The sequence below is a fragment of the Streptomyces sp. RLA131 genome, assembly GCF_056270125.1.
The window spans coordinates 1,172,501-1,285,210 of record NZ_JBWDOQ010000002.1; the positions used below are offsets into that span (position 1 = coordinate 1,172,501).

Annotated in this window: 100 protein-coding genes and 3 pseudogenes (2 of these 103 only partly in view); 47 read left to right on the forward strand and 56 right to left on the reverse strand. The window is 72.9% G+C overall.

Annotated features, from left to right (window positions below; all coding sequences use genetic code 11):
• Positions 1–303: the 3' portion of a PTS sugar transporter subunit IIA gene (locus RWE79_RS06260; RefSeq protein WP_475939007.1), read on the forward strand. It extends 147 nt beyond the left edge of the window; 303 of the gene's 450 nt are visible here — the last part of the coding sequence; its start codon lies beyond the left edge, outside the window; the stop codon is at positions 301–303.
• A gap of 60 nt (positions 304–363) precedes the next feature.
• The gene (gene ptsP, locus RWE79_RS06265) at positions 364–2,034 is read left to right on the forward strand and encodes a phosphoenolpyruvate--protein phosphotransferase (RefSeq protein WP_475939008.1); all 1,671 of its coding nucleotides are present in this window, start codon (positions 364–366) and stop codon (positions 2,032–2,034) included.
• Positions 2,035–2,148: 114 nt separating this feature from the next.
• Here the strand turns inward: ptsP and RWE79_RS06270 are convergent, their stop codons facing one another.
• Positions 2,149–3,105: a hypothetical protein gene (locus RWE79_RS06270; protein WP_475939009.1), complete on the reverse strand. Its 957-nt coding sequence runs from the start codon at positions 3,103–3,105 to the stop codon at positions 2,149–2,151.
• A gap of 137 nt (positions 3,106–3,242) precedes the next feature.
• On the opposite strand from RWE79_RS06270, the gene RWE79_RS06275 reads away from it, so the two are divergent.
• Complete coding sequence (locus tag RWE79_RS06275; RefSeq protein ID WP_475939010.1) at positions 3,243–3,830, forward strand: TetR/AcrR family transcriptional regulator; 588 nt, start codon at positions 3,243–3,245, stop codon at positions 3,828–3,830.
• A gap of 27 nt (positions 3,831–3,857) precedes the next feature.
• Positions 3,858–4,600: pseudogene (locus RWE79_RS06280) on the forward strand (SDR family oxidoreductase).
• Here RWE79_RS06280 and RWE79_RS06285 read toward each other — a convergent pair.
• Complete coding sequence (locus tag RWE79_RS06285) at positions 4,590–5,930, reverse strand: MFS transporter (protein ID WP_475939011.1); 1,341 nt, start codon at positions 5,928–5,930, stop codon at positions 4,590–4,592. The pseudogene RWE79_RS06280 and the gene RWE79_RS06285 overlap by 11 nt on opposite strands.
• Before the next feature lie 50 nt (positions 5,931–5,980).
• On the opposite strand from RWE79_RS06285, the gene RWE79_RS06290 reads away from it, so the two are divergent.
• Complete coding sequence (locus RWE79_RS06290; RefSeq protein ID WP_475939012.1) at positions 5,981–7,300, forward strand: aminotransferase class I/II-fold pyridoxal phosphate-dependent enzyme; 1,320 nt, start codon at positions 5,981–5,983, stop codon at positions 7,298–7,300.
• 220 nt (positions 7,301–7,520) lie between these two features.
• Here RWE79_RS06290 and RWE79_RS06295 read toward each other — a convergent pair whose 3' ends face one another.
• A complete protein-coding gene (locus RWE79_RS06295; protein WP_475939013.1) occupies positions 7,521–9,659 on the reverse strand; it encodes an acetoacetate--CoA ligase in 2,139 nt (712 codons plus the stop codon).
• A 221-nt stretch (positions 9,660–9,880) separates the two neighbouring features.
• Here RWE79_RS06295 and RWE79_RS06300 point away from each other — a divergent pair, with 221 nt between their 5' ends.
• Positions 9,881–12,226: a glycoside hydrolase family 31 protein gene (locus RWE79_RS06300; RefSeq protein WP_475939014.1), complete on the forward strand. Its 2,346-nt coding sequence runs from the start codon at positions 9,881–9,883 to the stop codon at positions 12,224–12,226.
• Here the strand turns inward: RWE79_RS06300 and RWE79_RS06305 are convergent.
• Together RWE79_RS06305 and RWE79_RS06310 are read right to left on the reverse strand one after the other, a co-directional pair.
• Complete coding sequence (locus RWE79_RS06305) at positions 12,184–12,735, reverse strand: NUDIX domain-containing protein (RefSeq protein WP_475939015.1); 552 nt, start codon at positions 12,733–12,735, stop codon at positions 12,184–12,186. The two genes, RWE79_RS06300 and RWE79_RS06305, sit on opposite strands and share 43 nt — an antisense overlap.
• A gap of 887 nt (positions 12,736–13,622) precedes the next feature.
• Positions 13,623–14,609: an NUDIX hydrolase gene (locus tag RWE79_RS06310; protein WP_475939016.1), complete on the reverse strand. Its 987-nt coding sequence runs from the start codon at positions 14,607–14,609 to the stop codon at positions 13,623–13,625.
• Positions 14,610–14,734: 125 nt separating this feature from the next.
• Here RWE79_RS06310 and RWE79_RS06315 point away from each other — a divergent pair, with 125 nt between their 5' ends.
• The 4 genes from RWE79_RS06315 to glpK all read left to right on the forward strand — a co-directional run bounded on the left by RWE79_RS06315 (position 14,735) and on the right by glpK (position 18,950).
• Complete coding sequence (locus tag RWE79_RS06315) at positions 14,735–15,214, forward strand: Zn-ribbon domain-containing OB-fold protein (RefSeq protein ID WP_475939017.1); 480 nt, start codon at positions 14,735–14,737, stop codon at positions 15,212–15,214.
• Complete coding sequence (locus RWE79_RS06320) at positions 15,211–16,401, forward strand: lipid-transfer protein (protein ID WP_475939018.1); 1,191 nt, start codon at positions 15,211–15,213, stop codon at positions 16,399–16,401. The genes RWE79_RS06315 and RWE79_RS06320 overlap by 4 nt, the downstream gene beginning before the upstream one ends.
• 272 nt (positions 16,402–16,673) lie before the next feature.
• Positions 16,674–17,402 (forward strand): MIP/aquaporin family protein, encoded by a 729-nt coding sequence (locus RWE79_RS06325; protein ID WP_475939019.1) that lies wholly within the window; start codon positions 16,674–16,676, stop codon positions 17,400–17,402.
• Positions 17,403–17,423: 21 nt separating this feature from the next.
• A complete protein-coding gene (glpK, locus tag RWE79_RS06330; RefSeq protein ID WP_475939020.1) occupies positions 17,424–18,950 on the forward strand; it encodes a glycerol kinase GlpK in 1,527 nt (508 codons plus the stop codon).
• Positions 18,951–19,043: 93 nt separating this feature from the next.
• On the opposite strand, the gene RWE79_RS06335 is transcribed toward glpK, so the two are convergent.
• The 4 genes from RWE79_RS06335 to RWE79_RS06350 form a co-directional block, all read right to left on the reverse strand.
• Complete coding sequence (locus tag RWE79_RS06335; RefSeq protein WP_475939021.1) at positions 19,044–19,625, reverse strand: GTP-binding protein; 582 nt, start codon at positions 19,623–19,625, stop codon at positions 19,044–19,046.
• A gap of 99 nt (positions 19,626–19,724) precedes the next feature.
• Positions 19,725–20,123 carry a DUF742 domain-containing protein gene (locus RWE79_RS06340; RefSeq protein WP_475945630.1) on the reverse strand — a complete coding sequence of 133 codons (399 nt, stop codon included), beginning with the start codon at positions 20,121–20,123 and terminating at the stop codon, positions 19,725–19,727.
• A gap of 14 nt (positions 20,124–20,137) precedes the next feature.
• On the reverse strand, positions 20,138–20,560 hold the full coding sequence (locus RWE79_RS06345) for a roadblock/LC7 domain-containing protein (protein ID WP_475939022.1): 423 nt from the start codon (positions 20,558–20,560) through the stop codon (positions 20,138–20,140).
• Positions 20,557–23,109 carry a sensor histidine kinase gene (locus tag RWE79_RS06350; protein ID WP_475939023.1) on the reverse strand — a complete coding sequence of 851 codons (2,553 nt, stop codon included), beginning with the start codon at positions 23,107–23,109 and terminating at the stop codon, positions 20,557–20,559. The genes RWE79_RS06345 and RWE79_RS06350 overlap by 4 nt, the downstream gene beginning before the upstream one ends.
• Positions 23,110–23,454: 345 nt before the next feature.
• Here RWE79_RS06350 and RWE79_RS06355 point away from each other — a divergent pair, with 345 nt between their 5' ends.
• A complete protein-coding gene (locus tag RWE79_RS06355; RefSeq protein ID WP_475939024.1) occupies positions 23,455–23,922 on the forward strand; it encodes a hypothetical protein in 468 nt (155 codons plus the stop codon).
• Here the strand turns inward: RWE79_RS06355 and RWE79_RS06360 are convergent.
• The 4 genes from RWE79_RS06360 to RWE79_RS06375 all read right to left on the reverse strand — a co-directional run bounded on the left by RWE79_RS06360 (position 23,894) and on the right by RWE79_RS06375 (position 32,095).
• Complete coding sequence (locus tag RWE79_RS06360; RefSeq protein WP_475939025.1) at positions 23,894–28,558, reverse strand: hypothetical protein; 4,665 nt, start codon at positions 28,556–28,558, stop codon at positions 23,894–23,896. The two genes, RWE79_RS06355 and RWE79_RS06360, sit on opposite strands and share 29 nt — an antisense overlap.
• Before the next feature lie 93 nt (positions 28,559–28,651).
• Entirely contained in the window at positions 28,652–29,569 is a 918-nt protein-coding gene (locus RWE79_RS06365; RefSeq protein WP_475939026.1) for a hypothetical protein, read from the reverse strand.
• A gap of 64 nt (positions 29,570–29,633) precedes the next feature.
• Positions 29,634–31,163, reverse strand: coding sequence for a hypothetical protein (locus RWE79_RS06370; protein ID WP_475939027.1), 1,530 nt, complete (start codon positions 31,161–31,163; stop codon positions 29,634–29,636).
• A gap of 194 nt (positions 31,164–31,357) precedes the next feature.
• On the reverse strand, positions 31,358–32,095 hold the full coding sequence (locus tag RWE79_RS06375; protein ID WP_475939028.1) for a GntR family transcriptional regulator: 738 nt from the start codon (positions 32,093–32,095) through the stop codon (positions 31,358–31,360).
• A 134-nt stretch (positions 32,096–32,229) separates the two neighbouring features.
• Here RWE79_RS06375 and RWE79_RS06380 point away from each other — a divergent pair, with 134 nt between their 5' ends.
• Genes RWE79_RS06380 through RWE79_RS06400 form a run of 5 tightly spaced genes read left to right on the forward strand, consistent with a single transcriptional unit; the run spans position 32,230 to position 36,578 of the window.
• A complete protein-coding gene (locus RWE79_RS06380) occupies positions 32,230–33,513 on the forward strand; it encodes an MFS transporter (RefSeq protein WP_475939029.1) in 1,284 nt (427 codons plus the stop codon).
• Positions 33,510–34,289 (forward strand): putative hydro-lyase, encoded by a 780-nt coding sequence (locus RWE79_RS06385; protein WP_475939030.1) that lies wholly within the window; start codon positions 33,510–33,512, stop codon positions 34,287–34,289. Before RWE79_RS06380 ends, RWE79_RS06385 begins: the two co-directional genes overlap by 4 nt.
• A gap of 38 nt (positions 34,290–34,327) precedes the next feature.
• A complete protein-coding gene (locus RWE79_RS06390; RefSeq protein ID WP_475945632.1) occupies positions 34,328–35,092 on the forward strand; it encodes a LamB/YcsF family protein in 765 nt (254 codons plus the stop codon).
• A complete protein-coding gene (locus RWE79_RS06395) occupies positions 35,089–35,712 on the forward strand; it encodes a 5-oxoprolinase subunit B family protein (RefSeq protein WP_475939031.1) in 624 nt (207 codons plus the stop codon). Before RWE79_RS06390 ends, RWE79_RS06395 begins: the two co-directional genes overlap by 4 nt.
• A complete protein-coding gene (locus RWE79_RS06400) occupies positions 35,709–36,578 on the forward strand; it encodes a 5-oxoprolinase subunit C family protein (protein WP_475939032.1) in 870 nt (289 codons plus the stop codon). Before RWE79_RS06395 ends, RWE79_RS06400 begins: the two co-directional genes overlap by 4 nt.
• 266 nt (positions 36,579–36,844) lie before the next feature.
• Here the strand turns inward: RWE79_RS06400 and RWE79_RS06405 are convergent, their stop codons facing one another.
• Entirely contained in the window at positions 36,845–38,293 is a 1,449-nt protein-coding gene (locus RWE79_RS06405; protein ID WP_475939033.1) for a HEAT repeat domain-containing protein, read from the reverse strand.
• A 317-nt stretch (positions 38,294–38,610) separates the two neighbouring features.
• On the opposite strand from RWE79_RS06405, the gene RWE79_RS06410 reads away from it, so the two are divergent.
• Positions 38,611–40,032 (forward strand): PP2C family protein-serine/threonine phosphatase, encoded by a 1,422-nt coding sequence (locus tag RWE79_RS06410; RefSeq protein WP_475939034.1) that lies wholly within the window; start codon positions 38,611–38,613, stop codon positions 40,030–40,032.
• 109 nt (positions 40,033–40,141) lie between these two features.
• Here the strand turns inward: RWE79_RS06410 and RWE79_RS06415 are convergent, their stop codons facing one another.
• A complete protein-coding gene (locus RWE79_RS06415) occupies positions 40,142–41,650 on the reverse strand; it encodes a DNA-binding protein NsdB (RefSeq protein WP_475939035.1) in 1,509 nt (502 codons plus the stop codon).
• A gap of 401 nt (positions 41,651–42,051) precedes the next feature.
• On the opposite strand from RWE79_RS06415, the gene RWE79_RS06420 reads away from it, so the two are divergent.
• A complete protein-coding gene (locus RWE79_RS06420) occupies positions 42,052–43,137 on the forward strand; it encodes an aminoglycoside phosphotransferase family protein (RefSeq protein ID WP_475939036.1) in 1,086 nt (361 codons plus the stop codon).
• Positions 43,138–43,382: 245 nt separating this feature from the next.
• Positions 43,383–45,308 (forward strand): N-acetylmuramoyl-L-alanine amidase, encoded by a 1,926-nt coding sequence (locus RWE79_RS06425; RefSeq protein WP_475945634.1) that lies wholly within the window; start codon positions 43,383–43,385, stop codon positions 45,306–45,308.
• Positions 45,309–45,404: 96 nt separating this feature from the next.
• Here RWE79_RS06425 and RWE79_RS06430 read toward each other — a convergent pair whose 3' ends face one another.
• The 4 genes from RWE79_RS06430 to RWE79_RS06445 all read right to left on the reverse strand — a co-directional run bounded on the left by RWE79_RS06430 (position 45,405) and on the right by RWE79_RS06445 (position 49,558).
• Positions 45,405–45,905, reverse strand: a complete 501-nt coding sequence (locus RWE79_RS06430) for a hypothetical protein (protein ID WP_475939037.1) — start codon at positions 45,903–45,905, stop codon at positions 45,405–45,407.
• Between the two features lie 49 nt (positions 45,906–45,954).
• The gene (locus RWE79_RS06435; RefSeq protein WP_475939038.1) at positions 45,955–48,858 is read right to left on the reverse strand and encodes an ATP-binding protein; all 2,904 of its coding nucleotides are present in this window, start codon (positions 48,856–48,858) and stop codon (positions 45,955–45,957) included.
• A gap of 95 nt (positions 48,859–48,953) precedes the next feature.
• Positions 48,954–49,358, reverse strand: a complete 405-nt coding sequence (locus RWE79_RS06440) for an ACT domain-containing protein (RefSeq protein WP_475939039.1) — start codon at positions 49,356–49,358, stop codon at positions 48,954–48,956.
• Between the two features lie 65 nt (positions 49,359–49,423).
• Positions 49,424–49,558: a hypothetical protein gene (locus RWE79_RS06445; protein WP_475946435.1), complete on the reverse strand. Its 135-nt coding sequence runs from the start codon at positions 49,556–49,558 to the stop codon at positions 49,424–49,426.
• Here RWE79_RS06445 and RWE79_RS06450 point away from each other — a divergent pair.
• A pseudogene (locus RWE79_RS06450) lies at positions 49,538–50,186 on the forward strand (maleylpyruvate isomerase family mycothiol-dependent enzyme). The gene RWE79_RS06445 and the pseudogene RWE79_RS06450 overlap by 21 nt on opposite strands.
• Before the next feature lie 41 nt (positions 50,187–50,227).
• Here the strand turns inward: RWE79_RS06450 and RWE79_RS06455 are convergent.
• The 5 genes from RWE79_RS06455 to RWE79_RS06475 all read right to left on the reverse strand — a co-directional run bounded on the left by RWE79_RS06455 (position 50,228) and on the right by RWE79_RS06475 (position 54,592).
• Complete coding sequence (locus RWE79_RS06455) at positions 50,228–50,446, reverse strand: DUF397 domain-containing protein (RefSeq protein WP_475939040.1); 219 nt, start codon at positions 50,444–50,446, stop codon at positions 50,228–50,230.
• 62 nt (positions 50,447–50,508) lie between these two features.
• On the reverse strand, positions 50,509–51,684 hold the full coding sequence (locus tag RWE79_RS06460; protein WP_475939041.1) for a thiolase domain-containing protein: 1,176 nt from the start codon (positions 51,682–51,684) through the stop codon (positions 50,509–50,511).
• A 26-nt stretch (positions 51,685–51,710) separates the two neighbouring features.
• Positions 51,711–52,769, reverse strand: a complete 1,059-nt coding sequence (locus RWE79_RS06465) for a thiolase domain-containing protein (protein WP_475939042.1) — start codon at positions 52,767–52,769, stop codon at positions 51,711–51,713.
• Positions 52,766–53,737, reverse strand: a complete 972-nt coding sequence (locus RWE79_RS06470) for a Zn-ribbon domain-containing OB-fold protein (RefSeq protein WP_475939043.1) — start codon at positions 53,735–53,737, stop codon at positions 52,766–52,768. Before RWE79_RS06470 ends, RWE79_RS06465 begins: the two co-directional genes overlap by 4 nt.
• Positions 53,738–53,788: 51 nt before the next feature.
• A complete protein-coding gene (locus tag RWE79_RS06475; protein ID WP_475939044.1) occupies positions 53,789–54,592 on the reverse strand; it encodes a crotonase/enoyl-CoA hydratase family protein in 804 nt (267 codons plus the stop codon).
• Between the two features lie 158 nt (positions 54,593–54,750).
• Between RWE79_RS06475 and RWE79_RS06480 the strand changes: the two genes are divergently transcribed.
• The 3 genes from RWE79_RS06480 to RWE79_RS06490 are packed head-to-tail and all read left to right on the forward strand — an operon-like array spanning position 54,751 to position 57,295.
• The gene (locus tag RWE79_RS06480; protein ID WP_475939045.1) at positions 54,751–56,388 is read left to right on the forward strand and encodes an acyl-CoA synthetase; all 1,638 of its coding nucleotides are present in this window, start codon (positions 54,751–54,753) and stop codon (positions 56,386–56,388) included.
• 9 nt (positions 56,389–56,397) lie between these two features.
• Complete coding sequence (locus RWE79_RS06485) at positions 56,398–56,916, forward strand: isochorismatase family protein (protein ID WP_475939046.1); 519 nt, start codon at positions 56,398–56,400, stop codon at positions 56,914–56,916.
• A gap of 7 nt (positions 56,917–56,923) precedes the next feature.
• Positions 56,924–57,295, forward strand: coding sequence for a VOC family protein (locus RWE79_RS06490; protein WP_475939047.1), 372 nt, complete (start codon positions 56,924–56,926; stop codon positions 57,293–57,295).
• Between the two features lie 50 nt (positions 57,296–57,345).
• Here RWE79_RS06490 and RWE79_RS06495 read toward each other — a convergent pair whose 3' ends face one another.
• Together RWE79_RS06495 and RWE79_RS06500 are read right to left on the reverse strand one after the other, a co-directional pair.
• Positions 57,346–57,876 carry a hypothetical protein gene (locus tag RWE79_RS06495; protein WP_475939048.1) on the reverse strand — a complete coding sequence of 177 codons (531 nt, stop codon included), beginning with the start codon at positions 57,874–57,876 and terminating at the stop codon, positions 57,346–57,348.
• Positions 57,873–58,694, reverse strand: a complete 822-nt coding sequence (locus tag RWE79_RS06500) for an endonuclease/exonuclease/phosphatase family protein (RefSeq protein ID WP_475939049.1) — start codon at positions 58,692–58,694, stop codon at positions 57,873–57,875. Before RWE79_RS06500 ends, RWE79_RS06495 begins: the two co-directional genes overlap by 4 nt.
• Positions 58,695–58,997: 303 nt before the next feature.
• Here RWE79_RS06500 and RWE79_RS06505 point away from each other — a divergent pair, with 303 nt between their 5' ends.
• Together RWE79_RS06505 and RWE79_RS06510 are read left to right on the forward strand one after the other, a co-directional pair.
• Positions 58,998–59,534 carry a cysteine dioxygenase gene (locus tag RWE79_RS06505; RefSeq protein WP_475939050.1) on the forward strand — a complete coding sequence of 179 codons (537 nt, stop codon included), beginning with the start codon at positions 58,998–59,000 and terminating at the stop codon, positions 59,532–59,534.
• Positions 59,531–59,914 carry a rhodanese-like domain-containing protein gene (locus RWE79_RS06510; protein WP_475939051.1) on the forward strand — a complete coding sequence of 128 codons (384 nt, stop codon included), beginning with the start codon at positions 59,531–59,533 and terminating at the stop codon, positions 59,912–59,914. The genes RWE79_RS06505 and RWE79_RS06510 overlap by 4 nt, the downstream gene beginning before the upstream one ends.
• Here the strand turns inward: RWE79_RS06510 and RWE79_RS06515 are convergent.
• The 5 genes from RWE79_RS06515 to RWE79_RS06535 all read right to left on the reverse strand — a co-directional run bounded on the left by RWE79_RS06515 (position 59,911) and on the right by RWE79_RS06535 (position 66,585).
• Positions 59,911–60,624, reverse strand: coding sequence for an alpha/beta fold hydrolase (locus RWE79_RS06515; protein ID WP_475939052.1), 714 nt, complete (start codon positions 60,622–60,624; stop codon positions 59,911–59,913). The two genes, RWE79_RS06510 and RWE79_RS06515, sit on opposite strands and share 4 nt — an antisense overlap.
• A 135-nt stretch (positions 60,625–60,759) precedes the next feature.
• Positions 60,760–62,352, reverse strand: coding sequence for an acyl-CoA synthetase (locus RWE79_RS06520; protein WP_475939053.1), 1,593 nt, complete (start codon positions 62,350–62,352; stop codon positions 60,760–60,762).
• Entirely contained in the window at positions 62,349–63,452 is a 1,104-nt protein-coding gene (locus RWE79_RS06525; RefSeq protein ID WP_475939054.1) for an NAD(P)H-dependent flavin oxidoreductase, read from the reverse strand. The genes RWE79_RS06520 and RWE79_RS06525 overlap by 4 nt, the downstream gene beginning before the upstream one ends.
• 65 nt (positions 63,453–63,517) lie before the next feature.
• Positions 63,518–65,677 carry a serine/threonine-protein kinase gene (locus tag RWE79_RS06530; protein WP_475939055.1) on the reverse strand — a complete coding sequence of 720 codons (2,160 nt, stop codon included), beginning with the start codon at positions 65,675–65,677 and terminating at the stop codon, positions 63,518–63,520.
• Between the two features lie 41 nt (positions 65,678–65,718).
• Positions 65,719–66,585 carry an oxygenase MpaB family protein gene (locus RWE79_RS06535; protein WP_475945636.1) on the reverse strand — a complete coding sequence of 289 codons (867 nt, stop codon included), beginning with the start codon at positions 66,583–66,585 and terminating at the stop codon, positions 65,719–65,721.
• 255 nt (positions 66,586–66,840) lie between these two features.
• Between RWE79_RS06535 and RWE79_RS06540 the strand changes: the two genes are divergently transcribed.
• Entirely contained in the window at positions 66,841–67,725 is an 885-nt protein-coding gene (locus RWE79_RS06540) for a dioxygenase family protein (RefSeq protein ID WP_475939056.1), read from the forward strand.
• A gap of 109 nt (positions 67,726–67,834) precedes the next feature.
• Here RWE79_RS06540 and RWE79_RS06545 read toward each other — a convergent pair whose 3' ends face one another.
• Entirely contained in the window at positions 67,835–68,203 is a 369-nt protein-coding gene (locus tag RWE79_RS06545; protein WP_475939057.1) for a winged helix-turn-helix transcriptional regulator, read from the reverse strand.
• A 142-nt stretch (positions 68,204–68,345) separates the two neighbouring features.
• On the opposite strand from RWE79_RS06545, the gene RWE79_RS06550 reads away from it, so the two are divergent.
• From RWE79_RS06550 to RWE79_RS06570, 5 genes are all read left to right on the forward strand, one after another.
• Positions 68,346–69,314 (forward strand): NADP-dependent oxidoreductase, encoded by a 969-nt coding sequence (locus RWE79_RS06550; protein ID WP_475939058.1) that lies wholly within the window; start codon positions 68,346–68,348, stop codon positions 69,312–69,314.
• Between the two features lie 218 nt (positions 69,315–69,532).
• Positions 69,533–70,027: a MarR family winged helix-turn-helix transcriptional regulator gene (locus RWE79_RS06555; RefSeq protein ID WP_475939059.1), complete on the forward strand. Its 495-nt coding sequence runs from the start codon at positions 69,533–69,535 to the stop codon at positions 70,025–70,027.
• A gap of 152 nt (positions 70,028–70,179) precedes the next feature.
• Positions 70,180–70,806, forward strand: coding sequence for a DsbA family protein (locus RWE79_RS06560; protein WP_475939060.1), 627 nt, complete (start codon positions 70,180–70,182; stop codon positions 70,804–70,806).
• Positions 70,807–70,845: 39 nt separating this feature from the next.
• Positions 70,846–71,652, forward strand: a complete 807-nt coding sequence (locus tag RWE79_RS06565; protein WP_475939061.1) for an MBL fold metallo-hydrolase — start codon at positions 70,846–70,848, stop codon at positions 71,650–71,652.
• Between the two features lies 1 nt (position 71,653).
• Positions 71,654–72,064, forward strand: coding sequence for a nuclear transport factor 2 family protein (locus tag RWE79_RS06570; protein ID WP_475939062.1), 411 nt, complete (start codon positions 71,654–71,656; stop codon positions 72,062–72,064).
• Between the two features lie 75 nt (positions 72,065–72,139).
• Here RWE79_RS06570 and RWE79_RS06575 read toward each other — a convergent pair whose 3' ends face one another.
• Both RWE79_RS06575 and RWE79_RS06580 read right to left on the reverse strand, forming a co-directional pair.
• Positions 72,140–73,396 (reverse strand): MFS transporter, encoded by a 1,257-nt coding sequence (locus tag RWE79_RS06575; RefSeq protein WP_475939063.1) that lies wholly within the window; start codon positions 73,394–73,396, stop codon positions 72,140–72,142.
• A 298-nt stretch (positions 73,397–73,694) separates the two neighbouring features.
• Positions 73,695–74,711, reverse strand: a complete 1,017-nt coding sequence (locus RWE79_RS06580) for a zinc-dependent alcohol dehydrogenase family protein (RefSeq protein WP_475939064.1) — start codon at positions 74,709–74,711, stop codon at positions 73,695–73,697.
• Positions 74,712–74,881: 170 nt separating this feature from the next.
• Here RWE79_RS06580 and RWE79_RS06585 point away from each other — a divergent pair, with 170 nt between their 5' ends.
• Positions 74,882–75,763 carry a helix-turn-helix domain-containing protein gene (locus tag RWE79_RS06585; protein ID WP_475939065.1) on the forward strand — a complete coding sequence of 294 codons (882 nt, stop codon included), beginning with the start codon at positions 74,882–74,884 and terminating at the stop codon, positions 75,761–75,763.
• A gap of 111 nt (positions 75,764–75,874) precedes the next feature.
• Here RWE79_RS06585 and RWE79_RS06590 read toward each other — a convergent pair whose 3' ends face one another.
• From RWE79_RS06590 to RWE79_RS06600, 3 genes are all read right to left on the reverse strand, one after another.
• A complete protein-coding gene (locus RWE79_RS06590; RefSeq protein WP_475939066.1) occupies positions 75,875–77,392 on the reverse strand; it encodes a glycoside hydrolase family 43 protein in 1,518 nt (505 codons plus the stop codon).
• Positions 77,393–77,401: 9 nt separating this feature from the next.
• Complete coding sequence (locus tag RWE79_RS06595) at positions 77,402–77,596, reverse strand: hypothetical protein (RefSeq protein ID WP_475939067.1); 195 nt, start codon at positions 77,594–77,596, stop codon at positions 77,402–77,404.
• Between the two features lie 247 nt (positions 77,597–77,843).
• The gene (locus RWE79_RS06600) at positions 77,844–78,911 is read right to left on the reverse strand and encodes a LacI family DNA-binding transcriptional regulator (protein WP_475939068.1); all 1,068 of its coding nucleotides are present in this window, start codon (positions 78,909–78,911) and stop codon (positions 77,844–77,846) included.
• Between the two features lie 178 nt (positions 78,912–79,089).
• Between RWE79_RS06600 and RWE79_RS06605 the strand changes: the two are divergent.
• Positions 79,090–79,203: pseudogene (locus RWE79_RS06605) on the forward strand (sugar ABC transporter permease); the annotation flags it as partial.
• Positions 79,204–79,297: 94 nt separating this feature from the next.
• Here RWE79_RS06605 and RWE79_RS06610 read toward each other — a convergent pair.
• From RWE79_RS06610 to RWE79_RS06625, 4 genes are all read right to left on the reverse strand, one after another.
• Positions 79,298–80,476 (reverse strand): acyl-CoA dehydrogenase family protein, encoded by a 1,179-nt coding sequence (locus tag RWE79_RS06610; RefSeq protein ID WP_475939069.1) that lies wholly within the window; start codon positions 80,474–80,476, stop codon positions 79,298–79,300.
• 385 nt (positions 80,477–80,861) lie between these two features.
• On the reverse strand, positions 80,862–82,457 hold the full coding sequence (locus RWE79_RS06615; protein ID WP_475939070.1) for an IS1182 family transposase: 1,596 nt from the start codon (positions 82,455–82,457) through the stop codon (positions 80,862–80,864).
• A 63-nt stretch (positions 82,458–82,520) separates the two neighbouring features.
• Positions 82,521–84,164 carry a phosphoglucomutase (alpha-D-glucose-1,6-bisphosphate-dependent) gene (gene pgm, locus RWE79_RS06620; RefSeq protein WP_475945638.1) on the reverse strand — a complete coding sequence of 548 codons (1,644 nt, stop codon included), beginning with the start codon at positions 84,162–84,164 and terminating at the stop codon, positions 82,521–82,523.
• A 148-nt stretch (positions 84,165–84,312) separates the two neighbouring features.
• The gene (locus RWE79_RS06625; RefSeq protein ID WP_475939071.1) at positions 84,313–84,918 is read right to left on the reverse strand and encodes a GOLPH3/VPS74 family protein; all 606 of its coding nucleotides are present in this window, start codon (positions 84,916–84,918) and stop codon (positions 84,313–84,315) included.
• Positions 84,919–85,198: 280 nt separating this feature from the next.
• Between RWE79_RS06625 and RWE79_RS06630 the strand changes: the two genes are divergently transcribed.
• The 5 genes from RWE79_RS06630 (at position 85,199) to RWE79_RS06650 (ending at position 89,656) form a co-directional block, all read left to right on the forward strand.
• The gene (locus RWE79_RS06630) at positions 85,199–85,912 is read left to right on the forward strand and encodes an SDR family NAD(P)-dependent oxidoreductase (RefSeq protein ID WP_475939072.1); all 714 of its coding nucleotides are present in this window, start codon (positions 85,199–85,201) and stop codon (positions 85,910–85,912) included.
• A gap of 195 nt (positions 85,913–86,107) precedes the next feature.
• A complete protein-coding gene (locus RWE79_RS06635) occupies positions 86,108–87,115 on the forward strand; it encodes a D-cysteine desulfhydrase family protein (protein WP_475939073.1) in 1,008 nt (335 codons plus the stop codon).
• 182 nt (positions 87,116–87,297) lie between these two features.
• Entirely contained in the window at positions 87,298–88,275 is a 978-nt protein-coding gene (locus RWE79_RS06640) for a DUF4331 family protein (RefSeq protein ID WP_475939074.1), read from the forward strand.
• 25 nt (positions 88,276–88,300) lie between these two features.
• Positions 88,301–89,014 (forward strand): SDR family NAD(P)-dependent oxidoreductase, encoded by a 714-nt coding sequence (locus RWE79_RS06645; protein WP_475939075.1) that lies wholly within the window; start codon positions 88,301–88,303, stop codon positions 89,012–89,014.
• Positions 89,015–89,092: 78 nt separating this feature from the next.
• Positions 89,093–89,656 carry a CGNR zinc finger domain-containing protein gene (locus tag RWE79_RS06650; RefSeq protein WP_475939076.1) on the forward strand — a complete coding sequence of 188 codons (564 nt, stop codon included), beginning with the start codon at positions 89,093–89,095 and terminating at the stop codon, positions 89,654–89,656.
• A 7-nt stretch (positions 89,657–89,663) separates the two neighbouring features.
• On the opposite strand, the gene RWE79_RS06655 is transcribed toward RWE79_RS06650, so the two are convergent.
• The 3 genes from RWE79_RS06655 to RWE79_RS06665 form a co-directional block, all read right to left on the reverse strand.
• Positions 89,664–90,284: a TetR family transcriptional regulator gene (locus tag RWE79_RS06655; protein WP_475939077.1), complete on the reverse strand. Its 621-nt coding sequence runs from the start codon at positions 90,282–90,284 to the stop codon at positions 89,664–89,666.
• An 87-nt stretch (positions 90,285–90,371) separates the two neighbouring features.
• Entirely contained in the window at positions 90,372–91,565 is a 1,194-nt protein-coding gene (locus RWE79_RS06660; protein ID WP_475939078.1) for a YbfB/YjiJ family MFS transporter, read from the reverse strand.
• A 130-nt stretch (positions 91,566–91,695) separates the two neighbouring features.
• Positions 91,696–91,998 (reverse strand): muconolactone Delta-isomerase family protein, encoded by a 303-nt coding sequence (locus RWE79_RS06665; protein WP_475939079.1) that lies wholly within the window; start codon positions 91,996–91,998, stop codon positions 91,696–91,698.
• A gap of 237 nt (positions 91,999–92,235) precedes the next feature.
• Here RWE79_RS06665 and RWE79_RS06670 point away from each other — a divergent pair, with 237 nt between their 5' ends.
• Positions 92,236–93,159 carry a LysR family transcriptional regulator gene (locus tag RWE79_RS06670; RefSeq protein ID WP_475939080.1) on the forward strand — a complete coding sequence of 308 codons (924 nt, stop codon included), beginning with the start codon at positions 92,236–92,238 and terminating at the stop codon, positions 93,157–93,159.
• Positions 93,160–93,282: 123 nt separating this feature from the next.
• Here RWE79_RS06670 and RWE79_RS06675 read toward each other — a convergent pair whose 3' ends face one another.
• On the reverse strand, positions 93,283–93,459 hold the full coding sequence (locus RWE79_RS06675) for a hypothetical protein (RefSeq protein ID WP_475939081.1): 177 nt from the start codon (positions 93,457–93,459) through the stop codon (positions 93,283–93,285).
• A gap of 162 nt (positions 93,460–93,621) precedes the next feature.
• Positions 93,622–94,233 (reverse strand): TetR/AcrR family transcriptional regulator, encoded by a 612-nt coding sequence (locus RWE79_RS06680; protein ID WP_475939082.1) that lies wholly within the window; start codon positions 94,231–94,233, stop codon positions 93,622–93,624.
• A gap of 112 nt (positions 94,234–94,345) precedes the next feature.
• On the opposite strand from RWE79_RS06680, the gene RWE79_RS06685 reads away from it, so the two are divergent.
• The 5 genes from RWE79_RS06685 to RWE79_RS06705 all read left to right on the forward strand — a co-directional run bounded on the left by RWE79_RS06685 (position 94,346) and on the right by RWE79_RS06705 (position 97,677).
• The gene (locus RWE79_RS06685) at positions 94,346–94,918 is read left to right on the forward strand and encodes an ester cyclase (RefSeq protein ID WP_475939083.1); all 573 of its coding nucleotides are present in this window, start codon (positions 94,346–94,348) and stop codon (positions 94,916–94,918) included.
• A gap of 357 nt (positions 94,919–95,275) precedes the next feature.
• Positions 95,276–96,268 carry a dihydroxyacetone kinase subunit DhaK gene (gene dhaK / locus RWE79_RS06690; RefSeq protein WP_475939084.1) on the forward strand — a complete coding sequence of 331 codons (993 nt, stop codon included), beginning with the start codon at positions 95,276–95,278 and terminating at the stop codon, positions 96,266–96,268.
• A 52-nt stretch (positions 96,269–96,320) separates the two neighbouring features.
• Entirely contained in the window at positions 96,321–96,971 is a 651-nt protein-coding gene (dhaL, locus tag RWE79_RS06695; protein WP_475945640.1) for a dihydroxyacetone kinase subunit DhaL, read from the forward strand.
• The gene (locus RWE79_RS06700) at positions 96,968–97,366 is read left to right on the forward strand and encodes a PTS-dependent dihydroxyacetone kinase phosphotransferase subunit DhaM (protein WP_475939085.1); all 399 of its coding nucleotides are present in this window, start codon (positions 96,968–96,970) and stop codon (positions 97,364–97,366) included. The genes dhaL and RWE79_RS06700 overlap by 4 nt, the downstream gene beginning before the upstream one ends.
• Before the next feature lie 8 nt (positions 97,367–97,374).
• Positions 97,375–97,677: a YkvA family protein gene (locus RWE79_RS06705; protein ID WP_475939086.1), complete on the forward strand. Its 303-nt coding sequence runs from the start codon at positions 97,375–97,377 to the stop codon at positions 97,675–97,677.
• 26 nt (positions 97,678–97,703) lie between these two features.
• Here RWE79_RS06705 and RWE79_RS06710 read toward each other — a convergent pair whose 3' ends face one another.
• From RWE79_RS06710 to RWE79_RS06755, 10 genes are all read right to left on the reverse strand, one after another.
• Positions 97,704–100,268 carry a SpoIIE family protein phosphatase gene (locus RWE79_RS06710; protein WP_475945642.1) on the reverse strand — a complete coding sequence of 855 codons (2,565 nt, stop codon included), beginning with the start codon at positions 100,266–100,268 and terminating at the stop codon, positions 97,704–97,706.
• Positions 100,269–100,358: 90 nt separating this feature from the next.
• Positions 100,359–101,579: a methyltransferase gene (locus RWE79_RS06715; RefSeq protein ID WP_475939087.1), complete on the reverse strand. Its 1,221-nt coding sequence runs from the start codon at positions 101,577–101,579 to the stop codon at positions 100,359–100,361.
• A 12-nt stretch (positions 101,580–101,591) separates the two neighbouring features.
• Positions 101,592–102,428, reverse strand: a complete 837-nt coding sequence (gene lepB, locus RWE79_RS06720) for a signal peptidase I (protein WP_475939088.1) — start codon at positions 102,426–102,428, stop codon at positions 101,592–101,594.
• 139 nt (positions 102,429–102,567) lie between these two features.
• A complete protein-coding gene (locus RWE79_RS06725) occupies positions 102,568–103,461 on the reverse strand; it encodes a TauD/TfdA dioxygenase family protein (protein WP_475939089.1) in 894 nt (297 codons plus the stop codon).
• Between the two features lie 20 nt (positions 103,462–103,481).
• Positions 103,482–104,849: an LLM class flavin-dependent oxidoreductase gene (locus tag RWE79_RS06730; RefSeq protein WP_475939090.1), complete on the reverse strand. Its 1,368-nt coding sequence runs from the start codon at positions 104,847–104,849 to the stop codon at positions 103,482–103,484.
• Positions 104,846–105,649, reverse strand: coding sequence for an ABC transporter ATP-binding protein (locus tag RWE79_RS06735; RefSeq protein WP_475939091.1), 804 nt, complete (start codon positions 105,647–105,649; stop codon positions 104,846–104,848). The genes RWE79_RS06730 and RWE79_RS06735 overlap by 4 nt, the downstream gene beginning before the upstream one ends.
• Complete coding sequence (locus RWE79_RS06740; protein ID WP_475939092.1) at positions 105,625–106,542, reverse strand: ABC transporter permease; 918 nt, start codon at positions 106,540–106,542, stop codon at positions 105,625–105,627. The genes RWE79_RS06735 and RWE79_RS06740 overlap by 25 nt, the downstream gene beginning before the upstream one ends.
• A 5-nt stretch (positions 106,543–106,547) precedes the next feature.
• Entirely contained in the window at positions 106,548–107,636 is a 1,089-nt protein-coding gene (locus tag RWE79_RS06745) for an ABC transporter substrate-binding protein (RefSeq protein ID WP_475939093.1), read from the reverse strand.
• A 338-nt stretch (positions 107,637–107,974) separates the two neighbouring features.
• Entirely contained in the window at positions 107,975–109,195 is a 1,221-nt protein-coding gene (locus RWE79_RS06750; protein ID WP_475939094.1) for an ROK family protein, read from the reverse strand.
• 300 nt (positions 109,196–109,495) lie between these two features.
• On the reverse strand, positions 109,496–109,966 hold the full coding sequence (locus RWE79_RS06755; protein WP_475939095.1) for an NUDIX hydrolase: 471 nt from the start codon (positions 109,964–109,966) through the stop codon (positions 109,496–109,498).
• A 91-nt stretch (positions 109,967–110,057) separates the two neighbouring features.
• Here RWE79_RS06755 and RWE79_RS06760 point away from each other — a divergent pair, with 91 nt between their 5' ends.
• The 3 genes in view from RWE79_RS06760 to yicI are tightly spaced (at most 42 nt apart) and all read left to right on the forward strand, a layout consistent with a single transcriptional unit that may run on beyond the window.
• Complete coding sequence (locus tag RWE79_RS06760; protein ID WP_475939096.1) at positions 110,058–111,113, forward strand: O-antigen ligase family protein; 1,056 nt, start codon at positions 110,058–110,060, stop codon at positions 111,111–111,113.
• A 42-nt stretch (positions 111,114–111,155) separates the two neighbouring features.
• Entirely contained in the window at positions 111,156–112,220 is a 1,065-nt protein-coding gene (locus RWE79_RS06765) for a LacI family DNA-binding transcriptional regulator (RefSeq protein WP_475939097.1), read from the forward strand.
• 30 nt (positions 112,221–112,250) lie between these two features.
• A protein-coding gene (yicI, locus tag RWE79_RS06770) for an alpha-xylosidase (RefSeq protein WP_475939098.1) crosses the window boundary here: on the forward strand, positions 112,251–112,710 show its 5' end (the start). The gene runs 1,874 nt beyond the window's last position; 460 of the gene's 2,334 nt are visible here — the first part of the coding sequence; its start codon is at positions 112,251–112,253; its stop codon lies beyond the right edge, outside the window.

Here is a 112,710-nt window from a genome sequence, read left to right on the forward strand (position 1 = left end):
GTGATCGTTTCACTGCACCCGCATGCCTTCGTCGTGGTGGACGACGAGGGGCACGGGGTGCTGACGCATCTGGGCATCGACACCGTGCAGCTGAACGGAGCGGGCTTCGAGCTGCTGGTGGCGAAGGGGGACAGGGTGCGGCGCGGCGAGGCCGTCGTGCGGTGGAATCCGGCGGATGTCGTGGCAGCCGGGAAGTCACCGGTGTGTCCGGTGGTGGCGCTGGAGGCCACCGGGGACGTGCTGAGCGAGCTGGTGGAGGACGGCGAGGTCGTGGCCGGAGCGCAGCTGTTCCTTTGGAAGTAATCTCTCCGGGAATGGCCACTCCCGACTCAGAAGAGAAGCAACCGACCGGAGACGGGTGAGATGGAGACAACGCTGCGAGGCGTCGGTGTCAGCCACGGGGTGGCGATCGGCGAGGTTCGGCATATGGGGACCGCTGTCCTGGAGCCGCCGGCGAGGCAGACTCCGCCGGAGGAGGCTCCGCGGGAGCAGGGACGGGCCAGGCAGGCGGTGGAAGCCGTGGCCAATGACCTGATCGCGCGGGGCAATCTGGCGGGCGGCGAGGCACAGGCCGTGCTGGAGGCCCAGGCGCTCATGGCGCAGGACCCCGAGCTGATCGCGGATGTGGAGCGCCGGATCGCGGTGGGGAGTACGGCGGAGCGCGCGGTGTACGACGCGTTCGCCACCTACCGCGCGCTGCTGGAAGGTGCCGGGGAGTATCTGGCGGGCCGGGTGGCCGATCTGGACGACGTCCGGAACCGGATCGTGGCGCGGCTGCTGGGCGTGCCGATGCCGGGTGTGCCGGACAGTGACGAGCCGTATGTGCTGATCGCGCGGGATCTGGCGCCTGCGGACACGGCGCTGCTGGACCCGACGCTGGTACTGGGTTTTGTGACCGAGGAGGGCGGGCCGACGAGCCACAGCGCGATTCTGGCGCGGGCTCTGGGCGTGCCCGCCGTGGTCGCCCTGCCGGGTGCGACGGAGCTGGCCGAGGGTGTGGTCGTCGCGGTCGACGGCAGCACCGGTGAGATCTTTGTGGCGCCCAGCGCGGAGAAGCGGGCCGCGCTGGAGGAGGCCGCGGCCGTGCGCAAGGCGGCGCTGACCGCCTCCTCGGGTCCGGGGGCGACCTCGGACGGTCACAAGGTGCCGCTGCTTGCCAATGTCGGCGGTCCCGGTGATGTGGCGGCCGCGGTGGAGGCCGGCGCCGAGGGTGTCGGGCTGTTCCGTACGGAGTTCCTCTTCCTGGACGACTCGAAGCAGGCGCCGTCGGAGGACGCGCAGTGCGCGGTGTACCGCCAGGTGCTGGAGGCCTTTCCCGAGGGCCGGGTCGTGGTGCGGGTGCTGGATGCCGGGGCGGACAAGCCGCTGGAGTTCCTGACGCCGGCGGACGAGCCGAATCCGGCGCTGGGTGTGCGGGGTCTGCGGACGCTGCTGGCCCACCCGGATGTGCTGCGTACGCAGTTGCGTGCGCTGGCCCGGGCGGCGGAGGGGCTTCCGGTGTATCTGGAGGTCATGGCGCCGATGGTGGCCGACCGGATCGACGCCAAGGCGTTCGCCGACGCGTGCCGGGAGGCGGGGCTGCGGGCGAAGTTCGGCGCGATGGTGGAGATTCCGTCGGCGGCGCTGCGGGCCCGGTCGATTCTGCAGGAGGTCGAGTTCCTCTCGCTGGGGACGAACGACCTGGCGCAGTACACCTTCGCGGCGGACCGCCAGGTCGGTGCGGTCTCGCGGTTGCAGGACCCGTGGCAGCCGGCGCTGCTCGACCTGGTGGCGGCTTCGGCCGAGGCCGCCAGGGCCGAGGGCAAGAGCTGTGGTGTGTGCGGTGAGGCGGCCTCCGATCCGCTGCTGGCGTGCGTGCTGACGGGTCTTGGTGTGACGAGCCTGTCGATGGGCGCGGCGTCGATTCCGTATGTGCGGGCGACGCTGGCCAAGCACACGCTGGCGCAGTGCGAGCGTGCGGCGGCCGCGGCGCGGGCGACCGACTCCGCGGACGAGGCGCGGCGTGCCGCGCAGGCGGTGCTGTCCGGGGAGTGACACGGGCGCGGGCCGGCTCCGGAGGGCGTTCCACCTGGGGGTGGGGCGCCCTCCGGCGTTGATACGGCGTTGATACGGCGTTGCTACGGCGTCGGTGCGGCTTTCGGTGCGGGGTCAGTCGGGCGGTGGCGGTGGCAGGGGGGTGCCGGGGAGGTAGACGACGCCGGGCTCGGGGGGCACCGGTTCACCGGTTTCGGGGTCGGTGCAGTAGGCGTTGAAGACCTGGGCCTCGGTGAGCGGGTGGAGCCAGCCGTCCCGCAGGGTCCAGCCCCGGACCTGGTCACCGCCGTCCGGGGTCTCAGGGGTGTCCGAGGTGGTGGTGCGCAGGACGACTCCGCCGGTGGCGGCGGTGGCCAGGCCGGCGGCGAGGACGGTGCAGCAGACCAGGGCTTCGGCTTCCGGGAGGTGGATGTCACCCCGGGTGTCGACGCGGGCGTGGAGTGCGGCGAGCAGGGTGGTGCCGTCGGCGGGGACGCTGCATACGAGGTGGTGGCTGCCCGGGCCCACGGCTTCGAGCAGCCTCATCAGGGCGTGCGAGGCCCGGTCGAAGGAGCTGCGGGCGATGTCCTGGCCGCAGTCGGAGCAGGCTCCGGCGTGGGCGAGCAGGTCGGTGGCGTGCTCCCAGGTGGCCCGGCGGTCCGCCTCGTGTTCGAGCTGGGTGATGAGGTGGTGGAGGGGCTGTCCCACGTACGGGACCGTGGGGCCGCCCGCGGTGACTTCGGCGGTGTAGCGGGTGCGGGTGGCGGGTGTGTCGGGGTCCTGGGCGGTGTCGGCGCAGTAGTCGGCGTAGTCGTCGGGGTCGAAAAGGCCGACGGAGGTGCGGACGCCCCGGGCGGTGAGTGAGCGCAGCAGTCCTTCCATGGCCCGCAGGTACTCGGGGTGGTCGGCGAAGGCGGTGAAGCTGCGGTAGTCCCGCATGGTGGCGAGGTCGCGCGGGTCGGCGAGAAGGGCGACGGTGCTGGGCACTTCGCGCCTCAGGGCGCGGCGGGTGGCGGCAGCGTGGGCGGGCGGGCGGCCGTGGCCCCTGGGACGGCGGTCCTTGGTGTGCTTGCGGTTCCTGGTGTGCGCCATGACGTGACTCCCCCTGTGCGCTCCTGCGGTTTCCTGATCACGGTAGGCGGGGCCACTGACAACACAACGTGACGATGTGGGCACTGAGGGCGATTTTTTCTTGACCGCTCGTTCTGTTCCGGCCTAGCGTCCGGCTCATGGCACGGAGCAAGGAGTTCGATCCGGACGTGGTTCTGGACGCGGCGCTGGAGTTGTTCTGGCGGCGGGGCTACGAGGCGACGTCGATGGCCGATCTGGTGGAGCACCTGGGGATCGGGCGGGCCAGCGTCTACGCCACGTACGGCAGTAAGCACGAGCTCTACCTCAGGGCGCTGGACCGCTACCGGGACCGGGTGGCGCAGGAGAATCTGCGCCTGCTGTCGCGACCGGGGCCGGCCCTGCCCGCGGTGCGGGAGCTGGTGGGGCGGTTCGCGGCGGAGGCGGCCGGAGAACGGGACGGGGAGCGGCGCGGTTGCTTCGTGGTCAACACGGCGGTGGAGCTGGGCGGGGCGGATCCGGCGGCGGCCCGTCGGGTGGAGGCCAGCTGGGACGGGCTGGAGACCGGGCTGACGTCGGCGCTGATGCGGGCGGCGGCCCAGGGAGAACTCGGCGGGGACCGGGATCCGGTGGCCCTGGCCCGTTTTCTGCTGGTGGTGCTGCAGGGGCTGAGGGTGCTCGGCCGGGCGCGGCCGGAGCCGGAGCGGGTACGGGACGCGGTGGCTTTGGCGCTCGGCATTTTTGACTGATCGGTTTTTTATGGGAGGCGAGCAATAGTGGATCGGCGGTTACGTTTCGTAGCGGCGAGGGTCCTGGTCACCGGGAGCGGTTCGGGGATCGGGCGGGTGGCGGCGCCGGTCTTCGCCGGTGAGGGTGCCGCGGTGGTCGTGGCGGGGCGCCGGGAGGGACCGCCGAAAGAGACGGTGGCGGCCGTGGAGGCAGCGGGCGGCACCGCGGGGGCGGTGGTCGCCGACGTGTCGGTGGCCGGGGAGGCCGAGCGGATGGTGAGCGGCGCCGTGGGGCTGCTCGGCGGCCTGGACGTCGCCTTCAACAACGCCGGTGCTGGGAGGCCGTGATCGGGGTAACCCGAACGGCGCCTGGCTCTCGATGAAGTACGAGATCGCCCATATGCGGGCGCACGGCGGCGGGACGATCGTGAACACCTCGTCCAGCATCGGTGCGCACAGCAGCCGTCCGGGCCTGGCCGCGTACGGGGGCCTCGAAGGCGGTGGTCACCGCGCTGACCAGGGCGGCGGCCGTGGAGTACATCGGGGACGGCATCCGGATCAACGCCGTCAGCCCGGGACCGGTCAACACCCCGATGTCGCTGCGGCCCGGTGAGACGGAGGCCGGCAGGGAGCGGCGGCTGGGGGCCGCGCTGCCGGTCGGCAGGGTGGGGCGGGTCGCCGAGGCCGTGTCGGCCGTGCTCTGGCCGGCGTCGGCGGAGTCGGCGGAGTCGGCGGAGTCGGGATTCACGGTGGGCCACGACCTGGTCGTGGACGGCGGCGCTACGGCGTAGGAGCCTGCCGCGCGACGCCGGAGCCGGCGGCGAAGTCTTCGGACACGTCTTCGGACACGGGGGGCTGCCCGGCGTCCTGACGGTCCAGGCGGCGGCGGACCAGCGCCCGCTGCCCGTAGGCGACCGCGGCGAGGGCGCCGCCGAGGCCGAGCCAGCCGACGGGGCCGGCCGCCATGACGCCGGAGGTGAGGATCAGTGGGCCCGCGGAGCGTTCGGTCGAGGAGGCGAGGCCGTGAACGCCCAGGTAGGCGCCTTGGGAGCGGCCGGGGGCGAGGGCGATGGACAGCTCCCACGAGATCGCGGCGTGGACCATTTCGGCGGCGGTGAAGGCGGTCGCGGCGGCGACCAGGGAGATGGTGGCGATCCAGGGCGAGTCAACGGTGGACGCGGCCATGGCCAGGCCCGCGGCGACGAACGCGGCGGCGAGCAGCGGCAGCGACGCGGCTGCCTTGCGGGCGGTGGCGCCCAAGCGGGACAGGGGTACCTGGAACAGGACCACGAGGACGTTGTTGAGGACGAAGAGCAGCGCGGCGAGGCTGTGCGGGGCCCGGGTCGAGGTGACGATCCACAGCGGCATCCCGACGCTGAGGGAGACATCGTCCAGGAGCAGCAGTGTCTCGGTGGCGGTGTACGCGAGATAGCCGCGGTCCCGCCAGGGGCTGGCCCGGAGCTCCGTCGGCTGTGCGGGCCGGCCGTCGGAGGCGGCCACCACGCGTGCGGGCGAGGGGGGTTCGGCGCAGCGCAGGACCAGCAGGGCGGCGCCGACGAAGGACATGGCGTCGCCGATGAGCATGGCGCGGTAGGCCCCGTCGGTCCCGATCGAGAGGGCGGCCGCGGCGGCGAGTCCGCCGACGCCGAAGCCGATGTTGACGACGGTGCGTTGCAGGGCCTGGTAGCGGGCGCGGTCCGGGCCGGCCACCCGGGCCACGTAGAGCTTGGTGAGGACCGATGCCGAGCGGTCGCCGAAGCTGCCCACGGCGGCGATGGGCAGCAGGGCCCAGAAGGAGCCGGTGAACAGGATGCCGACGGCTGCCAGGGCGCGGAGGACGTGGACGGCGGGAAGCAGCACGGTGATCGGCACATGGTCCGCGACGCGGCCCGCTGTCGGGGATCCGATGACGCCGATGGCGCCGGCCACGGCGAGGAGGATGCCGACGCGGTGCAGGCCGAGGTCGGCCACGTAGGTGTAGTAGAGCGCGGAAGTGCCGATCCAGAGGCCGGAGCCGGCCTTGTCCGTGAAACTCACCCACAGCAGTCGGCGGCCGTCCCGGCCGCCGGGTATCCGGTGCTGCCATTCGGTCCGGGCGTTCCGGCCCGTCTTCGCACGCATGCGCCGCCCCCCCCTTGATCCCGCGTTTGTATTGATACATACTTAACTCTGTGGCGATACAATATGGGATCACGGGTACGACCGCCAAGGGAATTGCCGCGTCCGTCGAACAGGGGGTGGCCGACGGCGCGCTGTCCCCCGGTTCCGCGCTGCCGCCCGTCCGCGGGCTGGCCGAGCGGCTCGGCGTGAGCCCCGGCACGGTGGCCACGGCCTACCGGGAGCTGCGGCAGCGCGGCATCGTCGTCACCCGGGGGCGCGGCGGCACGGTGGTGGCGGAGGCGCCGGCCGTCGCGTCGCGGAGGCCGCCCAAGGTGCCGCCGGGGCTGCGGGACGTGGCCGGCGGCCATCCGGACCCGCAGTTCCTGCCCGACCTGCTGCCGCCGGTGCGGGTGGCGCCGGGTGCCCGTTCCCACCGGGCCACACCACGGCTGACGGAGCTGGAGGCGCTGACGCGGGAGTGGTACGCGCGGGACGGCGTTCCGGCGGGGCAGGTGTCCTTCGCGCACAGTGCGCTCGACTGCGTCGCGCGGCTGCTCTCCGTGGAACTGCGGCCGGGGGACACGGTGGCCATGGAGGATCCGGGCTATCACCATCTCCTCGATCTGGTACCGGCGTTGGGGCTGCGCGTGGTGCCGGTGGCGGTCGACGACGAGGGCATACGGCCCGAGCCGCTGCGGGCCGCGCTGCGCGCGGGCGCACGGGCCGTCATCTACAGCCCCCGTGCGCAGAATCCGTACGGCGGCGCGTTCTCGGCCGGGCGGCGGCAGGCGCTGGTGGAGGTGGTGCGCGGCGCGCCTGACGTGCTGGTCGTCGAGAATGACCACGCCTCCGAGATCGCCGGGGCGCCGCTGCACTCGCTCGTCTCGGGCGGCCTCGCGCGCTGGGCGCAGGTCCGTACGGTGACCAAGTACCTGGGGACGGACCTGCGGTGGGCCGCGCTCGCCTGTGATCCGACGACGTCCGCGCGGCATGACGGCCGGATGCTGCTGACGTCCGGGTGGGTCAGCCACGTACTCCAGGAGACAGTGGCCCTCCTCATGACGGACCCGGCGACGAGCGCACTGGTGGCCGCCGCGCGGGACACGTACGCGCGGCGGCGGACGGCGTTCGTGGCGGAACTGGCACGGCACGGGGTCACCGCGCACGGGGCGAGCGGGCTGAACGTGTGGGTCCCGGTGCGGGACGAGGCCGCGGTGGTGAACGGGCTCCGGTCGCGGGGGTGGTGGGTCGCCGCGGGCGCCCGGTTCCGGGTGGCCGCCGGCCCGGGGGTGCGGATCACCACGGCGACGCTGACGCCGCGGGAGTCCCGGCGGCTGGCGGGGGACTTCGCGGAGGTGCTGGGCGAGTACGGGGCGGGGTACGGGGGGTAGTCGGCGGAGCGCCACTGCCGGCCCCGCCCTCCGCTCCCCCGTTCCCGCAACGCAGTGCAGCGCAGCGCAGTGCAGTGCAGCGCAGCGCAGTGCAGCGCAGCGCAGTGCAGCGCAGTGCAGCGCAGTGCAGTGCAGCGCAGCGCAGTGCAGCGCAGCGCAGCGCAGTGCAGTGCAGCGCAGCGCAGTGCAGTGCAGCGCAGCGCAGTGCAGTGCAGCGGTCTCAGGCAGCCGGCCCCGACCGTTCGCGGGCCAACTGCTCGTAGAAGCCCAGCAGTTCCACGTTGTCCACCGATCCCGGGTTCACGGCCCGGTCCATCGGGGTGCCCTGGAGGAGCTTCTTGACGGGGACTTCGATGCGTTTGCCGGTGAGGGTGTGCGGGACGCCGGGGACCTGGATGATCTCGTCGGGGATGTGGCGCGGGGAGAGCCGGTCGCGGATGGTGTGCTTGATCCTTTCGCGGAGTGCGTCGTCGAGTTCGGCGCCCTCGGCGAGCTGGACGAAGAGCGGCATCCAGTAGCCGCCGTCGGGTTGTTCGACGCCGATGACGAGGGACTCGCGGATCTCCGGCAGGCGTTCGACGGCCTCGTAGATGTCGGCGGAACCCATCCGGACGCCCTGGCGGTTGAGGGTGGAGTCGGAGCGGCCGTGGATGATCACGGTGCCGCGTGAGGTGAGGGTGATCCAGTCGCCGTGACGCCAGACGCCGGGGAACATCTCGAAGTAGCTCTCGCGGTAGCGGGCGCCGTCCGGGTCGTTCCAGAAGCCGATGGGCATCGAGGGCATGGGGTTGGTGACGACCAGTTCGCCGACCTCGTCGGTGACGGGCTTTCCGTACGGGTCCCAGGCCTGGAGGTCGGTGCCCAGGCAGGGGGCCTGGAGTTCGCCGACGTACACGGGCAGGGTGGGGACACCGCCGGCGAAGCAGCTGCAGACGTCGGTGCCGCCGCTGACGGAGGCGATCCACAGGTCCTCCTTGACCTCGTCGTGCAGCCAGCGGAAGCCGTCGGGCGGCAGCGGGGAACCGGTGGTGGCGACGCACTTGACCGCCGACAGGTCGTGGTCGCGGGCCGGGTGGACGCCCGCCTTGCGGCAGGCGATGACGTACGCGGCGGAGGTCCCGAAGACGGTCGCCCGGGTCTGCTCGGCGACGCCCCACTGGGCGCCCGTGTCGGGGAAGCCGGGGCTGCCGTCGTACAGGACGATCGTGGCGCCGGCGAGGAGACCGCCGACCAGGAAGTTCCACATCATCCAGCCGGTGGAGGTGTACCAGAAGAACCGGTCGTCCGGGCCGAGGTCCATGTGCAGGCCGGTCTGCTTGAGGTGTTCGAGCAGGATGCCGCCCTGGGAGTGGACGATGGCCTTGGGCAGCCCGGTGGTGCCGGAGGAGTACAGCACCCACAGCGGATGCTCGAAGGGGACCTGCTCGTACGAGGGCCGGGCGTCGCCGGCGACGAGAGCGGCCCACTCCAGGGTGCCCCCGGGGGCCGGGGTGTCCAGGACCGGGATGTGGACGACGGCGCGCAGCGTGGGCAGTTCGGCGCGCAGTTCGGCGACGACGGCGGTGCGGTCGTGGGTTTTGCCGCCGTAGCGGTATCCGTCGACGGCGAACAGCACCACGGGCTCGACCTGCTGGAAGCGGTCCAGGACGCTGCGGGCGCCGAAGTCGGGGGCGCAGGAGGTCCAGACGGCACCGACGGCGGCGGTGGCCAGGAGCGCGGTGACCGCCTGCGGGATGTTGGGGAGGTAGCCGCTGACCCGGTCACCGGGGCGGACACCGAGGCGGCGCAGCTGCGCCGCGAGGTTCGCCACCTGCCGGCTCAGCTCGGCCCAGCTGGTCCCGGTGATGTGGTGCCGTTCGTCGAGCGAGAGCAGCGCGGGGGTGCCGGCGCGGGCGGGGTCCTGGGCGGGGCGCAGCGCGTGCTCGGCGTAGTTGAGGGTGGCGCCGGGGAACCAGCGGGCGCCGGGCATGGCGGCGTCGGCGAGCACGGTGTCGTACGGGGAGGAGAAGCGGACGTCGAACCACTCGACGACCGCCGTCCAGAAGGTCTCCGGTTCGCGCACCGACCAGGCGTGCAGCTCCTGGTAGCCGGTGGCGGGGGCGCCGTGCCGGTCGGCGGCCCAGGCCTGGAAGCGGGTGATCTGCGCGGCGGCGGTACGGGCGGGGCCGGGCCGCCACAGGGGCTCGGGGGTCTGGTGGGCCGGCGGGCTCTGGTGGGCAGGCGGGGTCTGCCGGTCCGGCGGGGTCTGCGGCGGCGCCGCCTGCGTCGCCCGGCTCTCGGAAGCTTCCGGGGTCTCCGGGGGCGTTTCCGGGGTTTCCGGGGTCTCCGGGCCGGTGGCTGGCTCAGGTGCGGTGCTCATGGGGCGGCTCCCGGACGGTTCGCGTCCTCGCGAGGTGTGCAGCTGGACCGCGCCCGGGCGGAATGTCCCCGCGCGCGGCTGGGCAGGACGATGCCACGTGATCGTCTTCGGCGCCAGGGCTGCCACCCCACATCCGGTGGGGGTTCCCTGTGCGCGGCCGCCGGATGAACGGTGGACGAACGGACGACGCGGGGAACGCAAACGGTGGAAGGGTGGGCCTCATGGATGCTCGGGACCTGGTGCGGGTCGGATCGGTGAACGGGCTGAGGGCCCTGCGGGCGGCCTGGCGGCGGGCCCGCACCGACGCGCGTGATCTGCCCCGCCGTGGCCCCGAGCGGGCCCGGGTGCCCGGGATGGCGCAGGGCGCGGAGGAGTTGCCGGGGGGCGGGGTGGTGCGCTTCGCCCGGTCGAGCCTGCGGGTGCGGGTGGCGGTGGGAGGCGCGGTGTTCTGCGGGTGGGACGGGGCCGAGGCGGAGCCCTCGTACGCGCTCGCGCAGGGCTGCCCGGAGGCGGACACCCGGGCGGTGATCGAGCCGGACAAGGACGGCTGGCGGGTGGTCTCCGAACGGGTGACGGTGCTGGTGTCGCGGCACGGGGCGGTGGAGTTCCGCACGCCGGGCGGGGTGCTGCTGCGGCGGGATCTGCCGCCGCGCTGGTGGGATCCGGTGGGCGGGCCGCTCGACGGCGGCCCGCGCTGGGTGCAGCGCTCGGAGACGGCCGCCGACGCGGCGGTGTTCGGGCTCGGAGGCCGCGCGGGCGGCCCCCGGCTCCGCGAGGGTGCCTACCGGTTGTGGAACACCGACCCGGGCCGCGCCTTCGGACCGGGTGACGACCCGCTGTACATCACCATGCCGGTGCAGTTGGTGGTGGCGGACGCCGGCAGCCACCTGGTCTTCCACGACAACTCCTCCGACGGCCGGGTGTCGCTGCGCGACGGCGAGGAGGGTGCCGGGTCGGGGCACGACCGGCGGGGCGGCTGCGAGGTGCGGATGGACGGCGGTCCGCTGCGCTACTGGGTGGTCACCGGTCCCCCGGGGCGGATCCTGTCCGCCTGGACGGCGCTGACCGGCCGGCCGGCGGTGCCGCCGCGCTGGGCGCTGCGCTACCACCACGCCCACTGGGGCTTCGGCTCGGCCGCCGAGGTCCGGCGGGTCGCGGCCGGATACCGGGACCGCGGGCTGCCGCTGGCCGCGCTGCACCTGGACATCGACCACCTGGACGGACACCGGGTCTTCACCGTCGACCCGGAGCGCTTCCCCGATCTGCCGGGCCTGGCGGGCGAGCTGGCCGCCGACGGGGTCCGGCTGGTGTCGATCGTCGACCCGGCGGTGAAGCGGGAACCGGGCAACCCCGTGTACGACAGCGGGGCCGCCGAGGACGCCTTCGTACGGGACGCGCGGGGCCGGCAGGTGCGCGGGGTGGTGTGGCCCGGGGACGCGGTCTTCCCCGACTTCACCGACCCCCGGGTGCGCAAGTGGTGGGGCGGGCTGTACGCCGAACGGCTGGCCCAGGGGTTCGCCGGGGTGTGGCACGACATGAACGAGCCGGTGTCCTTCGCGGCGTTCGGCGAGACGACCCTGCCCCGTTCCGCCCGCCACGCGCTGGAGGGCCGGGGCGGCGACCATCGCGAGGCGCACAACGTCTACGCCCTGACCATGGCCCGGGCCGGTTACGAGGGGCTGCGCGAACTGCGCCCCGAGACACGGCCGTTCCTCTTCTCGCGCTCGGGGTGGGCGGGCCTGCAGCGCTACGGCGGTGCCTGGTCGGGCGATGTGTCGACGGGCTGGCCGGGGCTGCGGGCCTCGCTGTCGCTGGTGCTGGGGCTGGGGATGTGCGGGGTGCCGTTCTCCGGGCCGGACGTGGGCGGCTTCGACGGTTTCCCGAGCCCGGAGATGTATCTGCGCTGGCTGCAGATGGCGGCGTACTTCCCGTTTCTGCGCACGCATTCGGCCATCGACGCCGGGCGCCGTGAGCCGTGGATGTTCGGGCCCGAGGTGCTGGAGCACGCCGGGGCGGCGCTGCGGGAGCGGGAGCGGCTGCTGCCGTACCTCTACACGCTGGCACATCTGGCCCGGCTGACCGGTGCCCCCTACGTACGGCCGCTGTGGTGGAACGACCCCGAGGACCGCAAGCTGCGGGCCTGCGAGGACGCCTTTCTGCTGGGCGACGCCCTGCTGGTGGCGCCGGTGCTGGACCAGGGGTCGGTGGTCCGGAGTCTGCGGCTGCCGCGCGGGCGCTGGTACGACACGGTGACCGGCCAGGCGTACCAGGGGCCGGGGCAGGTGCTGCTGGACGCGCCGCTGGGGCGGATTCCGGTACTGGCACGGGCGGGCGCGGTGCTGCCGGTGACCGGGGCCGACGGCGGGATCGAGCTGGAGGTGTGGGCTCCGGCGGCCCGCGGCGGGGGCGGGCTGCTGATCGGCGACGACGGGGACGGCTGGGCGGAGCCGCGTATCGAGCAGTTCACCACCCGGCTGGTGGACGGGGCCGTGCTGGTCGAGCGGGAGGGCGACGGGGAGGTGGGTTACCCGGTCCGGGTGCGCGGGGACGCGGGCGGCGCGGGGTAGCGGCCCTGGAACCACCGGCGGACGGCCTGGGTGTGGAGGGGGAAGGCCAGGTCGGTGGGGGCGTGCACGAGCTGCCGGTCCTCGGTCTCGTCGGTGGGGCGGGGCGGCGGCAGGGCGTGTGCGGGCCGCTCGGGGAGCAGGCCGAAGAGCAGCAGATGGCCGCCCTCGGAGTCGGTGAGCGCGTCGGCGAGGGTGACGTCCCCGGGGTCGGCTGCGATGCCGGTCTCCTCGGCGAGTTCGCGGGTGACGGCCTGCTGCCAGGTCTCGCCGTGGTCGACGAAGCCGCCGGGGAGGGCGAGCAGGCCGCGGCGCGGCTCGATGGTGCGGCGGATGACCACGAGTCCGGCGCCGTGCTCGGGATCGCGTACGGGCAGCAGTGCGACGGCGACCGGGAGGGGGTTGCGGTAGGCGACCGCGCCGCAGCCGGCGCAGGTGCGGGGCCAGCCGGGATCGGGCGGGAAGGCGGTGCCGCACGAGGAGCAGTGCGAGTCCTTCTGATGGCTGATCACGGGCGGACTTTAGCGGATGTTCCCGCTTCGTCGGGGTGCGGTGGTGGACGGAGGTCATGTCGGAGATCCCTTCGCGGGCCGGGATGTCACGGGTGCCGCAGGGGTGTCGCGGGGGCGGCCGCGTGCGCGGGCCGTGGCGCTCGTGCTGCTCCTGGTGCCGGCGACGGCGAGTCCCGCGCGGGCTTCGGCAGCGCGTCCGGCTCCCGCTGCCGACCTCGCTCCGGCTCCCGCCGAGTTCGTCGCGCTGGAGCGATGCGGATCCCACGATCCTGGAGGAGTCGCGCTACTCCACCCTCCACAACTTCACCGGCGCGCGCGTCGACGGCTACCGCCGGCCGCTGTGCCTCGCGGCCCGGCCGGCTGCCGAGGCGCCGCATCGCGCCCGGCTCCAACTGCTGCGGCGGGAGCACACCTTGAGGGTGTACGACTGCTACCGGCCGCAGCGGGTGGCGGTCGGCCGTTTCGTGGCGTGGGCGAAGGATCTCGGCGACCGGACGATGAAACGGGAGTTCTACCGCGATGTCGACAAGTCGAGGCTCTTCCCGCACGGTTACATCGCCGAACGGTCCGGGCACCGCCGCGGCAGCACCACCGGCCTGACGATCGCGCGGCCACCCGTCCGGCCCGTACGGCGCTACCGGCCCGGCGAGCCGCTGGTGCTGTGCCACGCCCCGCGGGAGGAGCGGTTTCCGGACAACTCGGCGGACATGGGCACCGGCACCGGGTTCGGCCGCATCGGCCCCCTGTCGTACACACGGGATCCGCGGACCCGGGGCGCACAGGCGGCCGACCGGCTGCTGCTGCGGGGCACCCTGGAGGGGGTCGGTTCCGTCAACTCGCCGAGGGGTGGTGGCACTACAGCTGAGCGTGCCCGGGCGGCGCGCCGGTCAGCGGACGCTGTCCTCACGGTCGGGCCGGAGCAGGGCGGGGTGCAGCAGGCGGGCGTCACCGGCCCGGTAGAGGCGGGGGCGGGGGCCGCCCCGGGAGCCGCCGCGGGTGGCGGTGCCGCCGGTGGACTCGACGAAGCCGGGGACGGAGAGCACCTTGCGGTGGAAGTTCCCCGCGTGGAGGGTCGTGCCCCAGACCGCTTCGTAGACCTCGCGCAGTTCGGTGATGGTGAACTCGGCGGTGAGGAAGGCGGTGGCGAGCGGCGAGTACTCGATCTTGGCGCGGGCGCGGTCGAGGCCGTCGGCCAGTATCAGCGCGTGGTCGAAGGCGAGGGCGCGGGCCGGGGGGCCGGTGGCGGGCCGGCGGCCGGGACCACCCCCGTGGGCCCCGGCCGGCCGGCCCTGTTCGTGGGGACGCGGTCGGCCCGCGTCCGGTTCTGCGGTCGGCGCCGCGGCAGGGGTGGCGACAGGGGTGGCAGCAGGGGTCGCCGCCGTGGCCGTTGCCGGGTTCGTTGCCGATATCGGGGCCGCGCTCGGCGCCGCCATGGGTACGGCGCCCGCGAGCCCGGCGACCGGTATCCACTCGGCGGCCACCGCGTCGCTGCCGGCCCGGGCGTCGGGCAGCCCCGGGGCGAAGGCGAGGTACGCGACGGAGACGACGTGCATCCGCGGATCGCGCTCCGGGCCGCCGTACGAACCGAGTTGCTCCAGATGCACCCGGCCGAGGCCGTGCTCGGCGTCGAGGCCGGTCTCCTCGGCGAGCTCACGGACGGCGGCGCCGTCCAGGGACTCCCGACCGGCCTTGACGAAGCCGCCGGGCAGCGCCCAGGAGCCCTCGAAGGGCGGGCCGCCCCGGCGCACCAGCAGCACGTGCAGGGCGCCTTGGCGCAGCGTCAGGACAACGATGTCCACCGTGACTGCGACGGGCTCGAAGGCATGCGGGTCGTAGGTGGCGAGGAAGGCCTCCTCATCCTGCCGCGCGGCCATCGCTCCACCCCCTCGACTCTCCCTGTTGTTCTCCAACTGAGAAGAACATAGCAGTGGGTACTGACAGTGTCGACCCCGCCTGACAGACTTCTGACGTTCCGTCAGATCAGTGTCGGGAGGCGCACATGGCGCGGGAGCGCACACCGGTGGTCCACGGCTGGTTCACCGAAGCGGAAGCGGAAGCGGAAACCGAGGCCGGTACCGGGCCGTCGGCCTTCCGGCTGCTCGGCACCCGGTGCCGGGACTGCGGGGCGGTGTTCTTCCCCCGGCGCGACAGCCACTGCGGCAACCCCGCCTGCGGGGGCACGGAACTGGAGGAGACGCCACTGTCCCGGCGGGGCCGGGTGTGGTCGTACACCGATGTGCGGTACCGGCCACCCGCCCCGTACGTCTCCGATCCGGGCCGCCCCTGGGAGCCGTTCACCCTGGTGGCCGTGGAACTGGCGGCGGAACGCATGGTGGTGCTCGGGCAGGCCGCCCCCGGGGTCCGCCCGGCCGACCTGGAGGTGGGCGCGGAGGTCGAGGTGGTGCCCGGGGTGCTGGGCGAGGACGACGGGCACATCTGGACGACCTGGCAGTGGCGGCCCGTCGGGGGCCCGGCATGAGCGGGGACGTGGCGGTCCTGGGGGCCGGGATGCATCCGTGGGGCAAGTGGGGCCGTTCCTTCGTGGACTACGGGGTGGCGGCCGCCCGTGCCGCCCTGGCCGACGCGGGGCTGCGCTGGCCCCAGGTGCAGCTGCTGGTGGGCGCCAACACGGTGCGGGGCGGCTACCCGGGACATGTCGCGGGCGCCACCTTCGCCCAGGCCCTGGGCCGGCAGGGCGCCCGCGTCGCCAGCGTGTACGCGGCCTGCGCCTCGGGCGCCCACGCCGTCGACACCGCACGGGCCCACCTGCTCGCCGGGACTGCGGACGTGGCTCTGGTGGTGGGCGCGGACGCGGCGCCCAAGGGCTTCTTCGCCCCGGCCGGGGGCGAGCGCCCGGACGATCCGGACTGGCTGCGCTTCCGGGTGCTCGGGGCGGTCAACCCGGCGTACTTCGGGCTGTACGCGCGTCGCCGGATGGCCGTGCACGGCGACACCGCCGAGGACTTCGCCCACGTCAAGGTCAAGAACGCGGCGGCCGGCGCCCTCAACCCCAACGCCCGCTACCGCCGGCCGGTCACCGCCGAGGAGGTGGCGGCCTCGGCGGTGGTGGCCGACCCGCTGCGGCTGCTCGACATCTGCGCCACCTCCGACGGGGCGGCCGCACTCGTGCTGTCCACCCTCGACTTCGCGCGCCGGCACGGCAGCGCCGAACCGGTCCGGATCCGTGCCGTCTCGACGGTCAGCGCCCACTACCCGTGCACCGTGCTGGACCTGCCCGACTTCGCCACCGACTCGGCCGCCGCCGTGGAGCCGCCGGCCGCCGCGTTCCGGGAGTCCATCGCGGCGGCGGCGTACGAGGAGGCGGGCATCGGCCCGGAGGACCTGGACCTGGCGGAGGTCTACGACCTGTCGACCGCCCTGGAACTCCAGTGGTACGAGGACCTGGGCCTGTGCCCGGCCGGCGGGGGCGCCAAGCTGCTGCGCGAGGGCGCGACCGCGCTCGGCGGGCGGATCCCGGTCAACGTCAGCGGCGGGCTGTCCTCCTTCGGCGAGGCGGTTCCGGCGCAGGCCATCGCCCAGGTGTGCGAGCTGGTGTGGCAGCTGCGCGGCTCGGCGGGCGGCCGCCAGGTGCCGGGGGCCCGGGTGGGGATCACCGCGAACCAGGGGCTGTTCGGACACGGCTCGGCGGTGGTCGTGGCGCGGTAGCGAGGATCGGTGATCGGTGATCGGTGATGATCACCGGGGATCACCGGGGATCAGTGGGAAGCCGCCCCCGGCGGCCGGAGCCGGGGGAACTGCCGTAGGCCGGGCCGGACTTCGACGACCGGCCCCGGCCGCCAGCCCGTTCGCGGCCTTGACGGTCCCGCACCCCGGGGGAAGTATGCCGGGTGGCACGGACGGCCCTACCGGTGGCGGGACAACCCCCGGGCGGGCCGGGAGCTCGGTCGGTGCACCCTGGACCGCACATAGGAGCCGCCATGCATTCCAACACGGACATCTTCGTCGGCGAGATCATCGGAACCGCGATCCTCATCCTCTTCGGCGCAGGCGTCTGCGCCGCCGTCACCCTGCACCACTCCAAGGCGAGATCCGCCGGCTGGGTCGTCATCGCCTTCGGCTGGGGCTTCGGCGTCCTGGCCGGCGCGTACACGGCCGCCCCGTTGTCGGGCGGTCACCTCAATCCCGCCGTCACCCTGGGCATCGCCGTCGACACCGGCGACTGGGACCAGGTGCCGGTCTACATCGCGGGCCAGCTGATCGGCGCGATGCTGGGCGCCGTACTGTGCTGGCTCACCTACTACGGCCAGTTCGCGGCCGGCTCGGAGGAGGGCAAGGCGCTGCCGACCCTCGGCATCTTCTCCACCATTCCGGAGATCCGGGTGCCCTGGCAGAACCTGCTCACCGAGGTCATCGCGACCATCGGCCTGGTGCTGCCGATCCTGGCCTTCGGGCTCACCAAGGGGCTCGGCGAGTCCGGCACGTTGGTGCTGGTCGTGTCCCTGCTGGTGGTCGGGATCGGCCTGTCGCTGGGCGGCCCGACCGGTTACGCGATCAATCCGGCCCGCGATCTCGGGCCCCGTGTCGTCCATTCGCTGCTGCCCATCCCCAACAAGGGCACCTCCGACTGGGGTTACGCCTGGATCCCGGTGGCGGGCCCGCTGATCGGCGGCGCGCTCTCCGGGCTCATCTACAACGCCGCGTTCTAAGTCGATCCAAGTGAGGCGGTCATGACCGAGCAGTCAGTGAAGTACGTCGCCGCAATCGACCAGGGCACCACCTCCAGCCGTTGCATCGTCTTCGACACCGACGGGGCGATCGTCGCCGTGGACCAGCGCGAGCACCGGCAGATCTTCCCCAGGCCGGGGTGGGTGGAGCACGACGCCACCGAGATCTGGTCCAAGGTGCAGGCCGTGGTCGCGGGTGCGCTCGCCAAGGCCGGGCTGCGCGCCGACCAGCTCAGCGCGCTGGGCATCACCAACCAGCGGGAGACCACCGTCTTGTGGGACCGCGCCACCGGCCGGCCGGTGCACAACGCGATCGTCTGGCAGGACACCCGTACCTCCGCGCTGTGCACCCAGCTCGGCGGCTCCGACGGCCAGGACCGTTTCCGTGAGTCGACCGGGCTGCCGCTCGCCAGCTACTTCTCCGGGCCCAAGGCGGCCTGGCTGCTCGACAACGTCCCCGGGCTGCGGCGCCGCGCCGAGAACGGCGAGATCGCCTTCGGCACCATCGACTCCTGGCTGATCTGGAATCTCACCGGGGGCCCGGACTGCGGCGTCCATGTCACCGATGTGACCAACGCCGGGCGCACCATGCTGATGAACCTCGAATCCCTGCAGTGGGATCCGGCCATTCTCTCCGCCATGGACATCCCGGAGGCGATCCTCCCGGAGATCCGCTCGTCCGCCGAGGTCTACGGGACGGCGGTGGGCCAGCTCGCGGGGGTACCCGTCGCCTCCGCGCTGGGCGACCAGCAGGCCGCGGTCTTCGGCCAGGCCTGCTACGACACCGGCACCGCCAAGAACACCTACGGGACCGGCAGTTTCCTGCTGCTCAACACGGGGCACCGTCCGGTGCCGTCCAAGAACGGGCTGCTGACGACCATGGGCTACCGGCTCGGCGGCGAACCGCCGGTCTACTGCCTGGAGGGCTCGATCGCCATCACCGGCGCCCTGGTGCAGTGGTTCCGGGACCAGCTCGGCATCATCGGGTCCGCCGACGAGATCGAGCCCCTGGCGGCGAGCGTCGAGGACAACGGCGGCGCCTACATCGTGCCGGCCTTCTCCGGGCTCTACGCCCCGTACTGGCGCTCCGACGCGCGCGGTGTGATCACCGGCCTGACCCGGTACGTGACCAAGGCCCACCTCGCGCGGGCGGTCCTGGAGGCCACCAGCTGGCAGACCCGCGAGGTGGTGGACGCCATGTACCAGGACTCGGGCGTACCGATCACCACGCTGAAGGTGGACGGCGGAATGACCGCCAACAACCTGCTGATGCAGCACCAGGCCGATGTGCTGGGTGTGCCGGTGGTGCGGCCCCGGGTGTCGGAGACGACGTGTCTGGGCGCGGCGTACGCGGCCGGGCTGGCCACCGGGGTGTGGCCGGACCTCGACACGCTCAAGGCGCACTGGCAGAAGGACGCCGAGTGGACACCGGCGATGGAGCAGGGCGTCCGGGAGCGCGAGTACCGGAGGTGGAAGAAGGCGGTGGAGCGCAGCTTCGGCTGGCACGAGGAGGACGAGGGCTCCGGCTGACGGTCCACGGGCCCGGCCGGGAGTACGGCACGCGCCCGGCAGGTGTCCGGCAGCCGGCACCGCGTACGGCGTGGCCGGGTCGTGACGGCCCGGCTACGCCGCGACCTTGGCCGCGTTCTCCACGACGGTGATCAGGACGTTCTTGACGGAGGAGCGGTCGCGCGCGTCGCACAGCACCACGGGGACGTCGGGATCCAGGTCGAGGGCCTCGCGGATCATGTCGGCGGGGTGGCGCTGGGAGCCCTCGAAGCAGTTGACGGCGATGGTGAAGGGGATGCCTCGGCGCTCGAAGTAGTCGACGGCGGCGAAGCAGTCCTCCAGGCGACGGGTGTCGGCCAGGACGACGGCGCCGAGGGCTCCCTGCGCCAGCTCGTCCCACAGGAACCAGAAGCGGTCCTGACCGGGGGTGCCGAAGAGGTACAGGACGAGGTCGTCCCGGAGGGTGATGCGGCCGAAGTCCATGGCGACGGTGGTGGTGCGCTTGGACTCGACGCCACCGGTGTCGTCGACCGGGCGGCCGATCTCGCTGAGGTCCTCCTCGGTGCGCAGCGGACGGATCTCGCTGACCGCACCGACGAGCGTGGTCTTGCCGACCCCGAACCCGCCCGCCACCAGGATCTTGAGGGCGACCGGCTCGACAACCGGCTTGTTGCGCTCAGAGCGCCCGAAGACCATGGGCCTCTTCTCTCATTTCAGCAAGCGTTCCACCACTGATGACAGGACAGTACTACGAGCTCACCGGCCAACTGGCCGGTGGAATCGCTTCGTTATCGATCAGAGAGCGCGCAGTCCGTTTATGACGTCGCGGAGCACGCTCGCGTCCGGCAGTTCCGCGGGCGGAACCGGCCGGGTGACGTGCACCAGATCGCCGTCGAGGAGGTCGCCGATGAGCACGCGCACGACGCCGAGCGGCAGGTCGAGATCGGCGGCCAGCTCGGCGACGGAGGCCGGGCGGTCCCGGCAGAGCTCGACGATGTGGAGATGCTCGGGGGACAGCGCCCGGTCGGCGTCGGCGGGCGGATCGGCGCCCTCGTAGCGTGCCTCGGCGACGACGAGGGCGATCAGGTCGAGCCTGCCCTCGGCGGAGTGGCTGGTCCGGCCACGCGTCATGGCGTACGGGCGCACCACCGGTCCGGCCGCGTCGTCGAACCAGCGGTCGCCGTCGGGCGGCATCGCCCCGGCCCCGGTCATACCGCGCGGGCGGCGCCGCCGTCGGTGCGGGGTGCGGTGGCGAGGTGCACGCCGACCCGCTTGACGAGGAGCGCCATTTCGTAGGCGACCTGGCCGACGTCGGAGTCGGCGTCGGTGAGCACCGCGAGGCAGCTGCCGTCACCGGCGGCGGTGACGAAGAGGAACGCCTCGTCCAGCTCGACCATGGTCTGGCGGACGGCGCCGGCCTCGAAGTGCCGGCCGACCCCCTTGGCGAGGCTGTGGAAGCCGGAGGCCACCGCCGCCAGGTGCTCGGCGTCCTCACGGGTGAGCCCCTCCGAGGCCCCGGTGGCCAGGCCGTCACCGGAGAGCACAAGGGCCTTGCGGATCGAGGCCACCCGGCTCACCAGGTCGTCGAGGAGCCAGCTCAGCTCGCGGGTCGTACTCGATGATGCGGTCATGGACCGTTCCCCTCCGTGATGGTTCCTGGTGCGTGTGTAACGTCTGGGACTTCCTCGGAGTGCCGTCGGCCGCGCTGCCAGCCGCTCTGGATCGACGCCATCCGGGCCCGGATCTCCTCGGGGCTGCGCTCGCGCGGCGAGGACTCGGCGACGCTGTCCGGGACGGTTGCCCCGGCCGTCTCCTCCGTGGTGTCGGTGCGCAGCTGCGGGGCCAGACTCGCCTGGCGGACCCGGCGGGGCAGCGCCACACCGGCGGGCTCCGACGGCGGCTCCGACTGCCGGGGGATGCCGGGGACGGGGCGGCCGTTGTCGGCGACCAGCACCGGCGGGCGGCGCCGGCGCGGCAGCGCGGACAGACCGTCCGTCCCGGCGGCCGACGCGCCGGGCGCGGCGTCGGCCTCGGCGGGGACGCGCTGCGCGGGACCGCGTTGGGCAGGACCGCGCTGGGCGGGTGCGCGCTGCGCGAGGCCGCGTTGCGCGGGGGTGCGGCGGTGCTCCCGGGGCGGCTCGTGCTGCTCGTCGCGGCCGGGGGCCAGGCCCCACTGCCGGAAACTGTGCTCGGTGGCCGCGGGTTCGTCGTCCGGGGCGTCGCCGAGGGCCTTGGCGAGTTCGAGTTCGCCGATCCTGCGGGTGCCGGTGTCCTCGCCGCTGTCACCGCTCTCGGCGAGCAGCGCCGCCGGGATGAGGACGACAGCGGTGGTCCCGCCGTACGGGGAGGGCCGCAGCGAGACGCGGACGGACTGACGCTGGGCGAGCCGGCTGACCACGAACAGGCCGAGCCGGTCGGTGTCGGAGAGCTCGAACTCGGGGGTCTCGGCGAGCCGCAGATTGGCTTCCAGCATGGCGTCGGGGGTCAGTCCGAGGCCGCGGTCGTCGACTTCGAGGGCGAAGCCGTTGGCGACCGGTTCGCCGTGCACCTGGACGGTGGTGTGCGGCGGCGAGAACACGGTGGCGTTCTCGATGAGTTCGGCGATCAGGTGGGTGAGGTCGGCGACGGCCGGGCCGGTGACGGCCAGCCGGGGCAGCCGGCGGACCTCGACGCGTTCGTAGTCCTCGACCTCGGCGACGGCGGCGCGCACCACGTCCATCAGCTGGACCGGCTTGCGCCACTGCCGGGACGGCACGGCGCCGGAGAGGATGACCAGGCCCTCGGCGTGCCGCCGCATGCGGGTCGTCATGTGGTCGAGGCGGAAGAGGTCCCCGAGTTCGCGGGGGTCCTCGGTGCGGCGTTCCATGGCGTCGAGCAGGGTCAGCTGACGGTGCAGCAGGACCTGGCTGCGGCGGGCGAGGTTGACGAAGACCTCGGAGACGCCGCGGCGCATGTCGGCCTGGCGTACGGCGGCCTCGACGGCGGCGCGTTGCAGGGTGTTGAGGGCCTTGCCGACCTGGCCGACCTCGTCGTCGGAGTACTGCAGTCGGGGCGCCTCGGTCTCGACGTCGACCTCCTCGCCGGCGGCGAGGCGGCGCATGACGCGGGGCAGCCGGGTGCCGGAGACCTCCTGGGCCTCCTTGCGCAGGCCGGACAGGTCACGGATCAGGCCACGTCCCATGCGGACGGAGACGACGAGCGTGGCGATGACGGCGACCAGGCCGAGCCCGCCGGCCGCCGCGGCCTGGACGACCAGGCGGATCGCGTACGGGGTGGTGCGTTCCTTCTGGATGTCACGGGCCTGGCCGCGGATCGCGTCGAGGTCGGTGAGCGCGGTGGAGGCGGTGCGCTGCCAGGCGGCACGGTCGGCTGCGCGGGGCGCGCCCTTGGTGCCCGCGGCGATCACCGCGTCCTCGGCGCTGCGCAGCGAGCGGCCGTCGGTGCCGTTCCAGAAGTCCTCGTACAGCGACCGCTCCTCGGTGGCGAGCTGGGCGAGGTTGGTGTCGTAGCTCGTGCGCTGCGCGGCGACGGCGAAGGTGAAGGCGCGCTGCTCGGCGGCGCTGGTGTGGCCCGCGGTGATGGCCGCGGCCATCAGGGCGTCCTCGCGGCTGATGCTCTCGGTGGCGCGGACGGAGTTGGTCAGTGCCTGGATCTGCCGGTCGAGGGTGATGTCGTCGATCGAGCTCAGGGAGAACAGGAAGTCGTAGCCGGGGTCGACGGCGGCGTTGTACGCGTCGTAGGCGTCGATGCGGCTGATGCTGCCGTCGGTGACCTTGCCGCGCAGCGCGTCCAGCGTCGCGTACCCCTTGACGACGGCGTCGAGGTGCCGCTTGGAGTCGGCGCTGAGATTGCTCCGGTTGTCCGACGAAGCGGCCTGGGCGCGGAGTACCTTGATGGCCCGGTCGGTGTCGTCGCGGCGGCGCTGGAGGGTGGTCCTGGCGTCGGAGCGGCGCGGATCGGCCAGATAGACCAGGGCTGCCCGGCGTTCGTGCTGGACGGCCAGGACCGAGTCCTCGACAGGGTGTGCCAGGTTGTCGACGGTCTGCGTGATGCCGAGCATGCCCCACACTTCGCTGCCGGTCAGGGCGGCGGCGAAGGCCCAGAGAACGGTGAGGGACAGCAGCGGAATGAGCAGCAGCGCCACGATCTTCCGCCGGATCGTCGTACCGCGAAAGCGCATGGCCTCCCCAACGTCAACCCTGTTCAAGGGTGGTCGACTTTCGTCGTGACTCGTCAATAACCGGCGTGAGCCTACTACTGCCACATGACTAACTCGAACGTACGAATGCCGCAGTTGTACGGACTCGCGACGGTTCGAGCTGATGCGACAAGGCCACGACTGGCTGAAATGGCACTGTGGCGGGAACTTTTGACGTTCGGCGATCGTGGTGTCAACGGGGCCACCGTGCCGTGGTGCATCCGGAACGACCCCGGAATGGACCCGATGAAAACGGGCAGCCGATCTACAGTCGGACATCCCTCGTCCGGCATCGCACGAACGGGTAAGCCGCAGGGAGCAGCTTTGATGGACACCGAACCCCGTCTGTCCGCAACCGCGTCCGGCGATCACGTCGGGGATGCGCTGGATCGCGACATTCCGGGGGTGAGCCGGGGCAGACGACTGTGGACCGAGGACCCGGTCGGCACCCCCCGGATGCCCGACCCGGTGCGGAACGCGGCCGTCCGGGCCGTGCTCATCACATCGCTGACGCTCATCCAGGCGATGGTGGCCGTCCTCGCCGCGGCCGGGAGCTCCTGGCTGGCGGCGCCCGCGATGCTGTTCACCGTGTTCAGCACGGTGGTCGCCACGTGGTCGGTGCTGGACGTGTGGATCACCCGCCAGGTCTGGTACCAGCGCAACGGGGTGGTCTCCAGCCCCAGCAGCGCCGCCCGCGCGCTGCGCCGGGAGCGGCGGCGCACCCACCGCCGGGAGCGCCAGGAGCAGCGCCACCGCACCGGGCGCGCTATGCCGGTTGCTCGGCGGGCCGCCTGAACATCCGGGTGGCGGTGATCTCCCCGTGCACCGGCTCGCCCTGCGGGTCCTGGACGGGAAGTCCGGGGCGCAGATGCTCCTCGACGCTGATGTACTTCAGACCGGCCCGCAGATCCGCGTCGTTGCGCAGCCGTACGACCAACGGGAATTCGGCCAGCGCGGTCGTGTCGAACAGACCGGTGGTGTAGATCAGCTGGACACCCAGCGCGTCGGCGACCGCACGCTGCAGCTCCAGCAGATACGTGGCGTTGGCCCGGCCGATCGGATTGTCCAGGAACAGCGTGCCGGCGTGGCGGTGCCGCTCGCGGCCGCGGTCGTTGCTGCGCAGCGCGGCCATGGTGCAGTACAGCGCGATGGCGGCGGTGAGCAACTGGCCGCCGGAGAACACGTCGCCCATCTGCCCGACGGGCACGCGCTCGGCGCGCAGCACGGCGTCCGGCTTGAGGATCTCGACCGCGATGCCCTTGGGGTGCAGGGCCGCGGACACCCCGCTCAGCAGCAGCGTCATCCCGTCCCGGCGCAGATCGGAGTTCTTGCGCACGGCGGCGCGGGTCGCCTCGTCGATCACCTCGCCCAGCCGCTCGGTCAGCGTGGCGTGGTCGGGGTCCTCGAAGCGGATCCGCAGGAACTCCTGCCCCGACCACTCGCCGAGGCCCTGGGGAAGCCGGGAGAGCCGCTGGGCCGAGCGCAGCGTCGCGAGTGACGACTCGACCAGGCCGCGGAGCCGGTCGACGATGATGTCGCGGTTGCGCTCCAACTGCTCCAGCTCGTCGGTCAGCACGCGCAGGCGCGGGGCGAAGGCCGCGGCCCAGGCGGCGGCGTGCTCGGGCAGCGCCGCCGCCGGCAGCTCCCGGATCTGCTGCCGGGCAGGCGTCCTCACCTGCTCGTAACGGGCGGCGTTGGCATGTCGTACGAGGATGTCGGAGGCCTCCCGTAGCTGTGACTCGGCGGCGGACAGGTCGGCGGCGCAGCCGCGCAGACCGCGCCGGGCCTCGGCCGCCGCTGTGCGGGCCTCCTCCAGGGAACCGGAGTGCGGCTCGGGGTCCTGCTCCTCCTCGCCGGTGCCCTGCTGGGGGCCGTCCCGGAGCAGGTCGCGCAGCAGGGCGGCCAGTTCGTCGAAGCCACCGGCGGCGTCCTCGGCGGCACGGTGGGAACGGACCAGGACCGCGTGCCCGGTACGGGCCTGCTCCAGCGCGTCGGTGCGCGCGGCGAGTTCGGCGTTGGCGCCGCGCAGCAGCTCCTGGGCGTGCTCGGCGTCGCGCGGGACGAGGTCCTCCGGCAGGTCGGTGTGCGCCTCGCCGTTGCCGGGAGCGTGCCGTTCGGTCTCGCCCCGGAGGCGGCCGAGCTGCTCACTGGCGGTGGACAGCCGGGACTCGATGGTCTGCACAAGCTGTTCGGCGCGGGCGGCGGCGGCCTGCCGGGACGGGCCGTCGGCGCCGTCGTGGCCTTCCAGGAGCTGCGCGGCGCGGGTACGGACCTTGTTGCTGAGGCGTTCGAGCTCGGTCAGGGCGGAGTTCTCGGTGCTCTCGGCGCGGGCCTGTTCGGCGCGCAGATCGGCCCCGACGCCGACCTTCTCGTAGAGCTGGGACGCGGCCCGGTAGGCCTCGCGCAGCGCGGGCAGCGCCTGGGAGAGCGCGGTGGCGTCGCCCTCGGGGACGTCGTCCGGGGCCCCGGCGATCTCGGAACGCTCGGCGCGCAGCACGCGGGCGGTGCGGCGGGCGTCGTCGGCGGCCCGCTGCGCGGCGCGGCGGTCCTCGTCGGCGGCACGGGCCTCGGCCAGGCAGGTGTCGGCGCGGGCCTCGGCCTCCGCCGCCTCCTCGGCCAGCTCGCGCGTCCGGCGCTGCCAGTTGGCGCGTTCGCGCAGCCGGAAGGCCAGGCCGGCCAGCGCGTCGGCCGCCCGCCGGGCCTGCTGGGCGGCCTCCTGGCGGGCGTCCCGGAGCCGGGCGGCCCCGGCGGCAGCCGCGTCCGCCCCGGCGCGGGCGGCGCGGGCGGCGGTCAACTCCTCGCGGGCGGCGGCGGCGGTCTCCCGGGCGGCCGCCACGGCCTCCGCCAGCTCGGCGAGCCGGCCGGGCGGGCAGCCGGTACGCCAGGAGGACAGCCGGGCGGCGAGGGTGCGGTCGTGGGCGAGGCGGCCCGCGAGGGCGCGGATCTCCTCCTCGCGGGCGGTGGCGCGGCCGCGCAGGGCCTGCCGTTCGCCGTCGGCGGCCTGCTCGTCGTGCATCGCCGGGTTGGGCGGTACGAGGAAGACCTCCCGCTCGGCACCGGCCGGGCCGGACGGCGGGGCCAGCAGCGCCGCAGCGGTGCCGACCGCCACCGTGGACCGGGGCAGCAGCGCGGCCTGCGCGAGGACCTCGCGGGCCCGGGCGTGGGTGCCCGGGTCGGTGACGACGACCCCGTCCACCAGCTCGGGGCGGGCGGCGAGCACGGCCGCGTGGTCGGCGGGCGGCACGGCCTGGGCGAGGTAACGCCAGCCGGGAAGGGCGGGGATGCCGTGCTCACCGAGGTGTTCGACGGTGGCCAGGACGTCGGGACCGGGCGGGAGCAGCCCTCCGTCGCCGAGCGCGCCCAGGATCCGGGCGTCGTCGGCGGCGGCCGTGCGCAGATCGAACAGCTGGCGCTCGGCGGTGGCCACTGCACCGTCCAGCAGCTCCCGCAACGGCTCGGCGAAGGCGTCGAGTTCGGCGGCGGTCAGCGCGCCGGCGGGCTCGGCCCCCGGCCGTACTGCCGGGGCGGCCGGACCTGCGGTGCGGCGGGGGGCCGGCACCGCGCCCGCGGCCGGGGCCGGTTGGGGCGCGGGCAGGCTCAGCAGTCCGGCGAGGCGAGGCTCCGCCGCCAGTGCCCCGGCGACCCGGGTCTCGGCGGCGTGGGCGGCCTCGGCCGCGGCCAGGGCGTCCGCCGCGCGGGCGGCGGCCAGTTCGGCGCGGGCGTCACCGGCTGCGGCCTCGCGGGCCGCCTCCGCGGTACTCCGGGCGGCCTCGCGGGCCTCTTCGGCGGCGGCGGTGGCGGCCCGCTCGGCGTCGGAGGCCTCCAGGGCGGCGCGGGCCGGGTCGGCGTCGGGGGCGGTGTCGTCGAGCCATCCGGCCCGTACCGCCTCGGCGGTCTCCTGCTCGACCTCGGCGAGCCGCTGGCCGAGGTGACCGGCCTCGCTGCGGGCGCGCTGCGCACCGGTGGCGGCGGCGGTCGCGTCCCGGTGGGCGGCCTCGCCGGCGGCCTGGAGCCCGGCCGAGCGCTCCTCCTCGGCGTCGGCCTGCGCGTCGGCGTTGTCGGCGGCCGCGTGCAGGGCGCGTACGAGATCGCCCGCCGCCTTGGTACGGGCGGCCAGCGCCGGGGCGGCGTCGCGCTCGGCCTCGCGGATGGCGGTGGTGACCCGGGCGAGGCGGTCGGCGGCGGCGCGGTGGCGCAGCACGGTCTCGGCGGTCTGCCAGGCGGAGTGCAGGGTGCGGGCCTCGGCCAGCTCCCGCTTGAGCCCGGCGGCGCCGCGGTCGGCGGCGGCCAGGGCCAGCGAGGCGTGCCGGAAGGCGAGTTCGGCGGCGACCAGGGCGCCGCGGCCCCGGGCCTGCTCGGCGTCGGTGACGGCCTGGGCGGCGTCCGCCGTGCTCCCGGCGAGTTCGCCGGCGCGTCCGCGTTCCCGCTGGGCGCGGGCGGACAGCCGCCGGGCCAGGTCACGGGTGCGGCGCTCGGACTGGGTGTGGATGCCGCGTGCCTGCTCTCGGGCGGCGGTGGTGTCGACGATGCGCTGGAGGAGTTCCAGCGAGCCCGCGGTGAAGTCGCGTTCGGCGGTCAGTTCGGAGCGGCGGCCGAGCTTGCCGGCGAAGCCGTGGACGAGGTCGGCGAGCCCGTCGGTGTCCCGGGTGTCGGTGACGGCGCGCAGCAGCAGATCGGTGAAGTCGGAGTCCTTCTTGACCGCGAACAGGCCGGCGGCCTCGCCCTCGTCGGCGTTCATCTCGCGCTGGTAGCGGAAGAGTTCGGGGTCGAGGCCGAGCTCGCCCAGGTGCTCGTTCCAGCGGTCGTGGATCTCCTCCCACACCACGTCCAGATGCTGGTAGAACTTGCCGGCCTCGGTGATCGCGTCGCGGAAGCCCTTCATCGTGCGGCGGCGCCCGCGTGCGCCGGAGGCGCCTTCGGCGGGCCGCCGCACGACGCTCGACTCGGCGACCGGCAGTGAGTCCAGGCTCAGTCCCGGACCGGGCCGGAAGGAGTACCAGGCCTCGGCGAACTTGCGCGGGTCGGAGGAGACCTGACGGCCGCGCCACTCGCTGACCTTGCCGACGACCACCAGCTCGCCGGTCACGGTGTGCTGCCACTCCAGCGCGACATGTCCGCAGTCCTCGGCCAGCAGGAACTTGCGCAGTACGCCGGAGCTGGCACCGCCCAGGGTGTTGCGGTGGCCGGGCAGCATCACCGAGAAGATCAGTTTCAGCAGGACGGACTTGCCGCCGCCGTTCTCCAGGAAGAGCACGCCCGCCGGCGCGGGGCGGCGCGGCGGGCCGGCCGGCTCGTCCTCGAAGAACTCGGCCTGGGCGGGCGCCGGCTGCGGCACCGGCTCGCCCACCCCGCGCAGGTCCAGGACGGTGTCGGCGTAGCGCGCGCCGGCGGGCCCGATGGAGTAGAGGCGGACCCGGGACAGCTCGTACATGGCGGCGGCTCTCGTTGGCTTTCTCGGACGGATCTCGGACGGATACAGGGCGGATACGGGGCGGATACGGGGCGGATACGGGACGCGCGGGCGTCAGGAGTGGAAGGGCAGGCCCGCGTCGGCGACCAGGTCCAGCGGCTCGGCGTCGTCCGGCGGCAGCAGCGTCGCGGAGCCGTCGGTCACCGGGACGACGCCCAGGTCGAGCAGTTCGGCCATGGCGGCGCTGCCGGCCATGTCACGGACCTGGAGCTGGTAGCGGGCGGTGGTGCGGTACGTGCCTCCGGCCTCGTCACCGGTGCGGTGCAGGAAACCGGAGTCGACCAGGAAGGCGACCGCCTTGCCGATGATGCCGGTCGTCGACCCGGCGAGGCGCCGGGCGTCCTTGGTCGCGCCGGTCGCGCTGCGCCGCACGTAGACCCGCCAGGCGGCCTCCAGGCCCGGGGCGTCGCTGGCCGGATCGGTGTTCTCGCCCTGCTCGTCGGCGCGTTCCTCCAGGCGGCGGCAGGCCTGGCGTACGAAGGCGTCGACGCCGTGGACGGTGATCCGTCCGATGTACCCGTCGTCGGCGAGGTCCTCGGGGCGGGGGAAGGCCATCGCGGCGGTGGCCAGGTGCGCCAGGCCGTGCAGAAAGCGGTCGCCCGCGTCGGAGGCGGCACGGCGGGAGTAGTCGCCCATCCGGACCGCGAAGACGGAGTCCTCGGCGGCGGCCACGGCCATCCCGGCCCGGGGGGACACCTCCAGCACCACCAGCCCGAGGCCGGCGGCGACGGCGTCGGCGAGGCGGCCGAAGGCCGGGTCCTCGCGGTGGCGGCGGATGAGGTCGGCGTACTCGGCGTCGCGGGCGGGCAGCAGCTTGGGCTGGAGCCCGAAGGAGACCAGGCGCGCCGCGTCGGCGGCGTCGGCGGCCGTCACGGCGCCGGTGGCAGGGGCCGTGCCGGCGCCGGTGCCGGGGGCTCCGGTGGTCGGCGGGTCCGGCTGCGCCGGGGTTTCCGCTTCGCGGTGGTCGGTCACTGGGGTGGCTCCTGGTCGCGGTTCATGCTGACGATGGCGGTGGTGTTCGGCCGGCTGACCCGTCTCATGACGCCTCCGCGCGGCCCGCCGCCATACCGGCCGTGTCCAGCCGGGCCGTGCCCACGATCAGGTCCGCGCCGCCGAACTCGGGGTCCTCCAGCCGCGTGCCGTCGTCCACGGCGAACAGCAGCCGCTGCTCGCCCTGGCGGTAGGCGGTGCCGACCGGGGGGCTGGCGGCGTGGACCGACAGCAGCGCCACCAGGTACGGCAGTTCGGGGTCGAGGCGGCGTGCCTGGGCGAGGAGGCCGGAGAGCCGGCGGGGGGCGTCGTGCGGCAGGTCCAGCAGCGCCAGCGCGGTGTCCAGCTGCTCGTCGGTGAAGCGGCTGTCGTCCGGGGTGGCGACCAGATCGGGCTCGGGCATCTCGGCGCCGAGATGCCCGCGTTCGACGGGCGGCGTCAGCAGCCCCTCGACGAGGTCGGTGACCCGTACCGACGCGGGCGTGCGCAGGCCGGTGCCACGGGCGAAGTAGGCGTCGGTGACGCGGGTGGCGTGCTCGACCGGCAGCGGGAGGACGGGCGCGACCAGCTGGCCGTAGAGGTCCAGCCCGGCGCGGGCGGGCGGCGCCGCGAAGGCCTGGCGGTCCTGCTCGGCGCGGAACAGAGGGCCGGCTTCGAGCAGCCGCGACTGGAGCTGCGTGTGACGGCGGATGCAGTCCTTGACTATGTCGACGAGCTCGGCGGCGCGGCGCTTGTGCTCACCGGTTCTGGAGTCGCTGCCGGTCTCGGCCTCGTCCCGGGCCTTGCGGATGTTGGTGAGGATCGCGTTCTCGTGCCGGTAGCGGTCGGCGATGTGGTCGAGGGCCTCGGCGATCATGTCGGGGACGGTGTGCAGCCAGTCGACGGCCCGTACGTTGCGCCGGGTGGCCTCCAGGGCGCGCCGCAGGGTCTCGGCGTACTGGACGGTGCGGTACCGGGCCTGCTCGGCGGCGAGCTGCGCGTCGGCGAGGCGGCCCCGGTTGATGAGGACCTCCAGCTTGACCTCGGCGGCGATCTGGGCGCTGGTGACGTCGGTGTCCAGGGCGCCGACGAGGACGTTGACCGCCTCGTCGGTGGTGCGCAGGTAGATGTCGCCGCCGGGGCCGGTGACCTCCTCGATGAGCTTGAAGTCGTAGTCACGCCGGACGTACACGCCGTCCGGCCCGAAGGTGCCGTAGACGGCGCGGAAGCCGCGGTCGACGCTGCCGACGTTGATCAGGTTCTCCAGGACCCAGCGGGCGACGCGCTCGTGCTCCGCGCTCTCGCGCCGGGGGGCCTGGGCGGCGACGCGCGGGAGGAGGCGGTGGACTATCTGGTCGTGGTCGGCGCCGGTGTCGAAGTCCATGTTGAGCGTGACCAGGTCGATGGCGGCGAGCGCGATCTCCGCCATCGCGTACACCCCGTACTCGCCCGCGAGGTTGGCCTTGCGCGCGTCGAGGTCGTGCAGCGGCGCGGTGCAGGCCAGGGCCTTGAGCCGGCGGGCCAGACCCTCGTCGGCGGCCGGTCCCGGGGCCGGGCGGGCAGCACTGCCGTGCTGGTGGGGGACGGTAACGGTCACGACGCACAGGTTATGCGCTCGCACCGACAACGGCCGAAACGGCACGGAACACCGAGCTGCGCGCCGGGGCACGCGCCGGGCTGCGCGCCGGAACACGCGCCTGGCTGCGGCGCCCCTGCCGCGGCCGCGGACGTCCACCGGGTCGCGCGGCCTTCGGGCGCGGCCGTCCCCGTTCGCCGGACGGGCCGAGCCGGTCAGCCGACCTGGCGGGCGTAGCCCTCGGACAGCTGGCGCCGGGAGTCCCGCAGATAGTCGGCGAGCAGGTCTTCCGCGCGCGCCGCGTCGCCGTCCCGCAGGGCCTGGAGGATGTGCCGATTGCGCTCCAGGTACGGCTCGTAGAAGCGGCGGGGCTCGTCCATCACATGGAAGACCAGGCGCAGTTCGGCCAGTACTCCACGCATCAGTTCGTCGGTGCGCGGGCTGCCGGCGAGGGCGATGATCCCCTGGTGGAAACGTATGTTGGCGGTTGACAGGTCCTGCCACTGCCCGTCGTGGGCGGCCTTCTCACCGGCGTCCACCGCGCGTTGCAGCGCGTCGAGCGGATACGGCGGTTCACCCAGCCCGCGCAGCGCGGCGCACTCCACGAGGCGGCGGACGCGGTAGATGTCGACCAGGTCCTCCACGGTCAGGACCCGGACGAAGACGCCCCGGTTGAGCTCGTGGACCAGCAGCCGCTCGTGCGTCAGCAGCCGGAACGCCTCACGCAGAGTGTTGCGGGAGACGCCGAGGGCCCCGCCGATGCTGTCCTCGGAGAGTCGGTCCCCGGGGAGGAAGAACCCCTCCATGATGCGGGTCCGCAGGATGTCCGCGACCCGTTCGGCGGTGCTGGTCCGGCCGAGCAGTGCGCGGTCGTCCGCCAGCCCGGCCGGCGTACCGCCGCTCGCTCCCACGCCGTCCTCGTTCCCGTCCGTACCGCCGGTCGTTGTGCGCATGACCGAAGTCAATCGTATTCACCAGGACGAAACAACATGAGTATTGCAGGATCGTTCAACGATCCTCTACTTTGAAACTCGCACCCAGCTCGTCCTGTCCCCAGAGCCGCACCCTCCAACGCTGTGAGGTGCTCATGCGCACGACGCCACCCGTCACCGGCACCACCCCCGACGAGACCCAACAGGACTCCGGGGCCTTCGCCTGGCTCCGCACCCTCGGACCGCGCGGACGGCGCGCCTTCGCCGGCGCGTTCGGCGGATACGCCCTGGATTCGTACGACTTCTTCACCCTGCCGCTCAGCATGGTCGCCATCGGGGCCTACTTCGGCCTCACCACGGGCCAGACCGGGCTGCTCACCACCGTCACCCTGGTCGTCTCCGCGGTGGGCGGCGCGATCGCCGGTGTGCTGGCCGACCGCATCGGCCGGGTGAAGGCCCTGATGATCACCGTCATCACCTACGCCGTCTTCACCGTCCTGTGCGGCTTCGCGCCGACGTACGAGTCGCTGCTCGTGCTGCGCGGCCTCCAGGGCCTCGGTTTCGGCGGCGAGTGGGCGGTCGGCGCGATCCTGGTCGCCGAGTACGCCTCGGCCCGGCACCGCGGGCGCACGCTGGCCTTCGTCCAGAGCTCCTGGGCGGTGGGCTGGGCGCTCGCCGTGGTCGTCAACACCACCGTCTTCTCGCTGCTCGACCCGGACACCGCCTGGCGGGTGATGTTCTGGACCGGCGCGCTGCCCGCGCTGCTGGTGCTGTACGTGCGCAAGAACGTCCAGGACGCGCCCGACGCGGCCGCCAAACGGCTCACCAGCCCGCGCAGGGGCGGCTTCACCGAGATCTTCAAGCCCGGGCTGGGACGGACCACGTTCTTCGCGTCGCTGCTGGCCACCGGCGTCCAGGGCGGCTACTACACCCTCGCCACCTGGCTGCCCGCCTACCTCAAGACCGAACGCGGACTCAGCGTCGTCGGCACCGGCGGCTATCTGACGGCCCTCATCTCGGGCGCCTTCACCGGCTATCTGAGCGGCGGCCTCCTCACCGACCGGCTCGGCCGCAAGAGGACCATCGCGCTGTTCGCGGTGCTCTCCGCGGCCTGCGTCCTGGCCTACACACACCTGCCGTCCGGGGCGAACGGCCTTCTCCTGGTGCTGAGTTTCCCGCTCGGGTTCTCGATGTCGGCGATCTTCAGCGGCTTCGGGTCCTTCCTGAGCGAGCTCTACCCGACCGCCGTGCGCGGCACCGGGCAGGGCTTCACCTACAACGTCGGCCGCGGTGTCGGCGCGTTCTTCCCGACCCTGGTCGGGTTCATGGCGGGCAGCTGGGGTGTCGGCGGCGCCCTGGTCTTCGGCGCCGTCGGCTACGCCATCGCCGTCATCGCCCTGTTCGGACTCCCCGAGACGCGTGGCAAGGAGCTGCTGTGACCGACAACAACCCCGCCGTCGCCCGTGCGCGCTTCCGGGCCGGCCTGTCCGTACCCACCGCCGGGTGGGCCCCCGGCCGCACCCAGGCCAACCTGCTGACCGTTCCCGTCGACTGGGCCGACGAGGTGCTGCGGTTCTGCCGGCAGAACCCCAAGCCCTGTCCGGTGCTCGACGTCACCGCCCCCGGCTCCTGGACCACCCCGCTGGCGCCCGGCGCCGACCTGCGCACCGACCTCCCGCTCTACCGCGTCTGGGAGGACGGCGAACTCGTCGCCGAACCGAAGGACGCGACCGCCCACTGGCGGAACGACCTGGTGTCGTTCCTGATCGGCTGCAGCTTCACCTTCGAAACGGCCCTGGAGCGGGCCGGCGTTCCGCTCCGCCACATCGACCAGGGGCGCAATGTCGCGATGTACGTGACCAACCGGCAGTGCCGGCCCGCCGGGCGCGTCAGCGGCCCTCTGGTGGTCTCCATGCGCCAGGTCCCCGGCGGGCTGGTCACCACCGCCCGGCGGGTGAGCGGTCTGATGCCCGAGGTCCACGGCAGCCCCATCCACACCGGTGACCCGGCCGGTCTGGGCATCCGATCCCTTGCCCGGCCCGACTTCGGCGACCCGGTGCACGCCGAACCGGGCGACGTACCGATGTTCTGGGCCTGCGGGGTCACCCTGCAGGCCGCGGTCATGACCTCCCGGCCGCCGTTCGCGATCACCCACGCACCGGGGTACATGCTGGTCACGGACGTACGTGACGAGGAGTACCGGATCGCGGGATGATCGAAGCCGGAGCCGGAACCGAAAGGGCGCACACCACCATGGCCGAGGCCTTGATCGATCTCAACGCCGATCTCGGCGAGGGCTTCGGCCGCTGGCGGCTGACCGACGACGAGGCGCTGCTGTCCGTGGTCACCAGCGCCAATGTCGCCTGCGGCTTCCACGCCGGCGACGCGGCGACCATGCGCAGGGTCTGCGACCTGGCCGCCGCGCGCGGGGTGCGGATCGGCGCGCAGGTCTCCTACCGCGACCTGGCCGGCTTCGGCCGCCGGTCGATGGACGTACCACCCGGGGAACTGGCCGCCGAGGTCGCCTACCAGATCGGCGCGCTGGAGGTCTTCGCCCGGGCCGCCGGGGCCCGGGTGTCGTACGTCAAACCGCACGGCGCGCTCTACAACCGGACCGTGCACGACGAGGAGCAGGCCGCCGCCGTGGTGGACGGCGTGCTCCTCGCCGGTGCGGGGCTCCCGGTGCTCGGTCTGCCGGGCTCCCGGCTGCACCGGGCGGCGGCGGAGGCCGGACTGCCCGTGGTGACCGAGGCGTTCGCCGACCGCGCCTACACCGCCGGCGGCACGCTGGTGTCGCGGCGGGAGGAGGGCGCCGTGGTCACCGACCCGGACACCGTGGTCGAGCGGTCGGTGGGCATCGCCCGTACCGGCTCGGTCCTCTCGGTGGACGGACAGCGGATCACCGTACGGGCCAGGTCGCTGTGCCTGCACGGCGACACCGCCGGCGCCGCCGGACTCGCCCGCCGGGTCCGGTCCGGGCTGGAGGCCGCCGGCGTCCGGGTGGAGGCCTTCGTATGAGGCCGCTGCCGGTGGGCGAGGACGGGCTGCTGATCGAGTGCGCCTCGGGCACGGAGGCCGAGGCCCTGCACGCGGAACTGCTGCGGCGCCGGGCCGCCGGCACCCTGCCGCCGGTCCGCGAGATCGTGCCGGCCGCCCGGACGGTGCTGCTGCGGGGGCTGGCCGAACCCCGGCGGCTCGCCGAGCGGCTCGCCGGCTGGGAGGTCCCGCCACCGCCGGCCGCCGAACGGGACGCGGTCGAGATCCCCGTCCGCTACGACGGCCCCGACCTCGCGGACGTCGCCGCGCTGTGGGGCGTCGGTTCGGCGGCGGAGGTGGCACGGATCCACTCGGCGGCCCGGTTCCGCGTCGCCTTCTGCGGCTTCGCGCCCGGTTTCGGCTATCTGACCGGGCTGCCCGAGCGCTACGAGGTGCCGCGGCGGGCCAACCCGAGGACCCGGGTACCGGCGGGCGCGGTGGCGCTGGCCGGGCCGTACACCGGGGTCTACCCGCGGTCCTCGCCGGGCGGCTGGCAGCTGATCGGCTCCACCGACGCCGTGCTGTGGGACCCGGCCCGCGAGCCGGCGGCGCTCCTCGCACCGGGCACACCGGTGCGGTTCGTGGTGGACGGTGCCGCGTGACGGACCGTGCCTTCGTGGTCGTACGGGCCGGGGCCCTCACCACCGTTCAGGATCTCGGCCGGCCCGGCCACGCGCACCTGGGCGTGCCCGGCTCCGGGGCACTCGATCCGCCCGCGAGCCGGCTGGCCAACCGGCTGGTCGGCAACCCCGCCGGCGCCGCCGTCCTGGAGACCACGCTCAACGGCTGCGCGCTGCGCATGCGGTGTGACGCCACCGTCGCCGTCACCGGCGCCCCCTGCCCGGTCACCGTCGACGGCCGGCCGGTGGCCTGGGGCGCCCCGGTGGCCGTCCCCGCCGGGTCGGTCGTGGAGGCCGGGGCCGTCGTGCGCGGGGTGCGCAGCTACCTGGCCGTCAGCGGCGGCGTGGCCCCCGAACCGGTGCTGGGCAGCCGCTCCACCGACCTGCTCTCCGGCCTCGGCCCGGCGCCCCTGGCCGACGGCGCCGTACTGCCCCTGGGCGACACCACCGGAACACCCGCCCGGGTGGACGAGGCCCCGGCCCCGGGCCCCCCGGACGAGCTGGTGCTGCGCGTGCTGCCCGGCCCGCGCGACGACTGGTTCACCGCGACCGCCCTGCGCACCCTCGTCCACGGCTCCTACCGTGTGGCGTCCGCCAGCAACCGCATCGGCCTGCGCACCGAGGGTCCTCCGCTGGAGCGGTCGCGGCACGACGAACTCCCCAGCGAGGGCATGGTCCTGGGCGCCGTCCAGGTGCCGCCGGACGGCCGCCCGGTGGTCTTCCTCGCCGACCACCCCACGACCGGCGGCTACCCCGTCATCGGCGTCGTCCCGGGCCGCGACCTCCCCCCGGCGGCCCAGGCCGCCCCGGGCACCCCGGTCCGGTTCACCCTGGTGCGCCGCCGGTAGGCCCGGTGCGGTACTGCGAGGCGATGGCGCTCAGCGCGGCGCGGTGCGGTGCGGTGGGCCGGTACCCCCGGGCAGCGCGGCCGTTCCGCTCAGCGGCCCCAGCTGCTTCCGCGGGGCAGACCGCCACCGCCGGAACGCGCTGCCGGGTCGCGCTGCCGGGTCGCCGCGGTCGATTCACCGGGCAGCGGGCGTGGCCCCCCGACCACGCCGGACGAGGTGCCCGGCCGTGCGCGGCGGGCGGTGGGCCACGCCGCTCGCACCGCGCCTCAGAAGGCCGTGGAGCTGGGGCCGGTGCGCAGGCGGCCCCGGACCGCGGTCTGGACGTCGGCCTCCTCCGCCGGATCGGCGGCGAGGCGGCGGAGCTGGGCGAGAACGCGGACGTCGGCGGTGGCTGCGTGGTGCGCGGCGAGTCCTCGGGTGGTCTCCTCGCAGTCCCAGAGGCATTCGACGGCGAAGCCGGAGGGGAAGGACGGATCCGTGGCGGCCAGGGCCTGGGCGGCGATGCCGCGCAGCTGCGAGGAGGAGGTCTCCCGGTAGATGTGGCGGAGCACCGGCGCGGCGCAGCCGATGGAGAGGCGGCCGGTGCCCTCGACGAGGGCGGCGAGGCCGTCCGCGTCCGCGCCGTCGCGCTGGACGAGCCGCCGGAGGGCGCCGAGGACCCGTTCGGGGTCGCCGGTCGGGCCCGCGGTGCCGCGGCAGGCCAGGACCCGGGCCGCGGCGGAGCCGAGGGCGTCGTCGCGTACGGACCAGGCCCGGGCGCGGGCGAGCGCGGCGGCGCCGCGCATGCGCTCGAAGGATTCGAGGGCGGCGCGGGCGACCAGCTCGGAGGGGCTGTCGGCGGCGGCCTCGACGAGGTCGAGGATCTGCGGGTCCTGGCGGTCGGCGAGGTGGCGCAGGGCGGCGGCGCGGGCCGCGTCGGGGCCGCCGCGGGCGGCCTCGACGAGTTCGGCGCGGTCCTCGGGCCCGGCGACGGCGGCGAGGCAGCGGGCGGCCGGGGCGTCCCGGAACTGGGCGGGGTGCTGGTCGAGTCCCTGCTGGGCCCATTCCAGTACGGCGCGGACGCTCCAACCGGGGGTGGGCCCGGCGGGGCGCATCTGACGTTGCCACCGGTCGAAGGAGGTCTGCTCCGCGGCCTTGCGGACCCGCTCGGCGACGACGGGGTCGGGGTGTTCCGACCACAGCCGCCAGGGCCGGGGCTCGTACGCCTCGCGCACCGCCTCGGCGAGCCGCGCCTCACCGTCGGGGGTGTGCGGGAAGCGGGCGAGCACGGCGGGGCCGAGGGCGCGCAGTGCCTCGTCGTCGTCACGCACGGCGAGCTCGTCGAGGGCCCATTCCCAGGAGCCGCCGACGGCGGCGTACCGGCGCAGCAGATGCAGGGCGTCACGGCGGCCGTAGCCGGCGAGGTGGCCGAGGACGGACAGGGCGAGGCCGCAGCGCTGTTCGTCGGCGGAGCCGTCGGAGAAGGCGTCGTCCGGACTGAAGAGATGTTGTTCGATTCCGTCGAGCGGCCCCTCCAGCTCGGAGTAGAGCCGCGCGTAGTAGAGGGAGCGGGACTCCACGCGCCAGTCGTGGCGTGGGTCGCGCAGGACGCAGCTCTCCAGCGCGGCGAGCGCGTCGGCTCGCTGCGCCGTGAGGGCGTGCAGGGTCCCGTCTCCGCGTCCTCGCTGGAGGAGGCCGAGAAGGGTTCCACTGGGCGCTATGTCGGGATCGAACATGAGGTCAGCATCCGGTGCGGGGGGTGGGGCTGGCAACGGGATTTCCCGCTGCCGGTTGCGAGGTATCTTCGCAGATCGGCTCCTGCCCAAACTCTGCCCGGTTCAGCGGACCCCCGCATTCCGCTGACAGGCTGCTGGCATATGCCTCCGACACCACCGGATCGTGTATCGCGGAAACACTTACAGGGCGTCGCACACTGTGACACAGTCGTAACCGGCCCTTCCTCCCCAGAGCTTCGGCTGGGGGGATCCCCATCTCGCGTCGCTCGCCCCAGTCGCCCGGCGCGCCAGCGTCGGAGATACGTTCGGAGAGCGTCATGCCGCCCCATCTGCATGAGGATCATTCCCCCGCCCGGCCACCGGAGCCAGGCACGATGGACGCGCTCATCACCCAGACCCGCCAGCTGCGCGGCAAGGTCGACGCGGTCCGTCGCGACGCGGTGTCGGACATCCACCGCGAGGATCCCCAGGTGCGCTGGCAGCGGGCGCTGTGCGATCTCGCCGTGCACCAGCTGGACGACCTGGGCGAGCACCTCGGCCAGCTGCGGGACGGGCTGCCGCGCGAGGAAGCGGTCGTGGAGGCCCCCGTCGGCATCGCGCCGCCGACCGCACCGGCGGTGCAGGCACTCGGCCGGGCCGGCAGCGCCGAGTGGGATCTGCTGACGGACGGGGTCGACTGGTCCGGCGAGCTGTACCGCATCTTCGGCCGTGAACCGGCGGACGGCCCGCTGACGCTGGACGAGATGCCGTCCTGGCTCTTCGCGGAGGACCAGCAGGTGCTTTCCGAGGCCGTGACGGGCTGCCTGGTGGACGGCAGGCCGATCGACTGCGAGTTCCGCATCGTGCGCACCGACGGTTCCGTGCGCACCGTACACATGGTGGGCGAGCCGGTGCTCGACGCCACCGGCGGCACCGCCTCCATGTGGGCCGTGCTCCGGGACGTGAGTGAGCTGCGCCGCACTCAGCGGACGCTGCGCGAGACCCGTGACTCCTTGCAGCGCCAGCGGCAGATCGCGGAGACCGAGCGCCGGCTGGCGGTCGAGCTGCAGGAGGCCGTGCTCCCGCCGTGGCGGGGCTCCCTGCGGTTCCCGCAGAGCGGCGGCCCGACCACGGTGGATCTCGCCGCGCACTACCTCCCCTCCGCCTCCAGCGCTCTGATCGGCGGCGACTGGTACGACGCCCTGCCGCTGCCGGACGGCGCCACCCTGCTCACCGTCGGTGATCTGACCGGCCATGGCGTGGCCGCCACCTCCGGCATGGCGATGCTGCTCGGCGCGTTGCGCGGCATGGCGGTGGCCGGGCTTGAACCGGGCCCGCTGATGGGCTGGCTCAACCAGTTACTGGACACCTCCGCGCAGCCGGCGCTGGGCAGCGCGCTGTGCTGCCGCTACGACCCGTCGGACCGCACCCTGCTCTGGGCCCAGGCCGGACACCCCGCCCCGCTGCTCTTCCGCAACGGGGCGGGGTGCGTCCTGGATCCGCCGGAGGGCGTTCTGCTCGGCGCGACCTCCGGCGCGCGCTATGCCCAGGCCACCGAGCAGATCGCCCCGGGTGATCTGCTGGTGCTGCACACCGATGGTCTGGTGCCGCGCCTGCGGGGCGCGCAGAAGCTGCTCGATCTGGGCCCGCGTTTCGGGCAGGCCCGTAGCGCGCAGGACTGCGTACGGATCGTCGTCGAGGAACTGGGGACACCGGACCGCGAGGACGATGCCTGTGTGATGGTCGCCAGGTTTGTGTGAGCACTGCCCCGAGGGCATTGCCCTGTGTGAGCATTGCCCTGTGTGAGCACTGCCCTGTGAGCACTGCCGTGGCGTTACCCACTCCTGGACCGGTTCTGGGAAACGCTGTCTAGATGGATGTGGCGCGGTGCTTGGGGCTCTTGGGAAGCGCCGTCTCGATCTCGGCCCGCAGATCCTGGATCTTGGTGTGGTCGGAGTACCTGCCGGTCAGCCGGTACATCTCCCGCAGTCGGTCCCAGGTGCGGTGGGACGAGGTCTGCCCGATGGCCAGCAGCGCCAACCGCGCGTAGTTGTCGGCCTGTTCGGGATCGTCGGCGATGAAGCACGCCGACGCCAGCGAGATGTAGTCGAAGATCTGCGACCGGTTGTGGCCGCTCGCCCGCAGTTCCAGCGCCTGTTTCGCGTGGCTCTGCGCCTGGTTGGCCGCGGTGGGGTCGTGTTCCGCCAGGGTGCGGAAGGCCAGGGCCTGCATGCCGTGCAGATCGGCCTCGTCGAAGTTCTGCATCCAGCTCGGCGGTGGGATGTCGCCCCGGTCGGAGACGAAGAGTTCCTCGGCCTCGCCCAGGGTGCGGCGCATGGCCTGGCCGCGGCCCAGCGAGGCCTGCGCCCAGGCCTCGATGGTGTGGAGCATGGCGCGGGTCCGGGGCAGGGTCTCCTCGCCGGAGCCGGACTGGGCGAGTTTCATCAGGTCCAGCGCGTCGTCGGGACGGCCGAGGTGCACCATCTGGCGGGCGGCGCGGGAGAGCGCCTCGCCGGCCCGGGGCCGGTCGCCGCCCTCGCGGGCCGCGTGGGCGGCGATCACGAAGTACTTCTGGGCGGTGGGCTCCAGGCCCACGTCGTGGGACATCCAGCCGGCCAGGACGGCCAGGTTGGCGGCCACGCCCCAGAGCCTGCGCCTGAGGTGGACCGGATGATGGTAGGAGAGCATTCCGCCCACCTCGTTGAGCTGTCCCACGACCGCCTTGCGCTGCAGCCCGCCGCCACGGGCGGCGTCCCAGGCGCGGAAGACCTCGACCGAACGCTCCAGCGCCTCGATCTCCTCGGAGCCCACCGGGGCTGCTTCGTACCGGTCCGACGAGACCGGGATGATGTCGGTGGCGAACGGGTCGCCGAAACGGGGGGCGTCGGCTGCGAGCGCCGGGGCGGCGTGCAGCCACTCGTACATGGCACCGCTGATTGCGGAACCGGCGGCGAGCGCGGCGCCCGCGCCCACCAGACCGCGTCGGTTGAGCATGAGGTCCATTCCCGTGAATTCGGTGAGGACCGCGGCTGTCCGTTCCGGTGCCCAGGGCAGTCCGTCGGCACTGACGGCCTGCTTCTTTCCCGTACGCCGATGCCGGCCGAACCCGAGATCCTCGATGGTTACGACACGGCCGAGACGCTCGGTGAACAAGGCTGCCAGCACACTGGGGACGGGTTCGCGCGGTGATTCCCCGGTCTCGATCCAGCGGCGGACCCGCGAGGTGTCGGTCGCCAGTTGCGGGTGGCCGCTTGCGGCCGCCTGCCTGTTGACCAGTCGTGCGAGTTCGCCCTTGGACCAGCCCGTGAGAGCGAAAAGGTCCGCGAGTCGTGTGTTGGATTCCTTGGCCACGTCAAGCCCCCAGGTTCCTCGGCACATTTGACATTAGTGGCCGGTGGGACGTGTAGCGAGCATTCGCCAGGGTTCGCCAGGGTGCGCCAGATGGTCTGCCACCCGCGCGCGATGGTCAGGTGAGATTGCGCCACCCCGGCCGGCAGCAGCCGGTCCCGGATGGTCACGTGCGATCAGATCAGAACATTCTTCGGTCACCGTTGAACATCTGATGCTGAGGGTGCGTACTTGTCCGGGAAGGGCGCACGGCGCGTGGACGACCGGCCCCCGCCGGCCCGGAACCCGCATTCCCCAGGGTGCGGGACCGGACGCCGACACCGGCTTCGGTCAACGTCCACGCGCCGTTCACCCGCCACCCGTACGAACCGTCCCTGCACAGCAAACACCCTCAGAGCTCGCAGGCACACGAAGGGATCTGTCTCCCCCTCATGTATTCAGCATCGTCCTCCGTGTCCGCTCCGCCCCGGCCGTCCTACGTCTCCGGGACCGACGCCGGACTGCGCCCCCGCCTCATCCCGGCCGCCCGGCGGCCCATGCCGGCGGGCACCTCCCATCCGCTCAGCGGGAGACTCGACTTGACCGGCCCCCAGGGTGCGCAGCTGCGCACGGCCATCGCCTCGGTGCAGCGGATCTGCCCAGAGTTCGCCCCCGTTCAGATGCTGCGCCGCAGCAGCCGCTCCGTCCTGCTGGTGGGCACCTCCGGACGCAGCCCCGCCGTGGCGAAGGTCCTGCTGGACCACTCGCCGGCGTGGGTCGAGCGCTTCCGGCACGAAATAGCGGCATACCGCGCCTTCGTGCGCCACCGCCCGCCGGTCCGGGTGCCACGGCTGATCGCCGCCGACCCCGAGAGCTGCACCCTGGTCCTGGAGCGGATGCCCGGACGGGTCGCGGCCCAGCGGCGGCACCCCACCGAGGCCCCGCAGCGCGGGGACGTGCGCGCGGCCCTGTCCGCCTTCTCGCGGGTCAACCTGTGGCGGCCGCCGTCCGGGGTCTTCGACGCCCCGATCGACTACCCGGCCCGGATCTCCCGCTACCACGAACTGGGGCTGCTCACCGACCGCGACATGGGCGACCTGCAGAAGCTGCTGCACGGTCTGGCGCATGTCCAGGGGCAGTTCAACCACGGCGACGCCCTGCTGTCGAACGTCCTGCTCTCCCCCGCCGGGCCGGTCCTGGTGGACTGGGAGCACGCCGGCTGGTACCTGCCCGGATACGACCTCGCGGTGCTGTGGTCGATACTGGGCGACGACCCGGTCACCCGCCGTCAGATCAGCCAGTCGGCCCAGGCCGCGGGCCCGGCGGCACGCGACTCCTTCCTGGTCAACCTGATGCTCGTACTCACCCGCGAGATCCGTACGTACGAGACCGCGGTACAGCGCACCATGCGCGGCTCGGCCCCGGCGGGGCAGGGCGCGGCCGAGGTCGGCGAGGAGCAGCGGCTGCTGCTGCGCCGTCTCCACGACGACTGCGGGCTGGCCCGCCGCGCGGTGCGGGCGGCCGTCGGCACCCGGTGAGAACCGTCACCCGGTGAGGGGCCGTCACCCGGAATTCCCGCTACAAGCCGGCGGGATGACGTAACGGCAGGTCGTCGGGGGCGGGGCCGGGGCTTTGACTCCGGCCCCGGCTCCGACGGGGGTGCGGGTACACGCCGACGGTGGTTGACGCGTTGGCTTCAAGTCGATACGCCTGTGGTCAAACCCACCACAGGAGGCTCGAAGTGCGTCGATCACCCGGATCTGCGGCGCCCGCTGCCACGGCGATCGCCGCCGCCGTCACCGCCGCGCTGCTCCCGATGGCACCGGTGGCCGGCGCGGCCGCCCCGCACGGCTCAACGCTGCGCCAGGCGTTCGGCAAGGCCGCCCACCACTACCGGGTCCCCGAGAGTGTGCTGCTCGGCGTCTCGTACCTGGAGTCCCGCTGGGACACCCATGGGGGTCTGCCGAGTGTCACCGGCGGCTACGGCCCGATGCATCTGACCGACGCGGCCACCGCGCGGGCGGCCTCCGCCACGACCGGCGACGGAGGCGACGACGCCCGGGGCGACACCGCGCGGCCACCGGCCACGGCCGCGAGCACCACGGCTGCCGCCCCCGCCTCCTCGGGACTGCCCGCGTCCCTGACCACCCTCGACCGCGCGGCCGGGCTCAGCGGCCTTTCCGCCGAGGCGTTGCGCGACGATCCGGCCACCAATGTCGCGGGGGGCGCCGCCCTGCTGGCGGCCGCCCAGAAGTCCCTGGGCCGGCCGCTCGGCCCGTCGACCGACCCGGCCGACTGGTACGGGGCGGTGGCGGCCTATTCGGGCGCCGACGACACCGCGACCGCCGCCGCCTTCGCCGACGACGTCTTCGACGTGATCCACGACGGCCTGACCCGTGTCACCGACACCGGCGAGCGGATCGCGCTGGCCGGCCACCCGGGACTGACCACGCACGGCTCCCAGCTGCGGGGGCTCGGCCTGGCGAAGGGCGACGACAGCGGCACCGAGTGCCCGCGCGGGGTGGCGTGCGAGTGGCTGCCCGCCCCGTACGAGGAGCTGGGCAACGGCGCCTACGGCAACCACGACCTCGCCGACCGCCCCCATGACCAGACGATCGACTACATCGTCATCCACGACACCGAGGGCCCCTGGGACACCACCCTCAAGCTGGTGCAGGACCCGAAGTATCTGGCGTGGCACTACACGATCCGCTCCGGCGACGGCCATATCGACCAGCACCTCAGAACCAAGGACGTCGGCTGGCAGGCGGGCAACTGGTACGTCAACGCCAAGTCGGTCGGTATCGAGCACGAGGGATTCCTCACCGACCCGGGCACCTGGTACACGGAGGCGATGTACCGCTCCTCCGCCCGCCTGGTGCGCTATCTGGCGCACCGGTACGGCATCCCCCTGGACCGGCAGCACATCCTCGGCCACGACAACGTGCCGGGCCCGGTCTCCTCGAACATCGCGGGCATGCACACCGACCCGGGGCCCTACTGGGACTGGGCGCACTACTTCGCGCTGCTGGGCGCGCCGCTGCGGGCCACCGCCGGGCCGGACGGCGGCCTGGTCACCATCCGGCCCGGCTACGGGACCAACCAGCCGCTCTACACCGGCTGCGCCACCGCCGGGGACACCTGCCCCGCGCAGGGCTCGGAGGCCGTACGGCTGTACACCGAGCCCCGTGAGGACGCGCCGTTGGTGAGCGACATCGGGCTGCACGGCGCCACGGGCGCCTCCACGACCGGTGTCAACGACACCGGCGCCAGGGCCTCGACCGGCCAGCAGTACGCGGTCGCCGGCCGGGAGGGTGACTGGACGGCGATCTGGTACCTCGGCCAGAAGGCCTGGTTCCACAACCCGCGGTCGCGGCCGACGGCCGTCGACGCCAGGGGCCCGGTGATCACCCCGAGGGAGGGCCTGACCGACATCCCGGTCTACGGGCGCGCCTATCCGGAGGCGTCGGCGTACCCCTCGGACGTCCCCGCGCAGAGCGTGTCACCGCTGCCCTACAAGCTCCCCGCCGGCCAGTACTACGTGCTGGGGCAGCGGACGAGGGGTGAGTACTACCGGGCGGTGACCTTCGACGTCTCGCAGCATGTGGTGGTGCGGGGCACCCAGGAGTACTACGAGATCCAGTTCGGGCACCGGGTCGGCTATGTGAAGGCGGACGACGTGACCGTGGTCAGCTCGGCGGACTGCTGAGGCCGGGTACCGGGTACCCGGTACCCGGTACCGCCGTCACCGGTGGCCCGCCGGCCGCGCGTGCGCCGCGTGCGTCGCGTGCGTCGCGTGCGTCGCTCAGGACTGCTGGAACATCTCCGCGGGCAGCGGCTTGAGCAGCTGGTACAGGTCGTCGGTGATCGGCCGGTCCCAGGTGGCGATGGTGACCTGGACGCCGTCGCTGCGGTCGAACTGCGAACAGGCGATGCGGCCCTCGGAGAGCTTGACCCGGCGCACGATCAGCAGGTTGTCGCCCTGCATCACCGGGGTGTCCTCGGTGTCCAGGACCGTGACGGGCTCCTCGTTGCCGAGGGCGACCAGCAGCTGGGCCACTTCGAAGGGCACCTGGCCGTCCTCCAGCTCGCGCGCCGGGGAGCCCGCGGGGAGGTTGCCGATCAGCATGGCCGGGCCGCGGCCGCCGAAGAGGTCGTAGCGCAGGAAGATGCCCTGGCAGCTGCCGTCCGCACCGGGGAGCAGACCCGCGCCGAGGTTGCCCGGCCAGTCCCCCGGGTCCATGGCCAGGACGTCGAAGTCCGGTCCGGTGGGGATGGCGGCGCTGCGGCGGCGGAGGAACGACATGGGGCCATCGTACGTGGCCCACGCCACTGTGTGACCCCGGGTGGCCACGTCAGGACCGCTCGGTGAACCCCTCGCCGAGCGCCTGGGACAGCCCCGCCCGGTCGGTGCCCACCTTTCGGTACACGGCGGACAGCAGCCGGGCCACGGCGCGCTCGTCGATGCCCAGATCACGGGCGAGGTCGGCGGGCGCGGCGCCCCCGGCGGTGCGGGCGGCGACGGTGCGTTCCTGGGCGGTGAGGGCGTCGGTTTCGGTGGTACGCAGCCGGCGTGGGCGCAGCCCGGCGGCGGCGAGTTCGTCGCGGGCGCGCTCGGCCAGGCCGTCGGCGCCGCACAGCAGGGCGCCCTCCAGGCCTCGGTAGAGCTGTTCGGCGGCGTCGTGGAGGGTGCCGGTGCGGCGCAGCGTGGCCCCGTGGTCGACCAGGGCGCGGGCCAGTTCGTAGGCGGACGGAGAGCGCTCCAGGCAGGCGACGGCCTCCTCCAGGAGCTTGGGGCGCTCGCTCGGCGCGGCCACCTCGGCCGCGGTGCGCAGCGCGGCTCCGATCGCCGAGGCGGTGCCGAACTGCCGGGCGCGTTGGACCGCTTCGGCGGCCGTGGCGCGGGCCTGCTCCGGCGCGTCGTGGGACTGGGCGAGCGCGAGGTGGAGCAGCCACGGGCACCAGGCGGGGTTGCGCATGCCGCGCGGGTCGAGGCGGCGGCCGACGGCGGCCAGTTCCGCGGCCGCCTCGGTGGTGAGGCCGCGGGCGAGCAGCAGCTCGCCGTGGACGGCCTGGGCGTCGGGGAAGACCACGGCGGCCGGGAAGGGCGCGCCGAAGTCGTACTCCTCGGCGAGGGCGGCGGCCTCGCGGGTGCGGCCCCGGGCGAGGAGCACCTCGACGAGGATGGCGACGCTGTACCACTGGACGGGCGTGCCCCGGCCGACCCGCTCGGCGAGCCGGAGCCCGTCACGGGCGAAGTCCTCGGCCTCGCCGAGGCGGCCTCTCCGGTAGCGGACGTAGCCCAGCAGGGCGTAGCCGAAGGCGAGGTGGGCGCCGCGCCAGCCCTGGCGTTCGAAGTCGGCGATGCCGGTGGCGAACAGTTCCTCGGCGCGGCCGGGCCGGTCGGCGTACATGAAGCTCATGGCGACCAGGACGGGGACCTCGAAGCCCCAGTTCTCGTCGGCCCAGCGCAGGCCGCCGCGCAGGGCGCGGTCGGCGTGGTGGATGACGACGTCGGCGGGCTCGCCGCGCAGGGTGGCGTCCCAGGTGCGCAGGCCGATGATGTAGCGCTCGGTGGTGTCGCGGCCGGTGAGGCGGTCGGCGAGCCGGGCCAGCCGGCGGGAGCGGGCGGGCGAGTCGGGTTCGTCGGAGCGGAAGGCGTCCCACATGAACTGCTCTTCCTGCATGCGCAGGCGGGCTTTGGCGCCGGTGGCGGTGCGGGCCGCCCGGCCGACGGTGTCGGCGGCCTCACCGAGCCGGTCGCTGTGGGCGAGCGCCTGGGAGAGCCGGTAGACGATGCCCTCGCGCAGTTCGGGGTCGGCGATCGGCTCCTCCAGCGCCGCGCGCAGGTGGTTGACGGTGGTGGCGGGCTCGGTGAGCAGTGACGAGCAGCCCAGTTCGTACAGCACGGCGGCGCGGCCCTCGGCGGACGGCGGCTCGCGCAGGGCGCGTGCCAGGTAGCGGCGGGCGGCGTCGGGGGCGCCGGCCCGCAGCGTCTCGCGGGCGGCCTGGCGCAGTTGCTGTACCACCCAGGGGTCGCCCTCGGGGTGGGTCTCCAGCAGATGGCGGGCGGCGGCCGAGGGGCCGAGGCCGGCGTCCACGACGGACCAGGCGGCCTGACCGTGCAGGGCGACCCGGACGGCGTCCGGGATGGAGCGGTAGACGGCGGTGGCGATGAGCGGGTGCACGAACTCCAGGGTCTCGCCGCCGGTGAGGATACGGACCCGGCGCAGCCGGTCGACGGCGTCCGCAGCGGCCTCGCCGCCCAGGCCCGCGACGCCGGCGGCGAGGGCGGGCGGGATGGAGGTGCCGAGCACGGCGGCGGCCCAGGCGAAGCGGACGGTGGACGGCCCGAGCCGTTCCAGACGGGTGACCAGGCCCCGGCCCTTGACGGCGGCGGCCAGGTCGCGCAGGAGGTGGGCGCTGGACTCGTCGGGGCGCAGGCCGCGGTCCTGGACCTTGGCGGTGAGTTCGACGGCCTCGAAGGGGTTGCCGGCGGTGACGGCCCAGCACTCGCGGCAGAAGGCGTCGTCGGCGTGGTCGCCGACCGAGCCGCGCACCAACTGGCCGATGGCCCGCGCGCTGAGCGGTTCGAGCCCGATCGGCCGGGTGCCGGCGCGGCCCGGCAGGCCGCGGAACGACTCGGCGGTGCGCGGCAGTTCGTCGGGCCGGTAGGCCACCACGATCAGCATCGCCAGGTCCTCGGCGCGCGGCGCGAAGGCCGACAGCCAGGTCAGGGACTCCGGGTCGGCCCAGTGGGCGTCGTCCAGGACCAGGACGAGGGGGGCCCGTTGCACCGCGATGTGGGTGAGGACCCAGTCCAGGCCGTCCCCGATGCCCTGCGGGTCCGGCGGTGCGCCGGTCTCGGGCACGCACAGGCCGAGGGCGGGTCCCACGATCCCGTACCAGCTGCCCAGCGTGGCGCGCAGCGCGCTGTCGCCGCTGCCCGCGAGCCGGGGTTGCAGCAGCTGCCGGGCGACGTGGAAGGCGACCCGCTGTTCCTGCTCGCCGCCGCGTGCTGACAGCACGGTGCAGCCCTTGGCGGCGGCCCGGCGCCGGGTCTCCGCCAGCAGGGTGGTCTTGCCCAGCCCGGCGGGTCCGGCGAACGCCAGCAGGCCGCCGCGCGGCCGCGCCCCGCCCTGGTCGTCGGCCGCCCCGATGCCGGTGAGGGCGCTCAACGCCTCTTCCACGGCGATCAGTTCCGCCTCGCGTTCGAACAGCCGTCGTGGCCGCCCCGGTGTCACTGTGTGCTGCGGCATCGTGCACCCCCTGCTCCGATCGCACCTCAGCGTACGCCTGGCGGCACGGTCCGTGAGCCGTTACGCGGGCGATGCCCGCGGGTGTTCGGCGCGTGTCATCTCCCACGGCCGGCGAGGGCCGTGAGCAACCCCAGGGCCCGCGTGGCCTGTTCGTGCGGCACGAAGAGGTGGTCGTGGTGGAACCCCGCCACGACGTTGCAGCTCAGCCCGGCGTCGGCGAGTGCGGTGGCGAAGGCGGCGGTCAGCCCTACGGCGTCCAGTGCCGAGTGGACGCGCAGGGTGATCCAGCCCGCCACGTAGTCGTAGCCGAGGCCGGCCCGGTCGGCCTCCTCCTGCCGGAGCACCAGGGTGAGGCCCTCCTCCTCGTTGACGGTCACCACGGGCGTGACGCCGTAGGGGACGCCCCGGCCGGGCGGGAGGGTGGTGAACACGTAACGCCCGGGGTCGAGCCGGGGCTCCATGGCGGTGAGCAGCTTCGTCAGATCACGTTCTCCGGACATGGGCTAATGCTATCGTCGCGCTCAGCCATTACAACTACTCTCGAGCGAACGGCGCGTGGGGCCGCTCACGGGCCTGCGGCGCCCGCGCCGGCGAAGGAGCCGTTGTGACCATCGATCCGGAGGTTCTGCGTCCCGTGGTCCTCGCGGGCCATGACCGGCTGCGCGGGCTGATCACGGACCTGACCGACGAGCAGGCGCACGGGCCGAGCGCCCTGCCCGGCTGGAGCCGCGCCCATGTGCTGTCCCACATCGAGGGCGTCGCTCTGGCCCTGTCCCGTCAGGCGCGCTTCGCGCTCCGGGACGAGCTGGTCGAGGTGTACGACGGCGGGCGCCCGGCCCGCGACGCCGGCATCGAGGCGGGCGCCGCCCGGTCGGCTGGAACTGCGGCAGGCGGTGGACGCGGCCCTGACCGAGGCGCACCGGGTCTGGTCGGCGGTCGGCCCGAAGGACTGGCGGCGGCCGGTGCGCTACCGGGACGGCGACCTCGTCACCGTACTGCTCTCCTGGTGGCGGGAGTTGGAGATCCACACCGCCGACGCGGAGCTGGGCTCCGGACCGTCCGGCTGGTCCCGGGAGTTCTGCGCCCATGTACTGGACCACCTCGGGCGGCGCGCCCCGGAGGGAGTCGCGCTGGAGCTGGTCGCCACCGACCGGCCCGGCGGGCCGGACGGGTCCGGCGGAACCGGACGCTGGGTCCACGGCACCGGTGAACCGGTCCGCGTACGTGGGGCGTTGACCGATCTGGCCGCCTGGCTGGCGGGCCGCGAACCCCGTGGGGCCCTGGACTTCCCGGACTCGGGGCGCCCCCTGCTGCGGCCCTGGCCGTGACCCGCCGGAGCCCGAACGGAATCAGCTCAGGTCAGGTCAGGTCAGGTCAGGTCGAACTCGCCGTGCCGGGCGCCCAGTACGAAGGCGTGCCATTCGGCGGGGGTGAAGATGAGGGCGGGATCCTCCGGCTGACGGCGGTTGCGCATGGCCGTGTACCCCTCGACGAAGGCGACCTGGACGTCTCCCGTCCCCTGGCTGCTGGACTGCCACTGCGCGTTGGTGAGGTCCAGTTCCGGCTTCCCGATCGTGCTCTCGGACACGTCCGCTCCTCCCGACGTCGTCGTCCGCCCCAGCGTATACAGCCCGCTCGGAGCCGGACAGGTCACGGGAGAGCCTGCCCACGCGGGTGGTCGGATCCAACCACCCACATCGAGAAGAACTGCGCGCCGCCGCCGTAGGCGTGGCCCAGGGCGCGGCGGGCGCCGGGAACCTGGTGGTCACCGGCCATGCCGCGGACCTGGAGGGCGGCCTCGGCGAAGCGGAGCATGCCGGAGGCGCCGATGGGGTTGGTGGACAGCACGCCGCCGGAGGGGTTGACGGGCAGGTCGCCGTCGAGTTCGGTGACGCCGGACTCGGTGAGTTTCCAGCCCTCCCCCTCGGCCGCGAAGCCGAGGTTCTCCAGCCACATGGGCTCGTACCAGGAGAAGGGCACATACATCTCGACGACGTCGATGTCGCGGCGCGGGTCGGCGATGCCGGCCTGCCGGTAGACGTCGGCCGCGCAGTCCCGGCCCGCGCGCGGGCTGACGAAGTCCTTGCCCGCGAAGAGCGTCGGCTCGCTGCGCATGGCGCCGCCGAGCACCCACGCGGGCGGCCGGGGGGCTCGGCGCGCACCGGCCTCGTCGGTGAGGACCATCGCGCAGGCGCCGTCGGAGGACGGGCAGGTCTCGGAGTAGCGGATCGGGTCCCAGAGCATCGGCGAGGACCGGACCTTCTCCAGGGTGATGTCCGGCTCGTGGAGGTGGGCGTACGGGTTCTTGAGGGCGTTGCGCCGGTCCTTGAACGCGACGAGCGAGCCGATGCCGTCCGGCGCGCCCGTGCGCCGCATGTAGGCCCGTACGTGGGGTGCGAAGAAGCCGCCGGCGCCGGCCAGCAGCGGCTGCTGGAAGGGGACGGGCAGGGACAGCCCCCACATGGCGTTGGACTCGGACTGCTTCTCGAAGGCCAGGGTCAGTACGGTGCCGTGGACCCGGGCGGCGACGAGGTTGGCGGCGACCAGGGCCGTCGAACCGCCGACGGAACCGGCGGTGTGCACGCGCAGCATCGGCTTGCCGACCGCGCCGAGGGCGTCGGCGAGGTACAGCTCGGGCATCATCACACCCTCGAAGAAGTCCGGCGCCTTGCCGATGACGACGGCGTCGACGTCCGCCCAGCCCAGGCCCGCGTCGTCGAGGGCGCGGACGGCCGCCTCCCGGACCAGTCCGGCGATGGAGACGTCGTGGCGTGCCGAGGTGTGCTTGGTCTGGCCGATGCCGATGACGGCGACGGGCTCCTTCACTGGGCTTCCCTTCACTGGGCTTCCCTTCACTGGGCTTCCCCTTCCAGGACGGCGACCAGGTTCTGCTGCAGGCACGGCCCCGAGGTGGCGTGGGCCAGCGCGCGGTCGGACTCCCCGCGGTGGACGCGGGCGGCGGCCTCCCCCAGCCGGATCAGACCGGCGGCCATGACCGGGTTGGCGGCCAGCGGTCCCCCCGACGGATTGACGTCCACGTCGTCGGTCAGCCGCAGGGCCCTGCGCAGGACGATCTCCTGGGAGCTGAAGGGGGCGTGCAGTTCCGCCGTGTCGACGGGCGCCGCGAAGGCCCCGGCACGCTCCGCGGCCAGCCGGGTGGACGGGGAGTCGGTGAGGTCGCGGACGCCGAGGCCGTGCGCCTCGATGCGGTGGTCCATGCCGCGGATCCACGCCGGCCGCGCGCACAGCCGCCGCGCGGTGTCGCCGGCGGCCAGGATGACCGCGGCGGCGCCGTCCCCGACCGGTGGGCAGTCGGCGCGGCGCAGCGGGCGCACCACGTACTCCCCGGCCGCGGTGGGGCCGGTGAGCTGCGCGTACGGGTTGCCGGCCGCCGCCGTGCGGCTGCGCACCGCGACCGCGGCCAGTGCCCGTTCGTCGGTCGCGCCCGCGTCGATCAGTGCCTGGGCCTGGAGCGCGGCCAGGGCCACCGAGTCGGGCCACAGCGGGGCGAGGTAGTACGGGTCCAGCTGGCGGGTCAGCACGTCGCGCACCTGGCCGGGCGAGGATCTGCCGAAGGCGTAGACCAGCGCGGTGTCGGCCTCGCCGGTGAGGATCTTCACCCAGGCCTCGTACAGCGCCCACGCCCCGTCCATCTCCACATGCGACTCGGAGATCGGCGGCCAGGCCCCGACCCCGTCGAGCGCCATGGTGAAGGAGAAGGCCCGGCCCGCGAGGTAGTCGGACGAGCCGGAGCAGGTGAAGCCGATCTCGCCGGCCTTGAGTCCGGTGGCGTCGAGCACCTCGTGCAGCACCGGCATCAGCAGTTCGACCTCGGACGCCTCGGAGCTGTCGCGGACGTGGTGCGTCTGGGCGAAGGCCACGATCGCCACGTCCCGGGTCACGGACCTCACAGCAGCTCCTTGTACGCGTCGTAGTCGGCGTCCGGTTCGCCGGTCGGGCGGTAGTGGTCGGGGTAGCGGCCGTCGCCGGTCCACACCGGCTCCACCCGCAGGCCCATCCGGACCCGGTCGTACGGGATTCCGGCGATGCGGCCGTGCAGGGCCAGGTCGGCGCCGTCGAGCGCGATGTGCGCGTAGACGTAGGGCACCTCGATGTCGAGGTTCCTGGCCTTGATGTTGACGATGCAGTAGGTGGTGACGGTGCCCCGCGGGCCCACCTCCACCTGCTCGTCGGTGGCCACTCCGCAGGTCGGGCAGGCGCCGCGCGGCGGCACGTACACCTTGCGGCAGGAGGGGCAGCGCTCGCCCATGGTCCGGCGCTCGGCTTCGAGGGCGTGGAGGTAGCGGGACTGGGCGCGGCCCGGGCTGTAGGTGTAGTCGAGGCGGGCGGCGGCGACGATGCCGGTGACCGGGTCGGCGAACTCACCGCTGTGCGGGGCCGGCGGGCCCGTTCGCTCCTCGCCCTCGTGGGGCTCGAAGCAGGCGATGTCGGTGATGGCGCCGACACGTTCCGGCGCCCAGCGGATCCGGACCCGCATCCCGGTGCGTACCGTGTCCGGGCCGTCCGGGGCGTCGAGCGCGTGCAGCAGGGCGGTGTCCGCGCCGTCCAGCCGGACCAGCACCCAGGCGAACGGCGTGCGCAGCGGCTGGTTCGGGCGCGGGTCCGGATTCCACGCCCAGGTGGTGACGGTGCCGGTGGCGGCGACCTCGACCAGTTCGCGCAACTCCTCCGCGGTGACCGGGTCGTACTCCACCGGCGGCACCAGGACCTTGTGGTCGGACGTGCGCACGCCGAGGACGGTGCGCTCGCGCAGGCCGGTGAGGAAGGCGCTCTGGACGGGCCCGAGGGAGCGGGTGAAGGGGAACTCGACGACCAGCGGGGCGCGCAGCGTCTGCGCGGGCGCGGGGTGCGGTGTCATGGGCCTGGCCCTCCTGTTCGTAACGGTCGGTGGCCGGGGTGCGGCGCGGCGTCACTCACGGCGGAACACCGGCGGGCGCCGTTCCGCGAAGGCACGGGCGCCCTCCTTGGCGTCGGCGGTGCCGAAGACCGGCCAGCCGGTCTCCAGTTCGCGCCTGAGTCCCTCCGTCTCGGCGAGTTCGGCGGTCTCGTAGACGGAGGCCTTCACCGCCTCGACGGCCAGCGGTCCATTGGCGTTGATCAGTTCGGCGGTCTCCAGGGCCTTGTCCAGGGCGGTGCCGTCGGGGACGACGTGGCCGATCAGACCGATGGCGGCCGCCTCTTCGGCGGTGTACGGCCGCCCGGTGAGGAGCATCTCCAGGGCGTGGGTACGCGGGATCTGCCGGGCCAGCCGCACGGTGGAGCCGCCGATCGGGAAGAGCCCGCGCCGGACCTCGTACAGCCCGAAGACCGCGCTCTGGCCGGCGACCCGGATGTCGGTGCCCTGGAGGATCTCCGTACCGCCGGCGACGCAGGCGCCCTCGACGGCGGCGATGACCGGCTTGCGCGGCCGGTAGTGGCGGAGCATGGCCTTCCAGTGCAGATCGGGGTCGGCGGTGAGCCGGTCGCGGTAGTGCTGTCCGGCCAGTCCTCCCTTGTCGGCCAGGGACTTCAGGTCCATGCCGGAGCAGAAGCAGCCGCCGGCGCCGGTGAGGACGACGGAGCGGACGGTGTCGTCCTCGTCGGCCTCCAGCCAGCCGTCGTGGAGTCCCACGAGCATCGGCAGGGACAGCGCGTTCCTGGCCTCGGGCCGGTTGAGGGTCAGCACGAGTGTCGCGCCGACGCGCTCCACCGTGAGGTGTTCGGTGCCACCCATGGCAGTCGTCCTCCCGTCGCAGACCTAGAACAGGTTGCAGTAGGCGCAGGTCAAGTTCAATACTTTTCTGACTACCAGTCAGATTCATCCTGCGAACCCCCTTCCCAGCCCACGCACCGAGCGCTCTAATGACGGGCGCCGAGCCTGATGGAGGAGCCGTGGAGTACAACCTTGCCGACCTCTTCGAGTCGGTGGCCGACACCGTTGCGGACCGGGAGGCGCTGGTCCACGCCGACCATCCGGGCACCGGCGCCGAACGCCGCCTCACCTACGCGGAACTGGACACCGCCGCCAACCGGCTGGCCCACCACCTCGCCGACAGCGGCATCGGCCCCGGCGAGCACGTGGGGCTGTACCTCTACAACTGCGTGGAGTACCTGCAGACCGCGCTGGCCTGCCTGAAGATCCGCGCCGTCCCGGTCAACGTCAACTACCGCTACGTCGAGGACGAACTGGCCTACCTCTTCCGCGACGCCGACCTGGTCGCCCTGGTCCACGACGCCGAGTTCACCGGCCGGGTCGCCGCCGCGCTGCCGCACGCGCCCGCGCTGCGGCACCTGCTCAGGGTCGGGACGGCGCCCGCGAACGCCCCCGAACCCGCCGTCGCGTCCGTCCCGTTCGCCGAGGCCGAGGCGTCCGGCTCACCGGAACGCGGCTTCGGACCGCGCTCGGCCGACGACCAGTTCATCATCTACACCGGCGGCACCACCGGCATGCCCAAGGGCGTCATGTGGCGGCACGAGGACCTGTTCTTCTCCGGCATGGGCGGCGGGGCGCCCACCGGCGAGCCGGTCCGGCGGCCCGGCGAACTGGCCGAGCGGGTCGCGGCGGGCGGCGAGGGACTGGTCTTCTTCCCCACCGCGCCCCTGATGCACGGCACGTCCACCCTGACGGCCTTCATCGCCTTCAACTTCGGCCAGAAGGTGGTCATCCACCGCAAGTACGTGCCGGAGGAGGTGGTGCGCACCATCGAGCGCGAGCGGGTCACCAGCATCTCGCTGGTCGGTGACGCGATGCTGCGGCCGCTGGCCGACGCGCTGGCCGGGCCGCTCAAGGGCAGCGACTGCTCGTCGCTGTTCAGCGTCTCCAGCTCCGGCGCGATCATGTCGGAGACCGTACGGGCCCAGTTCCAGGAACTGGTGCCGGGCGTGATGATCCTCAACAACTTCGGCTCGTCCGAGTCCGGTTTCAACGGCACCGCGACCCCCGACTCGGGCCCCGGCAGGGGCTTCCGGCTGCGCGTCGGCCCCCGTATGGCGGTGGTCGACCCGGCCACCCTCGCCCCGGTGACAGGCGGCGAACCCGGCCGGCTCGCACTGCGCGGGCATGTGCCGCTCGGCTACTACAACGACCCGGCCAAGACCGCCGAGACCTTCTTCGAACGCGACGGCGAACGCTGGGTGCTGCTGGGCGACATGGCCACCGTCGGGGAGGACGGGGTCGTCACCGTGCTCGGACGCGGCTCCCAGTGCATCAACACCGGCGGCGAGAAGGTCTACCCGGAGGAGGTCGAGGAGGCTCTCAAGGCCCACCCCGACGTCTACGACGCCCTCGTGGCCGGCGTGCCCGACGCCCGGTGGGGCAACCATGTCTCCGCCGTCCTCCAGCTCCGCCAGGGGGCGCCGGAGCCCACCCTCGACCAGATCCAGACCCACTGCCGGGCCCGCCTCGCCGGCTACAAGATCCCCCGCAGCCTGGTCGTCGCCCCCAGCATCCAGCGCTCCCCCAGCGGCAAGGCCGACTACCGCTGGGCCCGCGAGGTCGCCACGGAGGGCGCGCGGGGGGAGGGGCAGTAGGGTGCGCCCATGATCGAGTCAACCGCACAGCGCACCGCACTCGTACTCATCGACCTCATGGACCGCATCGTCGGCCTCCCGCTCGCGCCCCGGCCGGGCCCGGAGGTCGTCACGGCGGCCAGACAGCTCGCCTCGGCCTTCCGGGAGGCCGGGGCGACCGTCGTGGCCGTACGGGTCGAACGTCCGGGCCTGGACGAACAGCCGCCCGGCAGCGGCCTCGTCGAGGGCCTGGCCGAGGAGAGCGACCTCGTCGTCGTCAAGCGCACCGTCGGCGCCTTCCACCGCACCGAGCTGCACGAACGGCTCCAGGAACGCGGCATCGACACCCTGGTCCTGGCCGGTATCGCCACCAACATGGGCGTCGAGTCGACCGCCCGGGCCGCCTCCGACCACGGCTACGGAATCCTCTTCGCCGAGGACGCGATGAGCGCCCTCACCGCCGAGGAGCACACCGCCGCGATCACCTACGACCTGCCCCGCTTCGGCTCGGTGCGCACCTCGGCCGAGATCCTCAAGACCCTGGGATAGTGCTCGGATGCCTCTCTCGCTGCATCACATCGTCATCGACGCGCACGACCTGCCGGCCCTGGCCCGGTTCTGGGCCCGGGCGCTGGACTGGCGCGTCCTGTCCGAGCGGGAGCGCGAAGTGGTGGTCGGCCCGGACGAGAACGCGCCGGTGGGACTCTGCTTCATGCCCGCCGCGGCCGGCAAAACCGTCAAGAACCGCCTCCACCTCGACCTGACCTGCGGTCCGCGGGACCGGGAGGCCGAGATCGAGCGCCTCCTCGCGCTCGGCGCCCGCCGGGTGGACATCGGCCAGCGCGGCACCGAGTCATGGACCGTGCTCGCCGACCCGGAGGGCAACGAGTTCTGCGTGGTGCGGCCCAAGACCTCACTGATCGCCTAGACCGTGTCGCGGAACGGGCCGGACCGGGGCCACCGCCCCGGGGCGGTGGCTCAGGGCTGTCCGGCCCACTCCTGCGTGTGGCGGTGCCGTCGCAGCCCGACCGCCCGGAACTCGTCGAAGTCCTCGCCCGCCGTCGCGCCCAGGCGCCGCAGGGCCTGCGAGAGGGGGCTGCCCTCGGCCGGGAAGGGCTCGTACTCGGGCAGGTGCAGCGGGCCGAGCACGAGGGCGCCGGCGTCCCAGACCGCGGCGCGCTGCTCGCCGGTGCCGCCGAAGTACTCGGCCTCGGCGTAGGCGATCGGGCCGTCCTGGGAGCGGTCGGCGAGGACCCGGTCGAAACCGCCGGGCAGCCGCCAGAAGCCGAGCGGCCGTTCGTCGCCGCCGTCACCCGCCGAGCCCGGGGAGCCCGCCGAGACCGGGGAGCCCGGGAGCCCGGGGGTGCTCAGGGAGTGGGCGAGCGGCCCGGTCATCGGGATCAGGGCCAGGCCCTGGCCGAGGGGCTCGACATGGGCGCCGGGCAGGTCCAGGGCGAGGGTCTCCAGCAGCGCGGCCCGCGCGAGGAGCGCTTCGAGCACGTACGTCATGAGGCGAGCTCCGCGATCACCGCGGTGTGGTCGGACGGCCAGACACCGCCGACCGGAGCGTCCCCGGCCCGGCGGGCGGCGCGGACGCTCCCGATGCCGCCGGGGCCCGGCCGGCCGACGTGGATGTAGTCGATCCGGCGGCCCTGCCCGAAGGTCTGCGACTCGTAGGGGCTGGCCGTGTCCCAGGTCACGTAGGACGCCGCCGGGTCGGCGTGCCGCCACACGTCGACGAGCCGCCCGTCCCCGGTCCCCGGGGCGGTGGCCGGGGGCGGGCCGCCGAACAGCCGCAGCTCGTCGGAGTCGGGTTCGGCGTTGAAGTCCCCGGTGACCACCGGCGGGTACGGCGACGCCGTCCGCCGGTCCGCCACGAAGCGGGCGATCGCCGCGACCTGGAGGCACCGCGCCGCGGATTCCCGCGGCCGGGAGTTCAGGTGTGCGGTGAGGAACGGCACCGGGTGTCCGGGCGCGTCCAGCAGGGCGTACAGCGCCGGCCGCCCGTCGTCCTGGCCGCCGCCGACGGGAAGCCGCAGCGCCTCGTGCCCGGCGACGGGCCGGCGGCTGAGCACCGCGTTGCCCACGTCGGACGTGGGGTCGCCGAGCCGCTGCCGGAAGCGCCCCGGCTCGGGCGAGGCGGCCCAGGTCCAGTACATGCCGAGCTCGCCGGCGAGCCACCCGGCCAGGTTCTCCCCGCCCCGCGCCCACACCTCCTGCAACCCGACGACGTCGGGCCGCTCCCGGCGCAGCACGTCGAGGATGGCGCCCGCGCGCTGCTCCCACGGGCCGAACCGCCACCACGGATTCCACGTCATCACGCGCATCCGGCGATCATTTCCGCTCCGGCCGGGCGAGGTCCAGCCCCCTCCCCCGGCCGGGTTGCCCGGGCCGAGGCCGGCCCGCGGCCGCCTCCCGGACGGGTGAGTCCACCGACCGGGACAGGCGGACCACATTCCGGACATCACCCCGGACGGCGGCCCGCGGTGTGCTTTCATAAGGACCATGCACACGAACATCTGGAACCTGGGGCCGCTGTGGCCGGGTCGTCGTGCGCATCATTTCGACCAGAGCTGTCGCCGGGGCTGATCTGCGCCCCGACCGACTCCTCCCGCTCTGGAGCGATTTCCATGGCCCTGTCGTCCGACAGGGCGGGCGGTCCCACTCCGCTCGTCCTTCCCCAGCTGCGTGCGCTCGTACGCGGCTACGCCGCCGCCGTGCAGGGCGGGGCGCATCTGCCCGTCCATGACCCGTCGCAGCGCTGGTACACCCGGCTGCACCATGATCCCTACGTGGACGTCTGGCTGATCACCTGGCCCGGCGACACCTCCACCGAACTGCACGACCACGCGGGCTCACTCGGCGCGCTCACCGTCGTACGCGGCACCCTGACCGAGCACCGCTGGGCCAACGACGGCCAGGGCGGCGGCCGCATCACGACCAGGGAGCTGGCGGCGGGCCGGGGCGGGGCGTTCCCGCTCGGCTATGTGCACGACGTGGTGAACGCGGCCGGTGAACCGGCGGTGAGCGTGCACGCCTACTCGCCGCCGCTGACCGCGATGTCGTACTACGCGGTCGACGGGACCGGCTCGCTGCGCCGCACCCGCACCGTACTCACCGACGAGCCGGAGCCCGGACCGGGGCCGGTACTGGAGGCCGCGCGATGACGACATCGGGGATCGACCGGCTGCTGGCCCGCGCCCGCGCCCGGCTGGAGCGGGTCGGGCCGGAGCAGGCCGCCGACGAACTGGCCGCCGGGACGGCCAGGCTGGTCGACATCCGGCCGGCCGCGCAACGGGCCCTGGAGGGCGAGTTCGCGCAGGCGCTGGTGATCGAGCGCAATGTGCTGGAGTGGCGGCTCGACCCGCTGAGCGACGCCCGGATCCCGGAGGCCACCGGGCACGACGTGCGGTGGATCGTGGCGTGCTCGGAGGGGTACACCTCCAGCCTGGCGGCGGCCGCGCTGCTGGACGTCGGGCTGCCCCGGGCCACCGACCTGGAGGGCGGCTTCCAGGCCTGGCGCAAGGCGGGGCTCCCGGTCCGTTAGGACGCGTCCGGCCCCTGGCGCCGGCGTCGGAGGAAGGCCCGCACCTCGGCGAGGAACGCGTCGGGGCGACAGGCGTGGACGGCGTGCCCGGCGTCGATGGTGATCATGCGGGCGTCGGGCATGCGGCGGGCCGCCAGCGCGATGCGGTCCTGCGGAAGGGGGCTCGTGGGGCCGCCGCCGATGACGAGGGTGCGGCAGGTCACGGCCGGGAACAGCTTCCACCACGCCGGGTCCGGGGCGTTGCGCCGGCGCGCGGTGTCGGCGACGGCCCGCCAGTCGTACGGCTCCCCCGGCTGCGGCCCCCGTGGCACGTCGCGGGGCGGGTCGGCCGGGTCGGGGGGCGGCGCGTCCTCCAGGACGAGCGCGGACACCCGCCCGGGGGCGTGGGCGGCCAGCAGGTAGCCGACGACGCCGCCCATGGAGTGGCCGATCACGGTCACCCGGTCGAGCCCGAGGGCGTCCAGGAAGGCCAGGGTGTCGTCGCGCATGAGCTCCGGCGAGTACGTACCCGGCCACTCGCTGGCGCCGTGCCCGCGCGCGTCGGGCGCGTACACCCGGTGGTCCGCGGACAGCTCTGCCGCGGTCTGTCCCCAGTCGGCGCCGTCCGACCCCAGCCCGTGCAGCAGCAGGAGGGGCGGCGCGGCGGCCGGGCCCAGGACGCGGTAGGCGAGCCTGATCCCGTTGGCCTCGACGTTACGAAGGTCCGTCACGCCGGTGACGCTACCCGCGCGCTCGCGGGCCCGGGCCGCCGTCCGCTCACGGCGGACGGCGGACGGCGGACGGCGGACGGCGGACGGCGGACGGCGGAGGCTCACCCTGGACGGCGGAGGCTCACCCTGGACGGCTCACAGCGGACGGTCGTGGCCCTGCCAGTACGGCTCGCGCAGCCGGCGTTTGTAGAGCTTGCCGTTGGGATCGCGGGGCATCTCGGCGATGAAGTCGACGGACCGGGGGCGCTTGTAGCCGGCCAGCCGCTGCTCGCAGTGGGCGAGGATCCCGGCGGCCAGTTCCGGGCCGGCGGTGTACCCGGGGGCCGCTTCGACGACGGCCTTGACCTGCTCGCCCCAGTCGTCGTGGGGGATGCCGAAGGCGGCGGCGTCGGCGACGGCGGGGTGGGTCAGGAGCGCGGCCTCGATCTCGGCGGGATAGATGTTGACCCCGCCGGAGATGATCATGTCGATCTTGCGGTCGCGCAGGAAGAGATAGCCGTCCTCGTCGAGATAGCCGAGGTCCCCGACGGTGAAGAAGTCGCCGATGCGGCTGCTGCGGGTCTTGTCCTCGTCCTTGTGGTAACGGAAGCCGCCGGTGCGCATATTGATGTAGACGGTGCCGAGTTCACCCGGCGGGAGGCGCTTGCCGTCGTCGTCGTGGATGGCGATCTCGCTGAACGGCCAGGCCCTGCCGACGGTCCCGGGCTTCTTGAGCCAGTCGGCGGCGGGCGCGAAGGTGCCGCCGCCCTCGCTCGCGGCGTAGTACTCCTCCACGCACGGGCCCCACCACTCCAGCATGGCCCGCTTGACGTGCTCGGGGCAGGGCGCGGCCCCGTGGATGGCGTGCCGCATGGACGACACCTCGTAGCGCGTCCTGACCTCCTCGGGGAGGGCGAGCAGACGATGGAACTGGGTCGGGACCATGTGGGTGTGGGTGCAGCGGTACCGGTCGATGAGCCGCAGCATCTCCTCGGGGGTCCACTTGTCCATGAGGACCACCGGGTGCCCGATGTGCAGGGCGGCGGCCGCGAACTGCAGGACGGCGGTGTGGTACAGCGGCGAGCAGACGAGATGGGTGTTGCCGTCGAACGGTTTGATGCCGAAGACCCCCAGGAATCCGCCGAGATGGGTCTCCTCCGGGGGCTTGCCGGACAGCGGGCGGCGGATGCCGCGCGGCCGGCCGGTGGTGCCCGAGGTGTAGTTCATGATGCCGCCGCCGGTGCGGTCGGCCGGGGGCGTGCCGGGGTGGCCCGCCGACAGTTCCTCGTAGTCACGGAAGCCCTCGACCGTGCCCACCGCGTACCGGTTCCCGGGCGGCAGCCCGGCCTCGTCGGCGGCGGCCCGGGCCTGGTCGGCGTACCGCTCGTGGGCGATCAGCACCTTGGCCCCGGAGTCGGCGACGATCCAGGCGATCTCGGTCCCGACGAGGTGGTGGTTGACCGGGACCAGGAAGAACCCGGCCTGGAAGGCGGCCAGATAGGCGGTGAAGAACTCGACGCCGTTGGGGAGCACGACCGCCACGGCGTCGCCGGGCCGCAGCCCGGCCGCGCGCAGCCCGTGCACCAGGCGGTTGGCGGCGCCGTGGAGACGGGCCGCCGTCCACTCCTGGCCGTCGGGGGCGACCAGGACGACCCGCTCCGGGTCGGCGGCGGCCTGCGCCCAGAAGCCGTTGGCGGGGCTGCCGTTGGCGGTACCGCTGTTGCCAGTGCTGCCGTTGACGGTGCTCATGAGCGGCCCGCTATCCGGTCGAGGCGGTCCATGGCTCGCTCGAAGCCACGGGTGAGGTCGTCGAACACAGCCTGTACGCTGCGCCGTTCGTTCATCTGGCCGACGATCTGGCCGACCGGGGTGCCGAGCAGCGGCTCGACCTCGTACCGCTGGATGCGGCTGATGGCGTCCGCCACCAGCAGGCCCTGCAGGGGCATCGGCAGCGGTCCGGGGCCGGCCGGGTCCTCCCAGGCGTCGGTCCACTCGGTACGCAGCTGGCGCGCCGGTTTGCCGGTCAGCGCCCGGGAACGGACGGTGTCCCCGGAGCCGGCCGCGAGCAGTTTGGCGATCAGCGCCGGGGACGGCAGTTCGGCCTCGGTCGTGGTCAGCCACACCGACCCCAGCCACACGCCCTGGGCGCCCAGCGCGAGCCCGGCCGCGACCTGCTCGCCGGTGCCGATGCCTCCGGCGGCCAGCACCGGCAGCGGATCCACCGCCTTCACGACCTCCGGCACCAGCACCATGCCGGCGATCTCGCCGGTGTGGCCACCGGCCTCGTAGCCCTGGGCCACGACGATGTCGATCCCGGCGTCCTGGTGATGCCGGGCGTGCCGGGCACTGCCCGCCAGCGCCGCCACCAGGATTCCGTGGTCGTGGGCGCGGCCGACGATGTCGGCGGGCGGTGAGCCGAGGGCGTTGGCCAGCAGCCTGATCGGGTACTGGAACGCGACGTCCAGCTGGGAGCGGGCCACCTGTTCCATCCAGCCGGTGATCCGCCACCCCGACACGTCGTCCGGCCCCAGTTCCGGCACCCCGTGCTTGGCGAGGACGTCCCGTACGTACTCCCGGTGCGCCTGCGGGATCATGGCCTCGACGTCGGCCTCGGTGACGCCCTCGACCTTCTTCGCGGGCATCACCACGTCCAGGCCGTACGGCTTCCCGTCGGTGTTGGCCTCCAGCCAGTCCAGGCTCCGGGCCAGTTCCCCCGCGTCCGTGTAGCGCACGGCGCCCAGCACACCCATGCCGCCGGCGCGGCTGATCGCGGCCGCGACGGCGGGGAACGGCGTGAAGCCGAAGATGGCGTGCTCGATGCCCAGCCTCTTGCTCAGCGTCGTCTCCATGCTCCGCAGGATGCCGCAGCGAACCGGCGAGCGGAAGCCCTTTTCTGACGCTGCGTCAGATAATTTCAGCCCTCCGGGGCCGCCCGGCGGTGCGCGGCCACCCGGCGGTACAGGGCCAGCGCCTCCGCCGTACGGCCGAGCTGCTCCAGGCAGTGGGCCTCGTCGTTGCGGCTGGCGAGGGCGTCGGGGTGGCCGGGCCCGAGCACCCGCTCGCGCGTGTCGGCGACCTCCCGGTAGACCGCCAGGGCGGGGGCCCAGCGGCCGAGCCAGCCGAGGGCCACCGCGATCTCACGCTTGCTGACCAGCGTGTCGCCGTGGTCGGCCCCCAGCGCCCGCTCCCGCAGCGCGGCGACTTCACGGGCCTCGGTCAGCGCCTCCTCCCAACGGCCGAGACGGCCCAGATTGACGCCGAGGCCGTGGCGGGCCCGCAGGGTCTCGGGGTCGGCGGCGCCGCTGGTACGCGTACGGGAGGCGACCAGGCCGGTGTAGAGCCGGAACGCCTCCGGGCTGCGGCCCAGCCGGCCGAGGGCGATGCCCGTCTCGTAGCGGGCGGCCAGCGTGTCGGGGTGGTCCTCCCCCAGCGTCTCGGCGCGTACGGCGGCGACCTCGCGGTAGATGTCGAGGGCCTCGGCCCATCGGTCGAGGAGGCCCAGGAGGTACCCGGCCTCACAGCGGGAGGCGAGGGTGTCCACATGGGCGGGGCCCAGCACCCGGGCCCGGGCCGCGGCCACGTCGGCGGCCATGGCGCAGGCCTCGTCGAGCCGGCCCAGGCGGCCGAGGCTGAACGCGAGGTTGTGGCGGCAGGCCAGCGTGTCGGGGTGGTCGGCGCCGAGGGAACGCCCCCGGGCGGCCAGCACGGCCGAGTACGCCTGGTGGGCGTCGAGGTGGCGGCCGAGCCGGCCGAGGACGTACGCGGCCTCCTGCTGGGCGGCCAGGGCGCCGGGGTCGTCGGGTCCGGCGAGCCGGTGCCGGGCGGCGGCCACGTACTCGAAGGTCCGCAGGGCCTCCTCGGCCCGCCCGAGCCGGCTGCGGCAGAAGGCGAGTTCGTAGTGGCTGGCGAGGGTGTCCTCGTGGTCGGCGCCGAGCGTCCGCTCACGCTGGGCGGCCACCTCGCGGTGCACCTCCTCCGCCTCCTGCCAGCGGCCGAGCCGGGCCAGGCTGACCCCCGCCTCGTGCCGGTGGGCGAGCAGATCGGTCTCCCCGGGGGCCGGAACGCCGGCCCGGGTCGACCAGGCACCGGTGAGCTCGGGCAGCCGGGGCGGGGTGCGCGGCGCCCGCGCGGCGCCGGAACGCACGGTCCGCGCCCAGGAGGGCAGTGCGACGGCCCGCAGCGGCCGGACCGCCGGCAGCGGCAACGGCGCGGCCCGCATCGCCTTGAGGCGGCCGCCGACGTCGGCCGCGTTCTGCGGGCGCTCGTCGGGAGACTTGGCCAGCAGGTCGAGGATCAGCCGGTCCAGCTCCTCCGGGAGCCCGTCGCGGAGCCGGCCCGGCGGCTCGGGCGCGGTGTCGCGGTGCCCGACGAGCACGGCCCAGGCGTCACCGAGGTCGAAGGGCGGGGCGCCGGTGGCGATCTCGTACAGCACGCAGCCCAGCGAGTACAGGTCGCTGCGGTGGTCGATCTCCTCGTCGGCGCCGATCTGCTCGGGCGACATGTAGTGCGGCGTGCCCATGGCGATGCCGGTGCCGGTCAGCCGTGAGGTGAAGCCGATGTCGTGGCCGAGCCGGGCGATGCCGAAGTCACAGATCTTCACCGAACCGTCGGAGAGCCGCATGATGTTCGCCGGCTTGAGGTCGCGGTGGATGATGCCCTGGGCATGGGTGTAGGCCAGCGCCGCCGTGACCTGCTCGGCGATGTCCATCACGTCCGGCAGCGGCAGCGGACTGCCTCCGGTGTCCTGGAGGATCTGCAGCAGGTTCCGGCCGTCGAGCAGCTCCATGACGATGTACAGGACGCCCTCGCTGTCGCCGAAGTCATGGACGACCGTCACCCCGCGGTGCTGGAGCGAGGCCGCGACCCGTGCCTCGCGCCGGAAGCGCTCCTGCAGCACCCGGGCGAACGCCGGGTCCGCCGAACCGCTCACCGGCTTCAGGCACTTGACCGCGACCTTGCGGCCCAGCGACTCGTCGAGCGCACGCCAGACCTCCCCCATGCCGCCCCGGCCGATCAGCTCCGCCAGCCGGTACCGGCCCTGAATCAGTGTCGTCCCCGTCGTCCCAGCCACCATCGCCCGTCGCCGCCCCCGTCGTTGCGCACTCTTCCCCTCCCTCAGTATGGCGAGGATTGGTCCCGTTTGGGCAGCAGGTACAGCGACGGATGCGTACCGGGCCCCAGCCGCCCCACCGCCTTGGGGATGTGCCTCGGTGGCAGCTGCCACCGCAGATACGCCGGTACGGCGCGCAGCGCCCGGCCCGTCGCCCGCAACCGCCGGGTCGCCACGGCCTCGGGCACGGCCGGGCGGCCGTACAGCTCGTGGGCGAACGGCGGCAGCGCCGCGTACGCCGGCCCGGCCACCCGGCTCCACAGCACGGCCCCCGGGCGGAGCAGGGCCGGGACCGGCAGCGCCTGGAGGAAGGCGAACACCTCGGAGGACTCGTCGGTACCGGCGAGCTCGGGGCGGACCTTCTCGAAGTAGGCCGCCAGCCTCGCGGTGTCGGCCGGTACGTCGGCGGGGTCGAGGCCGATCAGCCGGGCGGCGGTGCGCTGCTCGTCGACGTACGCGTCCGCCTGGGCGTCGGTCAGGGGCAGGCCGGAGCGCCGGGCGACGCTCAGATACGAGTCGATCTCGGCGCAGTGCACCCACAGCAGGAGGCCGGGCTCGTCCACCGGGTAGCGCTCGCCGGTCCCGGGGTCGGTGGCGGCGAGCCGGCGGTGGATCGAACGGATCCTGGCGCCGGCCCGTTCGGCTTCGCCGGTGGTGCCGTAGGTGATGGTGCCGACGAAGTCGGCGATGCGCAGCAGGCGCCCCCAGGCGTCCTTGCGGAAGTCACTGTTCTGGAACACGCCCCGCACCGCCCTCGGGTGCAGCGCCTGCAGGTACAGGGCCCGTACCCCGGCGATCCACATCATGGGGTCGCCGTGCATCTGCCAGGTCACACTGCCGGGTCCGAAGAGCCCGGGGTCCGCGTCGCGCATCTCTGCCTCCCGCAGCGGTGTGACCAGGAGTTCCGGTTGGCCCCGGCTCACGTCTGCGACCTCTCGGCGGTGCCGCCACCAGTCTGCGGGCTCCGCCCCTGAGCAGGCAATCCGCTTCGCACTCCGACGCGATGACGAGGATCATCGTCGGGTACACCACGGAGCTGGAGACGGTCGACGAGGACACCGGGCATCCGCCGCGGGGCGCGCAGGACCGGCGGCCCCGCCGATGCCCACCCGCGAGGAGGAACCGCCATGACCGGGACAGACCTGCCGGACGATCTCGACGAGACGTCCGTCACCGCCGCCGCGATCGCCAGCTTCGACGACACACCCGATCCCCGGCTGCGCGAGTGCCTCTCGGTGATCGTCGGACATCTGCACGCCGCCGTCAGGGAGTTGGAGCCGACCCAGGAGGAGTGGGAGAAGGCGGTGGACTTCCTCACCGCCACCGGACGCAAGTGCGACGACACCCGCCAGGAGTTCGTGCTGCTCTCGGACGTGCTGGGGGTGTCCTCCCTGGTGGAGAACATCAACCACCGCAAGTCCCCGGGCGCCACCGAGGCGACCGTACTCGGCCCCTTCCACATGACCGGGTCGCCGCCGCGGGAGCTGGGCGCGAGCATCGACGAGGTCGGCAGGGCCGAACCCTGCCTGGTGACCGGGCAGGTCGTCTCGGTGGACGGCACCCCGCTGCCGGGCGCGCGGATCGACGTGTGGCAGGCCGACGAGGACGGCTTCTACGACGTGCAGCGCCCGGACGTCCAGCCGCCGGGCAACGGACGCGGCCTGTTCACCGCCGACGAGCGGGGCCGTTTCCACTTCACCACGGTCGTGCCCTGCCACTACCCGATCCCCACCGACGGCCCGGTCGGCGAACTGCTGCTGGCCACCCGCCGTCACCCCTACCGGCCCGCGCACATCCACGTCATCGCCACCGCCGAAGGGCACCTCCCCGTCACCACCCACATCTTCGTCGAGGACAGCCCCTACCTGGACTCCGACGCCGTGTTCGCCGTCAAGCGCAGCCTGGTACGGGACTTCGGCCGCGTCGACGACCCGGCCGGAGCGGCCCGGTACGGCCTGCGCAACCCCTACCCCCACGCCCGGATCGACCTGGTGCTGGAGCCCCTCGTGTGACCGGCCGTACCCGGAACCGCAGCACCACCCGGTCATCGCGCGGTCCGTCATCGGCCGGCCGGACGGCCCGGCGGGCGGCGGGCGGCGGGCGGCGGGCGGCGGGCGGCGGCTACAGCGTGGCGGCCATGGCGTCGTCGATGTGCTCCTCGACCCAGCCGCGCAGGAGGCCCAGCGGTACGGCCGCGCTGCGGCCCAGCGCGGTGAGGGCGTACTCGACGTGCAGGGGAACGGCTGGGTAGACGGTCCGGTCGACGAGGCCGGCGCCCTCAAGGCGCCGGAGGGTCTGGGTGAGCACCTTGGAGCTGACCCCCTGCAGGGACCGCTGCAGGGCGCCGAAGCGCCGCGGTCCCTCCTCCAGCGCTCCGATGGCCAGGGCGGACCACTTGTTCGCCAGCAGGTCCAGCATGGCCCGACAGGGGCACTGGGCGGCGTAGACATCGTGGTGCGCGTGCTGGCCGGTCGTGCAGGCGGTGCTCACGTAACCCTCCCCAACAGGACACTTCCCAAAGGGAAGCAGGTGTCCTTGATGGTAACCACCACCCCGGGGGTAGCGTCAGCACCAGGTCAACGAAAGCCCGCACAAAGGTCTTTCGGCACATTTTGTTCTAGGGAGATCACCCATGTCAGCGTCCTCGATGCGCGCCGTGGTGCAGCACGCCTTCGGCGGTCCCGAAGTCCTCCGGACGGAGCGGGTGCCCCGCCCCCAGCCGCTGCCGACCGAGGTCCTGGTGCGGGTGCACGCCGCCGGGATCAACCCGGTCGACTGGAAGACCCGGTCCGGCGCGGGCATGGCCGGGGTGCTGGGCGAGCCGCCGTTCATCCTGGGCTGGGACGTCTCCGGCGTGGTGGAGGAGACCGGCTTCGGGGTCACCACGCTCCGGCCCGGCGACGAGGTCTACGGGATGCCCTGGTTCCCCCGCGCGGCCGGCGGCTACGCCGAGTACGTCACCGCCCCCGCCCGCCAGTTCGCCCGCAAGCCCGCCGGCCTCACCCACGAGCAGGCCGCCGCCGTGCCCCTGGCGGCCCTCACCGCCTGGCAGGCCCTGGTGGACACCGCCCACCTCCGCCCCGGCGGCCGCGTACTGATCCACGCGGCCGCGGGCGGCGTCGGACACTTCGCCGTCCAGTTCGCCAGGCACCTGGGCGCCTACGTGATCGGCACCGCCAGTAGCCGCCATCACGGCTGGCTCACCGCACTCGGCGCCGACGAACTCGTCGACTACACCGCCGTCCGCTTCGAGGACGCCGTCAAGGACATCGACATCGTCATCGACCTGGTCGGCGACGCGTACGACCGGACCAGCACCCGCTCGCTCGGCGTGCTGCGCCCCGGCGGCCTGATCATCGCGGTCCCCTCCGGCGTCTCGCCCGAACTGCTCGACGCCGCCCGGTCCCAGGGGCTGCGCTCCAGCGCCTTCCTGGTCGAGCCCGACGGGCCGGCCCTGGCCCGCATCGCCGGACTCATCGACGCCGGTGACGTGAAGGTGGAGGTCGAGGAGGTCTTCCCGCTGGAGCGGGCCGCCCAGGCGCACGCCCGCGGCGAGACGGGCCGCACCCGCGGCAAACTCGTCCTGCGCGTGACCCCCTGACCCCCGGTGTGACCAGGATCGACAGTCGGCACCAGGACCGCGGTGTCCCTGTCCCTGTCCCTGTCCCTGTCCCTGCCCCTGCCCCCGTTCCCGGGCAATGCGCTCCCATGGCCCACCTGGCGTACACGGCGCCGGGTGGGCCGTTCCTGCCGTCCTGCCGACCGGCCAGGGCATGATCGGTACGGTGATACCGGGACGACGAGAGGGGTGGCGCGGCCGTGGGCGAGGAAGCGGAGATCAGGACGGCGAAGGAGGCCGCGGACCACGAGCTCGTCCTGGCGTTCGGCCGACTGCAAGGGGCGGCCAACCGGCTGGAGTACATCCTCGGCCGGGCGCTCGAAGAGGAGTGCGGCATCAGCCATCTGGTGTTCGAGGTGCTGCTGATCCTCGGGCGGGCGGGCGAGCCGGGGCTTTCGATGCGGGCCATCGCCCAGGAGCAGGTCCTGACCACGGGCGGCGCCACCCGGCTGGTGGACCGCATGGAGGCGGCGGGGCTCGTGACGCGCGCGGAATCCCCCGACGACCGGCGCGCGAAGCTGGTGCGGCTGACCCCGCTGGGCGAGGAGACGGCCGTCCGCGCGTCTGTCGTCCACGTGGAGAACATCACGCGATACCTCATGGAGCCCCTCCCCGCCGCGGATCGCAAGCGGTTCGCCGAGGATCTCCGGATCATCAGCCACACAGCCCGGGACGCGTTGCCCCGTCTGCCCTGACCTGCGAACGGGCGGCAACGCTGATGTAATGACGTCAGCCACATCCATGTGCCCCACGTCACAAGCGCCGGGAAATATCTGACACGTCAGTTACTGTTTTGTCAGGTGAATGCCCGCACCGGGTGGGCGCCACATGCCTGTCGAGGTCACCCATGAAGCTCGTCTACGTTTTCGACGCCTACTGCGGCTGGTCGCACGGGTTCTCCGGAACACTGCGCGAGGTCGTTGCCCGTCACCCCGAGTTGCCGGTCGAGGTGGTCTCCGGCGGGCTGTTCACCGGACCGCGACGGGTCCCGACCCGTGAGTTCGGCTACATCCAGGGCGCGAACGCCCGGATAACCGAGCTGACCGGCGCCCGATTCGGCGACGGGTACGACCGGTTGATCGCCGACGGCTCATTCGTGATGGACTCCGAGGCCGCCGCCCGCGGCGTCGCGGCCCTGCGTCAGGCCGCCCCCGGCCGCGCGGCAGAACTCGCCGCGGCTCTCCAGCACGCCTTCTACGTCGACGGACACGGTCTGTCCGACGGGGACACCTACCGCACGGTCGCGGAGGCGGCCGGACTGGACGCCGATGCCGTGGTCGCCGCCTTCGAAGCGCCCGAGGCGCGGGCCTCGGCCGAGGCCGACTTCCGCCGCGCCGCCGAACTCGCAGTCACCGGCTTCCCCACCCTGCTGGCCGTCGACGGCGACTCCGTCACTCCCCTGGCCCACGGCCACGCCACCGCCGACGAGATCGACCAGCGGCTCGCGGCCAGTGCGGCCGCCCGCGTCCTCTGACCACTCCCGCCCTCACCCCCACCCACCCAGGAGTTCCGCATGAGCACTCTCTCCTTCACGGTCCTCGACCTCGACTTCCCCGCCGGCAGCAAGAACAAGACCGCCACCCTCGTCACCGGCGAACAGGAGGCCCTGCTCGTCGACGCCGGCTTCACCCGCGCCGACGGCCACCGCCTGGCCGCCGCGATCCTCGACTCGGGCAAGAAGCTCACCACCGTCTTCGTCAGCCACGCCGACCCCGACTTCTACTTCGGCGCCGAAGTCCTCGCCGACGCCTTCCCCGACGCGGCCTTCGTCGCCACCCCGATCGTCATCGAGCACATCACGCACTCGTACGAGGGCAAGCTCAAGGCGTGGGAGGCCCTCGGCCCCAACCTCCCCACCCGCCTGGTCGGTCTCACCGCGTTGACCGGCGACCTCACGCTGGAAGGCCACCGCTTCGAGCTCAAGGGCGGCCCGGCCGGCCTGCCCGACCGCCACTACCTGTGGCAGGCCGAGCACCGCGCCCTCTTCGGCGGTGTCCTGCTCTTCCAGCAGGAGCACGTCTGGGTCGCCGACACCCCCACCCCGGGCGACCGCGCGGCGTGGATCGCCCTGCTGGACGAGATGGCCGCGCTGCAGCCGGAGTTGGTGGTCCCCGGACACCGGCTGCCCGGCACCCCGGCCGATGCCTCCGCCATCACCGCCACCCGCGACTACCTGCTCGCCTTCGACGAAGAACTCGGCAAGGCGGCCGACGGCGCCGCGCTGACCGAGGCCCTCGTCAAGCGCTACCCCGACAACGGCATGCTGATCGCCGCCCAGATCGGCGCGAAGGTCGCCAAGGGCGAAATGAAGTGGGGCTGACATGAGCGAGTTCGCGACCTCCACCGCCCCCGCCGACGTCGTACGCCGCCAGTACCTCGCCTCCGCGGCAGGCGATCTGGAGGCCCTTCGGGCCACTCTCGCCCCCGACGTGGAGTGGACGGAAATGGCCGGCTTCCCCCTCGCCGGCACCTACCGCACCCCGGACGGCGTCACCGCCAACGTGATGGCCGAGCTCGGCCAGGACTGGGACGAATGGACGGCCCACGACGACACCTATGTCGTCGACGGCGAGAACGTCGTCGTCCTCGCCCGCTACACCGCCGCCAACAAGGCCACCGGCAAGCCGATCGATGTCCGCGTCGCCCACCACTTCGTCGTACGCGGCGGGCTCATCGTGCGCTTCGAACAGTTCGTCGACACGGCCCTCGTCCGCGAGGCCATGACCGACTGAGCGGTTCCGGTACCGGTTCCGGCGGCGGAGCAGCTCTCCGCCGCCGGAAAGGGGCGGTGGTGAAGGAGGCGGCGATCAGTGCTGCGACGGCACCCGCACGGGTTCGTCGCGTCGCGCGTGGGTGGGGGCGGTGCGCCGGGCGACGATCCGCGTCCTGTGCGGCCTGCCGCTGACGGCGAGGGCGATCAGCGGGAGGAGGGTGAGGGCCGCGATGACGGTGCCCGCCAGGGGCGGGCCGGTCAGGCCGAGGGAGGAGTCCAGGGCCGTACCGGCGATCGCCGATCCGGCGGCGATGCCGGCGTTGAAGGCGGAGGTGGTCAGCGCCGAGGTGAGGGTGGGAGCGTCGCCCGCGAAGCGCATGGCGAGGGCGGTGACGACGGGGTTGACCGTGAAGCCGGTCAGGCCCATGAGGAAGACGAGGACGGTGGCCGTCAGCGGGTTGCCGGACAGCGGGATCATCAGGAGCAGGACCAGGGCGGTGGCCGCGGCGGCCGTGATGGTGGTGACCATCGGACGTCGGTCGCCCAGGCGGCCTCCGGTGGTGGTACCGCCCAGGGCGCCGACGCCGAAGGCGATGAGGACGAGCGGTACGGCGCCCTCCGCGATGCCCGCGCGGTCGGTCAGCAGCGGGGTGACATACGTGTACGTCGCCAGGACACCACCCATGATCAGCATCGCGGCGCCGAGCGCCAGCCACAGCCGGCCCTGCCGCAGAGCCCGGGCCTCGGCCCGGATCGACACCTCGGCGCACCGCCCCTGAGCCGGGATGAAGCGGCCGATGAAGACGGCGGCGAGGCCGGCGAGCGCGGCCAGGGCCCAGAAGGGGCCGCGCCAGCCGGTGAACTGACCGGCGAAGGAGCCGATCGGCACGCCGACGACGTTGGCCAGGGTCAGGCCCCCGATCATGACGCCCGTCGCGCGGGTGGCGTTGTGCGGTCCCGCGGCGGTGGTGGCGACGACGAAGCCGACGGACCAGAACGCTCCGGTGGCCAGGGCCGTGACGACGCGGGCGATGACGACGACCGTGAAGGACGTGCCGAGGGCTGCGACGAGGTGTCCCAAACAGAACACGGACAGGGCCAGGATCAGCGTCCGGCGCCGAGGCAGGCGCAGGGTCGCCATGGCCATGACCGGCGCGCCGATGATCATGCCGACGGCGAAGGCGGTGATCAGCAGGCCGGCGTGGGAGACGCTGACTCCGAGGTCACCGGCCAGCTCCGGCAGCAGGCCGGCGACGACGAACTCGGTGGTCCCCATCAGGAACGTGCCTGCGGCGAGCACCCAGACGACGAAGGGAAGCCTGCCGGGGGTGGTCCCGGATGCGGAAGGCATACGTGTGGTCTCTCCTTGCGTGGAATTCGGCGGATCAGGGCTGCGGCCGGGCCGTCGCGGCGGGGTGCGGACGGCGCGGCCACGTCCTTCACGGTTCCATGGAGCGAACCGTACGAAAAGGGGAGGATCTCCTCCCCCCTTCTCGGGTGGGCACCCGCGTGAAGGGCGAACGGTCGGGCAGGTCAGGCCGCGACGCGGTGGCCGTCGATGGTCACCGCGCGGAGCGGACGAGGAGGACGACGACGACTCACCGTCCGGGTGGGTGCGGTCCCGGGCCCGGACCGTGGGGTGTGTGCGGTCAGGGCTTGAGGAGGGCCTTGACGGCGCGGCGCTCGTCCATCGCCCTGTAGCCCTCGGCGACCTGGTCCAGGGGCAGGGTGAGGTCGAAGACCTTGCCCGGGTTGATCCGGCCGGAGAGGACCCGGTCGATCAGATCGGGCAGGTAGCGGCGCACGGGGGCGGGGCCGCCGCGCAGGCCCACGTGCGAGAAGAACAGCTCCTGCCCGTCGATGGCCACGTCGTGCGGGACGCCGACGAAGCCGACGTTGCCGCCGGGCCGGGCGGAGTGCAGGGCCTGCCGCATGGCCTCGGGGGTGCCGACGCACTCCAGAACCGAGTCGGCGCCGATGCCGCCGGTGAGGTCCTTGACGCGGGCGACGCCCTCCTCACCGCGTTCACCGACGATGTCGGTGGCGCCGAATTCGAGGGCGAGCTTCCGCCGGGAGTCGTGCCGGCTCATGGCGATGATCCGCTCGGCGCCGAGCTCCTTGGCGGCGATGACGCCGCACAGGCCGACCGCGCCGTCGCCGACGACCACGGCGGTGGAACCGGGCTTCACTTCGGCGGCGAGGGCGGCATACCAGCCGGTGCCCATCACGTCGGAGACCGCGAGCAGGCCGGGCACCAGCTCGGCGTCCGGGTGCCCGTCCGTGGCGACCAGGGTTCCGTGGGCGTTGGGGATGCGGACGTAGTCGGCCTGACAGGTGCTCATGAACTCGCGGTTCAGGCAGTTGGACTGCCAGCCGTTGCGGCAGTTCGCGCAGGTGTTGTCCGAGGTGGCGAAGGAGCCGACCACGAACTGGCCCGGCTTGACGTCGGCGACCTCGCTGCCCACCTCCTCGACGATGCCGACGTACTCGTGCCCCATCGGGTGCGGGTCACCGACGGGTTCCGCGCCGCGGAAGGGCCACAGGTCCGAGCCGCACACACAGGTGGCGACCGTGCGGATGACCGCGTCGGTCGGCCGGAGGATCTTCGGGTCGTCGAGGTTCTCGAAGCGCACGTCGCCGGGGGCGTGAATGACTGCTCCGCGCATGGGTTGCTTCCTTCGGTACGAGGGTCGGTATGCCGCAGCCGGCGGTCGTGATCGGCTGCTCGATATCGAGCCTCACACGCGAGGCCGGACGCGAAAAGCGGAGAAATCCATCCCGGGAAGGGAACATCCTGGGAGGAATTCTCCCCCCTTTCCCAGGTGCGACCGGTGTCATGCTGGGAAGCATGACCAGCAACGTTCCCCTCAATGAGCTGGGAGAATTCCTCAAGAAGCGCCGCTCGGAGCTGAGCCCGCGCACGGTCGGGCTGCCCGAGACCGACAGGCCCCGCCGCGTGGCCGGGCTGCGCCGCGAGGAGGTCGCCCAGCTCACCGGCATCAGCACCGACTACTACACCCGCCTCGAACAGGGCCGCATGCAGGCATCGGCACCCGTGCTGGACGGCCTCGCCCGCGTACTCCAGCTGGACGACGACGAACGCGGCTACCTCTTCCAGCTCGCCGGCAAGATCACCACCCGCACCCGACGGCGCGGCCGGCAGCAGGTCCAGCCGCAATTGCAGCGGGTCCTGGACGACCTCACCGCCACCCCGGCCGTCGTCCAGGGCCGACGCGGGGACATCCTCGCCTGGAACGCGCTGGCCGCCGCCCTCGTCACCGACTTCTCCCGCCTCCCGGAAAAGCACCGCAACTATCCCCGGATCCAGTTCACCGACCCGGCCATGCGCACCCTGTACGCCGACTGGGAGACCTCCGCGCAGATCTCCGTGGCCCAGCTGCGCATGGAGGCCGCGAAGTACCCCGAGGACCCCCGCCTGATCGAGCTGGTCGGTGAACTGTCCATGCGCGACAAGCAGTTCGCCCGATGGTGGGGCGATCACCACGTCGCTGCCCGCACCGTGGGCACGAAGACCCTCAACCATCCGGTCGTCGGCGAACTCGTCCTGGACTGGGACACCCTCACCGCCAACACCGACCCCGACCAGAATCTGACCGTCTGGACGGCCGCGCCCGGCTCCCCCACCCACGAACGGCTGCGCATCCTCGCCTCCTGGGCCACCGACCAGCACCTGCCCGCGTCGCCACCACTCACCTGACCCCGTCGGCCGCTTCTACGACCCCGGCGGCGGGGTCCCATCGATGGCGCGGTTCCAGGCAGCAGATTCCGTCGCCCGGAGCGGTTCGTCGTCGGCCGGGTGGGCGCTGCTTCAGCGATCGAGCGGCTCGTACTCGAACCAGTCGAAGTGAACGGAGTTGGTGGAGGCGAACATTCCGATGACCCTGCCGGTGAAGCCGCCGGCGACCTCCGTGGACAGGTACCGGCCGTCCAGCGAGGCGAGCTCGACAAAATTGCCGTCCGGCTCCTCGATGCCGATCGACACGACATCGGGGCCGGTGCGTGCGTCGTTCACCGTCTGTACGGCGGCCACCTCGATCCGGAGAACCACAGGTCCGGGAGGTGTCTGCCGGGACGCCACGACGGTGTTCAACGGACCGATGCGGGCGCGCACCCGCACCTTGCCGGGCGAGGCCTCGATGTCGTAATGGTGCTGCTCGTCGAACCGGACGGCCAGGCCGCCGTCTCCTTCGGTCACATCGGCCAAGGCCCGTACCCGGCAGGACAGATGCTGCTGCCGCCGGCCGACGAACGTCACGTCGGTGTCGTCCAGTGATCCGCCGCGGGCACGCAGGGTCAGCCAGCCGGGCCGTTCCTTCGTGGTGCAGACCTCCGGAGGGCGGTGCCGCAGCGAGATCCAGTACGGAGCCGGCTCGCCCAGCTCGAAGTCGTCCCGGTCCGGCACCACGGCATGCGGCTGCAGTGGCCAGGAGGGCGCTGGCATGGAGGACGACAGTTCGCCGACGACCGGCCATCCGTCGGCCCAGTCGACCGGCACCAGAAACGTCTCCCTGCCGAGTACGTGCCAGCCCGGGGTGCCACCGCCGGGCCGCACGCCGAGCAGCACCATCCACCACGAGTCGTCGGGCGCCTGCACCAGGTCCGCGTGGCCGGTGTTCTGGATGGGGTGGTCGGTGCCCCGGTGGGTCAGAATCGGGTTGGCCGGGCACGGTTCGAACGGACCTGTGGGCGTGCGGCCGCGGGCGATCGAGACGCTGTGGCAGCGCTCGGTGCCGCCCTCGGCGATGAGCAGGTACCAGTAGTCGCCGATCCGGTAGAGATGCGGTGCCTCCGGGGCCTTGGCGCCGGGGGTGCCGGACCAGAGCCGGCGCGACGGGCCGAACGTCTCCCCGGTGTGGGGATCGATGCGGATCTGGCCGACTCCGGCAGTGGTGCACCAGCAGTTACCGTCGTCGTCCCAGGCGAGGTCCGGGTCGATGCCGTGCACTCCGGGCAGTCGGATCGGATCCGACCAGGGGCCGGCCGGGTCGGTGGCCGTGAACAGCAGATTGCCGTCACCGCTCACATTCGTGACGATCAGCCAGAAACGGCCGTCGTGGTAGCGCAGCGTGGGCGCGTAGATCCCGCCCGAAGAAGGCGCGTCGAGCGGCAGGCGCAGCTGAGTCGGCCGGTCGAGGGCGTTCCCGATCTGGGTCCAGTGCACCAGGTCCCGGCTGTGGAAGACGGGCACCCCGGGGAAGTATTCGAAGCTGGAGCAGGCCAGGTAGTAGTCCTCGCCGACCCGGCAGACGGAAGGATCGGGATGAAAGCCGGGGATCACGGGGTTGCTGATGGTGTTGTCCGTCTCGGGCATGCTCGACACCCTCATCGAGTCCTTTCACTGGTTCGGCCACACGGTGGAGACGTCGGTGGAGAGTCCGGGGGCTGCCGGCTCGGCGGGCGGGGTGGAGCTGGACGACCAGATGTCGAAGTCCAGCGCGCGGCCGGTGCCGACCGACACCGGCGCGGTGACCGTGGAGGCAGCGGCCGGCTTGGCCAAGCGGGCGCCGTACCTGTGGATCAGCCTGCGCATGAGCTCCTCCGACGGAAGAACGACCGAGGCGGGCCGAGTCGTCCGGCACCTGCCCCCAGAGCGAAAGTTTCACCAATCACGATAGATAGTTTCCAGCGGAGGTCAGCGACGGCCGCCGGCGTGGTCAATGGCCGCACGAGCCTCTCCTCACGCGGAATCACCGGACGCCCCGGGGCAACCGCAGCCGACGCCCCGTCGGCTGCGGGCGTCGACGCGGTTGGTGAAGCAGGACATCGGCCTTGCGGGATCAGCTCTTCGGTGGTGCCGTGCTGTCCCGGACCGTCAGGGTCGTCGCGATCTCCAAGCCGACCTGGGGCGGCTGCTCGCCGCGACCGAGCATGAGCGCCAACTCGGTCGCGGCTGCGGCCATCTCGCTCAGGGGCTGATGGACGGTGGTCAGGGGCGGGTCCACCCAGGCCGCGACCGGCAGGTCGTCGAAACCGACGACGCTCAGGTCGTCGGGGATGCGCAGGCCGGCCTCGCGTGCCGCCTGGTAGACGCCGAGCGCCTGCAGGTCGTTGGCGGCGAAGATCGCAGAAGGGCGGTCGGACCGGGCCAGCAGGGAACGTGCCGCTGCGCAGCCGTCCTCACGGGTGAGCGGCGCGTGCACGACGAGTTCCGGGTCGACCGGCAGGCCGCCGGCCCGCATCGCGGAGCGGTATCCGTCCATCCGGGCGCAGCAGTACAGCTGGTCCTGGGGGCCGCCGATCATGGCGATGCGGCGGTGACCGAGTTCGGTGAGGTGGCGGGTCGCGGCCCGGCCGCCGGACCAGTTGGTGGCGCCCACGAACGGGACGTCGTCCGGCAGTTCCGTGACCGGGTCGACGACGACGAACGGGATTCCCTTCGCCGTCAGTTGCTCGCGCTCGGCCTCGGAGAGCTGGGCCACGGACAAGACGCAGTTCGGACGCCGGAAGACGGTGTCGTCCCAGGTGGGCGGGGCCGCGTCGTGCAGCCCGAACTCGGACACCATGACGCCCACACGATGCCGGCGGGCCACCCGCTCGACGCCCCGGATGATCTCGATCGCCCACATGTGCTTGAGCTCGCGGAACACGAGTTCCACGACGTTGTTCCGGTTGGCGCCCCCGGGCCTGCGGTAGCCGTACCTGTTGACCAGCTCCTCGACCCGGGCGCGCGTGTCCGCGGAGACCCCGGACTTACCGTTGATCACCTTGGACACGGTCGGGACCGAGACCCCCGCCGATTCGGCGATGTACGCGATGGTGACCGGCCGGGACGAGTCGCCCTGCCCGCCGTCGTGGTCCACCGGCCCGTCAACTGCATGGTCCGCCAAGGTCGCCTTCCCGATCATCGGACCGCTCGCGCCCGGCCAGGGGCCTGACACGGGAGCCGGTTGAGCAGCGTCGTACAGGTACGCCGGCCCATTCTCGCATCTCCTACCGGCGGATCTGTGGCCCCGGACGCACATCTTCATGTTAACTTCTCCGCCGAATACAGCGAAACTTTCCTTCCGCCGACCAACCCAGCGGCGCCGCTTGTGGCACATCACCCTGCCCGGGATCCGCGGCGTGATCGTACTGACGCTGGTGCTGCGCCTGGGCAACGCGCTCACCGTGGGCTTCGAACAACTCCTGCCGCAACGGGGTGGCCGTCGGTCACAACGCGGCGGACGCGCGCCACGCGCAGACCGCGCCGTTGTCGTTGCTCGTCCCATCAAGCGCTGAAGGTGACGCCGGCCTAACGCCGGACCCGCGGCATGCCGAGCCCGATCCAGGAGATGATCTCGCGCTGGATCTCGTTGTTGCCGCCGCCGAAGGTGAAGATGACCGCGCTGCGGTAACCGCGTTCGAGCTCGCCGTGGAGCACCGCGCCGGCCGAGCCCTCCTTCAGGGGCGCGGCGGAGCCGGTGATCTCCATCAACCAGGCGAAGGCGTCCCGGCGGGTCTCGGAACCGTAGACCTTGACCGCGGAGGCGTCGTGCGGGGTGAGGGTGCCGCGCTGGAGGGCGTCGACCATCTGCCAGTTGAGCAGCTTCATGGCGTCCAGGCGGGCGTGGGTGCGGGCGAGCCGGGTCCGTACCCAGGCCAGGTCGATGACGCGGCGGCCGTCGGCGAGTTTCGTGGCGGCGGCCCAGCGGCGTACGTCGTGGAAGGCCCGGATGGCCATGGTGCCGTGGGCCGCGAGGGTCACGCGTTCGTGGTTGAGCTGGGTGGTGATCAGCCGCCAGCCCTGGTTCTCCTCGCCGACCCGGCGCCCGACCGGGACCCGGACGTCCTCGTAGTAGCTCGCGGTGGTGTCGTGCGAGGCGAGGGTGTTGATGATGGTGCAGGAGTAGCCGGGGTCGGTGGTCGGCACGAGCAGGATGCTGATGCCCTTGTGCGGCGGGGCGTCCGGGTCGGTGCGGACGGCGAGCCAGACCCAGTCGGCGGTGTCGCCGTTGGTCGTCCAGATCTTCTGGCCGTTGACGACGTAGTCATCGCCGTCGCGCACCGCACGGGTGCTCAGGGCGGCCAGGTCGGTGCCGGCGCCGGGCTCGGAGTAGCCGATGGCGAAGTCGAGTTCACCGGAGAGGATCCGGGGCAGGAAGTACGCCTTCTGCTCCTCGGTGCCGAACTGCATGATCGTGGGGCCGACGGTGTTGAGCGCCATCAGCGGCAGCGGCACGCCGGCCTGGGCGGCCTCGTCGAAGAAGATGAACTGCTCCTTCGGCGTGAGGCCCTGGCCGCCGTACTCCTTGGGCCAGCCGGCGCCGAGCCGTCCGTCGGCGCCGAGGCGGCGGACGGTGTCGCGGTAGAAGCGTTTCTGCGCGGCGGGATCGGAGTGGCGCGCGTACACGTTGTCGGGGACGAGCGTGGCGAAGTACTCGCGCAGTTCGGCACGCAGCCGCTGCTGCTCGGGCGTGTGGTCCAGGTGCACGGCCCCTCCAGAGGTCCGTCCGGGTCTGCGGCGCACAGACTAGAACGCGTTGCAGAAATCCGGAAGGGCTGTGACCACTCGAAGGTCGCGTTGACGGTGACGCGAGGGCCGGGGCCGGAGGGTGGGGGTCCTGGACGCTCCGCATATTTGTGTGCGACATGCCGGGCAACTCGACGTACGGACCCGCCACGCACGTAAATATGTCGGTCCAGGACCCCCGGCCCGCAGGCCCCGGACCGCACCCCCACCGGACCGCACCCCCACCGGGCCGGGCCCCACCGGGCCGGGCCCCGCCGGGCCGGCCGCACCGCCCCGGCCCCTGCCTAGAAGACTGCTGAAAATCTTGTCGAGGGGCTGTCCGGCCGCAGGCCGGGCGGCCCTTTTGCTATGCGGTGGCTGGGGTGAGATGCCAGGTGTTGCTCGTCCGGGTGAGTCCCAGGTTGATCAGTCGGCGGAGGTTGAGGGCGGCGGCGCGGTGGTGGAGCCAGATGTTGTTGGCGATGACGCCGCGGTAGGGAACCCGGCGGTTGCCCTTGGCGACGAGCCAGGCGATGGCGCGTTCGACGGGTGGCCGCCATCGGCGGTATTCGTCCTTCCAGACGGGGTCGGTGGCGGCCTGGGCCCGGGCGGCGGCCAGCAGTTCGTACTGGGGGTGGACGTTGAGGGTGCGTCCGGTCTTGGAGGTGGTGCAACGCGTCCGCAGCGGGCAGTCGGCGCACACACCCTTGAACTGGGCGGTGCGGGCGCCGTCGGGTTTGATCTGGCCGAGGTTGGCGGTGTTTCCGGCCGGGCAGGTCGCGGTGCCTGCGGTCAGGCCGATACGGAAGTCGTCGACGGTGAACCCGCCGGGGACTGCCTGCCGCAACGGCGGCGGCTTGATCACCAGGGTGTGGCCGTCGGCCTGCAGTTGCGCGCGCAGGTCGCCGGTGCCGTAGGCGGAATCGCCGAGCACGGTTAACTCCGCGCCCTCTTCCTCGTCGGCCAGCAGACCGGCGGCGACGGCGGCCTCGTGGTTGTCGGGGCCGTAGCCGCTGGTCAGGGCGACGGCGGTGAACAGCCCGGTCTCCGGCTCGAAGGACGCATGCCCTTTGAAGCCGTCCTGGTGACGGGTGCGGTTTTTGTGGATGTGCCGCGCGTCGGGGTCAACGGTGGACACCGTCCGGTCCGCCACCGTGCGCTTGGCGATGCGCCAGCGCCCGTCGCGTCCGTCGGAGTCCTCGGCGGGTTCCACGTCCTGCCCGGCGACCAGGGCCAGCAGGCCGACCGCGTTCGCCGCCTTCTCCCCCAGGTTCTGCTCGGGCAGGTGCCCGAGCAGGTTGAGGGCGTCGGTGACCAGCGCGTCGACCAGCGCGGCGCGGGCCCTCTCGTCGTCCCAGGCGATCCTCGGCTTGCCCGGGTCGGTGTAGTCGTGTGCCCGGCAGTGCCCCGCGGCCACCTCGTCGGCGCCGGGGACCTCGCGGATCACCCGGCGGATCGCGGAGATGATCTGGGTGACGGTGTCCTGGGTGGCCACCGCGTCATCGAGCACGGTGGAGTCCAGCGCGCGCCGCTGTTTGCCCTTGAGCACGCCGGTCGCGGCCACGACTTCCCTGACCTTGGTGAAGATCCGCATCGGATCGGCCGAATGACGCAAGCGGCGCCGGAAGTACGTCAGCAGCGACGGATCGAACGCGGTGTCGTACAGCCCGAGCCCGCAAGCCGCCTTCCACCGCAGGTCACACCGCAGTTCCTGGACCGTCTCGAAGTCCGACAGCCCCTGCAGGCTCTGCAGGCTCTGCAGCACCACCGTCGCGGCCAGCACCTGCGGCGGCAGACTCGGACGGCCATTGGACGACGGATACATGTCCGCGAACATCCCCGGCGGGAACAGCACCTCACGATGCTCGGCCAGGAACGCGAACACACTCCCCACCGGGATCAACTCCCGGCACGTCTCCCACACATCCGGCCCGACCATCTCCCCGGCCCACTCACCCTGCATGCCTACAAGACTGGCCCCGACTCCACCGAGCCGGGGCCAGAACATGAGATTTTCAGCAGTCTTCTAGGCCGAGCCCAGCGCCGACGCGACCACGGCCCTGGCCTCCTCCTGGACGACCGCCAGATGATCGGCGCCCCGGAACGACTCGGCGTAGATCTTGTACACGTCCTCCGTGCCCGACGGCCGGGCCGCGAACCAGGCGTTCTCGGTCTGGACCTTCAAGCCACCGATGGCCGCACCGTTGCCGGGCGCCTCGGTCAGCACGGCGGTGACCCGCTCGCCCGCCAGCTCGTCCGCCGCCACCTGCGCCGGGGTGAGCCGGGCCAGCACGGCCTTCTGCTCGCGGTCGGCGGGGGCGTCGATCCGGGCGTAGGCGGGCTCACCGAAGCGCTCGGTGAGGCCGGCGTAGTGCTCGGACGGCGAGCGACCGGTCACCGCGATGATCTCGGAGGCCAGCAGGGCCAGGACGATGCCGTCCTTGTCGGTGGTCCACACCGAACCGTCCCTGCGCAGGAACGACGCTCCCGCCGACTCCTCACCTCCGAAGCCCAGCGAGCCGTCCAGCAGCCCGTCCACGAACCACTTGAAGCCGACCGGCACCTCCACCAGCTTGCGGCCCAGCTCCCCCGCCACCCGGTCGATCATGCTGGACGACACCAGCGTCTTGCCGATGCCGGCCCCCGAGGGCCAGCCCTCGCGGTGGGCGAAGAGGTACGAAATGGCGACCGCGAGGTAGTGGTTGGGGTTCATCAGCCCCGCGTCCGGGGTGACGATGCCGTGCCGGTCGGCGTCCGCGTCGTTGCCGGTCGCGATCTGGAAGGCGTCACGCCGCCCGATCAGCGAGGCCATCGCGTACGGCGACGAGCAGTCCATCCGGATCTTCCCGTCCCAGTCCAGCGTCATGAACCGCCAGGTCGGGTCGGCCAGCGGATTGACGACCGTCAGGTCCAGCCGGTGCCGCTCGGCGATCCGCCCCCAGTAGGCCACCGAGGCCCCGCCCAGCGGATCCGCCCCGATCCGTACCCCCGCCGAACGGACGGCGTCCAGGTCCAGGACGGCGGGCAGGTCGTCCACGTAACGGGTGGTGAAGTCGTAGCGGCCGGTGGTCGGCGCGGCCAGCGCCCGGGCATAGGGAATCCGCCGGACGCCCGTCAGCCCGGCCGTGATCAGCTCGTTGGCCCGGTCCTGGATCCAGCCCGTGGCGTCGGACGCGGCGGGGCCGCCGTTGGGCGGGTTGTACTTGAAGCCGCCGTCGGCGGGCGGGTTGTGGGAGGGGGTGACCACCACGCCGTCCGCGAAACCGGCGGTGCGGCCGCGGTTGTACGTGAGGATCGCGTGCGAGACGGCCGGCGTCGGGGTGTAACCGTCCGCGCTGTCGATGAGCACGGTCACCTCGTTGGCCGCGAACACCTCCAGCGCGGTCACCCGGGCCGGCTCGGACAGGGCGTGGGTGTCGGCGCCCAGGAAGAGCGGCCCGTCCGTGCCCCGCGCGGACCGGTAGTCGCAGATGGCCTGGCTCGTCGCGGCGATGTGGTCCTCGTTGAAGGCCGTACCGAGCGAGGAGCCCCGGTGCCCGCTGGTGCCGAAGGCCACCCGCTGGCCCGGCTCCGCCGGGTCCGGGTGCAGCGAGTAGTACGCGGTCACCAGCCGGGCCACGTCGATGAGATCCTCAGGCCGCGCCTGCTGTCCGGCCCGTTCGTGCGCCATATACGTCTCCTCGTTGTCCGTCGTACCCGTCGTGCCCGCCACCAGGGCCATCATGCATCGCGCCGATCATGACGCGGCCCCGCACCGGCTCAGGCGTCCGGCGGGGCGCCTGCCCGGGAATCCAGGCCCGCGGGCGGCCGACGCGCCGTCACTGGCCTCGCCAGACGTTGTCAAAGGCCGCGTCTTCGATGGCTCGGCGCTGCCGTACGGCTTCCAGTTCCATCGTCGCGTCCTTCACCGCGGCCAGTACGGTCACGATCCTGTCGTCGGTGAGGCTCTCGAAGTCGTCGGCGGGTTCCTCCTGGAGCCCCGCGGCAGCCGCGAGAACGGTGAGAACGGGCTCGCGCGACGCCCAGCGGTCGGCCGCGTGGCGCCTGGCAGCCGAGTCGGCCAGCACCGGACGAGGGTCCCGGAGGGGAAGCCAGCGGGGGCGCTGCCGGGTGACCTGCCCCTCCGCCTCCAGCGCGGCGAAGTACGCCGCGGACAGCTCGCGGCCCCGGCGCCACAGCCGGTCCTCCACCGACTCGTACGGCGCCTCCCGGACGAGCGAGGACGCGGCCTCGGCCAACAGCGAATCGTCCGTGGACGGCTGCGCGCCGGGGACGATCCGGTCGCCGTCCAGGGTGAGGGCCTCGACCTCGACGAGGTCGATCAGTTCGGCTCCGGCCAGGGCGAGCGAGAGGTCGCCCTGCTCCACGGGACGGCCGGCCTCCGCGTCCAGCGCGACGATCATCAGGTCCCGCGATGTGGTCATGCGTGGCTCCATGACAGAGGGAGGGCGGCGACGCGTGCCCAGGACGGCGACGCGTGACCCCGGACGGGCAGTCGGAGTTTATCCGGTTTCGCGCCACGGCTCCGTCGGAATGCGCCCACCTGCGCTGGGAGGACACGCCTCCCAGCTGGGAGGAAGCAGGTCCTGGCACCTGCCCCACCGGCCTTTGACTCCGCCCGGCGGACCCACTACCTTCCAAATAGTCGACCGGTCAGCTAGTGATCGGCCGAACCATCCTCACCTCATTACGGAGAAGGTCACCATGAGTTCTGAAGGCCAGAAGGTCGCAGTCATCACCGGCGCGTCGCAGGGTCTCGGCGCCGGACTGGTCGACGCCTACCGCAAGCTCGGCTACGCCGTCGTCGCCACCTCGCGCACGATCGCCCCCTCCCAGGACGCCGGTGTCCTGACCATCCAGGGGGACATCGCCGACCCCGCCACCGCCGAGCGCGTGATCGCCGCCGGCGTCGAGCGGTTCGGCCGTATCGACACCCTGGTCAACAACGCGGGCGTCTTCATCGCCAAGCCCTTCACCGAGTACACCCAGGACGACTACGCCACCGCGACCGGTGTGAACCTCGCCGGCTTCTTCCGCATCACACAGCTGGCCCTGGAGCACATGCTCGCCCAGGGCGGGGGCCACATCGTCAACATCACCACCAGCCTGGTCGACAACGCCAACTCCAACGTGCCTTCCGTGCTGGCCTCGTTGACCAAGGGCGGCCTGCAGTCGGCCACCAAGTCCCTTGCCATCGAGTACGCCACCCGCGGCATCCGCGCCAACGCCGTCTCGCCGGGCATCATCAAGACGCCCATGCACCCCGAGGAGACGCACGAGGCGCTCGCCGGCCTGCATCCGGTCGGCCGGATGGGCGAGCAGAGCGACATCGCCGACGCGGTGATCTACCTGGAGAACGCCCAGTTCGTCACCGGCGAGATCCTCCACGTCGACGGCGGCCAGAGCGCCGGCCACTGACCGGGCGACAAGCCACTCGTGGCGTCGGCCCCGGCGCGGGCGATGATCGCGGGCAGATGATGAGGGCAAGGCCGGCCGGCGAACGGTGACTCCGTACTCGGCCGGCCACAAGCGCCGCGCTCCCGGGCCGGCCGTCCGGGCGGCGGCGCGCCTGCGGGGCCGCCGCCGGTGGACGTTCGAGCAGGAGAGAGTGACATGACGCGGGAAGAGAAGCGGCCTTCGGACGGTGGCAGGACCGTCCTGTCGACGTGGCCCACGCCGCTGGAGCCCATGCCCCGTCTGGCGGCGGCGCTGGGGCTGGGCGAGGACGACCTCTGGATCAAGCGGGACGACCTCATCGGCCTCGGAGGCGGCGGCAACAAGGTCCGCAAACTGGAATGGACCGTCGGCGCCGCCCTCGCGGAAGGCGCGGACACACTTGTCACCACCGGCGCCGCACAGAGCAACCACGCCCGCCTCACCGCGGCCGCCGGCGCCCGCCTGGGACTCGACGTCGTACTCGTCTTCCCCGGCACCCCCGACAGCGCGACGGACGGCTCCGGCAACCTCGTTCTCGACAGCCTCTTCGGAGCCAGGGTCTTCTGGGCCGGGGACAGCGCCCCCAGCGCGATGGCCGACGTCGCCGACGAGGTCTGCCGGCGACTGCGCCGCGACGGAGCGCGCCCGTACGCGATCCCCTTCGGGGGATCAAGTCCCCTCGGGGCGCGGGGCTACGTGGACTGCGGCGAGGAACTGCTCTCCCAACTGCCCGACGTGGACCAGGTCGTGGTCGCGCTCGGTTCCGGCGGCACCATGGCCGGGCTGATCGGCGCACTCGGGGAGCGGCGCGTCCTCGGCGTTCACTGCGGGGCGGTGGCGGATCCGGCCGGCACCGTGGCCGGCCTGGCGGGCGCGCTCATGGGCCGTGGCGTCACCCCCGAGTCGCTGCGGATCCGCACCGACCAGGTGGGCGCGGGATACGCGGTGCTGCACGAACCGGTCCTGGAGGCGATGCGAACGGCCGCGGTCACCGAGGGCATCGTCCTCGACCCGGTCTACAGCGGGCGGGCCATGGCCGGCCTGATCGCCGCGGTCCGGGACGGCGGTATCCGCCCGGCCCGGCGCACCGTGTTCCTTCACACCGGCGGGCTGCCGGGCCTGTTCGGGCACATGGAGACCGTGAACCGCTCCGTCAGCGCCCTGCGGTCCTACGAGACCAGGTAACCGTTTCTCCTTGGCACGCCTTCGTGGTCGCGGTGCGCCGAGGAGCATGACCATGCGGGGGCAAATCGGCACAAGCTAGGATAGGAGCGACAGGCCTGGAGGTGCCCGGGTGCCGGGGAGTCACGCACACCGGGGTCGTGCCGGGCAGGCCATTCCCCCTGAGCGCATCCCGAGGAGTTGCCGTGTCCAACCATTTCAGCGCTGCCTATCTGAAATTCCCGGGTGACGACGCGCGGCTTGACCTCACCGACCTCTATGTCTTCCAGTCGCCTGACGACCCGGACAAGACCGTGGTGATCATGGACGCGAACCCGTTCACGTCAGGCCTGAGCGCCAATCCGCCCTTCCTGATGAAGCCGGAGTTCCACCCGGACGCGGTGTACCGGATCAACATCGACAACGACGGGGACACCCAGGCCGACGCCGCCTTCTCGTTCGTGTTCTCGGAGCCCGTGAACGGTGCGCAGACCGGCACCGCTTACTACGCCACGGGCAGCGCCGCCCGGGAGCCGGAGCCCTCCGGCGAGGTGCTCGTCGCCTCCGCTCCGGTCGGGTTCGACGGCACGGCCGGGCCGGTCCCGGCCGGCCCGTGCCGGCTGTTTCTCGGCGTGCGGAGCGATCCCTTCTTCGCCGACGCCGAAGGCGCCCTCCACGGGTTCGAGTGGACCGGGCAGGACGCGTTCGCGGACCGGAAGATCCAGTCGATCGTGCTGGAGGTTCCGGGCGGGATGCTGGGCACCGGTCCGGAGATCGGGGTCTGGGCCACGGTCAGCGTGCGTCGCGACGGCCGGCTCGTCCAGGTGGACCGCGGCGGACATCCGACGATCAATCCGTTCATCAACCCGGACTACGCCAAGGACGAGTACAACGCCGGGCATCCGGCCGACGACGTGGCGCACTACCTCCGGCCGTGGTCGGAGATCCTCCAGAAGAACGGCTACCCGCCCGACGAGGCGACGGCGGCTGCCGGGAGCGTGCTCCCCGACATCCTGCGCTACGACCGCGCCCGGCCGGCCGCGTATCCCAACGGCCGCGCCCTCGCCGACGACGTCTTCACGGCCCGGATCGCCTTCCTGACCCATGGGCAGGCCACCAGCGGGGGCCTGTCACCGCACGACGATCTCCTGGCCGGGTTCCCGTACCTCGGCCCGCCCAGTTGACCGATCGAACAGCGAAAGGGAATCCATGAGCACCACCGGTCAGAAGGTCGCCGTCATCACCGGTGCGTCACAGGGCATCGGTGCCGGTCTGGTCGAGGCCTATCGCAAGCTCGGCTACGCGGTCGTCGCGACCTCGCGCACGATCACCCCCTCGCAGGACCCGGACATCCTCACCGTCCAGGGCGACATATCCGTCCCCGCCACCGCGGAGCGGCTCATCGCGGCCGGCCGCGAGCGCTTCGGCCGTATCGACACGCTGGTCAACAATGCCGGTGTCTTCGTCGGCAAACCGTTCACCGAGTACACGCAGGAGGACTACGACGCGGTTACCGGCGTCAACCTGAGCGGCTTCTTCCGCGTCACCCAGCTGTCGGTCGAGCAGATGCTCCACCAGGGCGGCGGCCACGTCGTCCAGATCACGACCAGCCTGGTCGATCACGCCGACTCCACGGTCCCCTCATTGCTGGCCTCGCTGACCAAGGGCGGTCTGCAGTCCGCGACCAAGGCGCTGGCCATCGAGTACGCCGCCCGGGGCATCCGCAGCAACGCCGTCTCACTCGGCGTCATCAAGACGCCGATGCACCCCGAGGAGCAGCACGACGCACTCGGCGCCCTGCACCCGCTCGGCCGGGCGGGCGAGATCAGAGACATCGTCGAGGCGGTCGTCTATCTGGAGAACGCCCCGTTCGTCACCGGCGAGATCCTGCACGTCGACGGCGGCCAGAGCGCCGGCCACTGAGGAACGGGCCTCACCTCGTCACCCGTCCGACCAGTGACGATCTAGGCACAGGCTGATATCACCTGTCAAAATGGTGACGTGAATCTGGACCATGTCTTCGTGTGCGGAAACCCGGCTCTCGACTTCGCCGCGACGCTCCGCGCCCGCCGCTCACTGCGGTTCGAGATGTTCGCGTCGCCGGACCGGCTGGACGCCCGGTATCGGGCGTCCGGAGTCGTCGACGCCCTCTCCCCCGGCCAGAAGGCCGATGTCGAGCAGGCGGTGGCGGTACGGGAGGCCGTCTACGAGCTGGTCACCGCCCGGCGCCTCGGGAAGGGCTACGGCGACGAGTCCCTCGCCGTGGTGAACGCCGCGGCCCGGAAGCCGCCCGCGACGCCGCAGCTCACCGCCACGGGACGGTGGACGGACGCGACACCGGAGGAAGCCCTGTCCACCGTGGCGCGGCTTGCCGTCGAGGTCCTGAGCGGACCGGACGTACCGCTGCTCAAGGAGTGCGGCAATCCCGAATGCACCCGCGTCCACATCGACCGGTCGCGAGGGATGCGCCGGCAGTGGTGCGGCATGGAGTCGTGCGGCAACAAGCTCAAGGCCGCGGCCTACCGCGCCCGCAGGAAGGAGGCGCGAGCACCCGTCTCCCGTTGACCGGAACTCAGCCCGCCGCCGGCACCCCCTCGGGCATACGTGCGCCGAGGATGGCGAGGCAGTTCGTCCAGAGGGCGTTGAGGCGCTGGGTGTCGTTGTAGAGCTTGGCGAAGAGCACCTGGCCCTCAAGCTGCGCGACGACGGAGGCGGCGGCCTCGCGGGGGTCGCTCACATCCACCTCACCGCGCTCCCGGGCTTCGACGACGACCGCTTCGACCATGCCGACCTGCGCGTCGAAGATCCGCTGCAGGCGGGCCCGGATGTCTTCGGTCTGGTTGCTCATCTCCAGGGTCAGGTTCCCGAACATGCACCCTGCGACGGTGCCGCAGCTTCGCTGCCCGGCACGCTGGCCGGCCTCGGTCTCCTCGAAGAGCTGCCGCAGCCGCTGGAGCGGCTCGGCGTCACCGCTCAGGACGCGGGTCCAGTCCCGGCGCTGGGTGGCCCAATGCTCGTCGAGAACAGCGAGGGCGAGCGCCTCCTTCGACTCGAAGAAGTAGTAGAAGCTCCCCTTCGGCACGCCCGCGACCTGACAGATCTCCGCGGTGCCCAATGCGGAGTAGCCCCGCAGCGCGATGAGCGACCGCGCGGCGTTGAGGATCTTCTCCCTGGCGGTACTGGTACGTCCCATGCCTAAAGTATACGACCGATCGACTACTTTATAGTCGACCGGTCCGCTGCAGTCCCGACGGGATTCGCCACTTCCACGTCTCCCGGGTCAGCGAAGAGCGCTGAACCCGATCCGGAGGAGCGCGGCGGCCAGAGCGGCGGCAAGGACCACGAGCGCGGCCAGGATCAGCGCCTGCTGGTAGCCGTGCCGCAGCAACGGGGTGACGACCAGCGGCCCCAGGATCTGGCCGACGGAGTATCCGGCGGTCAGCAACGCCACCGAGCGGGGAAACCGCAGGTGGACCCCTGTGGCCAGGGCGATGGTACTGATCCCGGGGAACGTCGCGCCGAACAGGAAAGCGGAGATCAGGGCGGCCGTCACCCCTCCGGCCAGAGCGGGCAGCGCGATGCCGGCCGCCTGGATCACGAGCGCGGCGAACAGCAGGTCGGGCCGGGACCAGCGGCGCCCCAGCCAGGCCCACAGCGCCGAGGACGGCACGGCCGCCAGGCCGACCAGCACCCAGGCGCCGCCGCCGATCCACCCCGGGGAGGTCTGTTCGACAGCGGCGACCAGAAAGGTCCCGGCGACGATGTAGCCGACACCTTCCAGGGCGTATGCGGCGAACAGCGCGCGGAACCAGCGGTACGTACGCGGAGCGCGCGCCGGAGTCACGGCGGCCGGGTCCGCGGCCGGTGCCGGCGGCTGTTCGACGCGCAGGTGCCACGAGACGGCGGTGAGGACCGCGGCGAGGCCGGCGGAGCCCCACCAGGCGGCCTGCCAGTCGGCGACCGAGCGCAGCACGAGGACCAGCAGGCCGGACAGCGCGATGCCCGCGCCGACTCCGCCGAAGGCCCAGCCGGGCAGGTGGGCGGGGTGGTCGCGCAGGTGGCCGAGCAGGGAACTGACGGCGATCACGAAGATCAGGGCGCTGGCCGCACCGGCCGTCATCCTCAGTCCGATCCACACCGCGGTGCTGTGCGTGAAGGGCATCGCCACGAGCGTGCCGGTCAGCACGGTCAGGGAGCCGCGCAGGACCCCGGGTGAGCGGACCAGCGCGGGAAGCAGGATGCCGGCGAGGGCGCCGGCCAGGTAGCCGGCGTAGTTGGCGGTGGCCAGGTTCGCGCCGGCCCCGGCGGACAGACCCGCCTGAGCGTGCATCAGCGGAAGGATCGGCGTGTAGACGAAACGGCCGACGCCCATACCGGCCGCCAGCGCCGCCGCGGCCTGGGCGACGTGGGCCCACGGCGAGCGCGGCGGGCCGCCCGACCGGGCCGGGGAACGTCGCAGGAGTACTGCGCTCATGACCAGGTCCTTGTGAGGTACCGCCGCGACCGCGTCGTGGCGCGGGGAGGCGGGGAGCGGGGAGCCGGGAGGCGGGGAGCCGGAGGCGGCGGGATACGGCGGCGGCGAGGTGCGCCGGCGTATGGCGCGGTCACGCGGTGGTGTCGGCCTTGCCCGGATCGTTGGGGTGGGACACGAGCGGGGTGACGGTGACCGTCATCCATGAGCGCAGCGGCAGAGTGCCGAGCACCTGCTCGTGAAGCTCGTCCTCGTCAGCGGCGCGCCAGACGCCGATGCTGCGCAGTTCGCCGACGGGGCGCCACAGCCGGAACAGGTGGCCGGTGGCGGCCAGTTCCGCGGCCCGGACCGCTTCGGCGGCACGGCGCCGGTCCACCTCGGCCGGGTCGGTGCCCTCGGGGATGGTGGTGGTGATCTCGACCAGGAAGTCTCGCATGGTGCTTCTCCGTTGGGTGTCGGGCGGGGAGTGAACCCCCACCACCGGTCCGCGCCCCCGGGCGTGGCGAACCAGCGGCGGTCGAGGAGACCGGCGGGCTCCACGCCGCACTCGGCCGAACAGCCGCACGGTGACCGGCCGCCGGGTTCCCACGCCCTCATCCTGCGCCCGCCGCCGGGGCGGACGCCACGACCGGCCTTCTCCCTGCTGGTAGGCGCCGCCTCCCAGCGACGTACCATGACAAGCGTGGAGCTGCGCCAACTGCGGTACTTCCTCGCGGTCGCCGAGGAACTGAACTTCGGCCGGGCCGCCGAGCGCCTGCTGATCGCCGGACCCTCCCTGTCACAGCAGATCAAGGCGCTCGAACGCGACCTCGGCGTGCGACTGTTCGATCGCGACCGCCGGTCCGTCTCCCTCACCGCGGCCGGTACGGCCCTGCTGCCGCACACCCGCGCCCTGCTGGAGCGGGCCGACGACCTCCGGCGCCGCGCCGGCCGGCTGTCCGGATCGGAGCCGGTCCGGCTCGGCTACGTCAACTGGCTCCCCGCCGACCTGACCGCCCGCACCTCCGCGGTGGCCCAACTGCACATCGACGCGTGGATCGCGCCCTCCCACACCCAGGCCGCGCGGGTCGCCGACGGCAGCCTCGACCTGGCCGTGTGCTGGGTACGGACCGAGGACCTGGAACGGCACGGCCTGCGGGCCCGGCTCATCGGCGCCGACCGGCTCTACGCGGTCACCACCGGCAGCGACCCCGGCGAGGTCCGCGCCCAGGACACCGTGGTCCTGCTCGACGACGACACCACCTCCTGGTCGTCGTGGAACGTCTACGCCGAGCAACTGGCCCGTGACACCGGGGCTCGCGCACTGCGCGTCTCCGACGGCGGCATCACCGGGCCCGCGTTCTTCGACCACGTCCGCCGCAGCCGCCGTCCGGTCCTCAACTCCCCCAAGGGCCAGACCACACCGCTGCCGCCGGACCTGGTCCAGCGTCCCGTGATCACGCCCCAGGTCTACTGGACCTGGTCCCTGGTCTGGCGCAGCGGCGAAAATCGCGCCGCGGTCCTCGCCGTCGTCGACACCCTCACCGAGGGCGTCGGCGACCTCGGAACCCGGGCCCCGGACGCCTGGCTGCCCGACGGCGACCCGTACAAGCGGTAGGCGGCGCGGCGGGCCGCACCCGGTCAGAAGACCTGCAGGAAACAGCCGAGGGAAATGACGACCACGGCCACCATCGCGGACAGGATTCTGAGAATCCTCGACATCGTCACAAGAGTCCTTCTCTCACAGACACGTACGCACGAGCCACTCGTCGTGGTTGTACGCGTCTCGCGCCGGATCCGGGACCGTGGCCGGCTTCTCCTCCACCGTGTCCGCCAGGCGGATGCGGTCCGGCAGCTTGCCGAATCGAGCACGGCGCGCCGCCTCGACGGAATCCGGGGTCTTCGCTTCGTACGGCATCTCGTCCTCTTTCGCGTCAGCCTGCCGTGAACCGGCAGACGTCCCACCGAAGGATCGTCACCTGTTCAACTGGTGACGATGCTCGCAAACCAGTGCGTCACCCGTCAAGGGGGTGACGCAAAGGAGGCGGGGGCGGGCGGCGGTTCCCGACGGGAAAGAGGCTCAGCGAAGAGTGGCGACCGCGGTGCGGCAGAGGAAGTCCTCGGCGCGGTCCCACGACCAGCCGTTCTCCACGACCAGCGTGCGCCAGCCCGTCGGGCCGAACCAGAACCACAGGAGGTCCGCCGTCTCCTCCTCGGAGCACCGGGGCTGTGGCGTCAGGGTGTGCAGATGGCCGGCGGCGGTGCGCAGCGCGTCCCGGTAGGCCGCGGTGGCGCGTTCCCACAGCACCTCGCCGTGCTCATGGACGGGCAGCGCCTTACGCAGCACCTCGTGCACCGTGAACTGCCCCTCGTTGCCCGCCCGCGTGCCGCGCGCCAGCGCTCGCAGCACCGCCTCCGGTGTCCGCAGGGCGAGAACCTGCCGCATGGCCTGCTCGTAACCGGACGCACCCACACCCTGGTCGACGATCCGGTCCAGGATGTCGGCCTTGCTGCCGACGCTCGCGAAGACGGTCTTCGACGCGACACCGGCCGCCGACGCGATGTCCGCGACGGTCACCCGCCCATAGCCGCGGTCGGCGAACAGTTCGGCCGCCCGCCGGAGGATCAGCGCGCGGGTCTGCGCGGCTGCCTGCTCACGCAAGGGGGAGACATAGGCGCGCTTGGACGACATGACACCATCTTAACCGACATGATCACATGGTCCAGGTATTCATTAGGCTGTGTGTAACCTTGATATGCGAGTCAACGGATCACAGCGAGCGAAAGCGACGGACACCATGGGAATGGACACCACGGAACTGGCCCACGGGCTCTTCCAGGTACTTGAGACAGGAGATCCCGCCCTGGCCGCCGACGTGGTGGGCGAGGACTTCCACAACCGCGAGGCGGCCGTGTCACCCCCGGCCTGCTCGATCCCCGGCCCCGCGGGCGTTCTGGCCTCGGGCGCGTGGATGCGGTCGGCCTTCAGCGACCTGCGGTTCCCCGTCCTCGGCATCGCCCGCGACGACGACCGGATCTGGGTGCGGCTGCGCATGCAGGGGCAGCACACCGGCCCGTTCGTACGCTTCAAGGACGGCGCCCTCGACCAGGCCATCCCTCCCACCGGACGCGCAATCGACTTCGAGCAGATACACCTGCTCGACCTGCGCGACGGCAAGGTGATCAGGCACGAGGCGGTACGCGACGACATCACCATGCTCGGCCAGCTCGGCGTCTTTCCCCCGGCCCCGGCCACCGCGCTGCGCATGGTCACCTGGCGGGTGACCGGCCGGGCCGCTCGCGCGGCCGCCCAGGTCACGACGCGGGCAGCCGAAGCGGCCGCCCTGCTCCGCGACCCGGCGCACCCGGACCGCTGAGCCCCTGCGCGGCGACCCGTCCGCGGGGCAACCCGGCACGCCCCCGCTGATTGCCCGCGGACGGGGCAGGAGTCGAGGAGGTACGCGTACCGCGCTCACCCAAGAACGTCGGTACACGTGACCTGCGTCCGTTCAACGCCGATACTGCCGGGAGAAGGTTCCTCCGACCGCCGATCCGCACGCCACCCATCCAGATGTGACGACCCGTCAGCACAGTCGGCGACGGGCCGGCACCGACCCCGTCGGCCCTCGCTCCAGGACCACGTGGAAGGCCATGGTCAGAAACCAGCCTCACCCGCTCTGACCAGGCAAAAACCCGGCCAGAGGCTAAACTGTAGGTCTCACCAGGAGGAACCCATGAGGATGCTCATCAACGTTCCGGAAACCGTGGTGGCCGACGCACTGCGCGGCATGGCTGTCGCCCATCCGGAACTCACCGTGGACGTGGAGAACCGGGTGGTCGTGCGCAGGGACGCGCCGGTCGCCGGGAAGGTCGGCCTCGTGTCGGGCGGCGGCTCCGGGCACGAGCCGCTGCACGGGGGTTTCGTGGGGCGCGGGATGCTGGACGCGGCCTGTCCGGGAGAGGTGTTCACCTCTCCCGTACCGGACCAGATGGCCCGGGCCGCCGCCGCCGTGGACAGCGGGGCCGGCGTGCTGTTCGTGGTGAAGAACTACACCGGCGACGTCCTGAACTTCGACATGGCCGCCGAGCTGGCCGAGGACGAGGGCATCCGGATCGCCAAGGTGCTGGTCAACGACGATGTCGCGGTGACCGACAGCCTCTTCACGGCGGGCCGGCGCGGCACCGGCGGCACCCTGTTCGTGGAGAAGATCGCAGGCGCCGCCGCCGAGGAGGGCGCGCCGCTGGAGCAGGTCGCGGCGGTCGCGCGGAAGGTGAACGAGGCGTCGCGCAGCTTCGGGGTGGCCCTGAGCGCGTGCAGCACCCCGGCCAAGGGCAGCCCGACCTTCGATCTGCCGGCCGGGGAGCTGGAGCTGGGGATCGGCATCCACGGCGAGCCCGGCCGGGAGCGGCGGCCGATGATGACGGCCGGGGAGATCGCCGAGGTGGCGGTGGACGCGGTGCTGGAGGACCTGCGGCCGCAGCTGCCGGTGCTGGTCCTGGTGAACGGCATGGGCGCGACGCCCCTGCTGGAGCTGTACGGCTTCGCCGCCGAGGTGCACCGGGTCCTCGCCCTGCGTGACGTCGCGGTGGCCCGGACTCTGGTGGGCAACTACGTGACCTCGCTCGACATGGCCGGGGCGTCGGTGACGCTCTGCCAGGTGGACGAGGAACTGCTCCGCCTGTGGGACGCGCCGGTCGTCACGGCCGGACTGCGCTGGGGCGCCTGACACAAGGCAGGAGGAGATGACGTCCATGAGTGAACAACCGTCACCCGGTCCGGTGGTCGACGCGGCGTTCTTCCGCCGCTGGCTCACGGCCGCGGCCGCCGTGATCGACCGTGAGGCCCCGCGGCTGACCGAACTCGACTCCCCCATCGGCGACGCCGACCACGGCAGCAATCTGCGCCGGGGCTTCACCGCCGCGCGCACCGCCATCGAGAAGGAGCCGCCGGAGACCCCCGGGGACGTCCTCGTACAGACCGGGCGGCAGCTCATCAGCACCGTCGGCGGTGCCTCGGGACCGCTGTACGGGACGCTGCTGCGCAAGGCCGGCAAGGCGCTCGGCGACAAGCCGCGGGCCACCCCGGAGCAGCTGCGGGACGCCCTGAAGGCCGGGGTCGACGGGGTCGCCCAGCTGGGCGGCGCCGCACCCGGCGACAAGACGATGCTGGACGCGCTGGTACCGGCCGTGGAGGCGCTGTCCTTCGCTCTGGACAAGGGCGCCGGGCTGGTCGACGCGCTGGCCGCGGCGCGAATGGCGGCGGACGAGGGCGCGCTGGCGACCGTACCGCTGCAGGCCCGCAAGGGCCGGGCGAGCTATCTGGGCGAGCGCAGCATCGGCCACCAGGATCCCGGGGCGACCTCGTCGGCACTGCTGGTCGGGGTGCTGGCCGAGACGGCGCGGGAGCCCGCGGCGGGAGGCGGCTCATGACGGTCGGCGTGGTGCTGGTCTCGCACAGCGCGGCGGTCGCCGAGGCCGTCGCGCAACTGGCCACGGGGCTGGCCGGCAGCGGTGAGCCGGCACCGGTCGCGGCCGCCGGGGGCACCCCGGACGGCGGCCTCGGCACGGACGCCGAGGCCATAGTCAAGGCCGCCCGAGCCGTGGACCGGGGCGACGGGGTGGCGGTGCTGGCCGATCTGGGCAGTGCCGTGCTGACCGTCAAGGCCCTGCTGTCCGACGAGGACGAACTGCCGTCCGACACCCGGCTGATCGACGCCCCCTTCGTCGAGGGCGCCGTGGCGGCCGTGGTCACCGCGTCCGCCGGTGCCGGACTGGACGCGGTGGCAGCCGCCGCCGGGGACGCCTACTCCTACCGCAAGGTGTGATCGAGGGCATGGACGAACAGGGCTGGATCTGGCTGCTGACCGGGGTGGGCGCGGTGGTGGCACTGGTGACGCTGGTGGTCACCGCGCGGTTGTATCTGCGGCTGGTCCGCACCCGGCGACTCCTCACGGACGCCGGGATCCCGGCACAGGGCAAGCTGGCGTTCTGGGCGGCGGTGATCTATCTGGTGTGCCCGGTCGACCTGCTGCCCGATCCCATCCTCATCGACGACATCGGCTTCCTGCTGCTGGCCCTGCGCTCCCTGGACAAGGCGGCGGCCCGGGCCGGCGTCCGAACGCTGACCGGTCGCTGAGGGGTGTCCACGACGCGGTCACCGGGCTAGCCGTCGGGCAGGGGCCCGGCGTCGGGCAGGGGCCCGGCGTCGGGCAGGGGCCCGGCGGGGCCCGGGGCGAGGTCCTGCTCGGCCCAGATGATCTTGCCGTCGGCGGTGTGGCGGGTGCCCCAGCGCTGCGCGAACTGGGAGACCAGGAACAGGCCACGGCCGCCCTCGTCGCTCGCACGGGCGTGGCGCAGGTGCGGTGACGTACTGCTGGCGTCCGAGACCTCGCAGATCAGGGTGCGTTCGAGGATCAGCCGTAGTCCGATCGGCCCGGATGCGTGCCGGATGGCGTTGGTGACCAGTTCGCTGACGACGAGTTCGGTGGTGAAGGCCAGTTCGCCGTCCAGACCCCAGGTGCCCAGCTGGCCGGCGGCCATCTCGCGGGAGCGGGCGACGACGGCCGGGTCGGCGGGCAGGTCCCAGGAGGCGACCTGCCCGGCGTCCAGGCTGCGGGTCCTGGCCAGCAGCAGGGCGGCGTCGTCGAAGGGGCGGCGGGGGGCCAGTTCGTCGACGGCGCGGGTGCACATCCGGTCCAGGGACAGGTCCCGGGACTCCAGATAGTGGCGCAGGGTGTCGCGGGCGCTCTCGGTGCCCGCGACGAGGCCGTCGGTGTAGAGGGCCAGCAGGGTGCCCTCCTCGATGCCCAGTTCGAGGGACTCGAACGGCAGTCCGCCGACGCCGAGCGCCGGACCGACGGGCAGGGCGGGGAAGTAGACCCGGCCGTCGCCGGGGGCGACGATCGCGGGCGGCGGATGGCCGGCGCTGGCCATGACGCAGATCTGGCTCACCGGATCGTAGACTGCATACAAACAACTGGATCCAGGGGCGCCGATGCCGAGTTCGCGCTCGGGCCGGACGCGCCCGGTGTCGTGCGCCCACTCGGCACCACCAGCACGTTCGGCACCATCAAGCCCACCTGCCCCGTCAACCCCGCCGGCCCCGTCGGCCCGGGCCTCCCGGACCACCTGACTGACCAGGTCGTCCAGATGGGCGAGCAGTTCCTCGGGCGGCAGGTCCAGGTCCGCCAGCGTCCGTACGGCCGTGCGCAGTTGCCCCATCGTGGCGGCCGCCTCGATCCCGTGGCCCACCACCTCGCCCACCACCAGGGCGACCCGGGCGCCCGGCAGCGGGATCACGTCGAACCAGTCGCCGCCGACACCGATCAGCTGGTCGGCGGGGCGGTAGCAGGAGGCCACCTCCACCGCGTCCTGCTGCGGGATGCCGTGCGGCAGCAGGCTGCGCTGGAGCACCAGGGCGGCGTCGCGTTCCCGGGTGTAGCGGCGGGCGTTGTCGATGCAGACGGCCGCCCGGGCCACGAACTCCTCGGCCAGCCGCAGATCGTCCACGTCGAACGGCTCGTCGCGCTCGGTGCGGTAGAACAGCGTGACACCGAGCGTGGCGCCCCGGGCGCGGATCGGGACCACCATCGCGGTGTGCAGGCCCAGCGTCCCGAAGCGCTCGGCCCGTCCTGCGGGCTGTGCGCTGCCCCATTCCAGATCGCGCGGGTCGAGCCGGGTGACCAGCCAGGAGCGGCCCTCGGCCAGACAGCGCAGCGGTGGCGAGGACTCCTGGTACACGGGGGTCTCACCGACGCGGTAGGCCGGCTGGGGACAGCCCTCCCGCAGCGACCGCATCCCGGCCCGCCGCAGCCGGGCCGGGGCACCGGTGACCGGTCCGGACGGCGGCTCGCAGCCCTTGACCACGGACTCCAGCAGCTCGACCACGACGAAGTCGGCGAGATCGGGCACCGCCACCTCGGCGAGTTCGCGCGCCGTGGCGCCGATGTCCAGGCTGCGGCCGATCCGCTCGCTGGCCCGGTCGAGCAGGGACAGCCGGTGCCGGGCGCGATAGCGGTCGGTGATGTCCACGACCGAGTAGCACACACCCAGGGGGTGACCGTTGTCGTCCTCCAGCCGGACGAAGGACATCGAGTGGGCCTGCTCCTGGTCCGGAGCCGACCGGGGGCGCCCGAGGTGCTCGTAGTCCGTGACGGGCACCCCGGTCTCCAGGACCTGGCGCATCTGGGCCTCCACCATGTCGGCCTTCAGACCCGGCTGGATCTCCCGCAGCCGCCGGCCGCGCCGTTCCTCGGCCGTCCCGCCGCCGAAGCGCTCCATCGCGGCGTTGGACCACACGCAGCGCAGTTCGGTGTCGACGACGGCCTGGCCGACCGGGGAACGGGTCACCATCCGTTCCAGCACGACCGGGCTCATCCCCCACAGCGGGCTCAGTGCCACGTCCTCGGCCAGCACCAGCCAGTACGTGCCGCCCGGCTCCCCGGACAGAGCCACGACGCGGATCTCCACCGGCACCGTACGGCCGTCCCGGTGGCGGGCCGTGACCAGGCCGGCCCAGCTGCCCTCGGCCCGGGCCCGGGCGGCGAGGCCGGCGCGGCCGGCTGCGTCGTCCGAGGCCAGCAGGTCGGCGGCGGGCTGCCCGAGGACGGCCCCGGCGTCGTGGCCGAGCAGCCGTTCGGCGGCGGGGGGCCAGCGCAGCACCCGCCCGTGGGCGTCGAGCGGCAGCGTGACGGCACCGGTCTCCTCGCCACTCCAGCCGCTGTTCATCCGCACGGCGTCCGCTCCGTCCCGCTGACTCGCGCCCCTTCGTTGCCGATTGCTTCCACTCTGTCAGGGTTGGGGCGATATCGCCGCTCGTCAGTGCTTGACGGCCCGCAGGATGACGAACTTCGGATCGGCGGCGACGATCTCGCATTCGCCGAAGAGGCGGCGGAGTTTCAGGTGGTAGCCGAGGTGGCGGTTGCCGATGACCCACAGCTCGCCGCCGGCCCGCAGGGCTTCGCGCGAACCGGTGAACATACGCCACGCGGTCGCGTCACCGGTGGTCTGGTGGGTGTGGAACGGCGGGTTGTTGAGGACCAGGTCCACCGAGTCGGCCGGGATCCCGGACAGGCCGTCCCCGACCAGGAACTCGGCCTTCGCGCCGGGCCCGGCGTTGGTACGGAAGGTGGCCTCCGCGGAGGCGACGGCCTGGTAGGACTCGTCGACGAAGACCAGCTCGGCCTGCGGGTTGTCCAGCGCGGCGGCCGTACCGACCACGCCGTTGCCGCAGCCCAGGTCCACCACGCGCTCCAGGCCCCGGCGCTGCGGCAGATGGGCCAGGAAGAAGCGGGTGCCGATGTCGAGGCGCTCGGCGCAGAAGATGCCCGCGTGATTGGTCACCGTACGCCCCGAGACCGCTCCGACTCCGCCGGGCAGGGTGTAGCTGAGCGGCCACGGGCTGCCGTTGCGGGCGAGCCGCGCATCGGGCGAGCAGTGGATCAGCCGCGCCTTGCGGTCGGCCAGCGAGGTCCGGGTCGGGCCGAGGATCCGCTCGAACAGCTTGATCGTCGAGGTGTGGATCTCCTTGACCATGCCGGTGCCGACCACCACGGTGCCCGGGTGGACGGCCGGCGCCAGGCGGTGCAGCTGGTCCTCCAGCAGCGCCAGGCTCTTCGGCACCCTGACCAGCAGCACATCGATCCGCTCCGGCGGCGTGTCGCGGGCCGACAGCAGCCGTACCGCGTCCGTGCCGGCCCCCGGACCGGGCTCCGCGTCCGGCTCCGCGTCGGGCTCCGGGTCGGGCTCCGGGTCCGGCTCCGCGTCCGGCTCGGCGTTGCGCCGGAGGTTGGCCAGGGTCGCCCGCTGGGTGAGGTAGGAGTCGGTGATCTGTACGGGGTGGTGGCCGGCCAGCGCGGTGGTCAGGGCGCCCCAGCGGTCGCCCACCACGACCACGGTGCCCGACAGCTCCACCTGTTCGGACTCCAGGTGCCGCAGCAGATACTCGTCGGCGGCGTCCCAGGCGCGCAGCCTGTCACGGGGGTCCTCGGGATAGCGGGTGAGCTCGAACACACCCGTTGACGTCGTCAAACGGTTCATCGTGCCCTCAGGCTAGCCCAGCCGCCCCGCCCGCCGCCGCGCCCGCCTGCGCAGCAGCACCGGCGGCACGGCACCCACGAGGGCCAGGGCACCGGGTGCGGCGCCGGTCGCCGCGGCGTCGAGGCCCGACTGGTCGAAGGTGCCGGGGACGGGCAGGGTGGCCCAGCGGCCCGGGGGCCAGGCGACGACGACGGCGCGGCCGACGACCGAGTCGACCGGCACGAAGCCGTCGTACTTGTCGCCCCGGTTGTAGCGGGAGTCCCCCGAGGCCTGGCGGTGGTCGCCCATGACCCAGATCCGGTCCTTGGGCACGGTCACCTTGAACTGACCGCCGCCGTCGAGGCTGCACGGCGTGTTGCCGGCGAAGACATAGGGCTCGTCGAGGGCCTTGCCGTTGACCTTGAGGGGCTTCTCGCCCCGGCACTCGACCGTGTCACCGGCGACCGCCACCACCCGCTTGATCAGGTCCTTCTCCTGGGCGGACGGCATGAGGCCGATGAAGCTCAGCACCGTCTGCACGGTGTTCTGCCGGGGGGTCGGCTCGCCCCTGAGCCACTGGTCCGGGTCGTGGAAGACCACGACCTCGCCCCGCTCGGGCTCCGCGCCGAACCAGGGCGTCAGCTTGTCCACCAGGACCCGGTCGCCCACCTGCAGGGTGTTCATCATCGAGCCGGAGGGGATCGAGAAGGCCTGCACCAGGAAGGTCTTGATGAGCAGCGAGAGGACCAGGGCGATGCCGAGGAGAAGCGGCAGTTCCTTCCAGAAGGAGCGCTGCTTCGCGGGCCCTGGTGCCGGTGGGGCCTGCGGTTCGTCCTCTCCCGACCGTGCGCCGACCGCCAGATCCCCCACGCCCACTCCTCAGTCCAGGTCATGCCCCCGCAGTTCCGCGACCCTATCCCGAGGATCGCGGCGGGCCGGACCCGGTGGCACCTCGTCCGGGCACGCGGGGTACGGAACTTGAGGATCCGCTCCCCGCGTGCCCGGCGGGCTACGCGACCGTGGTGTAGTGCGAGGCGTCCCCCGCGATGGAGTAGCTCTCCTTCTCCTCGATCCCGACCGGCACATCGCCGGCGACCGTCACGCGGTGCAGCCGGCGCGGCAGGCCGTCGTAGTTGTCGATGGCGTAGTGCTGGGTGATCCGGTTGTCGAACAGGACGAGCTGGTTCGGGGACCAGCGCCACCGCAGGATGTTCTCGGGGCGGGTGACGTACGACTGGAACAGGTCGAGGAGCTTGCGGGACTCGCCGACCGACAGGCCCACGATCCGCTGGGCGAAGCCGCCGATGAACAGTCCGCGCTCACCGGTCAGCGGATGGACCCGGACCACCGGGTGGACGGTGCGGTACTTGATGGAGGTGAACTGGGCGCGCTGGCGGGCCTGTTCCTCGTCGATGGCCTCGTCGGGCACCGCGTAGTCGTAGTCGTTGGTGTGCTCGGCCCACAGGGTGTCGGCGAGCGCCCGGAGGGGTTCGGGCAGGTCGCGGTAGGCGGCCGCCGAGTTGGCGATCAGCGTCTCGCCGCCGTACGGCGGGATCGTGATGCTGCGCAGGGTGCTGGCCTGCGGAGGGTTGAGCACGAAGGTGACGTCGGTGTGCCAGTGGTTGGCGGCCCGGCCGCGCTCGCTGTCGACGGGCAGCACGTTGGGGGCGCCGTCGACGGCGGACACGGTCGGGTGGGCGGTGGTGAGTTCGCCGAACCGGCGGGCGAACGTCTGCTGTCCCTCGTCGTCCAGGCCGACGGCGTCGAAGACCAGGGCCTTGTGCTCGTTGAGCGCGGTGCGCAGGGTGGTCACGGTCTTGTCGTCGAGGGGTTCGGCGAGGTCGACGCCGGACACCTGGGCGCCGATCCTCGCGGTGACCTTACGGATTTCGATCCCGGACATGGGCACGGTCCTTTCGGTTCTCAGACGAGGGCGCCGGCGCGGTCGGTGCCGGAGAGGGAGGCGGCGGTGTACTGGTTGGCGGGTCGCGGGAGCCCGTAACGCTCCCGCAGGGTCACCCGCGGGCCGTACTCGCCGCGGAGCAGGCCGCGGGCGCGGAGGATCGGCACGACCTGCTCGACGAAGAGTTCGAGGCCCGAGGGCAGTACGGCGGGCATGATGTTGAACCCGTCGGCGGCGCCGAGGCTGAACCAGTCCTCGATCGCGTCGGCGACCTGCTCGGGCGTACCGGCGAACGTCAGATGCCCGCGGCCGCCGCCGAGCCGCCCGATCAGCTCGCGGACGGTGAGCCACTCCCGCCGGGCCAGCTCGACCACGAGCGTGTAGCGGCTCTTGGCCCCCTCGATGGCGTTCTCGGGCGGCAGTTCGGCGGGCAGCCGGGCGTCGAGGTCGAGGGTGCCGGGCGGGAGGTGCAGCAGGTGTTCGAGACGGTCCAGCCCGTGCTCGTAGACGATGTGCTCCTCCAGTACCTGTTCATGTCCGCGCGCCTCGGCCTCGGTGGAGCCGATGACCGGGACGATGCCGGGCAGGATCTTGATGTGGCCGGGGTCCCGGCCCGCCTGCGCCGTACGGGCCTTGAGGTCGGCGTAGAAGTCCTGGGCGTCCCTGAGGGTCTGTTGCGCGGTGAAGACGGCCTCCGCGTACCGGGCCGCGAACCGCTTGCCGTCCTCCGAGGAGCCCGCCTGGACGAGGAGGGGGTAACCCTGGGGCGTACGAGGCACGTTGAGGGCGCCCTCGACGCTGAAATACCGCCCTTTGTGACGCGGTGGATGGATCTTGCGCTCGTCTCCCCACACCCCCGCCGCCTTGTCCGCGACGACCAGGTCGTCCTCCCAGCTGTCCCAGAGCTTGAGCGCCACGTCCAGGAACTCGGCGGCCCGCTCATAGCGGGTGGCGTGCGCGGGCTCGTCGTCGAGACCGAAGTTACGGGCGGCCTCGGCACCGGCGGTGGTGACGATGTTCCAGCCCGCGCGGCCGCCGCTGAGGTGGTCCAGGGAGGCGAATCTGCGGGCGAGGTTGTAGGGGGAGTTGTAGGAGGTGGAGGCGGTGGCGATCAGGCCGATGTGCTCGGTGGCGGTGGCCAGCGCGGTGAGCAGGGTGATGGGTTCGAGGGCGCCGGAGGGGCGCTGGCCGACGCTGTTGAACAGGACCGGGCCGTCGGCGAGGAAGAGCGAGTCGAAGGTGCCGCGTTCGGCGACGCGGGCGAGATTGACGTAGTGCGCGAGGTCGACGCTCGCGTGGGGGTCGCTCTCGGGCAGCCGCCAGGAGGCCTCGTGGTGGCCGGTGTTCATCAGGAAGGCGTTGAGATGGAGTTGACGTCGAGCGGTCACTGGTGGGCCTCCTGGCGTTCTGCCGTGTCCGCGGGCTTGTCCCCGGTCACGTCCCCGGTCACGTCCCCGGTCACGTCCTCCGTCACGCCGAGGGCGGCGAGCAGGCGCTCGCGGTACTCGCCGAGCAGCGGATCACGGTACGAGCGCGGGTGCGGGAGTTCGATGGCCAGATCGAGGCCGACGCGGCCGTGGTCGAGCACGAGCACCCGGTCGGCGAGCACGACCGCCTCGTCCACGTCGTGGGTGACGAGCAGGACGGAGGGCCGGTGGCGCTCCCACAACTCACGCAGCAGGACATGCATCCGGATCCGGGTGAGCGCGTCCAGGGCGCCGAACGGCTCGTCGGCGAGCAGGAGTTCGGGCTCGCGGACGAGGGAGCGGGCCAGCGCGGCGCGCTGGGCCTCGCCGCCGGACAGTTCGTTGGGCCAGGCCCGTTCGCGTCCCGCGAGGCCCACTTCGGCGAGGGCGGCGCGACCCTTCAGCGCCGCCTCCTTGCCCTCCGTACCGAGCAGGACGTTGTCCAGGACGCGGCGCCAGGGGAGCAGCCGGGAATCCTGGAAGACCACGGACACCCGCTCCGGGGCGGTGAGCCGGCCGCTTCCGGCGACCTGGTGGTCGAGGCCGGCGATGGCCCGCAGCAGCGTGCTCTTGCCGGAGCCGCTGTGCCCGAGCAGGGCGGTGAACTGACCCGCGGGAATGTCCAGGTCGACGCCGTCGAGGACGGTACGGCCCTCGAAGGAGCGTGTGAGGCCGCGGAGTTGAACGGCCGGTCGGGTCAGTTGCTCAGTGTGCGTCGCCATGACAGCACCCTCCGTTCGATCAGGCGGACCGCGCTGTCGGAGGCCAGACCGAAGACCCCGTAGATCAGCAGGCCGACGAGGATGATGTCCGTACGGCCGTAGTTCTGGGCCTGGAACATCATGTAGCCGAGGCCACTGGTGGCATTGATCTGCTCCAGGACGACCAGCGAGAGCCAGGAGCCGGTCACCCCGAGCCGCAGCCCGACGAAGAAGCCGGGCAGTGCTCCGGGGATGACGATCTGCCGGACGAAGCGCAGCCTGGACAGGCCCTGCACCTCGGCGAGTTCGACGTAGCGGTGGTCGATGCCGGACAGGGCGGCGTGCAGGTTCAGATAGATCGGGATGTAGACGACGATGGCGATGATCGCGATCTTGAAGGTCTCGCCGATGCCGAGCCACAGGATGAACAGCGGGATCAGACCGAGCGTCGGGATCGCCCGGTTGAGGTTCACCGTCCCGTCGATCAGCGCCTCGCCGACGCGGCTGAGCCCGGCGGCGAGCGCCAGGACCACCCCGGCTGCGAGGCCGAGGGCGAAGCCGTACGCGGCGCGCTCCAGGGAGGTGAGGACGTCGGTGGTGAGGGTTCCGTCGGTCCACAGGTCACCGGCGGTGCCGAGGACCGTCCAGGGCGCCGGGATGGCGGCGGGGTCCAGTTGCCCGGCGGCGGACGCGACGGCCCACAGGGCGAAGAACAGGGCGGGCCCGATGAGGCGGGAGGCGGGCAGCCGCTTGCCGGGGGCGAGACCGCGGCGCTTCCTGGCGCGCTGCCGCTGGTCGCCGGCCTTCCGGGCGGGCGGTGCGGCTTCGTCGGCCGTCGTAGCGGTGACAGCGGCCGTGTCCGTGGTGGCGGCGGTGGCGGTCGTGGCGGCGGTGGCGGTCGTGGCGGTCGTCATGGTGATCAACTCCGGTACGAGGCCGGGACCGCCTTGGCGGCGATGCCCTCGAAGCGGCGGTCGAAGAGCGAGCCGACCTTGAACTCCTTCACGAAACCGCCCTCGGCGAGCAGATCGGCGGTCTCCTGCTCCCATGTGATCGCCTCGCCCCAACTCGGCGGGAACAAAGGCTTGTTGGCGAGCTTCGTGATCGACTGGGCCTGCGCGAGCGTGAGGTTCTGTGTCTTGACGTAGAACTCCTCGTTCCAGGCGTCCGGGTTCTCGTACGCCCACACCTGGCCCTGCGCCCAGCGCGGGATGTACGCGGCGACCGCCGCCGCCTTCGCGGAGTCGGCCAGCACCGAGGTCGGCGCCCACAGCAGGTTGAGCAGGTCCACCACATCGGTGGTGATGACGCGGGCGCCCTTGGACCCGTACTGCTTGAGGTAGGCCGGGGACTGGCTGTTGCCGAGCGGGGCGACGTCCACCTGCCCCGCCTGAAGCGCGGTGAAGAACTGATTGCTGGTCAGCGGCACCAGTTTCACGTCGTCGTACGTCAGGCCCGCCGCCTTCAGCGCGCGCAGCAGGACGACTCCCTGGGCCTGCCCCTGCGAGAAGGCCAGCTTCTTGCCCTTGAAGCCCTGGATGTCCTTGATGTCACTGCCGGGCTTGGTGGCGAAGACGTAGTTGGGCTTGCGGGTGATGTTGATCGCGACGATCTTCGCGTCGAGGCCCTGGTAGTACGCCTGGATCGGCGGGATACCGGCGTTGTTGCCGATGTCCAGGGACTTGGCGCGGAAGGCGTTGATGACATCGGGACCCGCGCCGATGTTCACCCAGTCGGCGACGGTGAACGGCAGATCGCTCAGCCCCGCGAGCTTGAACTGCAGCTGCTGGACGTTCTGGTACGAGGCGATCTTGAGGCTCGTACCGGACGGGACCTTGGTGGCCGGCGGGGCGGACAGGGACCCCTTGGACTTGGTGCCGGCGGCGTCGGCGGCGGCGCAGCCGCTCAGCCCGGCGGCGGCGACGCCGAGCAGGGAGGACAGGAAGAGCCGCCGGTCGATACCGGACGTACCGGACGTACCGGACGTGGACGGGGACAGTGCTGGCATGGGAGGACTCCGGGGTTCCAAGTGGCTGGAATGCGCGCGGAATTCCGGGCAGGGCGAAGCCGGAAGGAAAAGGGCACGCATGAGGAGGCGCACGCCGAAGGCGCGGCAAGGAGAGGAGAACCGAGAACGGGGAAGAAGGTGAAGCCGAGCGGACGTCAGTGCGTCAACGCGTCAGCAACAAAGCGTGCGTCCGACCCGCATCAGGTCGATGACACGGCACTTGGTCAGCGGAACCTGGTGCGGCCGGTTCATCGGCGAAAGAACCCGCGCGCTACTCATGTACTCGATGCTCCTGGCCGGACAGAGGCTCTGTCAACATTCCGAGTTTCTGAATTAAGTCACCCCCGGTGGGGCGGGGAAACCGGTTCCGGCGGCACACTCAGCGGGTCCCGGTACAACACGTCGAGAGCCACCGATCCACCCGCCACGGCCAGCACGCTGTCCGGGAAACTGGTCGGTATGACGGCCGCCGCCCGTTCCGGCCCCACCTCCTGGCGCAGTGCGGCCAGGCAGTCCTCCCGGTGGATGGCACCGACCTCCGTGACGACGACGGTGTCGGGGTTGAGCACGTCGAGCAGCAGCCGGGCCGCCCGCCCGACCATCCGGGCCCGCTCCAGCAGCAGACGTACCGCGACCGGGTCGCCGCCGGCCGCCGCGCCGACCACGTGCATCGGGTTGACCGAGCTGATGACCCCCTGCTCGCGTGCCCGCCGGCACAGCGTGCGCTCGCTCAGTTCGGCTTGCAGGCAGCCGGTCCGGCCGCAGTCGCACAGCTCCGTACCGCCGGCGAGCGGCAGATGGGCGATCGCGCCGGCCTGGGAGCGGGGGCCGTGGTGCACCTCGTCGTGGGTGGCGAAGGCCGCGTCCACCACATTGCCGACGAACAGGTGCAGGACGCTGCGGCTGCCCCGCGCCCGCCCGAACAGCCGCTCCCCGTTGACCAGAGCCCGCGCGTGCCCGTCCACCCGGACCGGCAGCCCGGTGCGCGCGCCGATCAGCTCCCGTACGTCCACATCGCGCCAGCGCAGCAGCGCGTGCTCCACGATGGTCCCGGAGTCCCGGTCCACCCAGCCCCCGGCCGCCACGCCGACGGCCAGCGGGGTCCTGCCGGGGGCGTCCGCGAGCAGCGCGTTCAGGTGGCTGGCGGCGTTGGCGAGCACCCGGCCCGGCTCGGTGCCGCCGTCGTGGCCGAGCCGTCGCTCGGCGACCACCCGGCCGCGCAGGTCGAGCAGCGCGACGGTGGTGTACGGCACCGCCACGTGCACTCCGCCGACCACGAACCGGGAGCCGTCCAGGTCGACCGGTACGTGCGGGCGGCCGACCCCCTTCGACTGCCGGGGCGCGGGCGCCTCCCGGATCAGGCCGAGCCCGGCGAGACGGGCGCAGTGGTCGGTCACCGACGCCGGGGACAGCCCGGTCAGCCGGGCGATGGTGCTGCGGGCGACCGGCCCGTGCTCCAGCACGGACCGCAGGACGACGCTGGCGCTGGTTCTGCGCCGATCGCTGTCGGCGGCCCGTACCGGGTAGGAAGGTCGGGAGGGTGCCAGGGAGCGGGGCATGGGGAACTTCCTCGGGAACTGGTCCGACACTGCGCCGTCACGTCTCGGCGAGCCGGATCCACTCCGCCCGCCCTACACGGGGCGACAGGTGGCCGTGCCCTGGCGCCGCAGGTCGACATAGCGACGCGACGCGAAGTTCTCGGCCTGGGCATCCATGTCACGAAGGGTAGGGCTTGGGAGGCCGATTCGACCAGAGGCGGGCTGTTTCGCCCGGTGCGGTACGGCGGTACGGGCGCCGTGCACCGGGCGCCCCAGGGGCCGGGGCCGCGCTTCGGCCGCCCGGCAGACGGGCGGGCCCCGTTACGCGGGGTCGAACCAGGTGGGGCCGTCGGTCAGCGCCAGCTTGATGCAGAGGCGGTGCCGTTCGTTGAGCTCCGGCAGCGCGTCCAGGGCGAACCAGCCCACGTCCAGCGACTCGTCGTCCGCGACCCGTGCCTCGCCGCCGACCGCCCGGCAGCGGATCGCGACGTCCAGGTACTGCGCCCGGTCGCCGTTCGGGTACACCATCGGCCCGATCGTCTGCACCATGACGACCCGCTCGGCCACCGCGTGCACCCCGGTCTCCTCCAGCGCCTCCCGCACCGCCGTCCGGGCCGGCTGCTCGCCGGGCTCGACGATTCCCGCGATCAGCGCCCAACGGCCGGTGTCCGAGCGCTGGTTGAGCAGGACCCGCCCCTGGTCGTCGAAGACCACGGCGGTCACGCCCGGCAGGAACAGCTCCCGCTGTCCGACCGAGGCGCGCAGTTCGGAGATGAATTCCGGGATCGGCATACCCAGAGCGTAACGGCGGCCCTGCCGCGGGTATCCACAAGCGGCCACCGCAGCGGTTACCGTATGCCCGGGCTCCAGGGGGTTGCGGGGGATGGACAGCAGAACGGACGTGCTGGGCGCGGTGCTGCTGGTGTGCTCCGCGTCGTGGGCACTGGTCGCGGCGGCGGGGCGGACGGCACGGCCGGAGGGCGTGCTGCTGGCACTGCTGGCGGTGGCGGCGGGGTACGCGGCCGGGCGCATCGGCGGGTCGCTGCTGCCGGTGGCGGGACCCGGGCTGACAGCGGCGGTCGTGGTGGCGCTGATCGTGGCGGTGCCCGGACGGCCGATGAGCTATGTCAACGCCGATGCCGCGCTGCTGGTGCTGGCGACCGGCGCGGCCGGCTGCGCCGCCTGGTCGGCGCGGTCCCGGGCGGTGCGGCTGGGGCTGCGGCTGCTGGCGGCCGGGGCGGCCGGACTGGCCCTGGCCATCGGGTCGGTGGCCGCCTTCGCCGCGTCGGTGGGTGTGGTGCTCTGCTCGCTGGGGGCCGGCCGGGCCCGCCGGGGGCTCGGCCTCGGGTGGCTGGCGCTGGCCACGGTGGTGGCGGTGGGCGGGACGTACGCGATGGCGGTGGACGCGGTGCCCGCCGGGCTGTCGGCGTCGCTGACCGGTCAGCTCACGCCGGGCCGGGTGGCACTGTGGCGGCAGGCGGTGGAGGTCGCCGGTCGCAATCCGGTGCGCGGGGTGGGGCCGGGGCAGTTCGCCGAGGCCGGCGCCGAGGCCGACCAGGCCGACCAGGCCGACCGGACGGGCCGGACCGACTGGACCGGTCCGTCCGACCGGGCCGGGCGCACCGACGCCGTGGACGCGGTCAGTGCGAGGCTCACGGCCGGCACGGTCGGGGCGGAGGCTCCCCTGCGGTCCGCGCCGCTGCGGCTCGCCGCCGAGGAGGGCGTCCCGGGCCTCGTACTGCTGGCGGCGGCGTACGGATGGGTGCTGTGGGCACTGCGCCGTTCGCCCCGGCCGACCCCGGTGGTGCTGACCGCGGGGGCGGCCCTGACCGGGCTGGCCATGCAGGCCTCGGTGGATCACGTCCTGGGGTACGCGGCCGTCAGCGCCACCGCCGGACTGCTCGCCGGACTGGCCACGGCCCGGCCCCTCTCGGCGTAGCCCGCGCACCCTTGCTCCCCGCCGAGCGGCGGCCTACGCTTGGTGAATCGATTCGACGAATCGATTCGACGCGCCATCGACAGGAGCCGCATGACCACCATCAAGGACGTCGCCGAGCGCGCCGGAGTCGCGCCCAGCACCGTGTCGTACGTCCTGAGCGGCTCGCGCAAGATCTCGGAGGAAACCCGGCGCACGGTGCAGCGCGCGATCGACGAACTCGGCTACCACCCGCGCGCCAGCGCCCGCACGCTGCGCAGCACCCGGACCAACGTGCTGGCCCTGGCGCTGCCCCGCGCGGCGGGCGGATACCGGGCGGTGGACGGCCGGTTCGCCATCGACATCAGCGACGCGGCCCGCTCGCACGGCTACGACGTACTGCTGATGACCGACCAGGAGGGCGTGCAGGGGCTGCGCCGGATCGCCCTCGGCGGCCAGGCCGACGGGGCGATCCTGATGGCCGTGGAGATGGAGGACCCGCGCATCGACGCGATGTGCGAACTCGGCTTCCCCGCCGCCCTGCTCGGCCGCTCCTCCGACGACACCGCCCTGCCCTGGACCGACCTCGACTGGGAGGCCGCCGCCGCGCTCGCCGTGCACGAACTGGCGGCGGCCGGTCACCGCGACATCGCCTACCTCGCCACGACCGAGCACGAGATCCAGGCCAGGCGCGGCTACGCGATCCGCGGCGTGGCCGGCGCGCGCCGGGCCGCTCCGGAGACCGACGCCGCCGTGCGGGTCCACCAGTCCACCGGTGACATGGCCCGGCTCACCCGGCGGCTGCGCAGCCTGCTCACCGGTGAACGGCCGCCGACCGCGCTGATCGTGCAGCATGTCGCGGCGCTGCCGCACATCCTGGCGGCGGTCGCGGCCGAGGGGCTGCGGGTCCCGGACGACCTGTCCGTGATGGCGGTGGGCAACCTTCCGGACGATGTCGGGGGGCGCGATCTGCCGCGTATCGAGATCCCGGTGTCCGAGATGTCCGCCGAGGTGACCCGGCTGGCCGTCGAATCGATCACTGGCAAGGCCCAAGTCCCGGCTCCGCACCGGCTGATCGCCCCGGTGCTCGTGCCGGGCCCGCGCGTCGCCCCGCCCCGACCCCGTGCCTGACCCCACCCGCGTACGAAAGCAGGATGATTCATGAAGTTCACCGACGGCTACTGGCTCATGCGTCCGGGCGTCACGGCCAGGTACGCGACCTCGGTCGCCGACGCCGCCGTCGAGGAGGACCGGATCACGCTGTACGCGCCGGTGAAGCCGGTGCGGCACCGCGGCGACACCCTCAACAGCCCGCTGCTCACCGTCGAGTGCTGGTCACCCGCCGAGGGCGTGATCGGGCTGCGCTACACCCATCACGGCGGAAAGGCCCTCCACGGGCCGGACTTCCGGCTCGCCCAGCAGTCGGGCGACGGCGGCGGCGGCGCCGGCAAGACCGTGCGTGACGGCTCGGTGGTGGAACTGGCCAGCGGCGAACTCGGCCTGCGGGTCGACACCGCTGCCCCCTGGGCACTGGACTTCACCGCGGCCGGACGCACCCTCACCTCGGTCGGCGCGCGCGGCGCCGGATTCGCCACCGACGGCGACGGACGGCACTTCATGG

Excerpts from the sequence above, each read along its gene's own strand:
- ptsP (WP_475939008.1), top strand. The coding sequence starts at position 364 with ATGGAGACAACGCTGCGAGGCGTCGGTGTCAGCCACGGGGTGGCGATC.
- RWE79_RS06270 (WP_475939009.1), bottom strand. The coding sequence starts at position 3,105 with ATGGCGCACACCAGGAACCGCAAGCACACCAAGGACCGCCGTCCCAGG.
- RWE79_RS06275 (WP_475939010.1), top strand. The coding sequence starts at position 3,243 with ATGGCACGGAGCAAGGAGTTCGATCCGGACGTGGTTCTGGACGCGGCG.
- RWE79_RS06285 (WP_475939011.1), bottom strand. The coding sequence starts at position 5,930 with ATGCGTGCGAAGACGGGCCGGAACGCCCGGACCGAATGGCAGCACCGG.
- RWE79_RS06295 (WP_475939013.1), bottom strand. The coding sequence starts at position 9,659 with ATGAGCACCGCACCTGAGCCAGCCACCGGCCCGGAGACCCCGGAAACC.
- RWE79_RS06300 (WP_475939014.1), top strand. The coding sequence starts at position 9,881 with ATGGATGCTCGGGACCTGGTGCGGGTCGGATCGGTGAACGGGCTGAGG.
- RWE79_RS06310 (WP_475939016.1), bottom strand. The coding sequence starts at position 14,609 with ATGGCCGCGCGGCAGGATGAGGAGGCCTTCCTCGCCACCTACGACCCG.
- RWE79_RS06315 (WP_475939017.1), top strand. The coding sequence starts at position 14,735 with ATGGCGCGGGAGCGCACACCGGTGGTCCACGGCTGGTTCACCGAAGCG.
- RWE79_RS06320 (WP_475939018.1), top strand. The coding sequence starts at position 15,211 with ATGAGCGGGGACGTGGCGGTCCTGGGGGCCGGGATGCATCCGTGGGGC.
- RWE79_RS06325 (WP_475939019.1), top strand. The coding sequence starts at position 16,674 with ATGCATTCCAACACGGACATCTTCGTCGGCGAGATCATCGGAACCGCG.
- glpK (WP_475939020.1), top strand. The coding sequence starts at position 17,424 with ATGACCGAGCAGTCAGTGAAGTACGTCGCCGCAATCGACCAGGGCACC.
- RWE79_RS06335 (WP_475939021.1), bottom strand. The coding sequence starts at position 19,625 with ATGGTCTTCGGGCGCTCTGAGCGCAACAAGCCGGTTGTCGAGCCGGTC.
- RWE79_RS06340 (WP_475945630.1), bottom strand. The coding sequence starts at position 20,123 with ATGCCGCCCGACGGCGACCGCTGGTTCGACGACGCGGCCGGACCGGTG.
- RWE79_RS06345 (WP_475939022.1), bottom strand. The coding sequence starts at position 20,560 with ATGACCGCATCATCGAGTACGACCCGCGAGCTGAGCTGGCTCCTCGAC.
- RWE79_RS06350 (WP_475939023.1), bottom strand. The coding sequence starts at position 23,109 with ATGCGCTTTCGCGGTACGACGATCCGGCGGAAGATCGTGGCGCTGCTG.
- RWE79_RS06355 (WP_475939024.1), top strand. The coding sequence starts at position 23,455 with ATGGACACCGAACCCCGTCTGTCCGCAACCGCGTCCGGCGATCACGTC.
- RWE79_RS06360 (WP_475939025.1), bottom strand. The coding sequence starts at position 28,558 with ATGTACGAGCTGTCCCGGGTCCGCCTCTACTCCATCGGGCCCGCCGGC.
- RWE79_RS06375 (WP_475939028.1), bottom strand. The coding sequence starts at position 32,095 with ATGCGCACAACGACCGGCGGTACGGACGGGAACGAGGACGGCGTGGGA.
- RWE79_RS06380 (WP_475939029.1), top strand. The coding sequence starts at position 32,230 with ATGCGCACGACGCCACCCGTCACCGGCACCACCCCCGACGAGACCCAA.
- RWE79_RS06390 (WP_475945632.1), top strand. The coding sequence starts at position 34,328 with ATGGCCGAGGCCTTGATCGATCTCAACGCCGATCTCGGCGAGGGCTTC.
- RWE79_RS06395 (WP_475939031.1), top strand. The coding sequence starts at position 35,089 with ATGAGGCCGCTGCCGGTGGGCGAGGACGGGCTGCTGATCGAGTGCGCC.
- RWE79_RS06405 (WP_475939033.1), bottom strand. The coding sequence starts at position 38,293 with ATGTTCGATCCCGACATAGCGCCCAGTGGAACCCTTCTCGGCCTCCTC.
- RWE79_RS06410 (WP_475939034.1), top strand. The coding sequence starts at position 38,611 with ATGCCGCCCCATCTGCATGAGGATCATTCCCCCGCCCGGCCACCGGAG.
- RWE79_RS06415 (WP_475939035.1), bottom strand. The coding sequence starts at position 41,650 with ATGTGCCGAGGAACCTGGGGGCTTGACGTGGCCAAGGAATCCAACACA.
- RWE79_RS06420 (WP_475939036.1), top strand. The coding sequence starts at position 42,052 with ATGTATTCAGCATCGTCCTCCGTGTCCGCTCCGCCCCGGCCGTCCTAC.
- RWE79_RS06430 (WP_475939037.1), bottom strand. The coding sequence starts at position 45,905 with ATGTCGTTCCTCCGCCGCCGCAGCGCCGCCATCCCCACCGGACCGGAC.
- RWE79_RS06435 (WP_475939038.1), bottom strand. The coding sequence starts at position 48,858 with ATGCCGCAGCACACAGTGACACCGGGGCGGCCACGACGGCTGTTCGAA.
- RWE79_RS06440 (WP_475939039.1), bottom strand. The coding sequence starts at position 49,358 with ATGTCCGGAGAACGTGATCTGACGAAGCTGCTCACCGCCATGGAGCCC.
- RWE79_RS06470 (WP_475939043.1), bottom strand. The coding sequence starts at position 53,737 with ATGACACCGCACCCCGCGCCCGCGCAGACGCTGCGCGCCCCGCTGGTC.
- RWE79_RS06475 (WP_475939044.1), bottom strand. The coding sequence starts at position 54,592 with ATGGGTGGCACCGAACACCTCACGGTGGAGCGCGTCGGCGCGACACTC.
- RWE79_RS06485 (WP_475939046.1), top strand. The coding sequence starts at position 56,398 with ATGATCGAGTCAACCGCACAGCGCACCGCACTCGTACTCATCGACCTC.
- RWE79_RS06490 (WP_475939047.1), top strand. The coding sequence starts at position 56,924 with ATGCCTCTCTCGCTGCATCACATCGTCATCGACGCGCACGACCTGCCG.
- RWE79_RS06495 (WP_475939048.1), bottom strand. The coding sequence starts at position 57,876 with ATGACGTACGTGCTCGAAGCGCTCCTCGCGCGGGCCGCGCTGCTGGAG.
- RWE79_RS06500 (WP_475939049.1), bottom strand. The coding sequence starts at position 58,694 with ATGCGCGTGATGACGTGGAATCCGTGGTGGCGGTTCGGCCCGTGGGAG.
- RWE79_RS06505 (WP_475939050.1), top strand. The coding sequence starts at position 58,998 with ATGGCCCTGTCGTCCGACAGGGCGGGCGGTCCCACTCCGCTCGTCCTT.
- RWE79_RS06510 (WP_475939051.1), top strand. The coding sequence starts at position 59,531 with ATGACGACATCGGGGATCGACCGGCTGCTGGCCCGCGCCCGCGCCCGG.
- RWE79_RS06520 (WP_475939053.1), bottom strand. The coding sequence starts at position 62,352 with ATGAGCACCGTCAACGGCAGCACTGGCAACAGCGGTACCGCCAACGGC.
- RWE79_RS06525 (WP_475939054.1), bottom strand. The coding sequence starts at position 63,452 with ATGGAGACGACGCTGAGCAAGAGGCTGGGCATCGAGCACGCCATCTTC.
- RWE79_RS06530 (WP_475939055.1), bottom strand. The coding sequence starts at position 65,677 with ATGGTGGCTGGGACGACGGGGACGACACTGATTCAGGGCCGGTACCGG.
- RWE79_RS06535 (WP_475945636.1), bottom strand. The coding sequence starts at position 66,585 with ATGCGCGACGCGGACCCCGGGCTCTTCGGACCCGGCAGTGTGACCTGG.
- RWE79_RS06540 (WP_475939056.1), top strand. The coding sequence starts at position 66,841 with ATGACCGGGACAGACCTGCCGGACGATCTCGACGAGACGTCCGTCACC.
- RWE79_RS06550 (WP_475939058.1), top strand. The coding sequence starts at position 68,346 with ATGTCAGCGTCCTCGATGCGCGCCGTGGTGCAGCACGCCTTCGGCGGT.
- RWE79_RS06560 (WP_475939060.1), top strand. The coding sequence starts at position 70,180 with ATGAAGCTCGTCTACGTTTTCGACGCCTACTGCGGCTGGTCGCACGGG.
- RWE79_RS06565 (WP_475939061.1), top strand. The coding sequence starts at position 70,846 with ATGAGCACTCTCTCCTTCACGGTCCTCGACCTCGACTTCCCCGCCGGC.
- RWE79_RS06570 (WP_475939062.1), top strand. The coding sequence starts at position 71,654 with ATGAGCGAGTTCGCGACCTCCACCGCCCCCGCCGACGTCGTACGCCGC.
- RWE79_RS06575 (WP_475939063.1), bottom strand. The coding sequence starts at position 73,396 with ATGCCTTCCGCATCCGGGACCACCCCCGGCAGGCTTCCCTTCGTCGTC.
- RWE79_RS06580 (WP_475939064.1), bottom strand. The coding sequence starts at position 74,711 with ATGCGCGGAGCAGTCATTCACGCCCCCGGCGACGTGCGCTTCGAGAAC.
- RWE79_RS06585 (WP_475939065.1), top strand. The coding sequence starts at position 74,882 with ATGCTGGGAAGCATGACCAGCAACGTTCCCCTCAATGAGCTGGGAGAA.
- RWE79_RS06590 (WP_475939066.1), bottom strand. The coding sequence starts at position 77,392 with ATGAGGGTGTCGAGCATGCCCGAGACGGACAACACCATCAGCAACCCC.
- RWE79_RS06595 (WP_475939067.1), bottom strand. The coding sequence starts at position 77,596 with ATGCGCAGGCTGATCCACAGGTACGGCGCCCGCTTGGCCAAGCCGGCC.
- RWE79_RS06600 (WP_475939068.1), bottom strand. The coding sequence starts at position 78,911 with ATGATCGGGAAGGCGACCTTGGCGGACCATGCAGTTGACGGGCCGGTG.
- RWE79_RS06615 (WP_475939070.1), bottom strand. The coding sequence starts at position 82,457 with ATGCAGGGTGAGTGGGCCGGGGAGATGGTCGGGCCGGATGTGTGGGAG.
- pgm (WP_475945638.1), bottom strand. The coding sequence starts at position 84,164 with ATGGCGCACGAACGGGCCGGACAGCAGGCGCGGCCTGAGGATCTCATC.
- RWE79_RS06625 (WP_475939071.1), bottom strand. The coding sequence starts at position 84,918 with ATGACCACATCGCGGGACCTGATGATCGTCGCGCTGGACGCGGAGGCC.
- RWE79_RS06630 (WP_475939072.1), top strand. The coding sequence starts at position 85,199 with ATGAGTTCTGAAGGCCAGAAGGTCGCAGTCATCACCGGCGCGTCGCAG.
- RWE79_RS06635 (WP_475939073.1), top strand. The coding sequence starts at position 86,108 with ATGACGCGGGAAGAGAAGCGGCCTTCGGACGGTGGCAGGACCGTCCTG.
- RWE79_RS06645 (WP_475939075.1), top strand. The coding sequence starts at position 88,301 with ATGAGCACCACCGGTCAGAAGGTCGCCGTCATCACCGGTGCGTCACAG.
- RWE79_RS06655 (WP_475939077.1), bottom strand. The coding sequence starts at position 90,284 with ATGGGACGTACCAGTACCGCCAGGGAGAAGATCCTCAACGCCGCGCGG.
- RWE79_RS06660 (WP_475939078.1), bottom strand. The coding sequence starts at position 91,565 with ATGAGCGCAGTACTCCTGCGACGTTCCCCGGCCCGGTCGGGCGGCCCG.
- RWE79_RS06665 (WP_475939079.1), bottom strand. The coding sequence starts at position 91,998 with ATGCGAGACTTCCTGGTCGAGATCACCACCACCATCCCCGAGGGCACC.
- RWE79_RS06670 (WP_475939080.1), top strand. The coding sequence starts at position 92,236 with ATGACAAGCGTGGAGCTGCGCCAACTGCGGTACTTCCTCGCGGTCGCC.
- RWE79_RS06675 (WP_475939081.1), bottom strand. The coding sequence starts at position 93,459 with ATGCCGTACGAAGCGAAGACCCCGGATTCCGTCGAGGCGGCGCGCCGT.
- RWE79_RS06680 (WP_475939082.1), bottom strand. The coding sequence starts at position 94,233 with ATGTCGTCCAAGCGCGCCTATGTCTCCCCCTTGCGTGAGCAGGCAGCC.
- RWE79_RS06685 (WP_475939083.1), top strand. The coding sequence starts at position 94,346 with ATGGACACCACGGAACTGGCCCACGGGCTCTTCCAGGTACTTGAGACA.
- dhaK (WP_475939084.1), top strand. The coding sequence starts at position 95,276 with ATGAGGATGCTCATCAACGTTCCGGAAACCGTGGTGGCCGACGCACTG.
- RWE79_RS06700 (WP_475939085.1), top strand. The coding sequence starts at position 96,968 with ATGACGGTCGGCGTGGTGCTGGTCTCGCACAGCGCGGCGGTCGCCGAG.
- RWE79_RS06705 (WP_475939086.1), top strand. The coding sequence starts at position 97,375 with ATGGACGAACAGGGCTGGATCTGGCTGCTGACCGGGGTGGGCGCGGTG.
- RWE79_RS06710 (WP_475945642.1), bottom strand. The coding sequence starts at position 100,268 with ATGAACAGCGGCTGGAGTGGCGAGGAGACCGGTGCCGTCACGCTGCCG.
- RWE79_RS06715 (WP_475939087.1), bottom strand. The coding sequence starts at position 101,579 with ATGAACCGTTTGACGACGTCAACGGGTGTGTTCGAGCTCACCCGCTAT.
- RWE79_RS06725 (WP_475939089.1), bottom strand. The coding sequence starts at position 103,461 with ATGTCCGGGATCGAAATCCGTAAGGTCACCGCGAGGATCGGCGCCCAG.
- RWE79_RS06735 (WP_475939091.1), bottom strand. The coding sequence starts at position 105,649 with ATGGCGACGCACACTGAGCAACTGACCCGACCGGCCGTTCAACTCCGC.
- RWE79_RS06740 (WP_475939092.1), bottom strand. The coding sequence starts at position 106,542 with ATGACGACCGCCACGACCGCCACCGCCGCCACGACCGCCACCGCCGCC.
- RWE79_RS06745 (WP_475939093.1), bottom strand. The coding sequence starts at position 107,636 with ATGCCAGCACTGTCCCCGTCCACGTCCGGTACGTCCGGTACGTCCGGT.
- RWE79_RS06750 (WP_475939094.1), bottom strand. The coding sequence starts at position 109,195 with ATGCCCCGCTCCCTGGCACCCTCCCGACCTTCCTACCCGGTACGGGCC.
- RWE79_RS06755 (WP_475939095.1), bottom strand. The coding sequence starts at position 109,966 with ATGCCGATCCCGGAATTCATCTCCGAACTGCGCGCCTCGGTCGGACAG.
- RWE79_RS06760 (WP_475939096.1), top strand. The coding sequence starts at position 110,058 with ATGGACAGCAGAACGGACGTGCTGGGCGCGGTGCTGCTGGTGTGCTCC.